The sequence below is a fragment of the Agromyces agglutinans genome (assembly GCF_009647605.1).
Lineage (GTDB): Bacteria > Actinomycetota > Actinomycetes > Actinomycetales > Microbacteriaceae > Agromyces > Agromyces agglutinans.
This window is the reverse complement of the sequence record NZ_WJIF01000010.1, coordinates 55,556-153,254: the sequence shown is the minus strand read 5'-3', so window position 1 is coordinate 153,254 and position 97,699 is coordinate 55,556. Positions and strand designations below refer to the sequence as shown.

Genomic DNA, 97,699 nt, shown 5'->3' with positions numbered 1-97,699 from the left:
GGCGGCGCGGGCGGCGCGGCTGCGCAGGCGGCGGACGTCGGCGCGCTGGCGCGGGCGGCGCGCCCAGCGGGCGTCGGCGCGCTACGGTCGGGGCCATGAGCGAAGGGCCCGAGGGCGTCCGCGATCGCGCGACGGTGCGACTCGGCGTGCCGACCCTGACCGCGATGGTCGTCGGCTCGATGGTGGGCGCCGGGGTGTTCTCGCTCCCCGCGACGTTCGCGGCGGAGACCGGGGTGCTCGGCGCGATCATCGCGTGGGCGATCGCGGGCGTCGGCATGCTCATGCTCGCGCTGGCGTTCCAGACCCTCGCGGTGCGGCGGCCGCAGCTCGACGCGGGCGTGTACGCCTACGCGAAGGCCGGGTTCGGGGAGCTCATCGGCTTCTTCTCGGCGTTCGGGTACTGGGCGAGCGCGTGCGTCGGCAACGTCACCTACTGGGTGCTCATCATGTCGACGCTCGGTGCGGTGTTCCCGGTGCTCGGCGACGGCGACACGCCGCTGGCGTTCGCGCTGTCGTCGGCCGGGCTCTGGGTGTTCTTCCTGCTCGTGCGCCGCGGCGTGCGCGAGGCCGCCGCCGTCAATCGCATCGTGACGGTCGCGAAGCTCGTGCCGATCGTCGTGGCCGTGCTGCTCTCGCTGTTCGTGCTCGACCCCGCGGTGTTCGCCGAGAACCTGCTCGGCGCGGGCGACGCCGGGACGCTGTTCGAGCAGGTGCAGGGCACGATGCTCGTCACGGTCTTCGTGTTCCTCGGGGTCGAGGGCGCGAGCGTGTACTCGCGGCACGCGCGTCGGCGGCAGGACGTCGGCCGCGCGACGGTGCTCGGGTTCCTCGCGGTGTTCTCGGTGTTCGCCTCGGTGACGATCGTGTCGTACGGCGTGCTGCCGGCCGCCGAGCTCGCCGAGCTGCGTCAGCCGTCGCTCGCGGGCGTGCTCGAGGCGGCCGTCGGCGGCTGGGGCGCCGTGCTCGTGAGCGCCGGGCTGATCGTCGCCGTGCTCGGCGCGTACCTCGCCTGGACGCTGATGGCCGCCGAGGTCGTGTTCGTGGCGGCGAAGGACCACGACATGCCGCGCTTCCTCGCCCGGTCGAACGCCCGCGACGTGCCCGTCGGGGCCCTGTTGAGTTCGACCGTGCTCGCGCAGGCCGTGCTGGTCGTGGCGATGACGGCCGTCGACGCGTTCGACTTCGCGCTCAACCTGACGAGCGCGCTCGCCCTCGTGCCGTTCCTGTTCGCGGCGGGGTACCTCGTGCGGGTCGCCGTCGCCGACGGCGGAGGCATCCGTCGTCGCGATCTCGTGATCGGCGTGCTGGCGACCGCGTACGTGCTGTTCCTGCTGGTCGGCGCGGGGCTGACCTACCTGCTCGTGTCGCTGATCGTGCAGGTGCCTGCGGTCGCGCTGTTCCTCGTCGCGCGCCGGGAGCAGGGCCGGCGGCTGCTGTCGCGGAGCGAGTGGGTGGTGCTGCTCGTCGCGACGGCCGGCGCCGTCGTCGGCATCGCGGGGCTCGCCGGGGGCTGGATCATCCTGTGACGGATGCCGCCGCGCGCGGCGCGGTCGGCGCCGCCGTGCTGTCGCGCACGATGAGTTCGGTCGACACGAGGGTCGTGCCGTGCGCCACGCCCGACTCGACCTCGTGCAGCAGCGCTTCGACCGACCGGCGGCCGACCTCGCCGAAGAACTGCCGCACCGTCGTCAGCGGCGGCCAGTAGTTGCCCGACTCCTCCATGTCGTCGAAGCCGACGACGCTGACCTCGGCCGGAACCGGGCGCCCCGACTCGTGCATCGCGCGGAGCACGCCGAGCGCCATCTGGTCGTTCGCCGCGAACACCGCGGTGACGGAGGGATCGGCGGCCAGCCGCAGCCCGATGCGGTGGCCCGACTCGCTCGACCAGTCGCCGACGAGCGCGTCGGGCACGGGAGCGCCGCGCTCGCGCAGCGTCGCCTCCCACGCCTCGCGGCGGTGCACGGCCGAGTAGGAGCGGTCGGGCCCCGCGACGTGGTGCACGGTCGCGTGCCCGAGGTCGAGCAGGTGCTCCGTCGCGAGCCGCGCTCCGTGCGCCTGGTCGGTGTCGACCACGGGGAACCGGTCGCCCGCGTTGGAGTCGACGACGACGACGGGCAGACCCGCGGGCAGCTCGATGTCGCGCTCGTCGAGCAGGTGCGCCTCGACGATGATGACGACGCCGTCGACGGCCTCCTCGCTCAGCCGGTCGAAGGCGACCGAGACATCGCCGCGAGTGGGGTTCGGCACGGGGATGAGGTTGATCGTGTAGCCCGCGTCGGTCGCGGCGGCGGCGATGGCGTCGAGGGTGCGCATGTTGCCGAAGCTCGAGAGGGTGAACATGATGACGCCGATGCTGTGGAAGCGTCCGGAGCGAAGCGCGCGCGCGGCGCTGTTGGGCCGGTAGCCCAGACGCCGCATCGCTGCCGTGACGCGCTCGCGGGTCTCGGGGTCGACGTTGTGGCGCCCGTTCGCGACCCGGCTGACGGTCTGCCCCGACACTCCCGCCTCGCGGGCGACATCCGCCATCGACGGGCCTCGTCGGCGGTTGCCGGCGGACTCCGCGGCCTGCTCGCCGGCGCGCTCGCCGGCGGGCTCGGCGGCCTGCGTGCTCGTCATCGGCGTCTCCTTCGCGACTCATGAAGCGTACCGGCGGGGTGGCGCATGTTCACGTCAACATGCTACGGTGCCTGCACTGCATGTTGACGTGAACATGCTCGATTGGATCACTCGATGACAACGCTGTCCCGCTCCCGGAGCGAGTGGAAGGGCCTCGCCTTCACCGCGCCGTTCCTGATCGTCTTCCTCCTCGTCTTCGTCGCGCCCGTCGTGTACTCGGTGTACCTCAGCCTCTTCCGCGAGCAGATGGTCGGCGGCAACGCCTTCGTCGGCCTCGAGAACTACGCCGAGCTGGTCGTCGACGCCCAGTTCTGGGAGGGATTCCTGAGGGTCCTGCTGTTCCTCGTGATCCAGGTGCCGGTCATGCTCGTGCTCGCCCTCGTCGCCGCGCTCGCGATCGACTCCGCGCGCCTGCACGCCTCGGGGTTCTTCCGCATCGCGATCTTCCTGCCCTATGCGGTGCCGGCCGTCGTCGCGGTGCTCATGTGGGGGTTCATCTACGGCGACCAGTTCGGGCTCGTGGCGAACCTGAACGACTGGCTCGGGGCATCCGTCTTCGCGCCGTTCTCACGCGACTGGATCCTCGTCTCGATCGGCAACATCGTCACCTGGGAGTTCGTCGGCTACAACATGCTCATCTTCTACTCGGCGCTGAAGGTCGTGCCCGGCGACCTGTACGAGGCCGCCGAACTCGACGGGGCGGGCGCGTTCCGCGTCATCCGCGCGATCAAGCTGCAGGCCCTGCGCGGCGCGATCGTGATCGCGACGATCTTCTCGATCATCGGCAGCTTCCAGCTCTTCAACGAACCGAACATCCTGCGCACGCTCGCGCCGAACATCATCACGACGTTCTTCACGCCCAACATGTACGCCTACAACCTCTCGTTCAGCGGCCAGCAGTACAACGCGTCGGCCACGGTGGCCATCGTCATGGGCGTGATCACCGCGGTGATCGCCTACGTCGTGCAACTCCGCGGCTCGCGGAAGGAGGAGCGATGACCGCCACGCTCACCGAAGCCATGACCACGACGGATGCCTCGAGCCGCGGCCGGGGCGGGCCCACGCGACGGCGCGCGGCATCGGTGCTGCGCCCGCGCAAGTCGGTCGCGTTCACGATCCTGATGGCGATCTTCGTCGTCTACGCGCTCGTGCCGCTGCTCTGGCTCGTGATCAACGCGACGAAGACCCAGGCTGGGCTGTTCTCGAGCTTCGGGCTCTGGTTCTCCGACGACTTCGTGATCTTCCAGAACATCTGGGAGACGCTCACCTACGACGACGGCATCTTCCTGCGTTGGCTCGGAAACACGCTGCTCTACGTCGTCGTCGGCGCAGGCGGCGCGACGCTGCTCGCCACGCTCGCGGGCTACGGGCTCGCGAAGTTCCGGTTCGCCGGCCGCCGCGCCATCTTCGCGGTCGTGCTCGGGGCCATCGCGGTGCCCGGCACGGCGCTCGCCGTGCCGACCTTCCTGATGTTCAGCCAGTTGGGACTCACCAACACGCCCTGGGCGATCATCATCCCGTCGCTGATCAGCCCCTTCGGGCTCTACCTGATCTGGGTCTATGCCGTCGACTCGGTGCCGACCGAACTGCTCGAGGCGGCCCGCATGGACGGCGCGGGGGAGTTCCGCACGTTCTTCACCATCTCCATCCGGCTGCTCGCGCCCGGCATCGTCACCGTGCTGCTGTTCACGGTCGTGGCCACCTGGAACAACTACTTCCTCCCGCTGATCATGCTGAGCGACCCCACCTGGTACCCGCTCACGGTCGGCCTCAACCAGTGGAACGCGCAGGCCACCGGCGTCAGCGCGCAGCCCATCTACAACCTGGTGATCACGGGGTCGCTCCTCACGATCATCCCCATCGTCGTCGCGTTCCTCGGCCTGCAGCGGTTCTGGCAGTCCGGGCTCAGCGCCGGCAGCGTCAAGCAGTGACGCGCATCCCTCGCACCACCACGTACCCACCACCTCGCATGCACCACTCGCACCCATCCACAGCACAAGGAAGTGAAGGACACCACATGAGCAGCTCGCGCTCCGCCCTGCGGCGGACCCTGACGATCGCCGCGACCGCCGCCCTCGCGATCGGCGGCCTCGCCGCCTGCAGCCCATCGGCCGCCGGCGGCGGCGGCGCGGCCGGCGACCCGGCCGACCTCGACGCCGCCCTCGAGAAGGGCGGTGAACTCACCTACTGGAGCTGGACCCCGAGCGCCGAGGCGCAGGTCGCGGCGTTCGAGGAGGCGTACCCCAACGTCGACGTCGAGCTCGTGAACGCGGGCACCAACACCGAGGAGTACACCAAGCTCCAGAACGCGATCAAGGCCGGGTCGGGCGCCCCCGACGTCGTGCAGATCGAGTACTACGCCCTGCCGCAGTTCGCGATGTCCGACTCGCTCGTCGACCTCTCGCAATACGGGCTCGACGAGCTCGAGGACGACTACAGCGCCTCGACCTGGGGTGCCGTGAACGTCGACGGCAAGCTGGTCGGCCTGCCGCAGGACTCGGGCCCCATGGCCCTCTTCTACAACCAGACCGTCTTCGACCAGTTCGGCATCGCCGTGCCCGAGACCTGGGACCAGTACGTCGAGGCGGCCCGGCAGCTGCAGGCGGCCGACCCGACGAAGTTCATCACCGCCGACACGGGTGACGCGGGCTTCACGACGAGCATGATCTGGCAGGCCGGCGGCCGCCCGTTCTCGATCGACGGCACCGACGTCGCGATCGACCTCGCCGACGAGGGCGTCCAGAAGTGGACGGGTGTCTGGGACCAGCTCATCTCGGAGGGCCTGCTCTCCGACACCCCCGGCTGGAGCGACGAGTGGTACCAGGGCCTCGGCGACGGCTCGATCGCGACGCTCGTGATCGGCGCGTGGATGCCCGGCGTGCTCGAGTCGAGCGTGCCCGACGGCGCGGGTCACTGGCGCGTCGCGCCGATGCCGACGTACGACGGCACGCCCGTGGCGGCCGAGAACGGCGGCGGCGGACAGTCGGTCACGTCCCAGTCGAAGAACCCCGCGCTCGCCGCGGCGTTCCTGCGCTGGCTCAACAACGACCCCGCGTCGATCGACGTGTTCCTCGAGTCCGGCGGCTTCCCGGCGACCACGGCCGAGCTCGATGACCCCGAGTTCGTCGGCGCCGAGTCGGAGTACTTCGGCGGCCAGAAGATCAACGAGGTTCTCACGCAGGCGTCGAAGGACGTCTCGACCGGCTGGTCGTACCTGCCCTACCAGGTGTACGCGAACAGCATCTTCGGCGACACCGTGGGCCAGGCCTACGCCAACCGCACGCCGCTCGCCGACGGCCTCGCCGACTGGCAGGCGCAGCTCGTCGAGTACGGCGACGAGCAGGGCTTCACGGTCAGCGAGTAGCCGACCCAGCCGGGGGCCGGTCGGCGCATGCCGGCCGGCCCCTCGCGACGGGCGAACGACGTCGCGACCCGTGGACGAGGTCGCGACCCCGAACGAACCAGAAGGATGCACGTGACCCCCACCAGCCGCTTCGCCATCGGACCGACCGACTTCGAGCTCGACGGGCAGCCGGTCCGCATCCTCGCGGGCGCGCTGCACTACTTCCGGGTGCACCCCGACCTCTGGGCCGACCGCATCCGCAAGGCGCGGCTCATGGGTCTGAACACCATCGAGACCTACGTGGCCTGGAACCTGCACGAGCCGCGGCGCGGGCAGTGGGACGCGTCGGGAGCACTCGACCTCGGCCGCTTCCTCGACCTCATCGCCGCCGAGGGCCTGCACGCCATCGTGCGCCCCGGCCCGTACATCTGCGCCGAGTTCGACAACGGCGGCCTGCCGGCCTGGCTGTTCCGCGACCCCGAGGTCGGCGTGCGCCGCTCGGAACCGCACTACCTCGAAGCGGTCTCGGCGTACCTGCGGCGCGTGTACGAGGTCGTCGCCCCGCGCCAGGTCGACCACGGCGGGCCCGTCGTGCTCGTGCAGATCGAGAACGAGTACGGCGCATACGGCGCCGACAAGGACTACCTGCGCCGTCTCGTCGACGTCACGCGCGAGGCGGGCATCACGGTGCCGCTCACGACCATCGACCAGCCCACGCCGCAGATGCTCGCCGACGGAAGCCTGCCCGGCCTGCACCTGACCGGCTCGTTCGGCTCGCGCGCCGAGGCGCGCCTGGCCACGCTGCGCGAGTTCCAGCCGACGGGCCCGCTCGTCTGCATGGAGTTCTGGTGCGGCTGGTTCGACGACTGGGGTTCGCATCACCACGAGACGGATGCCTCGGCGTCCGCCGCCGAGCTCGACGCGATCCTCGCGGCCGGCGGCTCGGTCAACATCTACATGTTCCACGGCGGCACGAACTTCGGGCTGACCAACGGCGCGAACGACAAGGGCCGGTACGCGCCGATCACCACGAGCTACGACTACGACGCCCCGCTCGACGAGAGCGGGTACCCGACCGAGAAGTTCTTCGCCTTCCGCGATGTCATCTCGCGCTACGCGCCGGTGCCCGACGAGGTGCCGCCGCCCAGGCCGCCGGCCCCGGTCGTCGCGGCCCCGCTCCGGCCCGGCCCGCGCCTGCTCGACGTGCTTCCCGCTCTCGGCGAGGCATCCGATCACGACCGCCTGCCGAGCTTCGACGATCTCGCGCACGACCGCGGGTTCGCCGTGTTCCGGACCCGCCTGGACCGCCCGGGGCCCGCGACGCTGACCGTCGGCGAGGAGGTTCGCGACCGCGCCTGGGTGCTCATGGACGGCGTTCCCATCGGCGTGCTCGCCCGCGACGGGCACGAGCGCGCGATCGTGCTGCCCGACGCGCGCGGCGACCTCGCGATCGTCGTCGAGGACCAGGGCCGCGTCGACTACGGGCCTCGCATCGGCGAACACAAGGGACTGATCGGCGGCGTGCGGCTCGACGGCGTCGAGGTCACCGGCTGGCGCGCGACGCCGATCGACCTGGCGCGGGTCGAGGCGGTCGTCGGCGCGGTCGGCGCGGCGGTCGACGAGGCGGTGACGGATGTCTCGGGCGACGGCCCGTGGATCGGGCGGGGAGTCCGGCCGGGGATCGGGCCGGGCTTCGCGACCGCGAGGTTCGAGCTCGACGAGCCCGCCGACCTGTACCTCGACACACTGGATTGGGGCAAGGGCGTCGTCTGGGTGAACGGAATCCTGCTCGGTCGATACTGGCGGCGCGGACCGCAGCGCACACTGATCGTGCCATCGCCCGTCACGCGAGCCGGCACCAACGAGGTGCTCGTGCTGGAGTTCGAGGCGTTCGCCGACCCGACCGTGCGGTTCCTCGAGGCGCCCGAACTGGGGCACACCGAGATCTGAGGCGCGAGGCATCCGTTCGCGGCGACGCGGCGGCCCCGGCGGCCTGATCTCCCGCGTCGCGCGCGTCGGAGATCTCGGGTGGCACGCCGGCGCGACCCTGCGTGTCGCGCGGAATCTCCTTCGCACGGTACCGAGCGCGGTCCGGATCTTCGCGAACGTCGTCGGGCGACCCGCACTGGCCCGAGCGCCGTCGGCCAGCTAAGGTAAGGCTTGCCTGATTCTTGGAGGAAGCCCGTGGTCGCCAGCAACATCGTCGTCACCCATGCCGAAACCGGCCTCGTGACGGCCGAGGTCGTCGACGCCCGACGCATCTCGCCGCACTTCGTGCGTCTCACGATCGAGGGCGAGGAGCTCGCCGGCTGGCGACACCTCGGCTTCGACCAGTGGTTCCGTCTCGCGGTGCCGACCAGCGACCACACGCGCTTCGACAACCTCGCCGACACGTTCAACACGGCGGCGTACCTCAAGTACCTGACGCTGCCGCGCGCGACCCGGCCGGTGATCCGCAGCTACACCGTGCGGGAATTCCGTCCCGAACTCCGCCAGATGGACATCGACTTCGTCGTGCACGGCGACGAGGGCGTTGCGGGTCCGTGGGCGGGCCGTCTGCCCGTCGGCGACCGGCTCGCGATCATCGACCAGGGTTGCGGCTTCAAGCAGGCCGACGCCGATCGCACCGTGCTCGTGGGCGACGAGAGCGCCCTGCCCGCGGTGCTCGGCATCCTGCGCGACCTCCCGCGCACCACGCGCGGCGACGCGCTGATCGAGATCTCCGACCTCGACGACCGCCAGGACGTCGACGCGCCCGAGGGCATGGAGTTGCACTGGGTGCTGCGCGCGCCGGGCCAGGCGCCGGCCGAGGCCGCGCTCGCGCGCCTGCGCGACCTGCCCGAGTTCGGCGGCACGGTCAACGCGTTCGCGGCGGGGGAGTCGAAGCTCGCGACGGGCGCGCGCCGCCACCTCGTGCACGACCGCGGCGTGCCCAAGGCGAGCGTCGTGTTCTGCGGCTACTGGCGCGCGGCCTGAGCCGCTTCAGGCGAACGCGGCATCGAGGATGCTCCGGCGCAGCGCGTTCGCGCGCTCGGCGAAGCCGCGCTGGAGCCTGACGTACTCGGCCTTGCCCTCGGCGGTCTCGATGCGAACGGGCTCACCGCCCCAGGGCTCCATGTCGTACGGTGACGCGCGCATGTCGAGGTACCGGATGTCGCGCGCGAGCTCGAACGCGTCGAGCAGCAGTTCGCCCGGCACGAGCGGGCCGAGCTTGACCGCCCACTTGTAGACGTCCATGTTGGCGTGCAGGCAGCCGGGCTGCTCGAGGTCGGGCTGGCTCTCGCGCGTCGGGGCGAAGCGATTGCGCGGCACCGCGCCGGGCGTGAAGAAGCGGAACGCGTCGATGTGCGTGCAGCGCAGGTCGTGCGCCTCGACGACGCCGTCGGTCTCGGTCTGGCCGAGTCGGAGCGGAACCGGATGCCGATGCTCGTCCTGCCGGTACACCATGGCCCACTCGTGCAGCCCGAAGCACCCGAAGGAGGCCGGTCGCGCGGCGGTGAGGCGGAGCATCCGCTCGACGGCGTCGAGCAGGGCGCCCTTCTCGCGCGCCATCGCGGCGCGATCGACGACGAGCGAACCCGCAGCGGCCCCCGGCGCGTACCAGCGCCACGCGGAGCGGGGCTCGGCCGAGGCATCCGCGAGTGCGACGCCCGCGCCGGGGTGCCAGCGGCGCAGCAGCGCGGGCGAGTACGAGTAGTAGGTGAAGAGGAAGTCCTCGATCGGATGCCGCTCGCCCCGCGCCGCGCGCTCGCGATGCCCGGCGGTCAGCGCGTCGGCACGCTCGGCGTGCGCGCGCTCGCGCTCGCGCCAGTCGGAGGCGTCGAGCACGACGACCGGGGCGGATGCCGCGGCGTCGAGCATCGGGAGGGTCACCCCTCGATGGTAGGCGGAGCCCCTGAGCCTCGGGTCAGGGGGCCCACCACCGGAAGGGCACGGGGAAGCGGTCAGGCCGGCTTCGTCGCGACGCCGTCGAGCCAGAGGCGGTCAGAGGGATCGGAGTGCGTGCCGCCCGAGTTCACGTGCTTGGGGTCGATGCGGTCGCCCTTCGTGATGACGTGCGCGATCGCCATCGCGTGGCCGTGGCCGAGGCCGTAGTCGGCCTTCAGCCAGGTCACGATCGGCGTGGTCTTGGTCGACTCGTCGAAGCCCTGCTCGCGCGCGAGTTCGATGAACTGCCGCGGGGTGATGCCCGTCTTCGCCTCGACGTTGTCGAGGTAGGCCTGGAACGACATGGATGCTCCTCGGTAGGTGTTCGTGTGAGTGTGCGAACAGCCTCGGCCACGGGGCATCCGCGCCGATACTCTTTCGAGGTGGATCGAAACTTCGTGGATTTCCGGCTCGCGCCCGACGACATCTCCGCGATCCGGTTCGGCATCTCTCCGGGGCACGAGCTGTGCCACGCCGTGCGCGTGCTGCAGCGCCCGGCGGAGCATCCGCTGCAGTGGGGATGGCTGCGCGCGGTGCGAACCCGCGTGCCGCGCGAGTCGTTCGACGTGCTCGCGCTGCTGATCGGACCGGAGGGGTACTTCCCCGACTTCTTCACGGCGACACCCGCCTGGGACATGACCCCCGACGACGAGGCGGCGCGGCTGCGCGAGGTGCCCGTCGGCCCGATGCTCGTCGACCTCGACAAGATGATCGCGCGGTCGACGGGGGCGCGGCAGCAGGCCATCCGGCGCATGCACGACGAGCCCGAACGCGCCTGCGAGATGATCGCCGACGCCTGGAGCGACGTGTGGCAGGCCATCCTCGCGCCCGTGTGGACCCAGGTCGAACGGCTGCTGCGGGCCGACATCGCCGTGCGCTCGCGTCGCATCGCCACCGACGGCATCGCCGCCATGGCGAGCGGCCTGCACCGATCGGTCGAGTGGCATTCGGACTCGGTGCGCGTCGCGATGCGCTGGCACAGCGAGACGCTCGACTGCCGCGGCAGCGGGCTCGTGCTCGTGCCGAGCGTGCTCGGCTCCGCGGGCTGCACCGTGCTCACCGAGCCGCCCGCGCAGCCGACGCTGTTCTACCCGGCGCAGGGCGTGACCGAGACCTGGGCGCGAGACCCCGCAGAGGCCGAGCGCGCGCTCGGAGCGCTGCTCGGGCCGGCGCGGGCGGGCATCCTGCTCACCGCGCACGAGGCGCGCACCACGTCGCAGGTCGCCGCGGATGCGGAGCTCGCGATCTCGACGGCCTCGCACCATCTCGCGGTGCTGCGCGACGCCGGGCTCGTGCGCAGCACGCGCGACGGTGCGAAGGTGCTGCACCTGCGCACACCGCTCGGGGAGGCGGTGGTCGGCGCGGCGCTCTGACCGGTGCGGAGGCCACGGCCGTGCCGGCCTGCGCCCGTCGGCCGCGGGTGCCGACGGGGGCGGCCTGCGCCCGTAAGCGGCGTGCGCCGCCGGGGGCGGCCTGCGCCCGTCGGCCGCACCTGCCAGCATGGAACCCATGACCTCACCGCGCATCGGAGCCATCTTCCAGCCGTCCTTCCCGCCCGAGCGGCTGCGTGCCGCGGTCGAGGCCGCCGAGGCGGCCGGGGTGCCCGAGGTGTGGCTGTGGGAGGACTGCTTCCGCGAATCGGCGTTCGCGACGGCCTCCGCCGCGCTGGCGTGGACCGAGCGCCTGCGCATCGGCATCGGCATCGCCCCCATGCCGATGCGCAACGTCGCGACCCTGGCGATGGAGATCGCGACGATCGAGCGGCTCTTCCCGGGCCGACTGATCCCGGGCGTCGGCCACGGCGTGCTCGACTGGATGGGGCAGATCGGCGCCCGCGTCGCGTCACCCCTCACGCTCATGCGCGAGTACGCGCCCGCGTTGCGCGCGCTGCTCGCGGGCGAGGAGGTCACGACCGACGGCCGGTACGTGCGGCTCGACCGGGTGCGGCTCGACTGGCCGCCCGCGAGCCCGCCGGCCGTGTTCGCCGCCGGCGAGGGCCCCAAGACGCTGCACCTGACGGGCGAGGTCGCCGACGGCACGATCATCCCGGCCGGCGCGTCGACCGAGCGCATCGCCGAGTCGGCGGCGATCGTGCGAGCAGGGCGCGAAGCGGCCGGACTCGACGGGCCGCCCGAGATCGTCGTCTTCCTGAACACCGCGTTCGGCGGTGACGACGCGCGCGCCCGAGCGATCGCCGACCTCGCGACCTGGGATGCCACGGCCGATCCCTCGCGTGTCGCCGCCGGCGATCTCGACGAGGTCGTCGCGACCGTCGACCGCTACGCCGCGGCCGGTGCGACGGCGGTGATCCTGCAGCCGACTGCCGACGAGCCCGACCTCGAGGGGTTCATGGGCTCGGTCGGCGAGGTGGTGCGCCGGGTCGCCGGCTGAGGCATCCGCCGGCGGCGCGGCGGCGAGGCATCCGGGCGGTGCGGCGGCGAGGCATCCGTCAGCCGGCGCGCTGCGCTGCCGGCGCCCGCACCTTCCGGCCGCAGGTCAGTGGTACCGGCCGCTGTAGGCGTTGATCGCGGGCTGCCCGCCGAGGTGGGCGTAGAGCACGTTCGAGTCGCGCGGGATCTCGCCGCTCGAGACGAGGTCGATGAGGCCCGCCATCGACTTGCCTTCGTAGACGGGGTCGAGGATCACGCCCTCGAGGCCGCCGGTCAGGCGCATCGCCTCGTCGGTGGACTCCACCGGGATGCCGTACTCGTCACCGGCCCAGCCGCCTCGCACGGTGATCTCGTCGTCGCGCAGGTCGCGGCCGAGGCCGATCAGCGACGCCGTGCTGCGGGCGATGCGCGCGACCTGGTCGCGGGTCTCGTCGAGCTTCGCCGACGCGTCGATGCCGATGACCCGGCGCGGGCGCCCGCCGAAGTGCTCCTCGAGGTCGGCGAAACCGGCGATCATGCCGGCCTGGGTCGACCCGGTGACGGCGCACACGACGATCGTGTCGAAGAAGACGCCGAGCTCGGCCTCCTGCGCGGCGACCTCGTGCGCCCAGTTCGCGAACCCGAGTCCGCCCAGCGGGTGATCGGATGCCCCGGCGGGGATGGCGTAGGGCACGCCGCCGGATGCCTCGACGTCGGCGATCGCCTGCTTCCACGAATCGCGGAACCCGATGCTGAAGCCCGCGGGCGACAGGCGCACGTCGGCACCCATGAGCCGCGACAGCAGGATGTTGCCGACCCGGTCGTTCACGGCGTCGGGCCAGTCGACCCACTGCTCCTGCACGAGCACGGCCTTCATGCCCAGGTGCGCGGCGACGGCGGCGACCTGGCGGGTGTGGTTCGACTGCACGCCGCCGATCGACACGAGGGTGTCGGCGCCCTTCGCGAGCGCGTCGGGCACGAGGTACTCGAGCTTGCGCGTCTTGTTGCCGCCGAAGGCGAGGCCGCTGTTCACGTCCTCGCGCTTCATCCAGACGCGCGCGCCGCCGAGGTGGGCGCTCAGCCGGTCGACCGGATGGATCGGGCTCGGGCCGAACGTGAGCGGGTGCCGGGGGAAGTCGGCGAGGGCCATGGATGCTCCTTCAGGGGGCTGGTGGGGTCGGCTCGGGTGATGGGGTCGGCTCGGGTGATGCGGGTGGCGGGGTCGGGTCGACCTCGTCGTCGAGGTGGAGCAGGCGGCCGAGGGTCGACCAGTTCTCGCCGGCGGCGGCTGCCGCCTCGTCGGCCCGGCCGTCGGCGCACAGCTCGATGATGCGGGCGTGGTCGGCGACCGAGCCGCGCCCGGCCAGCGAGCCGAACCTCGCACGCTCCAGTCGGCGGAGCAGGGGAGTGACCTGCTCGAGCAGGCCCGGCAGCAGCGGGTTGGCGCTGGCGGCGACGGTGACCCGGTGGAACTCGTCGTCAGCGGCGATCGCGGCGTCGACGTCGTCGGCGCGCAGCGCGCGGTCGAACCGCTCGTTGGCCAGGCGCATGGCCTCGAGGTCGGCGTCGGTGAGCTGCGGCACCGCCTCGCGAACGGCGAGTTCGTGCAGGGATGCCGCGATCCGCTGCGCGGCGAGGGCCGTGCGAGCGTCGAGCGGTGCGACGACCGTCTGCTTCGCGCGGCGGGTCTGCACGAGGCCCGCGAGCTCGAGCCGCGCGATCGCCTCGCGGATGGGGGTGCGGCTGACGCCGAGCCACTGCTCGAGCTCGGGGTCGCGCAGCCGCTCGCCCGGCGCGAGCCGGCCGCTCACGATCGCGTCGCGGAGTTCGGCGTACGCGTAGTCGCGCAACGAACTCGGACGAACGGCGGCGGGCAGCGGCATGCAATATATTGCAGCGGATCGTGGCGTATCCGTCAAGTGGTCGCCGGCTCGGCACGCCGCGGCATCCGCCCGTCGTCGGCCGCTCGCCGCTCGCTGTGGCATCCGCGTGCCGCCCGACTCGCGGCATCTTCCCGTCGCCCCGGTTCGCGATTCAGGAATATCTCGACGACACGCCGACTCGGCGCCGCTCGGTGCCGGCGTGTCCGAGCGATCTTCCTGAATCGCGTTCGGGTGGGAGTTCGGATGCCGAGGCATCCGCTCGGGCGCTCGCTGTGGCATCCGCCCGCCGCCTCGATTCGCGCTTCAGGAAGATTTCGACGACACGCCGTCTCGGCGCCGCTCGGTGACGGCGGGTCCGAGCGATCTTCCTGAATCGCGTTCGGGGTGGGGAGAGGAGGGAGCGGATCAGGATGCCGCGGCGTCGGCGGGTGGTGGAAGACTGCGAGCATGCTGCTCGACGAGTTGGTCGGCGTCACCGAGGCCGTTTCCGCGACGCGGTCGCGCCTCGCGAAGGTCGACGCCCTCGCCGGGCTCCTCCGCGGCCTCGAGGCCGACGAGCTGGCGCCGGCGATCGGGTTCCTCCTCGCGAAGCCGCGCCAGGGGCGCGTGGGCGTCGGCTGGCGGGGGTGGGCGGCCGCGGCCGAGGCCGCCGGCGACGCACCCGACGAACCGACCCTGACCGTCGCAGACCTCGACCGTGCCCTCGATGCCCTCCAGGCGGCGACCGGTTCGGGTTCGGCCGCCGCGCGGGCCGCGGAGCTCGGCACCCTGACCGGCCGCGCGACGGCGCGCGAACGCGACTTCATCGGGCGGGTGCTGCTCGGCGAGATGCGCACCGGGGCGCTCGAGGGTGTGCTCGTCGACGCGATCGCCCGTGCCGCCGACCGGCCGGGCCCCGTGGTGCGCCGCGCCGCGATGCTCACCGGCGACCTCGGCGAGACCGCACGGCTCGCCCTCGTCGTCGATCCGGCCGAGCCGGGTGCACTCGAGGCCGTCGGCCTCGTCGTCGGCCGCCCCGTGCTGCCCATGCTGGCCGCGACCGCGGCGACGCCGGCCGAGGCGATCGAGTCGACCGGCGAGGCATCCGTGGAGTTCAAGCTCGATGGCGCTCGCATCCAGGTGCATCGCGACGCCGACGACGTGCGCGTGTTCACCCGCAACCTCGCCGACATCACGTCGCGGCTGCCCGAGGTCGTCGAGGTCGTGCGCGGCTTCGCGGTCGACCGCGTGATCCTCGATGGCGAGACGCTCGCGCTCGACGAAGAGGACGCACCGCGGCCCTTCCAAGACACGATGTCGCGGTTCGGCGCGGAGACGGCGCGCGAGGCGCTGCTGCATCCGTGGTTCTTCGACGTGCTGCACGTCGACGGGCGCGACCTCATCGACGAGTCGCTCGCGACGCGGCGTGCCGAACTCGCGCGCATCGCTCCCGACCACCGCATCCCGGGCGAGGTGACCGCCGATCCGGCGGTCGCCGAGCGCGTCTCGCGCGAGGCGCTCGCGGCCGGCCACGAGGGCGTGGTCGTCAAGGCGATCGACTCGACCTACGCGGCCGGCCGCCGCGGATCCAGCTGGATCAAGGTCAAGCCCGTGCTCACCTACGACCTCGTCGTGCTCGCCGCCGAGTGGGGGTACGGGCGTCGCACGGGGTTGCTCTCGAACCTGCACCTCGGCGCCCGCGATCCCGACGGCCGGTTCGGCGCGCCGGGCGGATTCGTCATGGTCGGCAAGACCTTCAAGGGCCTCACCGACCGCCTGCTCGCCTGGCAGACGGAGTACTTCCCGCAGATCGAGACGCACCGCACCGCGCAGGCGGTGTTCGTCGAACCCGTCACCGTGGTCGAGATCGCGATCGACGGCGTGCAGCGCTCGACGCGCTACCCGGGTGGCGTCGCCCTGCGCTTCGCTCGGGTCAAGGCGTATCGCGACGACAAGCGCGCAGGTGAGGCCGACACGATCGAGGCGCTCCGCGAGTTGTTGCCGGGCTGATCTCGCGCATCGGCGACGCGACGCCTAGCGTGGAACCATCGCCCGCCTCGCGGGCACGAGCGGAGGAACGATGCCCCGAGCGAAGACACCGGCCACCACCCGCGCGCGTACGGTCGGGCGCTGGTCGCTCGCCGGCTTCCTGGTCTTCGCCGGGGTGAGCCATCTCTTCTGGGCGCGCCGTGAGTTCCGCGCCCAGGTGCCGCCGTGGGTGCCGATGGACGCCGACGCGGTCGTCGTCGGGTCGGGCGTCGCCGAGATCGGCCTCGGCGCCGCACTCGTGGCGCTGCCGAAGGAGCGGAGTCGCATCGGCTGGATCGTCGCAGCGTTCTTCGCGGCCGTGTTCCCCGGCAACCTCGCCCAGTTCACCGAGCGCCGCGACGGGTTCGGGCTCGACAGCGACGCGAAGCGCGGCATCCGGCTGCTGTTCCAGCCGCTGCTCGTCTGGCTCGCGATCTGGTCGACCGGGCCGCGGCGCTGAGGCGACGGGGCGCCGCCGACCGTGCGCCGCCCGCCCATCCCGCCTGCGAGGATGGAGGGATGCCCGCCACGATCCGCCTCCTCGAACCCGCCGACGCCCCTCGACTCGCACACCTTCAGACCGAGGGCCGCGAGTTCTTCGCCCCCTGGGACAAGGACCGCGACGAGGAGTGGTTCACCGTCGCCGGGCAGGAGGCGGAGATCGCCGCGCAGTTGCGTCGGCACGCGGCCGGCGAAGGGGTGCCCTTCGCGATCGTCGACCCCGACGGCGAGCTCGTCGGCCGGGTGAACCTCACGACCATCGTGCGCGGCCCGTTCCAGTCGTGCAGCATGGGCTACTGGCTCTCGCCCGGCGCGAACGGAAAGGGCTACGCGACCGACGCCGTGCGCGCCGTGCTCGAGACGGCGTTCGGCGAACTGGGGCTGCACCGGGTCGAGGCCTCGACGCTCCGCCACAACGAGCGCTCGCAGCGCGTGCTCGAGCGCTCGGGTTTCACGCGCTTCGGCATGGCCCCGCGCTACCTGAAGATCGCCGGGGCCTGGCAGGACCACGTCCTCTTCCAGCGCCTCGCCGACGACGACTGACGCGTCGGCAGGAACAGCCCGGCTCGGCCGAGGGGCCGCGGACCTCACGGCGCGGAGGCCGCGGCGGTGCGCAGGTACCGTTCGCCGATCGCCCGCAGGAGCGGCACCAGTTCGGGCGGCGAGTCGACCGTGAACTCCATGTTGAGCATGCCGATGTAGGCGGCGACCGTGTCGAGACTGTCGGCGCCGGTGACCAGCATGCTCTCGGTCTCCGAGATCGCCTCGACGGCGCCGACCGACGGGTTGATGCGGGCGAGCACGGCCTCGGCCGGCGCGGCGATGCGCAGCCGGGCGTGCACGTTCCACCCGCTCGCCGCGACCCGGCGCATCATGAAGGCGGTCAGGTCGCCGCCCGGCGGCGGCACGGGTGAGAACCGTCGACGGGTCGGCATCCGCGGCGTGATGGCGTCGAGCCGCCACACGTCCCACTCCTGCGAGACGGGGTCGCGGCCGACGAGGTACCAGCGTCGCTGCCACGACAGCAGGCGGTACGGCTCGACGAGCCGCTGCGCGTTGCCGGCCTCGCCGGCGCCGCCGGCGTCGGGCGCGGCTCCCGCATCGCCGGTGCTGCCGGCATCGCCGGCCACGTCGAAGCGGAGCCATTCGACGTCGCTGATGGCGGTCGCCACCTGGCGCAGCACCGCGGGGTCGACCTCGGGGTCCGGGGCATCCGTACCGATGTTCTCGGGCGCCCGCCCGACCGCGCGGGTGAGCGCCTCGACGCTGGAACGCAGGCGGGCGGGCAGCACCTGCTCGAGCTTGGCGAGCACCCGGCGGCCCGACTCGTCGACGCCGGCGAGTCCCGTCGCCGCGTGCAGGCCGACCGCCACGGCCACCGCCTCCTCGTCGTCGAGCAGGAGCGGCGGCAGCCGGCCGCCGGCACCGAGCCGGTACGCGCCGGTCGCGCCGCGCGTGGCGTGCACGGGGTAGTCGAGCGCCCGCAGCACCTCGATGTCGTTGCGGATCGTGCGCGTCGTGACCCCGAGGCGTTCGGCGAGTTCGGGCCCGCTCCACTCGGGCCGCGACTGCAGCAGGCCGAGCATCGCGAGCCGGCGCGCGGCGGTCTCGAGGGCCATCGTGAACCACCTCGAATTCGTTCGAGAATCAGGAAGTGAACGTTCCTGTATGCACCGTACCGTCGGAGACATGAACACCACCACCGCTTCCGAAACCGACATCCGCCCCTTCCGCGTCGAGGTGCCCCAGGCCGACCTCGACGACCTGCGCGATCGGCTCGCCCGCACCCGCCTGCCCCAGCCGGCACCGGGCGACGACTGGTCGACCGGCACGCCCAACCACTACCTGCGCGACGCGCTCGAGGCCTGGCAGGCCTTCGACTGGCGGGCCGCCGAGGCGCGCCTGAACGAGATCCCGCAGTTCATCACCGAGGTCGACGGCCAGCCGATCCACTTCCTGCACGTGCGCTCGCCGCACCCGGATGCCACGCCGCTGCTGCTCGCGCACACCTACCCGGGGTCCGCGGTCGACTACCTCGACGTCATCGGCCCGCTCGTCGACCCGGTCGCCCACGGCGGCCGCGCCGAGGACGCCTTCGACGTCGTCGTGCCCGACGCACCCGGGTTCGGCTTCTCGCAGCCGCTGGCCGGATCGGGCTGGACCGTCGCGAAGGTCGCCCGCGCCTACGACGAGCTCATGCGCCGGCTCGGGTACGAGCGCTACGGCATCCACGGCTCCGACAACGGCGCCATGGTCGCCCGCGAGCTCGGCCTGCTGAACCCCGAGGGATTCCTCGGCCTGCACGTGCTGCAGCTGTTCTCGTTCCCGTCGGGCGACCCCGCCGAGTTCGAGCGCCTGGAGCCTGCCGACTACGCGGGCCTCGAGCACATGCAGTGGTTCCAGTCGGTCGGCGGCTACAACACGATGAACGCGTCGCGTCCGCACACCGTCGCCGTCGGCCTCAGCGATTCGCCGATCGGCCTGCTGGCCTACAGCGAGCTGTTCGAATCGTTCGGCAACGGCACCGCGCTCGTGCCGATGGAGAAGCTGCTGCTCGAGGTGAGCGTCACCTGGTTCCAGAACGCCGCGGCCGGCATGAGCCAGGCCTACCTCGAGAACGCCAGGGAGGGGGAGGCGGCGCAGGCGGCCGGGGAGACCCCGGCGGTCAACGCCGCGCCGACCGGGGTCGCCGTCTTCGCCGACGACTTCCAGACGATCCGCGTGTTCGCCGAGCGCGACAACTCGAACATCGTGCACTGGAGCCGCTTCGAGGAGGGCGGGCACTATGCCGCGATCGAGCGCCCCGAGCTCGTCGCGGGCGATATCCGAGCCTTCTTCGCCGGGCTGCGCTGAGCGATCACCGACGTGCCGGCCGACCCCGCGTCGGCCGGCACGGCTACGCCGCCGCCGTCGCGGCGAGCGCCGCCACGAGCTCGGCCGTCACCGCCGCGCTCGACTGCGGGTTCTGGCCCGAGATGAGCGTGCCGTCGCGCACGACGTGGCTCGACCAGGGTTCGCCGTCGTCGATGACCGCGCCGCGCTCGGCGAGCGTGGCCTCGACCCACCACGGCGTGGCCTCGCCGAGGCCGCCCGCGCGCTCCTCGGCGTCGGAGAACACGCTCAGGCGCCGGCCGGCGAAGGCGAACGAGCCGTCGGGGCGCGTCGCCGCGAGCAGGCCCGCCGGGCCGTGGCAGAACGGCGCGATGAGCCGGCCCTCGCGATCGGCATCGACGAGGAGGCGCCCGAGGTCGGCGTCGAACGCGAGGTCGACCATCGGCCCGTGCCCGCCGGGCAGGACGATCGCGGCGAAGTCGGTCGCGGAGAGGTCGGCGAGCACGGCCGGGGCTGCCAGCGCGGGGGCGATTCGGTCGAGGTAGGCGGCGTAGTCGGCGGCCCGGTCGGCGTCGCCGACGCCCTCGGCCGTGAGCGAGCCGGGGTCGACGGGAGCGGGGCGTCCGCCGGGGGTCGCGACGGTCACCGAGTGCCCGGCCGCGACGAGGTCGCGGTGGGCGACGACGAGCTCCTCGGCCCAGAAGCCCGTGGCGTGGTCGGTGCCGTCGGCGAGCGCGATCGAATCGGCCGCGGTGACGACCATGAGGATGTTCGGCATGTGCGTGCCTGCCTTTCGGTGACGGTCGGTGGAGTTCGAGTCTGCGCCGGGTATCGCGCGCCGCGCATCGGCGTTTCAACAGGCCGTACAAGGAATTCCGATGGCGCTCAGCCGATGAACCGCCGGACGGCGGCGAACGCCGCCGCGATCACCGGGTCGCGCTCGGCGTCGCGGCCGCGGGTCGCGAGGTACACGGTGTTCAGCGGCGGCACCTCGGGCTCGTGCAGGCGCACCAGTCGCCCGGCGTCGACGTCGTCGCGCACGAGGTACTCGGGCAGCACCGACATCCCGATGCCGGCGCGCACGGCCGCGGCGACCTCGCGCAGGTCGGGCACCACCGCCGCGACCCGCAGCCCCTCGGGGCGGCAGTCGAAGACCGAGCGCCAGTAGCGCCGGATGATCGGCAGCTCCTCGCCGTACGCGATCACCGGGACGTCGTCGATCGGATGCCCCGCCCACGGCGGTGCCGCGACGATGTGGAACACCTCGTCGTACACGGGCGTCGCCGCGATGCCGCGCCGCGTCGGCCGGACCGCGCTCACGACGAGGTCGAGCGAGCCGCCCGCGAGCGCCTCGAGCAGGTCGTCGGCGAGCCCGAACCGCACGTGCAGGGTCGCGCCCGAGGCATCCGCCAGTTCGGCGAGGTGCGGAAGGACCATCGTCGACAGCAGTTCGGCCGGACCGCCGAGGTGCAGGGCGGCGGTCGCCGACCCGCGCGAGGCGACCGCGAAGACGGCGTCCTCGAGCGCGTCGACGTGCGCCGCGACCTCGCGGGCCAGCGCCGCGCCCTTGGCGGTCGTCTGGACGCCCGCCCGCGTGCGAACCAGCAGCGCGAATCCGACGGATGCCTCGAGCGCCTGGATGTGCGCGGTGACCGTCGGCTGCGACAGCCCCAGCAACGACGCCGCGGCGGTCAGCGAACCCGCGCGCGTGACCGTGACGAACGTGCGGAGGTGGTCGAGGTCGTGGGGCGCCATCGCGGCCACCCTACCCTCCGGCCCGTCGCTGCCGCGGGGCCCGCCGACCGACGTACACTGCGGAAATGGAGCCATCGACGAGCACCACCCTGGTGGTCGTCGGCGATGAGGCGCCGACGGCCGTGAAGTCCCTCACCCGGTTCGCGAACGTGCGGGCCGCCTCCTTCCGCGATGAACACGCTCGCGACGACGCCTCGGACGCCGACGTCGCCCGCTGGCAGGCCGCCTCGACCGCGCCGTACGTCGTGCACGACCACGACCCGCTCGGCCACGTCGCCGCGGCGTGGGTCGAGTTCTTCGACGAGCAGGCCACGCTCGGCGTGCTCGAACTCGAGATCGAACGGGCCGTCGCAGCCGCAGAGCGGCACCTCATCGCGGTGCCCGACTACTACGTCGTGATCCATCCGGAGGCGATGCCGACGACCTGGCGGCACTGGTGGCTCGGCGTCGTCGCGACCGCGTCGCCGACGCGCGTCATCCCGTGGCCCGAGCCCGACGAGTCGCTCGCGGGGCTGCTCCGCCGCCTGCCCACCGGCCGCGCGTGGCCCGACGTCGAGCGCTGGCTGCCGAGCGTCGTCGGCCAGGTGCCCGATCGCGTGGGGCTCGGCGGGGCGGCGTAGGCGGCCCGTCCTCCGGGCCGGGCGCGTCGCGACCGCGGTTACGCTGGAACCCATGGTCATCGCCCTCATCCGCCACGGTCAGACCGACTGGAATCGCGAACTGCGCATGCAGGGGCGCACCGACATCCCGCTCAATCGAACCGGGCGACAGCAGGCCCGCGACGCGGCGCTGCGGTTCGCCGACGGCGGTTGGGACCTCGTGGTCAGCTCGCCGCTCGGCCGCGCCCGCGAGACCGCGGAGATCCTCGCCGACGCCCTGGGCATCGAGTTGGGCGGCACGTTCGACGGCCTGATCGAGCAGGAGTTCGGCGAGGCCGAGGGCGTGCCGGTCGTCGAGATCCGCGAGCGCTGGCCGGCCCGCGACATCCCCGGCATGGAGCCCGACGCGGCGGTCGGCGCCCGCGGGCTCGCCGCGCTCGCCGAGATCGCGGGGGGCCATCCCGAGCGCCGCGTGCTCGCGGTCGCACACGGCACGCTGATCCGGCGGACCCTGGCGACGCTCTCGGGCCACGACGCCGAGCACTATCCGCGCCTCGACAACCTCTCCATCTCGGAGGTGCGCCACCTCGACGAGGCGTGGCACGTGCACACCGTCGGCGGGGTCGAGTTCACGACCCTCGTCAGCGAGCTGGACGCCCGGGCGGCGGGGGTTCCGGCGACCCGGGCGGGCTGAGCGGGGCTCCGCCGGCTGAGCGGGTCGAGCCCGCCGGGCCGACGCCCGCCTCGAGCAGCTGCCGGGCGAGCATCGTCGCGCCGGCGACGGCCGCGGGCATGGTCGCGATCGCCCCGAGCGGCACCAGGAAGCACAGCTGCGTCGCCACGCCGAAGCCGAGCACCCGCCAGCGTCGCGATCGCAGCAACGCCCGCCTCGCCTCGAGGGGGAGGCCGCGCGCCTCGAACGCGCGGGTCGCCAGCTCGCGCGCGAGCAGGTTGCCCGTGAGCACGACGCCGAGCACCGCGGCGATCGCGCCGCCCACGAGCGGGATGAATCCGACGAGCCCGACGCCGATCGCGACGACCAGACCGAGCGAGATGAGCTCGAGCGCGTCGCCGACCGCCCGCCAGAACCCACCGTCGGTCTCGGGCACGTCGCCGCCGAGGTCCTCCTCGACGGCACGCCAGATGCGCTCGTAGAACGGGTCGCCGATGAGCAGTGTGATCGCCGTGAAGGTCACCGCCGCGAGCACCGCGGCGCCCCCGAGCGCGACGACGGCCAGGCTCACACGCAGCAGCGTTCGCCAGATCTCGTCCCAGCCGTCGGCGAACGGGGTCGCCCAGTCGACGAGGCCTGGCAGCGCGAGTCCGAGCGCGATGAGCGCGGTCACGAGGAGCACGAACGTGATCGCGGCGGGCACGAGTCCGAGCAGCATGATCGCGGGCCGGCGCCGCCAGAAGCCGAAGCCGCGGGCGAGCAGTCCGAATCCCGCGGCCAGTTCCCTCAGCATCGGAACAGGATAGGCGGGATTCGGCGGTCGCCGCTCAGCCGCTGCGCCGCGAGGACGCCCGGATGATCAGCTCGGGCAGCGCCTGCACCCGCTGCACGGGGCGATGCGGGCCCTCGTCGAGCCGCGCCAGGAGCGTCTCGACGGCGAGCCGGCCGATGTGCGCCTTGGGCGGCCGGAGCGCGGTGATCGGCGGCTCGCCGCTCTCGGCGATCTCGTCGTCGTAGGCGACGATCGCGAGGTCCTCGGGGATGCGCAGGTCGCGATCGAGCACGTGGTGCTCGAGGTGGATCGCCTGCGGATCGGAGTGCACGAGGAGTCCGGTGGTGCCGGTCGCGAGGCATCGGTCGACGAGCTCGGCGAGGTTGCCCTCGCGCTGAGCGCTGTCGAGGTCCTCGATCGTGAACTCGAACGAGGCGTCGGCGTCGAGCCCGAGGTCGGCGAGGCCGCGCGCCCACCCGCTGCGCAGGTGTTCGGAGGTCGGCGACGCACGCTGCAGTGCGAGGGCCATGCGGCGGTGGCCCTCCTGGTACAGGTGGTGCACCGCCAGGATGGCGCCGAACTCGTGGTCGGTCGTGACCCACTCGAGCCGCTGCAGGGCGAGCGCGCTCGGCGACCGGCGCTCGACGAGCACGACCGGGATGTCGAGCCGCTCGAGCCAGGTCAGGATCGCGGCGCCGTCACGCCCAGCGGTCTCGGGGCCGACGACCAGGCCGTGGACCGAGCCCGAGTCCACGAGCGCCGCGATCTGGCGCCGCTGGTCGGCCGGGTCGTACGAGGCGCCACGGAGCACGAGTTGCGCCTGCGCCGCGCTCGCGGCCGCGCGCGCTCCCGAGACGATCTGCGGCCAGTAGTAGCTCAGCGACGGGGCGACGAGGCCGATGCGGTATCGGGCGTGCCCGCCGTCGGCGGCCCTCGGCACGGTCCGGTCGAGCGGACTGCGCAGGGTCGCTCCGCCGTGGACCCTCGTGACGAGGCCCTGGTCGGCGAGGGCGCCGATGTCGCGGCGCACGGTGATCTCGGTGACCCCGAGCTGGTCGGCGAGGTCGCGCACGGTCACGGCTCCGCGCAGGCGCAATTCGTCGAGGATGCGCTCGCGTCGCTCGATCGCGAAGCGCGGCAGGCGTGCGTCGTTCACGGCCGGGTGAGGGTCGGCGTCATGCGGGCTCCGAATGCTCCTTTTGGATCGACGGTGATCGTTCGTGATCGAATGCTTCCACCGCGATCGATGGAGAGTATTCACTGTTCGTCAGTCCCGACGCAAGCACTCGATGAGGAGCCCGCACATGAGCCACGCACGTCCCGCCGCGCTGATCGCGATGCAGCCGGAGGTGTTCGCGCTCCAGTTCGACCCGCATCGGCTCGGGCGCCTCGAGCAGCTCGTCGACCTGCTGCTTCCGGGCATCGCCGACCTGGACGACGCGGCGACCGCCGGAGTCCTCGGCCGGGTCGAGGTGCTCGTCACATCGTGGGGAGCGCCGGCCCTCACGGCCGACCGACTCGACCGGATGCCGGCGCTGCGCGCCGTGTTCCACGCAGCGGGCACGGTGCGGCCGCTCACGACGGACGCGTTCTGGCACCGTGGCATCCGCATCACGAGCGCGGCGGACGCGAACGCGATCCCGGTGGCGGAGTTCACGTTCGCGTCGATCGTGCTCGCCGGCAAGCGCGCGCAGTTCCTCGCCCGCGAGCCGCGCGCCCACCTCGGCGACCGGGGTGGGAGGTTCGACCCCGGCTCCTCCTCCAACCTCGGCCGTCGCATCGGCATCGTCGGGTTCAGCCGGATCGGCCGCCGCGTCGCGACCCTGCTCCGCCAGCTCGACGAGGTCGAGGTGCTCGTCGCCGACCCGTACGCCGACCCCGACGAGGTCGCCCGCACCGGCGCCCGGCTCGTCGAACTCGACGACCTGCTGCGACGCGTCGACGTGCTGAGCCTGCACGCGCCCGAGCTGCCCGCGACGCGCGGCATGATCGGCGCCCGCGAACTCGCGCTGCTCCGCGACGGTGCCACGCTCGTGAACACGGCCCGCGGCAGCCTCGTCGACACCGACGCCCTCGCTGCCGAGTGCATCGCCGGCCGGCTCGACGCCGTCCTCGACGTGACCGATCCCGAGCCGCTGCCCGCCGACTCGCCGCTGCTGGCGCTTCCGAACGTCTCGCTCACGCCGCACATCGCCGGCTCGCTCGGCACGGAGACCCGCCGGATGGCCGACTCCGCGATCGGCGAGCTCGAGCGCTTCACGCTCGGCCTCCCGCTCGAGCACGAGGTGCGCGTCGAGGACCTGGGGGTGCTCGCGTGACCGCCACGACCGCCGAGCCTTGACGCACCCGCCGCGGCGTGGTCGCATGGACGGATGCCCGCCGACCCGCGCCCGCTCATCGACGATGACCGGCTCGACGACCTCGAGCGCGAGGTGCTCGGGCGCGTCCGTGGGCGCGTGCTCGAGATCGGGGCGGGCGACGGCGAGAACTTCGGCGCGTGGCATCCCGACGTCGACTGGATCGGGCTGGAGCCCGATGCCGATCGCCGCGTGGAGCTCGCGACGCGGGCGCGCGAGTGGCGCCACGAGGGCGCGCCGCTCGACGCGGTCGCCGAGTCGATTCCGCTGCCGGATGCCTCGGTCGACGCGGTCGTCGGCACCTACGTGCTGTGCTCGGTGACCGACCTCGACGCCGCGCTCGCCGAGGTGCGCCGCGTGCTCGTGCCCGGCGGCCGGGTCGTGTTCGTCGATCACGTGATCGCGCCGCCCCGCACGGTCAAGCGCGTCGTGCAGCGCGTCGCGACGCCGTTCTCGCGGCGACTCTGCCACGGATGCCACTGGGACCGCGATCCCGAGGCGGCGCTCGAGGCGGCGGGCTTCACGGGCGACGACGTGCGTCGACTGCGCGTGCGCTCGGCGCCCTTCGGTCCGATGCCGGTGCTGGTCTACGACGGGCACGCGACACCCGCTCCGCCGGTCGGGTAGCGCGCGACGGAGGAGCACGCCCCGTGGGGCGTCCTGATGGCGCGGGAGCCTGGTATGCCTCCGGAAACCGGGAGAACAGTATCCGGCGGATACTCGGATACCGGGTTCGCCAGAGGGATCACGCCGCCGGACGACCGGCGCGCTGCCCCGCTACCCCGCTGCCCCGCAGCCCCGCTACCCCGCGACCGCGTCGAGCGCCTGCAGCAGGTCGGCGGCGAGGTCGTCGGCGTGCTCGAGTCCGACCGAGAGGCGCACGAGGCCGGCGGGGATCGTCTCGGCCTCGGCCGGCCAGCGGCGACGGCGCTCGAACGTCGACTCGACGCCGCCGAGGCTCGTCGCGTGGATCCACAGGCTCGTGCGCCCCACGAGCGCGTCGGCCGGCTCGGCGCCGTGCAGCACGATCGAGACGATGGAGCCGAAGCCGGGGTAGCGCACCTCCGCGAGCGCCGGATGCCCGGCGAGCCGTTCGACCAGCGTGCGCGCGGTCGCCTCGGCGCGGTCGAGGCGCACCGGCAGGGTGCGGATGCCGCGCAGCGCGAGGAACGCGTCGAACGCCGACGGGATGGCCCCGCCGAGCGAGCGCCGCCCGACGATCGCGTGGGCGTAGTCGTCGTCGGTCGCCACGACCGCGCCCATGAGCACGTCGCTGTGGCCCGAGATCGACTTCGTCGCCGAGTGCACGACGAGGTCGGCGCCGTCGGTGAGCGGGCGTTGTCGCAACGGCGTCGCGAACGTGTTGTCGACGGCGACGAGCGCGCCGTTCGCGTGCGCGCCGGCGCTCAGCGTGGCGATGTCGGCCACCTCGAGCGCGGGATTCGTGGGGGACTCGAACCACAGCATCGCGGCGCCCTCGGTCGCCGCGATGACCGCATCGGTGTCGGTCAGGTCGACCCAGCGCACCGAGATGCGACCGGATGCCTCGCGATCGGCGAGCTGCCCGACGGTCCCGGTGTACGAGTGACGCGGAGCGACGACGATGCCGCCCACCGGCACGAGGTCGAGCACGGCCGCGATCGCCGCGATGCCCGACGCGAACGACACGCACCGCCCGCCCTCGAGCGCGCCGAGGGTCTGCTCGAACGCCGTCCACGAGGCATTGCCGTACCGGCCGTACTCGAGGTCGCCGCCCGCGACGTACGTCGACGTGAGGTGGATGGGCACGTTCATCGGCTGGTCGGGAACGTGCGCCGGCCGACCGGTCGTGACGACCACGGTCTCGGGGTGCAGGTCGGCGCGCAGGGCGGGGCGGGGGGCATCCGCGTGGTGCTCGGTGGGCATCTGTCGAGCGTAACCCCGCCCGCTGCGACCGGTCGTCCCGGTTACGCGTCGTGCAGCGGCGACGCACAATGGGGGAGTGCGGATCGTGGTGTTGACCGGGGCGGGCATCTCCGCCGAGAGCGGCGTGCCGACGTTCCGCGACGCCGACGGGCTCTGGGAGGGCCACCGGGTGGAGGACGTCGCGACGCCCGAGGCGTTCCGCCGCGACCCCGTGACCGTCCAGCGCTTCTACGACGAACGGCGACGGGCGGTCGCCGGCGTCGCACCCAATGCGGCCCACCGCGCGCTCGCGCGGCTCGAGCAGCGGCTGGGCGACGACCTGCTCGTCGTCACGCAGAACATCGACGACCTGCACGAGCAGGCGGGGTCGCGCCGCGTCGTCCACATGCACGGCCGGCTCGACACCGCGCTGTGCGAGTCCTGCGGCGAACGCCTGGGCATCGCACACGACCTCGCCGACGATGCGACCTGCCGCGCCTGCGGCGTGACGGCCCTGCGCCCCGACGTCGTCTGGTTCGGCGAGCTGCCCTACGAGCTCGACCGCATCGACCTCGAGCTCGCGGCCTGCGACCGGTTCGTCGCGATCGGCACGTCGGGCGCCGTGTACCCGGCGGCGGGCTTCGTGCTCACCGCCGCGTCGTTCGGGGCGTCGACGCTCGAGCTCAACCTCGTCGAGAGCGACGTGTCGCTGCTGTTCGACGAGGTGCGCCACGGGCTCGCGAGCATGCTCGTGCCCGCCTGGGTCGACGAGGTGCTCGCGGCGGTCGGCTGACGCCGGTCCGGCCGACGCCTGCTCAGTCGAGCTCGGCGCGCAGCTCGTCGGCGGCGGCCCGCGCCTCGTCGGCGGATCGGGCCGCGCGGTCGTGCTCGCGCTCCAGCGGCCGTACGGCGCGCTGCGCCTCCGCGAGCGCGCGCTCGGCCTCCGCCAACTCGGCCTCGAGCTCGCGGACGCGGTGTTCGAGGTCGTCGCGCGCCGCCGAGGCGCGGTCGGCCAGTTCGCGCGCTTCGTCGAGGCGTTCGGATGCCTCGGCCTCCGCCTGCTCGGCCGCCTCCGCGCGTTCCTCCGCCTCGGCCGCCTGGCGCTCGGCGCGTTCGCGCTCGGCCTTGCGGCGGGCTGCGAAGCGGGCGTCCTCCTCGGGCGCGTCGGGCACGGCGACGGGGCCGCCCCGCCCGCCGCGTGCTGAGGCGCCGCGACCGGACGCGGCGTCGTCGGCCTCCGAGCCCTCGGCGCCCGCGTCGGCGTCCGCGTCAGTGCCCGACCGCCGTCGCCGCGACCCGGATCCGGCGGCGCTGCCAGAGGCTCGCCCGACGGGCCCGCCCGCGACCGCGCCGTCGAGGTCGACCTCGGTGCCGACGGCCTCGAGGCCGCGCACGAGCCGGCCGCTGCGGACGGCCGCGGCGGCCGCGGCATCCGTCAACGCCGCCTGCAGCGTCTCGGCGACCTCGTCGAGCGTCGACCCGCGCGCCGGGTGCCCGAGCTCGTCGGCGAGCGCCCCGGCCTGCCGGGCCATGGCCCCGACGAGCTTCCGGCGCTCGCGTGCGAGCTGCGTGAGTGAGGCGGCGTCGAGGTCGGCCTGGGCGGCGCGCAGCTCGTCGCCCAGGGCGAGCAGGTCGTCGAGCTCGTCGGCGCGGTGCCGAACGAGCTGGTTGACGACCCACGCGACGGCCGAGGGCTTGCGCAACTCGCCGATCTTCGCGGCGAGCGCGCGGTCGTCGGGCTTCAGCTGCTTCGCCCGGGCGTTGCGGGCGGCGGTGAACTCGTCGGGCGCGAGCCCGTACAGCTCGTCGGCGACCCGTGCCAGCGCGTCATCGTCGGCCATGGGCTACCGCCCGCCGAATCGCTCGGCGACCGCGTCGAGCACCGGGCGCTGGCCGGCGACGAGCAGCGGTCGCGCGGCGGCCGACGTCACCCACTCGGCCCGGTCGACCTCGGGGAAGGCCTGCATCCGACCCGACCGCGGCGGCCACTCGAGTTCGAACGTGTTGCTCGCGACCTCGTCGACCTCGAACCCGGGCGCCTCGAGCGCGAAGACGCGCAGGCGCTTGCCCGACGAATACCTGAACTCGCCGAGATCGACCTCGGCGCCCTCGGGGGCGGGCGTACCGATCTCCTCGAGGAACTCGCGGCGCGCCGCCGCGGCGGGAGCTTCGGACCCGGGGTCGTACTCGCCCTTCGGCACCGACCACGACGCCTCGGGCTTGCGCGCCCAGAACGGACCGCCCATGTGCGCGATGAAGACCTCGAGGTCGTGGCCCGCGGCCCGCACGAGCAGCAGCCCGGCGCTGGTGACCGGCATGCGCTTCGCTACTGCTCCTTGGGAGCCTTGATCAGCGACCACAGCGCCGCGACGAGGAGCACCCCGCCGACCGCCCCGATCACGCCGAGCACGGACCAGATGACCTGTTCGATCTCCATCGACCCCTCCTTCGTGGACTCGCCTCATTCTGCCCCCGCGCGGCGCTCGACGGCTAGCGTGGGCTCATGGCCCGCATCGCGATCATCGGTGGACACGGCAAGGTCGCCCTCCGCCTCGAACGACTCCTCACCGAGCGCGGCGATCACGCCGACGCCGTCATCCGCAACCCCGACCATGCCGCCGACGTCGCCGAAGCCGGCGCGACGCCGATCGTGGCCGACGTCGAGCGCCTCGACGTCACCGCGCTCGCGACGCTGCTCTCGGGGCACGACGCCGTCGTCTGGTCGGCCGGTGCGGGCGGCGGCGACCCGGCGCGCACGTTGGCCGTCGACCGCGAGGCGGCCATCCGGTCGATGGATGCCGCCGAGCGCGCGGGCGTGCGCCGGTACGTGATGGTCTCGTACTTCGGCTCGCCCGACCGCACCATCCCCGAGTCGAATCCGTTCCACGCCTACGCCGAGGCGAAGGCCGACGCCGACGAGCACCTCGCCGGCACGTCGCTCGAGTGGACGATCCTCGGTCCGTCGAAGCTCACCGACGGCCCCGGCACCGGGCGCATCGACGCCCGGGCCGACGAGGCGGGCGAGGTGCCGCGCGACGACGTCGCGGCGGTCGTCGCGGCCGCGCTCGCCGACGCGTCGACGATCGGGCGGACGATCCGGTTCAACACGGGGTCCACGCCGATCGCCGACGCGATCGCCGGCTGACCGGCGAACGGATGCCACGTGCCGGCGCCCGCGTCAAGGCCGTTGCCGCGCGCCCGGGAACGCGGAACGCTCGGGGCATCCGAAGTCTGGAGGAACCCATGAGCGACCCGCTCAACCCGTGGGAGCAACGCGACCGGCTCGGCCCGACGGGAGACCTCTCCGAGGTGTCGACGCAGGAGATGGAAGCGCCGCGGCCACCCGAACCCGACACCGATCCGGCGGCCGACCCGAACGACCTCGATGCCGACAACGCCGTCGAGGAGGACACGCTGGAGACGCTCGACCCCGACAACCCGCCGGCCTGACCCCGGCATCAGCCGGTCTCGGGCGTCACCGCTTGCGGTGCGTCCATTCGAGGAGCCGATCGGCCTCCCACGTCGTGACGATGCGATCGGCGGGGATGCCCGCGCGCTCGGCGCGGGCCGCGCCGAGGCCCAGGAACCCGTAGTGCCCCGGGGCGTGCGCGTCGGAGTCGATGCTGAAGCGGCATCCGGCCCGCAGCGCGATCTCGATCAGGTCGTCCGGCGGATCCTCGCGCTCGGGGCGCGAGTTGATCTCGACCGCGACATCGTGCTCGGCGCACGCGGCGAACACGCGCTCGGCGTCGAACTCCGACTGCGGACGCGTGCCGCGCGACCCGCGGATGAGCCGGCCCGTGCAGTGGCCGAGCACGTTCGTGTGCGGGTCGGCGATGGCGCGGAGCATCCGCTTCGTCATCGCGGGCGCGGGGGCGCGCAGCTTGGAGTGCACGCTCGCGACGACGACGTCGAGCCGGCCGAGCATCTCGGGCGTCTGGTCGAGCGAGCCGTCTTCGAGGATGTCGACCTCGATGCCCGGCAGCAGGCGCACGCCGAGGCCGCCGTCGGCGTCGAGCGCCGCGACGATCTCGAGCTGCGACGCGAGCCGCTCGGCGCTCAGGCCGTTCGCGACCCGCAGGCTCGGCGAGTGGTCGGTGAGTGCGACCCACTCGAGGCCGACCGCCTTCGCGCCCGCGGCCATCGCCTGGACGCTCGTCGTGCCGTCGGACCACTCGGAGTGGCTGTGCAGGTCGCCGCGGATCTGCGCGGCGAGCCCCGTGCGCTCGGCGCCGACGCCGGCCTTCTCGCGGAGGTCGGCGAGGTACGGCGGCACGCGGCCCGCGGCGGCCTCGACGATCACCTCGTACGTGGTCGCGCCGATGCCCTCGAGCCTGCGCAGCCGCCCGTCGGCGATGCGCGCCGCGAGTTCGTCGTCGCCGATTGGCTCGATCGCGGCCGCCGCCTTGCGGAAGGCGCGCGCCTTGTAGGGGTTCGCGAGCTCGCGTTCGAGCAGGCTCGCGATCTCGTCGAGGGCCGACCGGGCGTCCATGCCCCCATCCTGCCCGAGCGCCGCAGGTGAGGCTAGCCTTACCTGAAAACCGCCGCTGACCGGCCAAAATGTCGCATGTCGGCCTTCCGGTCGGGCGTCGCGAGGCGTAGCATCGGCGCTACGCGAGCCGCAGCACCAGCGGCCTGACCCGGGAGGCCATCATGAGCATGACGCTCGACGAACTGCCCGCCGTCGCCGAGTGCTCGGTGACCGGATGCTCCTACAACGACCATTCCCACTGCCACGCCGCCGCGGTGACCATCGCCGGATCGGTCGGCGACGCCGAGTGCGCGACGTTCATCCCGCTCGGTGCGAAGGGCGGCCTCGACAAGGTCATCTCGCACGTGGGCGCCTGCCAGCGGTCGGAGTGCATCCACAACTCATCCCTCGAATGCACGGCCGCGGCCGTGCGCGTCGGACCCGGCGCCGAGGAGGCCGACTGCCTCACCTACGAGGTCGCCTGACGGGTTCGGCCGTCACTCCGCGCGCAGGTACGTCAACTGCGCGCGAACGGATGCCTCGGCCGCCGCTCGCACGCTCGTGTCGACGTCGGCGTACACGAGGTCGGTGACGGCCTCGGGCGAGGCATCCGTGCCGAGTTCGGCGAGCGCGGCGCGAACCTGGTCGAGCCGTTCCGCGCGGTGCGCGAGGTAGGCCTCGCAGATCGCCCGGAGGTCGGGCAGCACCGGGCCGTGGCCCGGCAGCACCGGGACCTCGCCGCGCTCGCCGAAGGCGCGGAGCCGTTCGAGCGACGCGAGGTAGGGGCCGAGGGCGCCGTCGGGGTCGACGATGATCGACGTGCCCCGACCGAGCACCGTGTCACCCGTGAGCACGGAGCCGTGCGCGCCGTCATCGGGCAGCACGACGCACATCGAGTCGGCCGTGTGGCCGGGCGTCGCCCAGATCTCGAGCGTCAGGCCCGCGGCCTCGATGCGCTCGCCGTCGACGAGCGGATCGGCGCCGATGCAGAGCTCGGGTCCGATCGCGCGCACCGGCGCGCCGGTCAGCTCGGCGAACGCGGCGGCGCCCGCGGTGTGGTCGAGGTGGTGGTGGGTCAGCAGGACCAGCTCGACGGGCCCGGCGGCGGCCAGCGCGCGCAGGTGGGACTCGAGCAGGGGACCGGGGTCGACGACGACGGTGCCCGTCGATCCCGGTGCGCGCAGTACGTACGAGTTGGTGCCGTCGAGGGTCATCGGTCCGGGGTTCGGCGCCAGCACGAGGTGCGCCGAGTCCGAGACGGGAACGCCGATGGCGAGCGGGTCTGCGGGGTGCTCCATGACCGGCAGCCTACGCGGGCGCGCGTGCGGGCGTCGGGGGCTCGACCTAGGGTGGAGCGCATGGACCGCGATCTCGAGTCCCTGACCCGTGCGACGACGCGCGGCTTCGCCGCGACCGTGGTGCTGCTGCGCGACGGCGAGCTCGGCGTCGAGGTGCTGCTGGCCGAACGCCCCCGTGACGGCGGCTCGTTCGCCGGGGCCTGGGTGTTCCCGGGCGGCGTCGTCGAGCCCGGCGACCTCGACGGCGACGAGCCCTCGAGCGAGGCGGTCGCGCGCCGCACGGCCGCGCGCGAGACCGAAGAGGAGGTCGGGCTCGTCGTCGAACCCGACGCCCTCGTGCCGTTCTCGCGGTGGACCCCGCCGGCCGGCTCGCCCAAGCACCTCGTGACGACCTTCTTCGCGGCCAGGGCGCCCGGCGGCGAGCTGCGTCCGGCGGCGGCCGAGGTCGCCGAGGTCGAGTGGCTGCGACCCTCCGACGCGCTCGACCGGCACGCGGCGGGTGCGCTCACGCTCTGGCCGCCGACCTTCGTCACGCTGCACGGGCTCCAGCACGCGGCATCCGTCGACGAGGCGCTCGACGAGCTGCGCGGGGGAGAGGTGCGGCCGTACGTCTCGCGCTTCACCTCGCACGAGCGCACGACCCTGCTCTGGCAGGAGGACGCGGCGTTCGACCCCGAGGCCGAGCACGCCGATCATCCGGCGGTGCCCGACGAGGCGCCCGACGCGCATGGCAACCGGCATCGGCTCATGATGGACCGGCTGCCGTGGGTGTACCTCAACCAGTTCTAGGCGGGCAATGGGCTGTCGGCCCCGACGACGCCCGGCGTAGCGTGGCCCCGTGGAGCTCGACTGGCTCGACTGGCTGAACGCCCGCGACTATGTCGTCGCGCGCGAGATCCTGCAGCGCGGCGTCGCGGCCCTCGCCGTGATCGCGTTCGTCTCGACGCTGAACCAGTTCCGGCCGCTGCTCGGCGAGCATGGCCTGCTGCCGGTGCCGGCGCTGCTGCGCGCCGCGGGCGGGCGCCTTCGCGGGCCGAGCGTGTTCCGGTGGTGGCGGTACACCGATCGGCGGCTCACGGTCGTGTGCTGGGTCGGCATCGTGCTCGGGGCATCCGTCGTCGGAGGCCTCCCGCAACTCGCCCCGCCGTTCGTGCCGCTCCTCGTGTTCCTCGTGCTGTGGCTGCTGTACCTCTCGATCGTCGTGGTCGGCCAGACGTTCTACGGCTTCGGCTGGGAGATGCTGCTCTGCGAGGCGCTGTTCACCGTCGCGTTCCTCGGCTCCGTGCACGAGCCGCCGCCGCTGACCGTCCTCATCGCGGTCTGGTGGCTCGTGTTCCGGCTCGAGTTCGGCGCCGGCATGATCAAGGTCCGCGGCGGCCGCGAGTGGCGCGACCTCACCGCGCTCATGTACCACCACGAGACGCAGCCCATGCCGGGGCCGCTCAGCCGCCAGGCGCACCTCCTGCCGCCCTGGTTCCACCGGCTCGAGGTCGTCGGCAACCACGTCGCGCAGCTCGTGGTGCCGTTCCTGCTCTTCGTGCCGGCGATCGGCGGCGTGCCCGTCGGCTCGATCGCTGCGGCGGTCATCATCCTCACCCAGCTGTGGCTGGTCGCGACCGGCAACTTCGCCTGGCTGAACTGGATCACCGTCGTGCTCGCGGCGGGCGCGATCAGCGACTCGGCGTGGTGGGCGGTCATCCCGGGGCTGTCGGCGGCGGCGGACCCACTTGCATCGTCGGCCGAGGCCGCGGGCATCCCGGTCTGGTGGGCGGTCGTCGTCGTCGCGGCCTCCGTGCTGTTCGCCTGGCTCGCCGTCGCGCCGATCCGGAACCTCTTCTCGAAGCGGCAGCTCATGAACGCGAGTTTCAACCGGTTCCTGCTCGGCAACGCGTACGGCGCCTTCGGCACCGTGACCAAGCGGCGCATCGAGATCGTCGTCGAGGGCACGGCCGCCGCCGATCCCGGCGACCCGGATGTCACGTGGCTCGAGTACGCGTTCAAGGGCAAGCCCGGCGACGTGCGGCGGATGCCAGGGCAGTTCGCGCCGTATCACCTGCGACTCGACTGGCTCATGTGGTTCCTGCCGCTCGGTCGGATGTGGGAGCCCTGGTTCGAGGCCTTCCTCGTGCGCCTGCTCGAAGCCGACGCCCCGACGCTTCGGCTGCTGGCGGGCGATCCGTTCGCGGGCGAGCGGCCGACGTGGGTGCGTGCGCGGGCGTACCGGTACCGATTCACGACGCGGGCCGAGTTCCGCGAGACGGGCGATCGCTGGGTGCGCGAGCTCGAGGGCGAGGTCGTCGGGCCCGCGTCGCTGCGTGACACCTAGCAAGTGGTCGGGCCCGCCGCAAGGCCCGGTGGGTGACGGTGGCGCTCGTTAGGCTGGCCCGAACGCATGGGACCTCCCGTGCACGACCGGGCGACACCCGGAGTGTTCGAAACCGGAGAAACCGTGAACGACCTGAATCACCTCGGCAGCGCGCCAGGCGAGCTGGGGTACGACGCCGCACCGACCGACGGCGGCCGCTACGACGCGAGCACGCTCATCGGCTCGGGCGGCATGGCCGATGTCTACCTCGCCCGCGACACGCAGCTCGGGCGCGAGGTCGCGGTCAAGGTGTTCCGCGGCGGGGAAGAGACCGTCTCCGATCGCGCACGCCGCGAGCGCGAGCTGACGCTGCTCGCCGACCTCAACCACCCGGGCCTCGTCGCCGTGTACGACGCCGGGTTCACCGGCTCCGAGCAGGCGCCGCGCCGCTTCATCGTGATGGAGTACGTCGCGGGGCGCTCGCTTGCGCACCGCATCGGCCGGGGCCCGCTCAAGCCGCGCCAGGTCGCCGAGATCGGGGCGCAGATGGCCGACGCGCTCAGCTACGTGCACGGCCGCGGCGTCGTGCACCGCGACGTCAAGCCCGAGAACATCCTGCTCGGCGACGAGCCGGCCCTGGGGTACTCGGTCGTCGCGAAGCTCGCCGACTTCGGCGTCGCCCAGTTCATCGACGGCTCCCGGCTCACCGGCGACGGCTCGATCATGGGCACCGCCGCGTACATCTCGCCCGAGCAGGCCCGCGGCGACGAGGTGGGCGGGCCGAGCGACGTCTACTCGCTCGGGCTGGTACTGCTCGAATCGCTGACCGGCGAACGCGAGTACAGCGGCTCCGCCATCGAGGCCGCGCTTGCTCGGTTGCAGCGGCCGCCGGCCGTACCCGACGACCTCGCGCCCGAATGGCACGAGCTGATCGGGCCGATGGTCGCCGACGATCCGGCATCCCGCCCGACGGCCCACGACATCGCCGTGACCGCGCGCGAACTCGCGCAGAGCCTGACGACGTCGGCGAGCGGTGGCCACACCGATCGCCGTCGCCGAGAGCGCGTCCCGTCCGACCGGCGCGCCGGTCGGCTCTGGGGCTCGCGGGGCCGGCGCAAGTAACGTTCGGATATGGCCGTCTTCCGTCGCATCCGCACCCCTCGTCAGGCTGCGAGCCTGCCCGAGCCGGCTCCGGTCGCCGCCGTGACCGGAGAGGCCGACGCGCGCACGCCGGAGGTCAAGATCCGCGCGTTCCGCATCGGGTTCGTCGGCGCGCTCGGCGTGCTGCTCGCGCTGCTGCTCGGCGGCATCGTCGGCCAGCTCGGCACGGTCATCCTCTACGTCGCGCTCGCCCTGTTCCTCGCGCTCGGACTCGACCCGGTCGTGAGCTGGCTGCAGCGGCGCGACCTCCCGCGATGGCTCGCCATCCTGCTCGTGTTCGTCGTCGTGATCGGCCTGTTCGTCGGCCTCATCGCGACGCTCGTGCCGATCGTGGTCGAGCAGACCAAGATCATCATCGAGGACTGGCCCGACATCGTCGCCAACGTCCGCCACGGCGACTTCGTCGCGTGGTTGAACTCGCTGACGGGCACGGGCGATGCGATCGGCGAGGCGATCACGGCGGCGGGCGACTGGCTCGCCGACCCGGCGAACCTCGGGTCGCTCGGCGGCGGCCTCCTCGCCGTGGGCGCCGGCATCGCGGGCGGGTTCACGGGCGCCGTCATCGTGCTGATCCTCACCCTCTACTTCCTCGCCTCGCTCGACTCGATGAAGCGCTACGCCACGCGCTTCGTTCCGGCCAGCTCGCGCGGCAAGTTCCGCGAGGTGTCGAACGAGATCACCGGGTCGGTCGGCCGATACGTCATCGGCCAGGTCTCGCTCGGCGCGATCAACGGCGTGCTGAGCCTCATCTTCCTGTCGATCATCGGGGCGCCCGCGCCGATCCTGCTCGCGTTCATCGCGTTCCTGTGCTCGCTGATCCCGCTCGTCGGCACGCTGACGGCCGCGGTGATCATCTCGCTCGTCTGCCTCGCGGCGTCGCCCGTGACGGCCCTCACCGCGGCGATCTACTACCTCGTCTACATGCAGGTCGAGGCGTACGTGCTCAGCCCGCGCATCATGAACCGCGCGGTCGCGGTGCCCGGCGCGCTCGTCGTCATCGCCGCGGTCGCGGGCGGCACGCTCGGCGGCGTGCTCGGCGCGCTCGTCGCCATCCCGGTCGCCGCGTCGCTCATCACCATCATCGAGAAGGTCGTCTTCCCGAGGCAGGACACGATCTAGGCAGTCTGCGCCGAGCCGGCCGGGATGCCCCGGCGGCTCACGAGCCGTCCCGCCCGGTGGGCGACCAGGAGGAGCACCGCCGTGGCGGCGGAGCACACCAGGACGGCGACCACGCTGGCCTCGGGCCCGAACGCGCCGCCCGTGAGCCATGCGGGGCCCGTCGTGACCGCGGTGACGAGCGCGTCGCGGTCGCCGCTGCCCGAGACGACGGTTCCGAAGATCGCGGCGATGGTGACGTTCCAGCCCAGGTGCAGGCCGATCGGCAGCCACAGCGATCCGGTGGCGACGTAGGCGGCGCCGAGCAGGAGGCCGGCCTCGATCGCGATCGCGACGGCGCCCCACACCGTCGCGCCGGGGTTGACGAGGTGCACGAGCCCGAACAGCACGGCCGAGACGCCGAGGGCGAGCCAGGTGCCCCATCGTCGCTGCGTGAGCCGGAAGATCACGCCGCGGAACAGCACCTCCTCGGCGACCGCCACGGCGACCATCATGCCGACGAGGCCCAGCACCCCGGCGATCGAGCCCCAGCCGGTGACCCGGTAGGCCCCGACGAGGGCGAGCACGGCGATCGTCACGGCGGCCAGGCCGAACCCGCCCAGGAGGCCGAGGAGCAGGCCGCGGCGCGCACCCCGCCGATCGAGTTCCGGCACGGGTCGACGCTCGATCCGGGTCGACGCGAGCCGGTAGAGCCACAGCATCAGCACCGCGAGGGCCGGACCGATCACGAGCGCGGCCACCGGGTTCGACAGGGCGGACGCGATCGAGTTCGACACCAGCATCACGGCCGCGAACCCGACGATCATCACGGTTGCCTGCAACCACCCTCGTGCTGGGGATTGGGCGGGTGCATGGTCGGTGGTCGGTGTGGGATGCGTGTCGGCAGCGGGGTTGGCGTGCATGGTCGATGCTCCGTTCTCGGTGGGATGCGGAGCACGGTACGGATGAGTCGACGGCCGGGGCATCACCCCATGGAGTGGAGTCGATCTGGCTCTCCCGGGTGATGTGCCGCGCACCCTACCGCTCGGCGAGTCGCTCGAGGAGGGCGGCAGAGCGCCGGCAGAGCCGGCAGCGGCGTGACCCGCTCGCCGGATCAGGCCGGTTGCTGCGCCGCCTGAGCCTCCTACGCCCGGAAGATCCCGTTCAGCGCGGGAACGTCCTCGGGCACGCCGGCGGCGTGCAGCAGGTCGACCACCTCCCACTGGGGGCGCAACTCGACGCCGCGGTCGGCATCGCGCACGTCCGACACCTTCTCGAACATCGGCTGCCCGTCGACGAGCTCGCTCCCCGGCGTCCAGTGCGGCGCGCGGTTGAGGTACGAGAACGGGTCGCCGCGCAGCAGGCCCGAGAAGACCGCGGCGACGAGCGTCGAGCCGACCGCGCCCAGGCGCTCGCCGTCCTGCTGCACCTGCGCCTCCTTGAGGATGTAGACCCAGAGGGACTCCTCCATCGGGTGCTCGATCGGCATCGGCTCGATATGCAGCGCCGTGGCCACCTCGGTCGCGGGCGGCAGCTCCATGCGCCAGCCGCGCTTGATGTTGAGCTCGGCCAGCGGGTTGGTGACGCCGGGTCCCGCCGGGATCGCGAAGACCGAGCGCGACAGATGCGTGTCGATCTTGTGCGCGAGCTGCGGGAACGGCGTCGGCGGGCCCTTGCGCGACGACACGAAGTCGAAGTACCAATCCCACTGGAGCGTGTGCTTCTCGGGGAGCGCGCGCCCGCCGCGGAGGTCGGCCGGCCCGGCCGTCACCGCATGCGCGGCGGGCACCGGCGGCGCCGCGAAGATCGGCTTGCCGAACTCGTGGCCCACGCCGTTCTGCACCGGGAAGTTGATCTGGTAGCCGCCGCGGATCATCGAGTGCCCGAACCGGTACGCCGCCACCGAGAACTCGACCGGCATGAACGGGTTCTCCGACCAGTCGTAGACGTCGTCGAGGCCCCACGTCACCGAGTAGCGCGGCCCGGTCCCGTCGCCGCCGTCGTCGTCGATCGTGAGCGCCTTCGCGAAGATCGACCCCTCGGTGATCCGGGAGACGAAGTCGTTCCAGACGACGTACTGGTAGAACCACACGGTGATGCGCTGCGCCTCGAGGAACAGTTTGCGGCCGGCCGTGGCCGGCCCGGTCGCGGCATCCGCCAGCTGCTGCAGGATGCGGTTGTGCAGCTGCGCGAACGCGAGCTGCAGCTGGCTGACGATGACGTTCTCGTCGTTGCGGGGGTCGCCGATGATCGCGACGCCGTCGGCGTTGCGCTGCAGGTCGGGCTCGACGAACGAGGTCGCCTGCCCGCGGCCGATCCGCAGGAACCCGGCGAACCCGTCATGGAGCACCCGCTGCTGGTCGTAGAGGTACGGCTGGTCGTCGGGACCGCGGCCGTACAGGCTGTCGAGGTCGAGCCGGGGCGAGCGGAAGTTCTGCAGGCCGTCGGGGTCGTTGTGCTTCGTCAGCGACGACTGCGGGTCGAAGGTGATGTCGTGGTCGACGAACTGGCCGAGATAGGTATATCCGACCGGCATCGCCGAATCGGGCGGCGTGTCCTCGGCGAACATCTCGGTGACGGCGAACTCGTGGATGGCGACCTGCTTCTCGAGGTCGCCCGCGCCCGGCGGTTCCCACACCGAGAAGCCGCGGCCGAACAGCCGTCCGAAGCGGCCCTCGTGGCTTCGCGAGTGCGGGACGCTGAGCGGCACGATGGAGTGCGCGGCGGCGTGTCTCATGATCTTCCCCCTGATCGAACGGATCGATGACGGGGAGGACGGTACGCCGGGCACCGACCGTCGACAGGGGCGTGCGGACGGATGGCCCGCATTTCAGGGCCTGCCCTGAGACGCGGGCCTCCCGCCCGGATCAGGTCCGCAGGATCGCCCCGCCGGCCCGGTGCCGCGACACCGCGTCGACCGTGGCGGCGAGGATCAGCACGCCGCCCGTGACCGCGTAGTTCACGCCGGCGGGCAGGTTCAGCAGGCCCAGGCCGTTCGTGATCACCGCGATCACGAGCGCGCCGATCGCGGCGTGCAGCAGCCGCCCGCGCCCGCCGAACAGGCTGACGCCGCCCACCACGGCCGCCGCGACGCCGCTCAGGACCAGGTCGCGTCCCGCGGCGGCATCCACCGAACCGACCTTGCTGATCATGAACAGGCCGGCGACGACCGACAGCGTCGAGCAGACGATGAACGCCGTCCAGCGGATGAGCACGACCTTGATGCCGGCGCGGCGCGCGGCCTCGGCGTTGCCGCCGATCGCGTAGATGTACCGGCCGTAGCGCGTGCGGTCGAGCACGAAGGTGCCGAGCCAGAGGATGACCAGCACGATGGGCACGACGATCGGCACGCCCTGCACGGCCTTGACCGACTGGCCGCGGTCCTGGTTGAGGATGTACACCGCGATGCCGCCGAGCGCGGCGATGACGCCGAGCTTGATCCACACGAGCGCGATCGCGCGGTTGGGAACGCCCGCGCGCGTGCGGCGCGCGCGATCCCAGAACGAGGTGCCCGCCGACACGGCGAGGACGACGACGAGCATCGCCCAGCCGCCCCAGACCGGCAGGTTCGAGTTCTGGATGGCGAGGATCTCGGGGATCTGCACCCGGTAGAGGCCGCCGGAGCCGATGATGATCAGCTCGAAGCCCTGCAGGCCCAGGAACAGGCCGAGGGTCACCACGAACGATGGAATGCCCACCCTCGCCACGAAGAACCCGATGAAGGCACCGATCGCGATGCCCGCGATGAACGCCACGGCGAGGGCGGCGATCCAGTTGAAGCCCTGCACGTTGACGAGCACGATGAAGATGCACATCGTCACGCCTGCGGTGACGCCGGCCGAGAGGTCGATCTCGCCGAGCAGGATCACGAACACGAGCGCCATGCCCAGCATGACGAGCGTGGCAGCCTGGGTCATCAGGTTCGCGAAGTTGCGCTCGGTGAGGAAGAACGGGCTCAGCACCGAGAACATGACGCTGAGGACGATGAACCCTCCGACGGCCGGCAGCGCGCCCATCTCGCCGCCGCGCACGCGCTGCAGCCACGCGCGCACCTGGTCGCCGACGCCGCCCTCGACGCCGCTGCCGATGAGGTCGCCCGCGATGGGGTCGGGGGAGGCGTTCGTGCGCTCCGCTTCTCCGGTGGTCATGCGGCGCGGCCTCCCTGGCTCCTGGTGCCCGTGATGTAGCCGACGACCTCGTCGCGCGTGGTCTCGGCGACCTCGAGCGACGCGACCATCTGGCCGAGGTAGAGCACGCTGACGTGGTCGGCGACCTCGAACACGTCGGCGAGGTTGTGGCTGATGATGATGACCGCGACGCCCTGCTCGGCGAGGCGCTTGACGAGTTGCAGCACCTGCTCGGTCTGCGCGACGCCGAGGGCCGCGGTCGGCTCGTCGAGGATGACCAGCCGCGCCTTCTTCAGCACGGCGCGCGCGATCGCGACGGTCTGCCGCTGGCCGCCCGAGAGGCTCGACACCTTCTGCCGCACGCTCTTCACGGTGCGCACCGACAGCGAACGCAGGGTCTCGGATGCCTCGCGCTCCATGAGGCCCTCGTCGAACGTGCCGAACCCCGTCTCCTCGCGGCCGAGGAACATGTTCTGCACGATGTCGAGGTTGTCGCAGAGCGCGAGGTCCTGGTAGACGACCTCGATGCCCAGCCGCGAGGCGTCGCGCGGGGTGTGCAGCGCGACCTCCTCGCCGTCGAATCGCACCACGCCCGCGTCGTAGGGCTGGACGCCCGCGAGGCCCTTGATGAGGGTGGACTTGCCGGCGCCGTTGTCGCCGACGAGCGCGGTGACCCGGCCCGGGAAGGCCTGCAGGTCGACCCCCTTGAGCACGCTCACGGGGCCGAAGCTCTTCTGCACCCCGCTCAGTTCGATGAGTGGCACATCCATGCCGGTTCCTTTCAGACGACGCTGTCGGCTCCCAGTGTGGCACCGGGAGGGAAGGACGGAGGGGACGACGCGAGGCCCCGGGCCTGCGGCCCGAGGCCCCGCGCTGCCGGGATCACCCCGCGTCGATGCCGAACTCCTCGCACTTGGCCGCGACTTCGCCGTCGCAGACCTCGGCGGCGTCGGCGTCGCCCGCCTCGATCACCGTGACGACCTCCTCGGGTCCCACGAGGATCGGCGTCACCGCGATGTACGGCGTGCCGTCCTCGAGCTCCTGGTCGGCGGTGGGCGTCTCACCCTCGAGCAGGGCCACCGCGAGCTCGACGGCCGCGTCGGCCTCGAGCTTGATCGGCTTGTAGACCGTCGCGGTCTGCTTGCCGAGCAGCACGTTCTGCAGGCCGGCGACCGAGGCATCCTGCCCGGAGACCGGAACGGTCAGCCCGTTCTTGTCGAGCACCGTGATGACGCCCGCGGCGTTGGTGTCGTTGGCGACCCACACCGCGTCGACGGTGCCGCCGAGCCCGGTGAGCGCCTGCTCGAAGTTGGTGGCCGACTCGTCGCCGTCCCAGACCCCGGGCGGCTCGGCGGCCGGCTTGATGCCGGCGCCCTCCATGACCTCGACCGCACCGTCGTGGAACATCGCGGCGTTGCCGTCGGTCGGGTCGCCGCCCATGTAGACGACCTTGGCGGTGGCCGGGTCCTTGCCGGCGGCCTTCAGGCCGTCGACGATCGCCTGGCCCTCGAGGCGGCCGACCTCGACGTTGTCGAACGAGACGTAGTAGTCGGCGCCCTCGATCGGGCGGTCGTAGGCGATGACCGGGATGCCCTCGGCCTTCGCCTTCTCGGCGACCGCGGCGCCCGCGCCGTTGTAGTCGACGAGCAGCATCACGCCGCAGCCCTTGCTGAGCTGCTGGTCGGCGATGGTCGCGTACTTGCCCGTGTCGCCCTGCGCGTTCTGGATGTCGGTCTCGAAGCCGGCATCGGCGAGGCCGCTCTCGAGGTACGGGCGGTCGTTGTTCTCCCAGCGCGGCGAGGATGCCGCGTCGGGCAGGATCACGCAGGCGCGCGTCGCGGCGGCATCGCCGCCGTCGTCGCCCTCGCCGCCACCGCCGCTGGAACAGGCTGCCAGCAGCATCGCCGAAACACCGGCGATCGCAGCAGCAGAGACCAATGAAGTCTTCTTCACGGCTCTCCCCTTCATCAGGTGAGGTCGACCCCTCCGGGTTCCGCCGTCTTCATCGGCGGCGGCACGGCCCATCTTGGTGCGCGCGCGAGCGCTCCGGTAGGCCACTTTGATAACGGTCACATAACTCACTTACCGGTCAGTAAGTGGTGACCCCCGTTCGGGCGACAGGCGGATGCCACGCGGCACGCGCTTTCCCGTGGTCGCGCTCACATTGGCCCAACGGCGAGGAACGGCCTAGAACCAGATGCTCAGCTGCGGCGCCTTGCGGGTCGCGAACATCGCGTCGGCCAACTCGAGCGCGCCGGCGTCGCCGATGCGGCCCGCGCGGGCCAGCGTCGAGGGACGCACGTCACCGAGGAGGATCGCGCCGAGTTCGGGAACGCCGAGCCGGATGCCGCCCGCACGGCGGCTGCGGCGCGACGACGACGGCGAGGCCTCGGATGCCTCGACCCGGCGCACCTCGGCGCGCCCGCCGTTCGAGACCTCGAGTTCGAAGGTGCCAGCGGCATGGCCGAGCGGGTCGTCGACCTCCAGCGTGAGCGAGCCCGCAACCCCGTACCGGCGCGTGCCGAGCGCCGCGACCGGGTCGAGCACCCGCACCCAGAGGTGATCGAGCACCTCCTCGACCGACACCGCTCGAGGATCCTCGAGCAGCCAGGGCAGGGGCTCCTCGACCGAGCGCAGCGTCCCGCGCACGGAGCCGATGAAGTCGACCTCGACGAGGGCTCGCCACAGGGCGCGCTCGGCGTCGTCGGTCGCCGCTGCCATGAAGTCGAACTCGAGCACGCCCGGACGGTCGGGCTCGCGCGTGATGCGGTAGGTCACGAAGCCCTGCGTCTCGCCGTGCTGGTCGTCGTAGCGGATGGCGCGGGTGCGGCGTGCGCCCTCGGACTCGGGGTCGATCAGGCCCAGCACGCGGTCGAGCAGGACCGGCCATCGGTCGATCTCGCCGGGCGTGCGGGCCACCGCGCGGCGGATGATCTGCGGGGCCGCGTCGCGCAGCGACCGCGGGTCGACGAGGTGCGTCCGGCCCGGGGCATCCGGCCCCTTCCACACCGCCCGCCGGCGGTCGACGACGACCGTCGCCGCGCGTGCGGCGGGGGAGAAACCGAACCGGCCGTAGATCGTGGCCTCGCTCACCGTCAGCACGGCGACCGCGGCTCCGGCTTCGACGGCGTCGCGGAGCTCGGCCTCGACCATGGCCCGGGCGATGCCGCGGCGCCGGTGCGTCGGTGCGACCGTCACCGAGCTGATCGCCCACGCGTCGACGCTGCGCCCGCCCGGCATGCTGAGTCCGGTCGGCCAGCTCGAGATCGTCGCGACGGGGATCGCCGGCTCGGCCCCCGTCGGGTCGTAGACGCCGTGCACGCGGCGCTCCGCGAAGATGCGCCGTTCGTGCTCGAGGTCGGACTCGGTCGGCCGCAGGTGATGGAAGCCGCGCTGGTCGGCCTGCGCCCACGCGTCGAGCCCGGCGCGGTCGGACGGATCGACCGATCGGTAGCCGAGTCCGCGTGCGGCGAGTGCGGCCTCGGACCGCCGGTCCACGGGCTGGTTGCGAAGGTCGAAGGGCACCGATCCAGCGTAGCGATGCCGGCTGGGAACCGGGCGCCGCAGGAGCTGCGACCGTGGTCTCCGACGAGGGCAGCGTGCAGGCGGCGGCCGACGAGCGCCTCGGCGCCGGTGCGGAAACAGGATGAGACGCGTCATACCCGTGTATTGCGGTATTGCGGGGTGTAGCGCATCTCATCCTGTTTTCCCGGGGCGGGAGCCGCCCCGTCTGCAGGCCGATCGGGTCGGTGCGGCGCCGCCTACGCGCCGGCCGGCACCGAAGCGAGGTGCGGTGCCACCGCGGCGTCGAAGGTCTCCGCCGTACGGCGGGCCACCTCGGCCCACGGGGCATCCCAGATCTGCTGGTTGAAGATCTCGACCTCGATGTCGCCCGCGTAGCCGGTCGCCTCGACGGCTCGCGTGAACGTGCCGAAGTCGATGACGCCGTCGCCGGGGTAGTGCCGGCTCAGCAGGACGTCGGCCGGCAGGGGCGTCGCCCAGTCGCACACCTGGTATGTCGCTATGCGTCCCTCGCGGCCGGCGCGCTCGATCTGCGCCTCGGCCTCGGGGTCCCACCAGATGTGGAACGTGTCGACGGTGACGCCGACCGTCTCGGGCGCGAACGGCGCCGCGAGGTCGAGCGCCTGCTTGAGCGTCGAGACGACGGCGCGGTCGGAGGCGTACATCGGGTGCAGCGGCTCGATCGCGAGCGTCACCCCGGCGGCGGATGCCTCGGGCGCGAGCTCCTCGAGCGCGTCGGCGATACGGGCGCGAGCGCCGACGAGGTCGCGCGAGCCCTCGGGCAGCCCGCCGGCGACGAGCACGAGCACTGCTCGCGAGCGGGGCGCGCCGGCCGCGGCGAGGGTGGCCGTCTCCGCGATCGCCCGGCGGTTCTCGTCGATCGAGGCCCGGCGCGCCGCGCCCTCCTCCATGGTGAAGAAGCCCTGGCGGCAGAGTGTCGACAGGCGAAGGCCCGAGTCGGCGAACCGCTTGGTCGCCTCGTCGAGCCCGAGTTCGGCGACCGGCTCGCGCCAGAGCCCGACCGACTCGTAGCCGGCGTCGAGCAGCACGCGCAGCGAATCCTCGAACGGCGCGTACTTGATCGTCGCGACGTTCATCGACAGGCGGGGGTGGGCGGTCATGCGGGCAGCTCCGAGAGGTCGATCGGGTCGGATGCGGAGGGCGCGGCGGGCTCGGGCGCGGGCGCGGCGTCAGGCACGTCGTCTTTCGCCGTAGCGGCCTCCGTCGTCGCGGGCTCGACGCCGTTCAGCGTGAGCATCGCGTGCCAGCGGGCCGCCGCCAGCTCGGGCCGCTCGAGCGCACCCGATGCGTTCGCCAGTTCGACGATCCGTGAGAGGTGCGGCAGGCTGCGCGCGGCGTGCAGGCCGCCCACCATCTGGAACGCCGCCTGATGGCCGTTCAGCCACGACAGGAACGCGACCCCCGTCTTGTAGTAGTACGTCGGCGCGGCGAAGACCTGCTGCGAGAGCGGCTCGGTCGGCGCGAGGATGCTCCGGTACCCCTCGACATCGCCGGCGTCGAGCGCCTGGATCGCGGCCGAGGCGTTCGGCGCCAGGCACGAGAACGCACCGAGCAGCGCGTCGGAGTGGCCCAGGTCGTCGCCCTCGATGAGGCCGACGTAGTGGAAGTCGTCGCCCGTGAACATCCGGGCCGTCCCGGGCAGGCGGCGACGGACCGCGATCTCGGCGTCGGCGTCGAGCAGGCTCATCTTCACGCCCTGCACCTTGGTCGGGTCGTCCTCGATGATCTCGAGCAGGGTCTGCGACGCGGCATCCGAGTCATCCGAACCGAAGTAACCGGCCAATGACGGATCGAACGCCGTGCCGAGCCAGTGCAGCACGACCGGCGTGCTCGCCGCCGCGAGCACCTCGCGGTAGACGCGGCGGTAGTCGTCGGCGGACTGCGCGGCGCGCGCGAGGTGCCGGCTCGCCATGAGCACGACACCGGCGCCCGCGTCCTCGGTCTGGTGCAGCTGCTGCTTGTAGGCATCGATCACGCGGTCGAGCGGGATGTGCTCCTCGTCGACGTGGTCGGTGTTGACGCCCACGACGAGCTTTCCGCCGACCGACGCCGCCTCGGCGGCGCTCCGCGAGATGAGCTCGCGGGTCGCGGCCGGGTCGAGGCCCATGTTGCGCTGTGCGGTGTCCATCGCGTCGGCGACGCCGAGGCCCCACGACCACACGTGGTGGCGGAACGCGAGCGTGGCATCCCAGTCGATCTCGGCCGGCTCGCCCGGCGTGTTGTCGGCGTGCGCCTTCGGCACCACGTGCGCGGCCGCGTACGCGACGCGGCTCGCGAGCGGATGCCGGGGCTTCTGGAACGCGGGCGCCGCGTTCAGGGCGACGGATGCCACGCCGCCCTGCGCGTCGAGGAGGGTCAGTGCCGTCATCAGCGGAGCCCGGCGAGCTCGGTCGCGAGGTCGGCGCCCGCCGCGCTCGCGTCGCCGGTGGTCACGGGCGCGGTCGGCACGTCGACGACGGGGATCTCGACACGACGGCCCTCGGCCGACGAACGGAGGCCCGCCTCGGCGAGCAGCACGCCGCGCGCGCCCGCGAGGAAGTCGTAGTGGTTCGGGGCGTCTTCGACCACGTGGCGGATGAACTCCTCCCACTGCGTCTTGAAGCCGTTCTCGAACTCGCGGTTGCCGGGGCTCTCGATCCAGTCGCCGGCGTAGTCGTGCTCGTCGGCGAGGTCGGGGTTCCACACGGGCTTGGGCGTCGCGTTGCGCGGCTGGATCTTGCACCCGAAGAGGCCCACGACGGCCGAGCCGTGCGTGCCGTCGACCTGGAACTCGACGAGCTCGTCGCGGTTGACGCGCGTGGTCCAGCTGGAGTTGAGCTGCGCGACGACGCCGCCCTCGAGCTCGAAGATCGCGTACGCGGCGTCGTCGGCGGTGGCGGGGTAGCGCTCGCCGCGCTCGTCGACGCGCTCGGGGATCTCGGTGACGGCCTTCGCGTAGACCGACTCGACCCGGCCGAAGAGGTTCTCGAGCACGTAGTTCCAGTGCGGGAACATGTCGACGATGATGCCGCCGCCGTCTTCGGCGCGGTAGTTCCAGCTCGGACGCTGCGCGGGCTGCCAGTCGCCCTCGAACACCCAGTAGCCGAACTCGCCGCGCACGCTCAGGATGCGGCCGAAGAAGCCCGAGTCGATGAGGCGCTTGAGCTTCTGCAGGCCCGGCAGGTAGAGCTTGTCGTGCACGACGCCGTTCTTGATGCCGGCCTCCTCGGCGAGGCGGGCGAGCTCGAGCGCCTCCTCGAAGGACTCGGCCGTCGGCTTCTCGGTGTAGATGGCCTTGCCGGCCGCGATGGCCTTCTTCAGCGCGGCCGCCCGGGCCTTGGTCACGAGGAAGTCGGCGTAGATCTGCCAGCGGTCGTCGGCGAGCGCCTCGTCGAGGTTCGTCGTGTAGTGCTCGATGCCGTGCTCGGCGGCGAGGTCGGCGAGCTTCTTCTCGCTGCGGCCGACGAGGATCGGTTCGACCTGCACGCGCGTCTCGCCGTCGGCGAGGAGCACGCCGCCCTGCTCGCGGATCGCGAGGATCGAGCGCACGAGGTGCTGGCGGTAGCCCATGCGGCCCGAGACGCCGTTCATGATGATGCCGATGGTCTGCGGGGTGGTCTGGGGCTGCTCTGCCATGGGTCGTCCTGTTCGTGCGGGTGCGGGTGCGGCGGCTCGTTCGATCGGTCCGGCGCGTCGGAAAGCGTTTACCAGAGTGTGCCACAGGAGTCGGCGCCTCGCAAGACCTCGTCAGCCCGAGTGGACGTGGCGGCGATTCGCCCGGGCCGCCGCGGTGCGAGTTGCTCGCGGCAGTGCGCCGAGTTCCTCGCACCGGTGCGAGGAACCCGCACCGCGGCGGGAGGTGCGACGACCGTGGTCAGCCGATGCCGGGCGTCGAGGCGCGCAGGACCACCTCGGCCTCGACCGAGCCGCCGCGAGGGTGAGCGGTCTCACCGGCCGTGGCGTCCGCGTCGGCGCCGGCGTCGGCATCCTCGGCGAGCGCCAGGCGCAGCGCTCGCCGGCCGAGCTCCTCGAGCGGCACGCGAACCGTCGTGAGCGGGGGCGTGACATCCTGCACCGTGGGGATGTCGTCGAACCCGGCGATCGCGAGGTCGCGGCCGGGCGTGAGGCCGGCGTCGCGGATCGCGGAGAGCGCGCCGACCGCCATCACGTCGTTGGTCGCGAAGACGAGCTCGATGCCGTCGAGACCGCGCTCGATGAGCCGGCGCGCCCCGTCGTAGCCGCCGTCGCGCGTGAACGCCGAGCGCACGACGTCGGCGTCGTCGAGCCGGCCGCCGACGGCCGCGAGCCCGGCCCGGAAACCCTCGAGCCGATCGGCCGCCGTGCGCAGCCCCTCGCCGCCGGTCACGACCGCGAAGCGCCGGTACCCGAGGCCGACGAGCTCGCGGGCGAGCCGCTCGGCGCCGCCGCGGTTCTCGAGCAGCACGGTGCGGAAGTCGAGTTCGTTGCGGCTGATCAGCACCACGCGACCGCCGGATGCCTCGTACGCCGCGAGTTCGTCGGCGAGCGCGCCCTCGGTGCGGTCGACCGTGGGGCGCGAGCCCGCCAGGATCATCACGCGTGGGCGCTGGCCGCGCAACTGCCGGACGAGCTCGAGCTCGCGCTCGGGGTCGCGCTCGGTGGCGGCCATGGTGACGATGAGGTGCTCGGCATCGGCCTCGGCGACGACGCCCGCCGCGATCGACGAGAAGTACGGGTCGGCGATGTCGGCGACGAGCAGGGCCACCGTCGTGGTCGTGCCCCTGGCGACGGCCTGCGCCGAGAGGTTCGGCGTGTAGTTGAGCTTCGCCGCGGCGTCGAGCACGCGCTGCCGGTACTCCTCGTTGACCCGGCGAGTGCTGCCGTTCAACGAGCGCGACGCCGTCGCGAGCGAGACGCCGGCCTCGCGCGCCACATCGTGCAGGGTGGCCGGGGTGGTGCGGCTCGGCTCGCTCATTGATCCTCCAGGCACGGGGCGGGGCTTCGGGCGACACATGCTACCGCGGCGGCCGTTCGACGCGGGGCTCGGCGGCTGCTACAAATGGAAGACCACGAGATAGCGCTTTCCCAGAGTCATCCGGCGGCGATCGACGAGCCGCTCACTGGCGCTGGAAATCGATTTCTCCCGACCCCATCAGGAGCACCCGCAATGACGCAGCGCGAACGGTACGGACTCATCGGCACGGGCAGCCGCGCCGGCATGTACATCGGGGCCATGACCGGCACCGTGGTCGGTGCCGAGCAGGTTCCCGGGCAGGCCGAGCTCGTCGCCTGGAGCGATGCGAACCCGGGCCGCCTCGACGTCTACGAGCGAGAGGTCGTCGAGGCGGGGCATCCGGTGCCCGCGCGGTACGCGCCCGACGACCTCGAGCGCATGATCGTCGACGAGCGGCTCGACCGCGTCGTCATCACGACCCCCGACTTCACGCACGCCGAGTACATCGTGCGAGCGCTCCGTGCCGGTGCCGACGTCGTCGTCGAGAAGCCGCTCACCATCGACGCCGAGAGCGTGCGGCGCATCGGCGAGGCCATCGCCGAGACCGGGCGCGAGGTCATCACGACGTTCAACTACCGCTACAGCCCCCGCAACTCGACGCTGCGTCAGGTCATCGCCGACGGCCGTATCGGCCGCGTCACGAGCGTGCACTTCGAGTGGGCGCTCGACACCGTGCACGGGGCCGACTACTTCCGCCGCTGGCACCGCGAGAAGCAGCACTCGGGCGGCCTGTTCATCCACAAGGCGTCGCACCACTTCGACCTCGTCAACTGGTGGATCCAGGCGTCGCCCGTGCGCGTGTTCGCGAGCGGCGGGCTGCGCTTCTACGGCGCCGAGAACGCGGCGGCGCGCGGGCTCGGACTCGAGGGGCGACCCGGGCGCGGCACGGGTGCGGCCGGCGATCCGTTCGCGCTCGACCTCGCGGCCGACGAGCGGCTGAAGCGCCTCTACCTCGACCAGGAGCACCACGACGGCTACCTGCGCGACCGCGACGTGTTCGACCCGGGCATCACGATCGAGGACAACCTCGCCGCGCTCGTCGACTACGACACCGGGGCGACGATGAGCTACTCGCTGAACGCGCACGCCCCCTGGGAGGGGTACCGCGTCACCGTCAACGGCACCGAGGGCCGCGCGGAGCTCGAGGTCGTCGAACGCGGATCGGTGCTCGTCGGCGCCGACGGGAAGGTCGTCGTCGACCCGAGCATGCACCCCGACGACGTGCCCGCCGACGACGTGCGCCCGCACGCCGAGCGCCTCGTCGTGCAACGGCACTGGGAGCAGGCCCAGGTCGTCGAGATCCCGCAGGGCATCGGCGGCCACGGCGGCGGCGACGCCTACCTGCTCGGGCACCTGTTCGGGCGGGTGACGGATGACCCTCCGCTCGGGCGGGTCTCCGGCTACGCCGACGGCGTGCGCGCCGTCGCGGTCGGCATCGCCGGCAACCGGTCGCTCGAGACGGGCGAGCCGGTGCGCGTCGCCGACCTCGGGCTCGGGCTGTAGCAGCCGGCTCGCCGCCCCGCGGCGATCGGCCGCCGTCGGTCGCCAGCCGCCGCAACCCGATCGTCGCCGGCGCTCGTTCAGGAATTCCTGACCGGGTGGCGGCGTGTCGGCACACGACGCGCCGGAGGCGGGGGAGAAATTCCTGAATCGCGATCATGGGGCAGGCGAGGCCGGCGGGAGAGGGCAGGCGAGGCCGTCGGGATGCCGCCGGCGAGGTTGACGGGATGCCTCCGGCGGGGCTGACGGGGACGCCTCGGGCGCGGGCGCCGGGATGCCGCCGCCGAGGCATCCGTCAGCGGTCGATGGGGGCCGCACCGCGCGGGTAGGCGAGCAGCATCGCACCCGACGCGATCCAGGTCGCGCCGATGAGCACGAGCAGCGTGCCCGCGCCGAGCCCGGCTGCGAGCCCGGCGACCGCGGCACCGCCGGCGGCCGCTGCCGCGCGCAGCCCGGCGCCGACCGTGAACACCTGCGAGCGCAGGGCGGGCGGGCTCTGCTGCTTGCGGATGAGCAGCATCGCCGCCGCGCTCGCCGCCGTGAACAGGCCGGATGCCCCGACCGCAGCGGCCGTCCACCACAGGCCGAGGTCGACCGCCGCGACGACGGTGAGCACGCCGGTCGCCGCGAACCCGAGGCCCATGGTCGCCTCGGGGCGCAGGCGCGACGGGCGGCCGGAGTTCCACAGCGCCCCGAGGAGGCCGCCGATCGCGAACGCCGTGACGATGAGCGCGCCCTGGTCGGCGTCGCCCTTGCGCTGCACCGACAGCGCGACGGCCGCGATCGCGAGGCCGCCGGCGCCGAACTGGCTCACCGTGCCGCTCGCGGTGACCACGGCGAGCGGCCGGTGCAGGGCGATGTGGCGGATGCCCCGCGCCATGGTGTGCAGCATCGACCCGCGGGCGGGGGAGCCGGCGGGGCGCAGCCGCAGCGGGATCGTGCCGACGGCGCCGATGAGCGCGCTCGCGGCCATCAGGAGTGTGGCGAGTCGGGCGGAACCGAGTGCTGCCGATGCGGCGACGACGGCCGGGCCGACGACCGAGCCGAGGTTGTAGGCGAGCGCGTCGATCGCGTACGCACGTCGCTCGTCGGGGATGCGCTCGGTGACGTAGCTCGAGAGCCCGCCCATGACGAACGGCCCCGCCGCTCCGCCCGCGAGCAGCACGACGGCGACCGCCCACGCCGGGATCGGGCCGAGGAACGCCGCGATCGCGAAGGACACGCCCATCGCGAGGCCGGCCGCGGCGATGAGCGCCCCGGGCCGGCGGCTGCGGTCGAGGAGCACACCGACGAACGGCGCCGCGACGATGCTCGGTGCGAGCGTGGCCGCCGCGAGCAGCCCCCCGAGCGCGACGTCTCCGGTCTGCTCGACGGCGAGCACCGGGATCGCGACGGTGATGCCGCCGACGGCGAGCCGGGGCGGCGTCGCGGCCGCGAGGTACGTCCCGACGCTCACGGCTGCTCGCCGCCGGCCTCGCCCGATTCCCGCTGGAACCAGGTTGACCCCGAGGAACCAGGCTCTACCTGGGTTCGATCGCCATAACGTGATTCCAGGGGAGTGGGGCAAGAGGGCGACACAGGTTCGAGGCTACGCGGCGACAGGCGCCGGCCGTACCGAGCGACGCCGAGACGGCTACGAGCCCGCGGGCACGACGAGCACGCCGTCGACCCGTCGCGGGATGCCGAGCGGGTTCGACTCCTTGAGCTCGTCGGGCAGTGCGTGCTCCGGGGCATCCTGGAAGGCGACCGGGCGCAGGAACCGCCGCATCGCGGTCATGCCGACCGACGTGTGAATCGACGTCGTCGACGGCCACGGCCCGCCGTGCTGCTGGGCCCAACTGACGGCCACGCCGGTCGGCCAGCCCGCGAAGAGCACGCGCCCGGCCACCTCGGCGAGCACGGCGACGATGTCCGTGACGTCCTCGGACGGCTCGGCGTGCACCGTCGCGGTGAGGCTTCCGCCGACGGCGCGTACGACGTCGAGCGCCTCGTCGAGGTCGCCGTACTCGACGACGAGCGTCGCGGGGCCGAAGCACTCGGCGAGCAGCGCCGACGGGTCGGCGATGACCGCGGCCGCGGTCGTCCGCAGCACCACGGCGGCGCCCGAACCCGGCTGCTGGGCGACCGAGCCCGCGGCGACCTCGACGTCCGCGTGCGCCACGAGGCCGTCGAGCCCGCGTGCGAACGCCTCGGCGATGCCGTCGGTGAGCATGCGCGCCGGTTCGGCCTGTCCGACCGCGGCACCGACGAGGTCGGCGAAGCCGGACCCGGCCGGCACGATCACGACGCCCGGGTTCGTGCAGAACTGCCCGGCCCCGAGCGTGAACGACGCGGCGAGGCCCGCCGCGAGCTCATCGGCGCGAGCGGCGATCGCGGCATCCGTGACGATGACGGGGTTCACCGCGCTGAGCTCGCCGTAGAACGGGATGGGGTCGGGGCGGCCGGCCGCCAGGTCGAACAGCGCCCGCCCGCCGTGCAGGGAGCCGGTGAAGCCGACCGCGCGGATCTCGGGGTGCTGCACGAGCGCCACGCCCGCCTCGCGGCCCTCGACGAGGGAGAGCACGCCGACGGGCGCGCCCGCCGACGTGAGCGCCTCGACGAGGACCTCGGCCGTGCGGCGGCCGAGCCGGAGGTGGGCCGAGTGGTTCTTGACGACGACGGGGCATCCGCTCGCGAGCGCCGAGGCGGTGTCGCCGCCGGCGACCGAGAACGCGAACGGGAAGTTGGAGGCCCCGAACACGCCCACCGGCCCGAGCGGGCGCAGGAGCCGGCGCAGGTCGGGCCGCGGCGGCGTCGTCGTCGGGTCGCGGTGGTCGACCGTCGCCTCGAGGTAGGAGCCCTCGAGGACGGCGTCGGCGAACAGCCGCAGCTGCGCGGTCGTGCGGGCGAGCTCGCCGGTGAGGCGCGCCTCGCCGAGGTGCGACTCCGCGTCGGCGAGCGGCACGAGCTCGTCGCGGTGCGCGTCGAGCGCGTCGGCCGCGGCACGCAGCCAGCGGGCGCGCTCGGCGGCGCTCGAGCGCACGGTGACCTCGAACGCCGCGCGCGCGGCACGCGCGGCGGTGTCGAGGTCGGCGGGCACGGGCAGGGCCGCGCTCGCGACGTCCGTGTCGAGGTCGGTGGGGTGCAGGGCGGTCATCTTCGATCCTCCGAGGTTCGAGGGGCGGGTTTCAGGCTCGCAGGTTCAGGGCGCCGATGCGAGGGCTCCCGAGGCATCCCGCAGTCGGATGCCGAGGCCCGGGAGCCGCGCGTCGCGGGCCCAGCCCGACTCGACGACGACGGGCGCGTCACCCGTGAGCACGCCGAGCTCGGCGAGCGAGGCATCCTCGGCGGACTCGACGGCGACGTCCTGCTCGACCGCCATCGCGAGTTGCGCGCTGAGGTCGAGCAGGAGGTGCGGCGCGAGCTCGACGCCGCGGTCGGCGGCGAGCCGGGCGATGCCGAGGAACGGCGTGATTCCGCCGACGCGCACGAGGTTCGGCTGGACGATGCGTGCGACGCCCGCGTCGATGAACTCGGCGAAGCGGTAGCGCGTGTACAGGTTCTCGCCGACGGCGATGGGCACGTCGATCGCGTCGGCCAGCCGCACGTGCGAGGCGAGGTCGTCGGCGCGCAGCGGCTCCTCGATCCAGCGCAGGCCGAACGGCGTCAGCGCCTCCATGGCGCGGAGCGCGTCGTCGAGGCCCCACAGCTGGTTCGCGTCGATCATGAGCTCGCGCTCGGGACCGATCACCTCGCGCACGGCTCGTACGCGCTCGACGTCATCGGCCAGGTCGGGCAGGCCGACCTTGACCTTGACGGCCTCGAATCCGGCCGCGACCCAGCGCTCGGCCTGGGCGACGAGGTCGTCGAGCGGGTAGTGCCGGTTGATGCCGCTGCCGTAGGCGCGCACCCGATCGCGTCGGCGGCCGAGATGATCGGCGACGGATGCCCCCGCGCGCCGCGCGGCGAGGTCCCAGAGGGCGAGGTCGAGCCCCGCCATCGCGATCGTGGTGACGCCTCCGCCGCCCGCCTCGTGCAGGTGCCGCCACAGCGGCTCCCAGATCTCGGCGGCGTCGGCCGGGCGTCCGACGACCCAGTCGCGGATGTCGTGCTCGAGCATGGCCTGGACCGAGGCCGCGCCGATCGTCGGCGTCCAGCTGAAGCCGTGGCCGACCGCGCCGTCGGCGTCTTCGACCTCGACCGCGAGGAAGGTGAGGTCCCGCACGTCGGGCCCCCACGGCCGGGCCAGCGGTGCGCGGAGCCTCCGGGTGTCGAGCCGGCGGATCGGGGCGGTCATCGTGCGGCGACCGCCTCGGCGGCGGATGCCTCGCCGGCCGATGCCTCGGCGGCCGTCGACGCATCGCCGGCCGTCGACGCATCGCCGGCGCCGAGTCGGGCCGCGAGCTCGAGCCCGGCGTCGAGGATCGCCCCGAGCCGCGCCTCCTGCTCGGGCGTCGGATCGACGAGCGGCGGTCGCACCGAGCCGACCGGCAGGCCGCGCAGGCGCAGGCCCGCCTTCACGAGCGAGACGCCGAAGCCGGGGGTCTCGTCGCGCAGCGCGACGAGCGGGCGGTAGAAGCCGTCGAGGAGCGACATCCGCGTCGCCTCGTCGCCCGATTCGTAGGCGCGGTAGTGGAGCGCGGCGACCTCGGGGACCATCGCGAACGCGGCCGACGAGTACAGCGGGATGCCGATGCCGCGGTACGCTCCCTGGCTGAGCTCGGCGGTGAGCAGGCCGTTGAAGAACGCGAGGTCGCGGCCGGTGGCGCGCGCGGCGAGCACGATCTCCTGCGCCAGGCCGATGTCGCCCGTGCCGTCCTTGAAGCCGACGACCTTCGGGTTCTCGGCGAGCCGCGCGATCGCGCCGGGCGTGTACCGCGCGGTGCCGCGGTGATAGACGACCACGGGGAGGTCGGTCTCGGCGGTGATCGCCTCGACCCACGCGACGAGTCCGTCGGTCGTGCCCGAGACGAGGTACGGCGGCAGCAGGAGCAGTCCGTCGGCGCCCGCGTCGGCGGCGGCGCGGGCGGTCTCGAGCGCGTCGCCGAGGCTGCCGCCCGAGCCGGCGATCACGGGCACGCGGCCGCCGACCGTGTCGACCGTGGTGCGCACGACGTCGGCGATCTCGCGGGTCGACAGTGCGTGGAACTCACCCGTGCCGCACGCCGGGAACACGCCGCCCGGCGCGAAGTCGAGGCGGCTCGCCACGTGCTCGGCGAGCAGGTCGAGGTCGACCCGGCCCGTGGTGTCGAAGGGCGTGACGGGGAAGAAGAGGACTCCGTCGAAGCTGAGGGTCATGCGGTCTCCAGGAGGGTGTCGGTGGTGGAGGCGGCGGCCGCGGCGGGCCGGCAGAAGGGCAGCTCGGTGCGCCAGCTGCGGCGCGCGCGCCAGCCGAGGCGCTGCTCGGCCTTCGCCGCGGAGAACACCGGGCTCGTGCCCGTGAGCGCGTCGGCGGCCTCGCCGAGCGCCGGCGCGAACTCGCGCCACAGCTCGGCCACGGGCTGCACCGACATCGCGTCGGCGGCGCCGACGAAGAATCCCTCGCCGTCGATGTCGGCCGCCGGCGCGGCGAGCCACGTGGCCGTGAAGTCCGCTGCGTCCCGCGCGTCGACGTAGTTGAACAGGCTGACGGCGGCCAGCGCCGGGTTCTCGAGCCGTTCGGCGATCGAGTGCCCCTGTTGCGTGGGGGCGCCCGCCCACTCCTCGGGCGAGACGACGTAGCACGGGCGGAAGAACCCGAAGGCGCCGGGCGCGGTGCGGGCGAACGTGCGCACCAGCTCTTCGATGACGACCTTCGAGACCGCGTAGGCGTTCGACGGGGCGAGCGGGTGCGCCTCGTCGAGCGGCAGGTACGACGGATGCCACGACGGCACGCCGTAGCCCAGCACGGTCGGGCTGCTCGCGGCGAGCACACGGCCGACGCCGGCGTGCGCGGCGNCGACGGATGCCACGACGGCACGCCGTAGCCCAGCACGGTCGGGCTGCTCGCGGCGAGCACACGGCCGACGCCGGCGTGCGCGGCGGCGGCGAGCACCGTGTGCGCGATGGTCGTGTTCGTCACGAGGATCTCGCGCTCGGGTGCGCTGAACGGCACCGCGATGGCGGCGAGGTGCACGATCGCGTCGGGCCGGGTCTCGGCGAGCAGGCGGGCCACGGATGCCTCGTCGGCGAGGTCGGCGACGTGCTCCTCGACCCGATCGTCGAGGTCGGCGAGCCCGGCGCGGGCGCGGTCGGCTCCGATGACCTCGTGGCCGGCCGTGGCCAACCCGAGCGCGGTGCTCCGGCCGAGCCGGCCGGCTGAGCCCGTGACGAGGACGCGCATCATGTTCTCCCTCTTCGGAGGATCGGCTGAGAAATCGCTTTCTCGCCGTGAGCGTACAGAATTCGGGCATGTATGGCAATGTCGTGCCTAAGATGGGGAATCGATTTCCCGACACGGAGGTGCGCATGACCGAACGCGTCAAGTCGGCGACGATCGCCGACGTCGCGGCCCGCGCCGGCGTCTCGCAGGCGAGCGTCTCACGCGTGCTGAACGGCAAGTCGACCGTCGATCCCGAGATCGTGCGGTCGGTGCGCCGCGCCGTGGCCGACCTCGGCTACCGGCCGAGCCTCGCGGCGCGCAGCCTGGTGCAGGGTCGCAACCAGACCGTCGCGATGGTCGTGCCCGACCTCGAGAACCCGCTGTTCCAGGGCATCCTCAAGGGCCTGAGCGTCGCCGCCGCGGCCGACGGATACCGGGTGCTCGTCGCCGACACGGTCGAGCGGGTCGACGAGGAGGAGCCCACCGCGATCGAGGCGCGCGAGCGCTGCGACGCGATCGTGCTCTGCGCCCCCCGCCTCCCGGCCGACCGGCTCGCGAAGCTCACCGCGCGCGTGGCGCCGGCCGTCGTCGTCAACCGGGCCGTCGACGGCGACGCTCCCGTGGTCGGGGTCGACTACGCCCGGGGCATCCGCGATCTCGTCGAGCACTTCGCGTCGCTCGGCCACCGCCGCCTGCTCTACCTCGCCGGTCCCGAGTCGAGCGCATCGAACGCCGACCGACTGCGCGGCGTCGCCGAGGCGACTGCGGCCCACCCCGGCGTCGAGATCCGGGTCGCCGCGTGCGGCTCGCGCCTCGACGACGGCTACGCGGCGGCCGACCTCGTCGTGAGCGCCCTGCGCGAGGGCGTGACCGGCGTGCTCGCCTTCAACGACCTCGTCGCGCTCGGGCTGCTCACGCGGCTGCGCGCGCTCGGCGTCGACGTGCCGGGCGCGGTCTCGGTGTCGGGCTTCGACGACGTGCCGATGGCCGCGTTCGCGACGCCCGCGCTGACGAGCCTCTCGGTGCCGCGCGCGGAGCTCGGCGCGCAGGTCTGGTCGCGGCTGCGTGCGCTGATCGCGGGCGAGCCGGCCGGCCACCCGGTGACCTACCGCCCCCGGCTCGAGGTGCGCGAGAGCACCGGCCCGGCCCCGGTGATCGCGTGAGCACGGTGACGGAGGCCTCGACGCCGGCCGGGGCGGCGACGGATGCCGCATCGTCGGCTGCGGTGACGACGGATGCCTCGCTCCCGCCCTCGGCCGACGACCGTCGCGCGAAGCGCGCGCGGCTGCTCGCGCTGCTCGACGAGCACGGTGCCGACTCGCTCATGCTCCGATCGCACGGCGCGGTGTCGTGGTACCTCGACGGGATCCGCACGCACGTGTCGCACGCCGGCGACCCCGTCGTCGCGGTCGTGGTCGATCGCTCGGCCGACGAGATCCGCATCTTCGCGAACGAGGCCGACCGCATCGCCGACGAGGAGCTCGGCGGGTTCGACCGGGCGTCGGTGCACGCGGTGCCCTGGTTCGAGCCGCTCGCGCCCGCGGGCGTCGCCGCGCTCGACGAGGCCGAGGTCGCAGCGGAGCTGCGTGCGGCCCGGGCCTCGCTGCTGCCCGCCGAGCGCGAGCGCTTCCGTCGGCTCGGCCGCGCGTCGGCCGAGGTGATCGGCCGGGTCGCCGCCGACGTCGAACCCGACTGGACCGAGCGGCGCGCGGCCGCCGCCCTTGCGGCTGGGCTCGTCGAGCGCGGCATCGACCCGCTGGTCGTGCTCGTGGCCGGGGCATCCCGCCTCGCGCACCGGCACCCGCTGCCCACCGACGCGCCGCTCGGCCGGCGCGCGATGCTCGTGGTCTGCGGCCGGCGGCACGGGCTGATCGCCAACGTGACCCGGTGGGTCGGGTTCGGCGATGCGGGTGAGGGCGCGCCCGACCGCGAGCGGCGCATCCTCGAGGTGGAGCGCGCCTTCCTCGAGGCGACGACCCCCGGCGCGCGACTCGGCGACGTGTTCGCCGCCGGCGTCGCGGCCTACGCCGACCAGGGCTTCGACGCGGCCGAGTGGCGGCGCCACCACCAGGGCGGCGCGGCCGGATACGTCGGCCGCGATCCCCGAGCCGTCCCGGGAGTCGACGACGTCGTGCATGCGGGCCAGGCGTTCGCGTGGAACCCGACCGCGCCGGGCGCCAAGGTCGAGGACACGCTCGTGCGCGACGCCGACGGCTTCGAGGTACTCACCGTCGACCCCGCGTGGCCGACGATCGAGGTCGGCGGGCTGCCGAGGCCTCTCGCGCTCATGCGCTGAGACGAGCCGTCCCGCGCGAGGTGAGGCCTCAGCCCCGTGACGCCTCCGCCGTGACCAGGTTGCCCAGTTGCTCGGCGTCGAAGCCGAATCGGCCGAGGCCGGCACGGTTCGCCAGCAGCACGGAGCAGACGCCGACCGACGGCGTGATCCAGAACTCGGTGCCGGCCCAGCCGCCGTGGCCGTAGGTGTCGCGGGCGAGCAGGCCGGGCGCCGCGTTCGGCAGGTTCCACGCGAACCCGAAGTCGCGGCCGCGCTCGGCGGGGTAGGGCTCGAGCTTGGGCAGGCCGGCGGTGAGCGGGCGGCGCATCGCCTCCACGGCGAGCGGAGAGACGAGCGTGCCGTCGTCGCGCAGCAGCGCCGACCCGACGGCGAGCAGGTCGACGGCGCGGCCGAAGGCTCCGGCACCGGGATGCCCGAGCGCGGCGAAGCGATCCCAGTCGAGCCCGTGCTCGGCGGCGTCGACGGGGACGTGCCGGCTCGACGAGCGGTCGAACGTGAGGCCCGAGGCATCCGCTCGATCGAAGAGGCGCGCGAATCGCCGCTGCCAGGCCTCGCCGGAGGCGTGCTCGATGAGCGCCGCGACGCCCTCGAAGGCGATCGACGAGTAGCGGGCGACCGTGCCGGCGGCGAAGTCTCGGCCGCCGGCCAGGAGCGAGGGGCGGAGGCCGGCCGGGGTGTCGAGGGGCGGCTCGACGATGCCCGAGGTGTGGCCGACGAGGTGACGCAGCTGCACCTCGTCGGCGCGCAGGGCCGCGAACTCGGGCACCGCGGTGCTGAGCGGCGTCGTCGGCAGCAGGCGACCGGCGTCGACGAGGTCGAGCGCGGTGAGGCCGACCAGCGGCTTGGTGATCGAGAACAGCGGGTAGTGGTCGTCGACGGATGCCTCGCCGAAGGCCTCGAGCGCGACCACGCCCGTGCGGTCGGCGACGCCGAGGACGGCGCTCGGCAGGACGCCCGACTCGACGTGCGAGCGCACCCAGTCGAAGGCGGCGGCGTAGGCGGGCATTGGGTTCCTCTCGGGCGGGCGGGCGGGTGAGCGAGCGGGCAGGGGGGCGGGCGGGCGTGCGGCGGGGTGCCGGCTCAGCGCGACGTGATCTCGCGATTCACGAGCTGCTGCCACTCGACATCCGACCACATGGGATGGTGCGGTGCGGCGTTCGAGCAGGCCACGACGCCCCAGACGCCGTGGTCGAGCGCGGTGCGGATGCCGTGCTCGGCGAGCGCCCGGCCGATCGGGCCCTCCTCGAAGCCGCCGTCGCGCGGCGTGTAGCCGATCCAGCCCTCGCCGACGACGGCCGGCACCGACCGCCACCGCGCCCATTCCGCGACCGCGACGACGCGCGATTCGATCTCGCGCCGCATCACCTCGTGGTGCGCGTCGTAGTGGGCGGCGAGCCACGCGTCCCAGGCGGAGGCGTCGATCCAGTCGTAGCCGTAGATCATCTGGTCGGTGATCACGGTCGCGCGCAGCTTCCACTCGGCGGGGCGTCCGTACTCCTCGACGCTCGGCGCGTCGGCGCGGAGCAGGGCGCGCAGCTCGGCGTTCGGGAACCCCGCGGTGCCCTCGGAGCGGATGTCGATGCGCCGCTGCAGTGCGTCGAGCACGCCGTAGCTGTAGACGTGGAACTGCGCCACCTCGAGCGCCGGCGACAGCCGATGCATCGCCAGGTGCGGCGGCTTGCCGTAGCTCACGGTGACCAGCTGGTCGGGATGCCACGCGCGGAGGCGTGCGAGCGCGGCGACGCCGCTGCCGGCACCGCCGCCGCTCGCGCGGCCGGCCGCCGCACCGCCCGCCGCGCCCGCGTCGACCGCGGGCAGCATCGAGAAATCGACCTCGTTGTGCAGCTCCGTGAACGCGACGACGTCGATGAGGCCCGCGTCGCGGATGTCGTCGAGCAGGCGCCCGAAGGCGTCGGCGAGCACGTCGTACCGGCGTTCGAGCGGCACGGCGTCGATCGCCTCGAACCAGGCGGGGTCGCCCGCGAACGAGGTCGACTGCTGGTACTCCCAGCTCGCGAGCACGACGACGACGCCGCGGCGGCGCGCGGAGGCGAGGAGCTCGAACAGACGCCCGCGCACATCGATCGAGTAGCCGCCGGGCGTGTCGTACCAGCGCGTGCGCTGGCCGTAGTAGCCGCCCGTCGGCGCGGCGCCCAGTCCCTCGATCGGGAGGTCGACCGCCAGCGTGTCGAGTCCGAGGTCGCCCGCGACGAGCAGCGGGGCCGCGCAGATGCGCACGGCGTTGTAGCCGCGGTGCACGGCCTCGGCCATGGCCCGGTCGACGTCATCGAACGGCTCGCCCGCGCCGGCCCGCGTGTACCAGGAGAAGTCCCACAGACTGATCGCCAGCCGGTCGGGCAGGTGCTCGGGAATCCGGCCCGTCGGCGTCGCGTCGGGTTCGGCCGGCATCGCCGGCGTGCCGAGGTGGCGTTCGCTCATGCCGCCGCCTCCATCGAGCGCCGGCCCGCGTCGGCGAGTTCGCGCAGCTCCCGGGCCTCGGCGGCGCGGCGCTCGGCCGTGTCCACCGGGAAGAGCAGCAGCTCGGGCAGCGACGTCGCGAAGTAGTCGACGCGGTCGGCCGAGGCCTCGAGCTCGGCGGCCCGGGCTTCGAGCGCGGCCCAGACGCGCTCGGCCTCCTCCGGTTCGCCGAGCCGGAGGTGGGCCGTGCCGATCCAGGCGTCGCGCGCGCTCACGGTGTGACCGGTCGCGGCGAGGGGCCCGTCGACGTCGCAGGCGCGACGCCACGCCGCCTCCGCGGCGGGGCGATCGCCCAGCGCGGCCTCCGCGTCGCCGAGCAGCACGAAGCGCTCGGCCACGACCTCGGCCGGATGCCGGCCCTCGCCGAGGCGCTCCGGCACGGCGACGCCCGCTGCGAGCAGGTCGCGCGCCGCGCGCGGATCGGTGCGCAGCAGGTCCCCGGCGACGGCGGCGCTCGCGCGGTCGAAGACCGCGATGACCCGGCCCTCGCCGCCCTCGAACGGCTGGAAGGTGCGCCGATCGAGCAGGTCGAGGGCGTCGGCGGCGCGCCCGGTGTCGACGAGCAGGCCCGCGTACTCCACGGCGAGGTCGTCGCGGACGAGCGCCTCGGGACCGGCCGCCTCGATGCCGGCGATGCGGGTCGGCGCGTCGAGACCGCGGATCGACGCGAGCTGGTCGCGCTCGTACACGAGTCGGGCGTCCTGCCCGCCCGCCAGGTCGAGGGCCCGCGCGTAGCGTTCGTCGGCGACGTCGAGGTCGCCGCCGGTGTTGACGAGGGCGACGGCGGCGTTGCGCCAGACGACCGGGTCGTCGGCACCGCCCGCGATCGAGCGTTCGAGCGCGACGAGCGCGTCGGCGGTGCGGCCCGCGTCGAGCAGCCAGCAGCCGAGCAGTCCCGCGGCGCGGGCATCGCCCGGCTCGGCCGCGAGCGCGGCGCGCAGCGCATCGAGGTCGTCGAGGCCGGCCGGGAACGCGAGCCGGACCTCGGCCGCGCGCGCGGCAGTACGCGCGGCGGCGGCACGCCCCGGCTCATCCGCCTCGTCGAGAAAGGCAGCGAGGGCGTAGGACGCGAGGGGAGCGGGGTTGCCGAAGCGGCCGGGCGACGTGCCCGCCGCGCGCTCGGCGAGCCGGATGCCCCGCGGCCGATCGCCGAGGCGGTGCAGCTCGTGCGCCATCGTGAGGAGGGTCCGCGGATCGACCGGGTCGAGGTCGTCGGCGAGGGCTGCGAGCAGCGGGTCGAGCGGGTCCGCGGCGCGGGCGAGCGACAGCAGCGAACCGGCGTCCGCATCGCGGCCGAGGGCGCGCAGCGCCACCACGCGCGCGGCGACGGCCTGGGTGCTCGACGCATCCGTTCGCGACGCCTGCTCGGCGAACTCCAGCGACCGGCGCGCGTCACCCGCGCGGAGGGCGAGGCGGGCGCGGCCGAGGAGGGCGGGCAGGGCGAGGGCGCCGTCCCAGACGGCCTTGCCGAAGGCGTCGGCGGCCTCGGCGAACCGGCCGAGTCGCTCGAGCACGAGCGCGCGCAGGAGCTGCACGTCGGCGTGCTCGGGGTTCAGGTTCCTGCGGGTCTCGCGCGCGAGCGCGGCCTCGAGGTGCTCGAGCGCGGCCTCGGGCTCACCGCGGTCGTAGGCGAGCCGGGCGAGGCCGAGGCGTGCACGGGCGTCGCCGGCGTCGCGGCGCACCGCCTCGGCGAAGTACGGCTCGGCGGCGCGCGTCGGGTGGCGGTACTGCGCGAGGTGCCGGCCCGTGACGACCAGTTCGTCTGACGACGCGATCTCGGCGGGAGCGGGCGGTTCGGTCGCCACCCAGGGTTCTCCGGATGCCGCGGGCCGGGCGCTCCAGCGCACGAGCTCGCGCCCGTCGCCCTCGACGACGAGCACGAGGTCGTCGCGCGTCGCGGGCTCGTCGAGCTCGATCGTCGCGGTGAACGGCCGGCCCGGGCCGATCGCGGCCGACCAGGCGCCCAGCACGGCCGCGCCCCGGCGGAGCTCGATCCGCACGTCGGCGTGCTCGGCGGTGGCGGCGACCCCGACACTCGCGCCGAGCCCGTCGACCTCGAGGCCGACGGCCGCGTCGAGCGTGGCCTGCACGGCGGGCCCGATGTCCTGGATCGGGTACCAGTACTGCCGGAACGACCGGGTCTCGCCCGGCCGCAGCCAGGTGAAGTCGGGCTGGTTGTCGGTGAAGACGCCGGCCATCAGCTCGACGTACGGCCCGTCGCCGTCGGTGAGGTGACGGTCCCACGCGTGCCCGACCTCGCCGTTGCCCCAGGTCCACATCTTCTTGCCCGGCGCGATCGCCCGGTCGGCCCAGTGCACGAAGCCCGCCCGCTCGTCGTGGTCGTAGCCGCCGAAGAAGTCGTCGACGGTGTCGGTGACCATGTAGGAGGTCGGCACGCGCACGTTGCCGGAGAGGTCGATGCGGTCGGCGCCCGCCCGAGCGGCGCCGAGCGCCGGGTAGTCGACGCCGTAGTACGGGCGATCGGCCCGGGGGAACGCGGTGATCGCCCGCCGGGCGTGGTCGGCGACGTAGCGCACATCGGTCGGGAAGAACGACTGGTAGCGGTCGTGCGAGCGCGCCGCGACGTTGGCCCACCAGAGGAAGGTCTGCGGCACGTCGGTCCGGTTCACGAGCCGCGCCTCGAGTTCGATGAGCGAGGAATCGCCGCGCAGGCGGATGCCGTGGCTCGCACGCATGCGCTGCAACGGGTCGAGGTCGCCGTGCCAGGCGGTGACCGAGCCGTCCTCGTGCCGTTCCAGGTGCGTCTCGACGGGCAGGTACGTGGCCGGGCGGTGATGCTGCGGCCAGTTGAACTCGACGCCGCCCGAGATCCAGGGCCCGGCGAGCCCGACGAGGGCCGGCTTGATCACGTTGTTGCGATAGAAGAAGTCGTAGTCGCGGGTCTTGTCGTACCCGATGTGGATGCGCCCGCCCAGCTCGGGCAGGAGCACGAGCCGCACCCACCGGTTCTCGAGGTGGATCGCGCGCCACTCGCGCGGCCGGCGCTCGGGCAGGATGCGGTCGGTGAAGGGGATGGGATACACCTTCCCGCTCGACCCCTGGTAGACCCGTCGGTCGAGGAAGAGGGGGTAGCGATCGGGCTCGGCGGGCTCGTAGGTGTCGATCGTGATCGCCTGCTCCCAGCAGGCGACGCCGCCCGCGTCGAGGCGGGCGCGCTCGGCCGCGGGCGCGTCGGGCAGGACGATCGGATGGTGGACGGTGCTCATGGTTCGACGGTAGATCCGGGTCGGTCGCGGCGGTATGGGTGATTCTGGCGTCGGCATGGAGATTTCGCCGGAGCGCGTGCCGGCACCCGTGCGGATCCGCGCGCGCTGCGCCGTGGCACCATGGAGCCATGGAACGCCGCGACGGATTCGAGCGACAGCGCCTGTGCGTCGTGCCCCGGCCCTCGGTCGCCGAGGCGCTGGCCCGACCCGTGACGAGGCGGCTCGTCGTCACCGACGCGGGCTGGTTTCCCGACGCACAGGGGCACCTGCGGATCCGACCGGACGGCGCGGAGGAGGCCATCGTGCTGGTCTGCACGAGGGGCGCCGGCTGGGTCGACCTCGGTGCCGGGCGCGTCAGGGTCGGTCCGTCGTCCGCCGCCCTCATCCCGCAGGGCGTGCCGCACTCCTACGGGGCCGACGACGGATCGCCATGGACGATCTGGTGGTGCCACCTGCGCGGCACCGATCTCGGCGACCTGTGGAGTGCGGTCGGGTCCGACCGGGAGCATCCGCTCGTCTCGCTGCGGGCGCTCGACCGCGTGACGGCGCTCTGCGACGAGATCGTCTCGGCGCTCGAGCGCGACCAGTCGCCCGCGCGCCTGCTCGCGACGGCCGGCATCGCGTGGCGGCTCATGACGCAGCTCGCCGTCGACCGCCGGCTGCCCGAACGGGGCGAGCCGCTCGAGCGGGCGATGCGCTACCTCGAGGAGCGGGTCGACGGATCCATCCGCGTCTCCGAGCTCGCCCGGCTGGTCGGCGTGTCCGCCTCGCACCTCGGCGCCCTGTTCCGCGACGGCACCGGCGGCGGGGTGCTCGCGTACCACACCGGGCTCAAGATGGCGCGGGCGCGACGGCTGCTCGACACCACCGGGCTGCAGGTGTCCGAGATCGCGCGCGAGGTCGGCTACGACGACCCGCTCTACTTCTCCCGGCAGTTCAGCCGGGTGCACGGCACGAGCCCGAGCGAGTACCGGGCGCTCCGCAAGGGATAGCGCCGGGCTCGTCGCGCGGGCCCGTGACCGAGGCATCCGTCGCACGCCGGATCAGCCCTTGGTGGCACCTGCGGTGAGGTCGGCCTTCCAGAACCGCTGCAGCGAGACCATGAGCACCACCAGCAGGACGACCGAGACCGCCGAACCCGTGACGACGAGGGTCGTGAACGCCGGGTCGCGCTGGATCTGGGAGTTCCACAGGGTGAGGCCGAGGGTGATCGGGAACCGCCTCGTGTCGCTCAGCATGACCAGCGGCAGCAGGTAGTTGTTCCAGATCGTGACGAACTGGAAGAGGAAGATGGTGACGATCGCCGGCGTCATCATGCGCGTCGCGATCGAACCGAAGATGCGCAGGTCGCCCGCGCCGTCGATGCGCGCCGCCTCGACCACCTCGTCGGGAACCGAGGCGTTCGCGTGGATGCGGGCGAGGTAGACGCCGAACGGGCTCACCATGCTCGGCAGCAGCACGCTCCAGTACGAGCCGGTCAGGCCGACCGCGTTGAGCAGGAAGTACAGGGGCAGCGCGATGACGGTCGCCGGCACCAGCACGCCGCCGAGGATCGTCCAGAACAGCGCCTCCTTGCCGCGGAACCGGTACTTCGCGAACGCATAGCCGGCCGCGGTCGCGATCACCGTCGCCACGAGCGCGCCGACGCCCGAGTAGACGACGCTGTTGACGATCCAGACCGAGAAGGCGCCGTCGTCCTGGGTGAACAGCCGGACGAGGTTCTCCCACGCCTGCGGTGCGTCCGAGAACCAGAGCCCGAACGTCGAGTAGAGCTGGCTCGGCGACTTCGTCGCGGCGATGAGCACCCACACGACCGGCAGGAGGAAGTAGATCGCGGCGACGACGAGCGCGGCGTTGACGAGGATGGCGCCGGCGAGGCCGCCGGGGCGCGGGGCGGCGCGGCGGCCGGACCGCAGGTCGTGGGCGGTGCCGGGGCGGCGCGCGCCGCCGCGCGGTCGCGGACCGGGTCGGGGCGCGGGGCGTGCAGGAGCGTCGGTGGTCACCATGCGCGGTTCCCCTTCCGGTTGACGAGGCGGATGAACAGGGCCGAGAACGCGAACGCGAGCAGGGCGACGATGACCGCCATGGCCGCGGCGAGGTTCGGGTTGCCCTGCGAGAACGCCTGGTTGTAGGCGGCGAGGTTCGGCGTGTAGTCGGAGCTGATCGCCGTCGTCAGCGGGCGCAGCACGAGCGGCTCGACGAACAGCTGCAGGGTGCCGATGATCGTGAAGAGCGTGATCAGCACGATCGAGGGCCGGATGAGCGGGAGCTTGATGCTCCAGATCATGCGCCACTCGCTCGCGCCGTCGAGGCGCGCGGCCTCGTAGAGGTCGGACGGGATCGCGTCGAGGGCGGCGATCAGGATGAGCATGTTGTAGCCGGCGAAGCCCCAGAGGGCGATGTTCGCGATCGCGAACAGCACGGCGTCGCTCGACAGCGGGTTCAGGTCGATGCCGACGTTCGAGAGCAGCTGGAGCACCGGGCTCGTCGCCGGGACGTAGAGGAAGCCCCAGAGGAGCGCGGCGATGACGCCGGGAACGCCGTACGGCATGAAGTACGTGACGCGGAAGACGCGCGGGAAGCGGGCGGCGCCGGCGCCGAGCAGGAGCGCGAGCACGAGGGCCGAGACGACCATGAGCGGCACCTCGATGGCGGCGAAGGCGACGAGGCGGCCGAGGCTCGCGACGAACGACGGGTTGGAGAGCGCCGCCATGTAGTTGTCGAGGAAGACGAACTCGCGGCTCGGCGCGGCGAGGCCGAGGCCGCTCGACTTCTGCGCGAAGAGGCTGTCGACGATCGCGTAGACGATCGGGGCGATGAAGAACGCCGCGAACATCACGAGGAACGGCAGGAGCAGCGCCCACAGCGCCGCGGGCGGGCGCCGTCGGCGCGCTGGTCGGGTGGCTTCGGCTGCTGGGATGGCCGTCACGATGACTCCTCGGTGCTGCTGCGGTGCCTCGATGGTGCTGCGGTGCGAGCGGATGCCTCGAGGCGGGGCATCCGCGGAGGGGATCGGGCGGGCCGGGGGACCGGCCCGCCCGACGGTCTACTCGGCGACCGAGATGCCCTTGTCCTCGAGGGCGGCGGTGAAGTCGGCCTGCGTCTGCACGTAGGCCTCGGGGAGCGGCGTGCCCTGCTCGACGGCGGCCTTCACGTTGTCGGTGAGGTCGGCGAAGAGGGTCTGCGACAGCGGCGGCCAGGTCCAGTCGGAGGCCACGGCGGCGTCGGACTCGGCGAAGACGTCCCAGATGTTCTGGCCGCCGTAGAACGCGAACACCTCGGGGTCGTCCTGCAGGCTCTCGACGGCGTCGAGATCGGTGATCGCGGGCCAGCCGGCGCCGATGCTGGTGAGGGTGCTCACGCTCTCGGGGTCGCTGTTCAGCCAGAGCGCGAACTCGGCCGCGGCCTCGGGGTGCTTCGAGCCCTTCAGCACGACGTTCGCCGAGCCGCCGGCCCAGGTGGCCGAGACGTTCTCGCCGGCGTTCCACTGCGGAACGGCCGAGACCGCCCACGAACCGGCCGTGTCGGGTGCGGTGCCGCGCACGATGGCGTCGGCCCACGAGCCCGAGATCCAGGTCAGCACGTTGCCGTTCTGGATGTCGGCGTTCCACTCGCTGGACATGTCGGCCTCGAGCTTCACGAGGTCCTCGTCGATCAGCTTCTGCCAGTACTCGGCGACCTTCAGGGTCGCCTCGTCGTCGATCGCGACGCTCCACGCGTCGTCCTCAGGCGTGAACCAGGCGCCGCCGCCCTGCTGCGAGAGCCCGATGAGCCACGGAGCCTGGTTGTAGGCGAACGCGGCGATGTAGCGGTTGGGGTCGGACGCGCGGATGACCTTGGCGGCCTCGTAGAACTCGTCCCACGTGGTCGGCGCGGCGAGGCCGAGCGAGTCGAAGATGTCCTTGCGGTAGAACTGCCCGAGCGGCCCGGAGGCCTGCGGCACGGCGTAGACGCGGTCGTCGAACACGCCGGTGTTCCACTGCCACTCGGTGAAGAGGTCGGCCGAGTCGCCGACGTAGTCGGTGATGTCCTCGACGGCGCCGTTCACGAGGAACTCGGGGATGGCGTCGTAGCCGACCTGTGCGACGTCGGCGGGGTCGCCGGCCTGCACGGCGGAGAACATCTTCGCGTAGCCGCCGTCGGGGCCGGCCGTGATCGTCTCGAGCGTGACGTGGATGTCGTCGTGGGACTCGTTGAACGCGTCGACCGCGCGGTCGATGTTCGGCACCCACGACTGGAAGGTGATCTCGACGGGACCGTCGCCGGACCCGGCGCCGTCGCCACCGGCTGCGCACGAGGTGAGGGCGAGCGCCGCGGCGAGGGCGCCTGCGGCGACTGCTGTGGCGCGGATGCCACGGCGATCACGTTGCGACATGGATGATGCTCCTTTGCAAGATACTGGGGTGGTGATGCGGGATGCGACGCTACGCGCGGTGGATGAAGCCGTTCCATACACGTTCACGCGATGAGCATGGACGTTTCGATGGTGACTTCTTTGCCGTTCGCGCATCGGATCGGGCTCCGATGAAAACGTTTCAACACGATCCTAACCGACGCGATCGCACTCTTGTAACGTTTTAGCTGTAACGTTCAAACAACGGCGTCCTCCTGGGCGCCGCCGTCGGAGGAGGCGCATGGGAGCGGTCAGCATTCGCGAGGTCGCGGCGCTCGCCGGCGTCTCCATCACCACGGTCTCGAACGTGCTCAACCGCCCCGAGATCGTCTCCCGCAAGGCGGTCGAGCGAGTCGAGGCGGCGATCGAGTCGCTCGGCTACGTGCCGAACATCGCGGCCCGCCAGCTGCGCGCTGGGCGGTCGAGCGTCATCGGCATGGCCGTCATCAACATCACCAACCCCTTCTTCGCCGAGATGGCGCTCGGTGCCGAGCGGGCCGCCGAGGCTTCGGGCTACGCCGTGTTCGTCGGCAACAGCTACGACTCCGCCGCGAGGGAGTCGCATTACCTCGACCTCTTCGACCGGCAGCGCCTCGACGGGGTGCTGCTCGCCCCGATCGGCGACGACCTCAGCGCGCTCGAGCGATTCGCGAAGCGCTCCGTGCCGGTCGTCCTCGTCGACCGCGTGGATCCGTCCGGACGGCATGCGTCCGTCTCGGTCGACGACGTGCTGGGCGGTCGGCTGGCGGCATCCCACCTCATCGAGGGCGGCGCGCGGCGGCTCATGTTCGTGGGTGGCCCCACGCGCATCGCGCAGATGCGCGAGCGGCTCGAGGGGACCCGCATCGAGGCCGAGCGTGCGCGCCTCGACCTGGCCGTCGTCGACGAGGGCGCACTCAGCGTGCGCCTGGGCCTCAAGATCGGCCGCGACCTCGCCGCCATGCCGCGGGCGAGCCGTCCCGACGGCATCGTCGGCGGCAACGACGAGGTGGCGCTGGGCATCATGCACAGCCTCATCCAGGCCGGCGTCGACGTGCCCGGCGAGGTGTCCATCGTCGGGTACGACGACATCGACTTCGCGTCGGCGTCGACCGTGGCCCTGACCTCGATCCGCCAGCCGAGCCACGAGATCGGCCTGCGGGCGGCCCAGCTGCTCCTCGCCGCGCTCGCGGGCGAAGACCTCCGCGATCGATCGGTGCGATTCGATCCCGAGCTCGTCGTGCGGCAGTCGAGTCGCCCGGTCGGGTGACCGGCGGCCGTCCCGCACCACTACGCTGGAATACGTTTTCCCGAACCCCGAGAGGAACGCTGTGCACTACGGCGCCGACTACAACCCCGAGCAGTGGCCCGAGGAGCTCTGGCCCGACGACATCGCCCGCATGCGCGAGGCGGGCGTCACGATGGTCAGCCTCGGCATCTTCGCGTGGGCGCGCATCCAGCCGCGCGAGGGCGAGTTCGACTTCGGCTGGCTCGACCGGGCGATCGACCTGCTGCACGAGGGCGGCATCGCCGTCGACCTGGCGACCGCGACCGCGTCGCCGCCGCCGTGGGCCAGTGCCGCCTACCCCGAGCTGCTGCCGCGCGACGAGGACGGCACGATCTTCTGGCCCGGGTCGCGCCAGGCGTACGCACCCTCGTCGCCCGTCTACCGGCGCCTCGCCGGCGAGCTCGTCACCGCGATCGCGACGCGATACGCGCAGCATCCGGCCGTCGTCATGTGGCACGTCAACAACGAGTACGGATGCCACCTCCACGCCGACTACTCCGACGCCGCACGCGATGCGTTCCGGCGCTGGCTGGCCGATCGCTACGCCGACGTCGACGAGCTGAACCGGGCGTGGGGCACGAACTTCTGGTCGCAGCGTTACGGCTCGTTCGACGAGGTCCTGCCCCCGCGCAAGGCGCCCTACAGTCGCAACCCGGGGCAGGTGCTCGACTTCCACCGGTTCACGAGCGACATGCTGCTCGAGTGCTACCTCATGGAGCGCGACCTGATCCGCGCCGCGGGTGCGACCCAGCCGATCACGACGAACTTCATGGGCGCCTTCAAGCCCGCCGACTACGCGAAGTGGGCCGAGCACGTCGACGTCGTGAGCGACGACTGCTATCCCGACCCGAACGACCCCGACGCGTTCCGCACGGCCGCCTTCCAGCGCGACCTCATCCGTTCGCTGAAGCCCGGCGTGCCGTGGCTGCTCATGGAGCAGTCGACCAACGCGCTGAACTGGCGTCCGTCGAACGCGCCGAAGGCGCCGGGCCAGATGGCCGCGCTCAGCGCCCAGGCGATCGGCCGCGGCGCCGACGGCATCCTCTTCTTCCAGTGGCGCCAGTCCAAGGCCGGGGCGGAGAAATTCCACTCCGCGATGCTGCCGCACGCGGGCACCGACACGCGCACGTGGCGCGAGACCGTCGCGCTCGGCGAGGCGCTGGCGGCGCTGCCCGAGCTGCCGGCGGGTGCCCGCGACGCCCGCGTCGCGATCGTGTTCGACTGGGAGAACTGGTGGGCGGTCGAGGCATCCGATCACCCGCAGAACCGGCTCGACCACCTCGCCGTCGTGCAGCGCTGGCATCGCGCCTTCCACCGCCGCAACGTGCAGGTCGACCTCGTGCCCGCCGCGCGGGCGGGCGAGGGCTACGACCTCGTCGTAGCTCCCCTCGCCTACCTGCTGCGCGAAGCGGATGCCTCGGCGCTGACCTCGTTCGTCGAGTCCGGCGGCCATCTCGTCGCCGGGCCCTTCACCGACGTCGTCGACGACTTCGACCGCTTCCGAGACGGCGGGTTCACGACGCAGCTGCGTGCGGTGCTCGGCGTCGACGTCGAGGACTTCGGCGCGCTCGTCGCACCCGACGCGCCTGCCGCCGAGCCAGGCGAGCGCGCGGCACCGTTCGCCGGCGCGTTCGAGGGCGTCGGCACCCTCCTCGCCGAGGAGCTCCGCGTGACGGATGCCGCGGTGGAGGCGTCGTTCGTCGCCGGTCGGCTGGCCGGACGACCGGCGCTCACGCTGCGTGCGAGCGGTCGGGGCACGGCGCGCTACGTCGCGACCGTTCCCGACGAGGCCGGCACGCAGTCCCTGGTCGACCACGTCCTCGAGGCGACCGGCGTGGAGCCGGTCGCCGCCGGGATGCCCGATCGGGTCGAGGCGATCCGCCGCGGCGGCGACGTGCTCACGGTCGTGAACCACGGCGATGCGCCGGTCGACCTCGCGCTGCGCGGCACCGACCTCGTCACGGGCGAACACGTCGACGGGGTGGCGCTCGAACCGTTCGGCTGGGTGATCCTGCGCACCTCGGCGGAGGAGGCGGCGGCCCCTGCCGGGGCCTGAGCGCCGGCGATACGATGCACGCGACGACTGAAGGAGGAGCCATGCGAGCGGTCATCCTGAGCGGGTCCGGCTGCACGGCCGACCCGTGGCATCCGTACCCCGAGACGAGCGCCGAGCTCGCCGGCATCGCGCGTGCGGCCGGCTTCGACGTCGAGATCGTGCTGGACCCGCTGCGCGGGCTCGCCGACCTCGCCGACGGCGTGCGCGTGGTGATCGTCAATGCCGGCGACCCCGAGGGGCCGCTGCCCGAGGGCGCGCCCGACCCCGGCGAGCCGGCGGCCGAGCTCGTCGCGCGCGCCGCCGACGCCTTCGACGCCGCGCTCGAACGCGGCGTCGGCATCCTCGCCGTGCACTCCGCCGCCTCGACGCTGCGGGAGCTGCCCGCCTACGGCGAGGCCCTCGGCGGCCGCTGGATCGCGGGGCACTCGTGGCACCCCGAGTTCGGCGAGGCGCACGTGCACGTCGTCGGCAACCACCGGATCGCCGACGGGCTCGAGGACTTCAGGGTGCTCGACGAGCGCTACACCGACCTGCCGCTCACGGGGGTCATCGAGCCGATCGCCGAGCACGAGGAGGGCGGCATCCGCCACCCGCTCGTCTGGGCGCGCGAGCTCGGGCGTTCGCGCCTCGTGTACTCGGGGCTCGGCCACGACGCGCGCTCCTACGACTCGGCCGCGAACCGCGACCTGCTGCACCGCGCGTTGCGCTGGCTCGCGCAGGTGCCGGCGCCGAGCGCCGGGCACGGCCTCGCCGACGCCGGATTCCCCGCGTGAGCCGCGAGGCGCGCGGGGCGCCCGCCGGGCGACCGGCCCGTATCGTGCTCGCACCCGACTCGTTCAAGGGCACCGCGACCGCCGCCGAGGCGGCCGACGCCCTCGCGCGCGGCTGGCGCTCGGTGCGGCCCCACGACGAGGTCGTGGGCGTGCCCATGGCCGACGGCGGCGAGGGCACGCTCGACGCGTTCGCCGCGGCCGTGCCCGGCGCCGAACGGGTGCCGGTGACCGTGCAGGGCCCCGACGACCGACCGGTCGAGGCGTGCTGGCTGCGCCTGCCGGACGGCACGGCCGTCGTCGAGCTCGCGCTCGCGAGCGGCATCACGCTGCTCGACCCGCTTCGCCCCCTCGACGCGCACACGATCGGGTTCGGGCAGGCGATCGCCGCGGCGCTCGACGGCGGGGCGGTCGGCCTGCTGCTCGCGATCGGCGGCAGCTCGTCGACCGACGGCGGCGTCGGCGCGCTCACAGCGCTCGGCGCCCGGTTCACCGACGCGGGCGCGCACCCGGCCGGGGCGGGCGGACGCGGGCTCGAAGCGCTCGCGCGGGTCGACCTGTCGGGGCTCAGGCCACTGCCGGCCGGCGGCGCGCGCATCCTCTCCGACGTGACGAACCCGCTGCTCGGCTCGGCGGGTGCGGCGGCGGTCTTCGGGCCGCAGAAGGGTGCGACCCCCGAGCAGGTCGACCAGCTCGCGGCGAACCTCGCGCGCCTCGCGCACGCGATGCCCGGCGGCGCCGGACTCGCCGCGGCGGCGGGCGCCGGAGCGGCGGGCGGCACCGGCTTCGGCCTGCTCGCCTGGGGCGCCGAGATGGCCGGCGGCGCCGGAGCGGTCGCCGACGCGATCGGACTCGCCGACGCGCTCGCCGGCGCCGACCTGGTCGTCACGGGAGAGGGCCGCTTCGACGGCCAGTCGGCCGCGGGCAAGGTGCCGAGCGAGGTCGCGGCACGCGCCGCCGCGGCCGGCGTGCCCGTCGCGCTCGTCGCGGGCGCGATCACGGCGGATGCCTCGGCGTTCGCGGCATCCGCATCGCTCAGCGAACTCGCCGGATCGCCGGAGGCCGCCATGCGCGAGCCGCTGCGGTGGCTCGAGGCCGCGGGCGCCGCGCTCGCGGCGGGCCGCTGAACCTCACGTCCGCAGGTGCGAGGCGCCGTTCAGGTCGAGGATCGCGCCCGAGGCCCACACCGCACCGGGGGAGCTGAGGTAGACGACGGCCTGCGCGACCTCCTCGGGCGTGCCGACCCGGCCGAACGGGCTCTGCGCGCGCAGTGCGTCGCCCTCGTCGCCCGCGAGCTTCGCGGCCTGGCGCTCGGAGCTGATGAAGCCCGGCGCGATCGAGGCCACCGAGATGCCGTGGGGCGCGAGCGCCACGGCCATCGACTGGCCGAAGGCGTGCAGTCCCGCCTTCGCGGCGCCGTACGCCGGGAAGTCGGGCTCGCCGCGGAACGCGCCCCGGGAGCCCACGTTGACGATCGCACCGGGTGCACCGCGGGCGATGAGGTGCTGCGCGACGAGGAACGTCAGGTCGGCGGCGGCGATCAGGTCGACGTCGATCATCCGGCGCCAGGTGCGTCGCCAGGTGTCGTACGACGTCTCGTCGACGCGGTGCGATGCCTCGTCGCTCGGCGCGATGGCGGCGTTGTTGACGAGGACGTCGATCGCGCCCAGCGCCGAGACGGCGGTGTCCACGATCTGCGCGGCGGCCTCGGGATCGCGCAGATCCCCCGGCACGACGGCGTGCCCCGCGCCGTCGAGGTCGAGCATCGTCGCTTCGGCCGCTGCGCGATCGGAGCCGTAGTGCACCGCGACGCGATCGCCTCGAGCCGCGAGCGCCTGCGCGATCGCCCTGCCGATGCCGCGCGATCCGCCGGTCACGAGTGCGTTCACCATCGATGGCCCCCTCCTGGATGATCCGCGAGTCGCTCTTCATCCTCGCGCACGGGTCCGCGAGTTCCCTCGCGACAGGAGCCCGCAATTTGCATTGTTCTAGTGATAATTAGAATAATGGACGCGTGATCATCCGCATCGACCCCGCCTCGGGCACGCCGCTCTTCGAGCAACTCGTGCGCGCCATCCGCTCGGAGGTGATTCGCGGGCGAGTGACCGCCGGCGAGCGCCTGCCGTCGGCGCGCGACCTGGCCGACTCGCTCGAGGTGAACCAGCACACCGTGCTGCACGCCTACCAGACCCTTCGCGACGAGGGGCTCATCGAGCTCCGTCGCGGACGGGGCGCGGTCGTGGCCGTCGAGCCCGACGACCTCGACGCGGTCCGCCACCTGGCTGCGAGCCTCGTCGCCGCCGCGCGCGAGCGCGGGCTCGGCGCCGAAGCCGTGCACGCCGTCATCCGAGAGGAGTTCGACCGATGACCGACCCGAACCTTGGAGCGCCCGAGTGCCCGGCCGCCGCGCAGGAACGTCGAGACCGCCGCGTCCTGTGGGCCGTCGTCGTGTGGTTGCCGCTCGCGGTCATCGCCGTCGCGACGGCGATCCAGCTCCTCTGGATCCCGCGGCTGCCCGAGGAGGTCGCCGTCCACTTCGGGGTCGCGGGTGAACCCGACCGGTGGACCACCCCGACCCGCTCGGTGCTCGGGTACCTCGTGCTCTCGCTCGCGGTCGCCGCGAGCATCGCGCTCGCGACCTTCGCCGGCCGGCGAGCGATGCTGCGACCGGCCGACGGTGCGCGGGTCCGGCTGCTCGCCCAGGTGCGGCCGACCGCCGCCGTCGCACCGGCCGTGAGCATCCTGATCGCCGTCGTGGTGCTCGTGCTCACCGGCGCGCAACTCGACGGCGCCGAACCGGCGGGCTGGACGGCGCCGGTCGCCGTCGGCGCCGGCATCCTGCTCGGCGTGCTCGCCGGGTGGATCACCTGGCAGGCGCTGCCCGCGCCCGACCGGCCCGAGCCGTCGGCCGCGACGCCCGCGCTCGACCTCGCGCCCGGCGAACGCGCCGTCTGGACCGCCTCGGCTACCGCGCCGTGGATCGTGTTCGCGATCATCGGGCTCGCGGGCGCGTGCCTCATCGTCCCGATCGTCATGGCCCCGTCGGCCTGGTGGCTCTGGGGGAGCCTGCTCGTGGTCGTGGCGCTGCTGGCGACGACGACCGGCGTCCGGGTGACCGTCGACCGGCGCGGCCTCACCGCGCGCACCCTGCTGGGACTCCGGCTCACGCAGGTGCCGCTGGCCGACGTGGTCTCGGCATCGGATGTCGAGGTGCTGCCCGGTGAGTTCGGCGGCTGGGGGTTCCGGTACGACCTCCGCGGGCGGCGCGGCATCATCATGCGCGGCGGACCCGGCATCGAGGTGCAGCGCCGGGATGCCGCACCACTCGTCGTGACCGTCTCGGATGCGCGCACCGGCGCCGCCCTGCTGAACGCACTGGCGGCCGCCGCGCGCTGAGCCGGGCCCCGGGTCGAGGGCGGTGCCGTCGGCGAGCTCCACACTCGCCGACGGCCCCGCCCGGCCTCGACCTCGCGTCAGCCGAGCTGCGCGGCCGCACCAGCCGCGGCCGCGCCAGCCGCCGCGCGGTACGCCGCGCGCACGTGCGGCTGCGGCTCGGGCGCGAGCTCGGCGACGAGCTCGACCGGCCACGACGGACGTTCGCCGCCCAGCGCCCACGCGGCCTGCCGCGCCGCGCCGTCGGCGACGTACTCGCCCGGTGCCGGCACCGCGACGGGCACGTCGAACACCTGCGCCGCGACCTGCCGCACCGCCGGGTTCTGCGCGGCACCGCCGATGAGCAGTACCCGGATCGCCTCGACGCCCTGGCCGCGCACGGCGTCGAGTCCGTCGGCGAGGCCGCAGACGAGGCCCTCGACCGCGGCCCGCGCGAGGTTCGGCCGCGTCGTCGACGCGAGCGACATGCCGTGCAGCGACGCGGTCGCATCGGGCAGGTTCGGCGTGCGCTCGCCCTCGAAGTACGGCACGAGCACGAGGCCGGATGCCCCGGGCTCGGCCTCGAGCGCGAGGGCGCCGAGTGCGTCGTGATCGACGCCGAGCAGGTTCGCCGTGGCATCCAGCACGCGCGCGGCGTTCAGCGTGGCGATGAGCGGCAGCCACGCTCCGGTCGCGTCGGCGAATCCGGCGACCGTGCCCGAGGCATCCTCGATCGGATGCCCCGTCACCGCGAACACCGTGCCCGACGTGCCGATCGACACCACCACATCGCCCGGCGCGGCATCGAGCCCGAGCGCCGCGCCGGCGTTGTCGCCCGCGCCGGCTCCGACGACGATGCCCGTCGGCGTCTCGCCGACCCGCTCGGCGGGCCCGAAGACGCGCGGCAGGATCGCGTCGTGCCCGAGCGCGCGCTCCAGCAGGTCGCGGTCGTAGCCGTCAACGCCCCAGTACGCGGTGCCCGAGGCATCCGAGCGGTCAGTCGCGAGTGCGTCGAGCACGGGACCGAGCGGGGCATCCGCCTCGCCCGCCGGACCGTAGCCGCGCAGCCGCCACGTGAGCCAGTCGTGGGGGAGGGCCACGGCGGCCACGCGCTGCGCGTGCTCGGGCTCGGCGTCGCGCAGCCAGCGCAGCTTCGACGCGGTGAACGACGCGACGGGCACGACGCCCGTGCGCCGCGCGTACTCGTCGGCGCCGACCTCGTCGGCCAGGTCGCGGGCGGCCTGCGCCGACCGCGTGTCGTTCCAGAGCAGGGCGGGGCGGATGACCCGGCCCTCGGCGTCGAGCACGACCATGCCGTGCTGCTGCCCGGCGATGGAGATCGCGGCGACGTCGTCGAGGCCGCCGGCGTCGGCGATCGCGTCGTTCAGGGCGACCCACCACGCCTGCGGGTCGACCTCGGTGCCGTCGGGGTGGGCGGCCCGCCCGGTGCGCACGAGCGCGCCGGTCGAGGCATCCCGGATCACGACCTTGCAGGACTGCGTCGACGAGTCGACGCCGGCGACGAGGGTCATGGGCAATCCTTTCGGTCTCCCCGCGTTCCGCCCCTCCGTTGCGCCACTTCCGCGCCGTCCGCGCCAGTCGAACTGGCGCAGACCACGGACAAGGGGCGCAGCGGCGAGAGGTGGCCGGGCGCAGAGCGGGTGGGGGTGATGGGTGAGGGTCAGCCGCGCGCGCCGAGCAGGTGCTCGGTCGCCAGCTGCTGCAGGCGCACGAAGCCGCCGCCCTTGCCGCCGAGGTAGGCGTCGGCGTCGAAGTCCTCGTAGGCCGACCGGTCGGCGAGGAACTCGTCGTACGTCTCGCCCTCGTTCAGGGTGGGCGTCGCGAGCTCGTGCACCTTGGCCGCCTCGAGCGCCTCCTGCACCTCGGGGTCGGCGCGGAAGGCCGCGGCGCGCTCCTTGAGCAGCAGGTAGGTGCGCATGTTGGCGGCGGCGGACTCCCACACGCCCCGCTCGTCTTCGGTGCGCGAGGGCTTGTAGTCGAAGTGGCGCGGGCCGTCGTAGGCGGGCACGCCGCCGGGGCCGCCGTTCTCGAGGAGGTCGACGAGGGCGAACGCGTTGTGCAGGTCGCCGTGGCCGAACACGAGGTCCTGGTCGTACTTGATGCCGCGCTGGCCGTTGAGGTCGATGTGGAAGAGCTTGCCGTGGAACAGCGCCTGCGCGATGCCCGCGGCGAAGTTGAGGCCCGCCATCTGCTCGTGGCCGACCTCGGGGTTGAGGCCGACGAGTTCGGGGCGCTCGAGCGAGTCGATGAACGCGATCGCGTGGCCGAGCGTCGGCAGCAGGATGTCGCCGCGGGGCTCGTTGGGCTTGGGCTCGATGGCGAACCGGATGTCGTAGCCCCGGTCGGTGACGTAGTCGCCCAGCAGGTTGACGGCCTCGCGGTAGCGCTCGAGCGCCTGGCGGATGTCCTTCGCCGAGTCGTACTCAGCGCCCTCGCGGCCGCCCCACATGACGAAGGTCTTCGCGCCGAGCTCGGCGCCGAGGTCGAGCTGGCGGAACACCTTGCGCAGCGCGTAGCGGCGCACGTCGCGGTCGTTGGCCGTGAAGCCGCCGTCCTTGAACACGGGGGCGCTGAAGAGGTTGGTCGTCACCATCGGCACGATGAGGCCCGTATCGGCGAGCGCGCCCTTCAGGCGGTCGATCTGCGTCTGGCGCTCGGCATCGCTCGAGCCGAAGGCGAAGAGGTCGTCGTCGTGGAACGTGAGGCCGTAGGCGCCGAGCTCGGCGAGCTTCTCGACGACGTGCACGACGTCGAGCGGCTTGCGGGTCGGTCCGCCGAACGGGTCGGTGCCGTTGTAGCCGACCGTCCAGAGGCCGAAGGAGAACTTGTCGTCGCGGGTGGGCGCGCTGGCCATGGGTGATCCGCCTTTCAGCGTCATCGATGATTTGTTGGCAACATAAACATAATCGTCCGGACGCGCCGGTGCAAGTGAATCGGCCCGCAACTTTCGAGACTAGGATGCGAAACATGTCAATGGATGTCTCCGCGGAGCGCGTCACCCTCGCCGAGATCGCGGATGAGGCGGGTGTCTCGCTCTCGACGATCTCGAAGGTGCTGAACGGGCGGTCGGATGTCTCACCCGGCACCCGTTCGCGCGTCGAGGCCCTGCTGCAGCGCAGCGGGTACGTGCGTCGCGGCGCCGGCAGGTCGGAGACCCACGCGGACCTCATCGAGCTGGTCTTCCACGAACTCGACGCGATCTGGTCGATGGAGCTCATCGGCGGCGTGGAGTCGGTCGCGAAGGAGCACGGGCTGAGCGTCGTCCTCACCGTGAGCGGCAGTCGGCACGCGCCCGGTCCCGACTGGATCGACGGCGTCATCCGCCGCCGCCCGGTCGGCGTCGTGCTCGTCTTCTCGGAGCTCGCACCCGAGTACCGCGAGCAGCTGCGCACGCGGAGCATCCCGTTCGTGATCATCGACCCGGCCGGTGACCCGTCGCCCGAGGTGCCGAGCGTGGGGTCGGCGAACTGGTCGGGCGGGCTCGCCGCGACCCGGCACCTCATCGAGCTCGGCCACCGCCGCATCGCGGCGATCACGGGGCCCGACGACATGATGTGCTCGCTCGCGCGCATCGACGGGTACCGGTCGGCGATGAACAGCGCAGGGCTGCCGATCGACCCCGCGTGGATCCGCTTCGGTGACTTCCACGTCACGGGCGGCCGCGACCACGCGAGCGGCCTGCTCGCGCTGCCGGCCGGCGAGCGGCCGACCGCCATCTTCGCGGGCAGCGACCTGCAGGCGCTCGGCGTCATGGATGCCGCCCGGGCCGCCGGGCTTTCGGTGCCCGACGAACTCTCGATCGTCGGCTACGACGACGTGCCGATCAGCCGGTGGATGAACCCGCCGCTGACGACCGTGCACCAGCCGCTGCGGCGCATGGGCGAGGAGGCCGTGCGGCTCGCGCTGCGCCTGGCCGCGGAGCCGCACGACCACCCGGCGCCGACGCCGCGCATGGACCTCGCGACCCACCTCGTGGTGCGGGCGAGCACGGCGGCGCCGGTCGGCTGAGCGCCGGGCATCCCGCCGCGACCGCCTGCCGTCGCGCCCGTCGGAGCCGACGGAACGGCCGCCGCACGTCGCGTCCGTCGGAGATTCCGGGCGACACGCCGGTGGGCGCCGGCGTGTCGCCCGGAATCTCCTTCACTTCGCGCGACCTTGCCCGGGCCACCCCGGGGCCAGGCCGCGCGCGAGGGAGTGCAGGCCGCCGCCGGCCGGGCGAGGACGACCCGGCCGGCGGCGCCCTGCGGTCTAGGGGAGGAGCCCGCGGAGCCAGTCGAGGAGGGCCTCGACGACCCGGATGAGGCGCTCCCAGGGCGTGCGGGGCTTCTCCTCCACGGTCACCGGCTCCGAGGTCGCCGACACGGGTTCGGCGCCCTCGACGGTCGCCGTGACCGTGACCGTGAGGTCGCGACCGACGTCGGCGGGCTTGACCTTGTAGGAGGCCTCCGTGCCGCGCTTCGCGGGCACCCCGTCGACGAACCACCGGTAGGTGAACGCGGCGCCCTCGATCGACCACTCGCCGGGGTCGGCCGTGACGGTCGAGCCCTTCACCGCGTCGCCGAGCACGCGCGGCGCCACGAGGTTCTCGAGCACCGGCTCGGGGTCGGCCACCGGGCCGACGAGCCGGCCGACGCCCCAGTGCGCGGTCGACTGGTAGCCGGCGCCGGTCGGGTCGGCCCAGTTGCGGATCGCGGTGCGCTGCCCGACCGAGGCGTCATTGACCTGGAAGTCGAGCCCGTGGAACGTGCCCTCGCCGCCGTACTCGAGCAGGTCGACGGATGCCTCGACCACGTAGCCGCCCTCGACGGCGGTCGTCGCCGACTGCACGCGGGCCCGCTGGAACGCCTCGTCGCCCGTGCCGAACGACACCGCGTTGGCCGCACTGATGCGGATCTGCGTGTCGTCGTACCGGTACGAGCCGTTCTTCGCGTTGCCCGGGTCGACGTAGATCTCGACCGAGTCCTGGATCCACGGGTCGGAGCCCGACACGTCGACGACGGGGTCGGCGACCTCGGCGAGCACGTACAGCGTGTCGCCCGACCAGAGGGTGCGCACGGTCGCCGTCGCGCCGTCGGCGCCGCTGACGAGCTTGCCCGTCGTGACCGCCGTGGCCGTGGCATCCGCCCAGGCCTCGTCGACCGCGCCGTCGATCGCCGGAGCGGCGTCGCCCTCGCCGACCTCGGGCACGTCGAGCACTGAGAGGGGTTCGACGAGGGTGAGCGTGCCGAGTTCGCCCGGCGTGTTCCACCCGGCGGTGCCCGCGCCGTCGGCGACGCGCACGTCGAAGTCGAGCGTGCTCCCCTCCGAGGCATCCGCGAGCGGGAGGTGCGCGACGAGGTCGTACCCGCCGTCGCGCTCGGTCACGACGGCCGTCGCGCCGTCCGACGCCGTGCCGTCGCGCGCGACCTCGGCCTCGGCGTCGCCGACGGTGAACGCGACGCCGTCGGAGGCATCCGCCGTCGCGTCGTCGACGGTGACGTAGACCGTCAGGTGGTCGGGCGCCCAGCGCAGCTGGAACGCGGATGCCTCGTCGATGCGGTGCAGGGGCAGCCGGCTCCACTCGATCGAGCCGGTCGCCTCGGCGTCGAGCGCGACGTCGCCCGCGAACACGTTCGCCGTGCGCAGCCGGGCGGGGAGGTCGCCGTCGACGATGCCGTGGTAGGCGGGCTTCGCTTTCAGCGCGTCGGTGAACACGAGGGGCGCCCCGGCGTCGGAGCGCCAGCTGCGCCCATCGGTGAGGCCCCACACGGTTACGGAGAACAGCTCGTCGGCCTGCTCGCGGAACATCCGGAACGCGTCGCGGAACCAGTAGCCCTGGTCGACGAGCTTGGCCTGGGTGACCGGGGTGCCCGTGGTCACGTCGAGCTCGGTGACCGCCTGGGTGACGGGCAGCTCGGCGAACCGTTCGATCGCCGTCTCGAGGGCCGAGACCGGCATCGCGAGGCTGACGTGGAACTGGTGGCCGACGCCGTCGACCGGCACGCCGCGTTCGAGCAGGCGCGTCACGAGCGCGTGGTAGCGATCCTGCTTGCCGCCCTGCTCGGTGTTGTAGTCGTTGATGAACAGCGTGACCGGGCGGTCGGTGCCCTCGGCGGCGTACTCGCCGTTGAAGGCCTCCTCGGCGTAGGCGAACGAGAGGTCGATGAACTCCTCGCCGAGGATGCGGAACCACTCGCTGCGGCGCAGCCCGTCGGCGAACTCGCCGCCGTCGGAGACCACCTCGTTGACGACGTCGATCGCGGTCAGCGGGTTCGTGTCGGAGCCGAAGTGGCCGTACTCGCCCGCGAGGTAACCGGCGACGTCGAAGATGTGGGTGCGCAGGCGTTCGCGCAGCACCTGCCGGCCGGCTTCGTCGGCCGCGAGCGGCGCGCCCTGGTCGTCCTGGAAGAACCAGGCGGGCGTCTGGCTGTGCCACACGAGCACGTGCCCGTACACGTCGAGGTCGTTGGCCTGCGCGTAGTCCATGAGGGCGTCGGACTCGGCGTTCACGGCGGCGAACTCGCCGTTCGCGTCGTACCAGGCCTCTGGCTTCATGAAGTTCTCCGGCGTCACCTGGTCGAAGTGGCGCAGCAGCAGTTCGGATGCCGCGCCCGCGGTCTCCCGGCTGTCGATCGCGACGCCCACCGGGAAGTCGACGGTCTCCTTGATGCCGGTCAGGTCCTCGACGGCCGGCGGCTCGGGAACGCGCACCAGGACGTCGTCGACGTACAGGTCGCTCGTGTTGCCCGCCGCGCCCCCGTCGTACCGGGTCTCGAGGTACAGCTGCGAGGCGTCGGCCGCCGAGCCCTGCAGCGTGGCGGTGACCTTCGTCCAGCCGTCGTCGGTGACGCCGTCGAACTGCGCGATCGTCGTGTACGACGTCGAGCCGTCCACCGTGTTCGCGCGGCTGAGCCACACGTCGTCGACCGGCTGGCCGTCGCCGAACCGCACCCACGCCGAGAACTCGTAGGTCACGGCGGGGTCGAGCAGGCCCGTCACGTCGTGGCCGAGGCCGTCGCCCTGGGACTCGCGGTTCGACACGGCCGCCGACTGCGCCCCGCCGTGGGCGTACGCCGGCGACACGGCGACGGCGGCCGTCGTCGAGGCGCTGCCGCCCCGGAGCTGCCAGCCGTCGAGGCCGTCCTCGAAGCCCGTCGAGAGCACGGTCTCGCCCGCGCGCGGCGGCGTGCCCTGCGGGAAGGCGAAGCTCCAGCCCGCGGCGAGGCGCTCGGTCACGACGGCCTGCACCGCCGCGAGGGTGCCCGAACGGTCGCCGCCGCCGTCGTGGGCGAGCACCACCTCGCCCGGCTTCATGGCGGCGCGGAGGTTCGCGGTGAGCGTGGCGACGTCCTGCGTCTCCCAGTCGGCGATCGTGTTCACGACCGCGAGCGGCTGCATGCCGAGCGAGACCGCGACGTCGCGCGTGACGCCCCAGCTGCCGTTGGGCGCGCGCCAGAACGGCACGGCCCGGTTCGGGTCGCCGAGCGCGGTGCGGATGATCCCCAGGTTCTGGACGAGGTCGGCCCGCACCTGCTCGGTCGTCCACGCGCCCATGTCGGCGTAGCCCGTCGAGTGGTTGCAGAGCACGTGCCCGTCGTCGACGATGCGGCGGAGGATCTCGGCGCCGCCCGGTGCCTCGATGTTCTGGCCGATGACGCAGAACACGGCCTGCAGGTCGTTCGCGGCGAGGAAGTCGAGCAGGGCCGGGGTGGTGCCGGGGTTCGGCCCGTCGTCGAACGTGAGCGCGGCCACGTCGCCCGTGCCCTCGGCGAGGCTCACCGGGGTCGGAACGGGATTGATCGCGCCGCCCGGCACGACGTCGCCGGGGTCGACGGGTCCGCCGTCGTCGGTCGTGACGAGGAGGTCGTCCACCAGGTAGCTGTACGGCGCGGCCGGCACGAGATCGGCCGTCCCGACGTAGGCCTGCAGCTGCGCGGGGTCCGCATCGGCGGGAGCCGCGAACGAGCCCGTGACCGTGGTCCAGGCATCGGCGGTCATCGTCGTGTTGCCGATCCAGTCGTACGCCGGCTTCATCACGAAGCGCACGCCGACCGGGGCGGCGGCCGGCTCGGCGAGCCGCACGCGCATGCTGAAGTCGTAGGCGGCGCCGGGCTCGAACAGTCCGGCGGGCGACTGGATGCCGACGTAGTCGGCCGACCGGTCGTTCACCCTGAGGACCTTGCCGCCGCCGGGGCCGTCGACCACCGTGAGCGTGCCGGCGCCGCCGCCCGATGCGGTCCAGCCGCCGGTCGTGCCGTCCTCGAAGTCGACGGAGCTGACGATGACGGGGTCGGCCGCGGCGGGCGCGCCGCCCGCCGTGACGCCGGCCGCGGCCACCACGGCGGCCGTCAGGATCCCGAGTGCGGTTCGTATCGTGCGTCGTTGCATGATGCTGCGCTCCTTCGCGCTTCCGGGCCGGCGCGGTGCTGCGCGCCGGTGCGTGGGTGGTGCGGGTGCGGGTGCGGGTGCTGCGGTGGTGCGTGGTGCGTGGTGCGTGGTGCGGTTCGGGCCGGCTCGAGAGCCGGCCCGAACCGGTTCAGTGATCCGAGACGGATGCCTCGGCCACGGGTGCCGCGGGCGCCGCGAAGGCGACCGCCTCGACCGCGGCGTCGGCGCGGAACCTCCTCGTGTGGTCGACGACGCGCACCGGTCCGGTCACGCGCAGGGCGTGGGCCGAGACGAGGTCGCCGCTCGAGCGTCCCGCGCTCAGCACGAGCTCGCCCGGCTCGACGATGCGCGCGCCGTCGCGGCCGGTGAACGAGGCGACATCGGCCGGCACGGTGAACCGGACGTCGGCGGCCTCGCCCGGGGCGAGCGGCACCCGGGCGAACCCGACCAGGCGCTGCACGGGCTGCACGACGGAGGACACGGGGTCGTGCAGGTAGAGCTGCACGACCTCCACGCCCTCGCGGTCGCCCGTGTTGCGTACCCGGAGGCCGACGACCGCGGTGCCGTCCGTGCCGATCTCGCCCAGATCGCCCTCGAGGTCGGTCCACTCGAACGTCGTGTACGAGAGGCCGTGCCCGAACGGGTAGCGCGCGGTGGGGTCGATGTTCGAGACGCCGCCCCGCTGCGCGAGCTTGGACGCGAGGTACGTCGACGGATGCACGCCCGCCGACGCGGGCACCGAGACGGGCAGCCGCCCGCTCGGCGCGACCCGGCCGCTGAGGATGCCGGCCAGCGCTCGCGTGCCCTCCTCTCCCGCGAAGAACGCCTCGAGGATGCCCGCCGCTCGTTCGGGGGCGCTGCCGAGCGTGTACGGGCGGCCCGCGAGCAGCGTCACCACCGTCGGCGTGCCGGTGTCGAGCACCACCTCGAGCAGCGCCGCCTGCGCGCCGGGAAGGGCGAGGTTCTCGGCATCGCAGCCCTCGCCGCTCGTGCCGCGCCCGAACAGCCCGGCGCGGTCGCCGAGGGCGAGCACGACGAGGTCGGCGTCGGATGCCGCGGACGAGGCATCCGCGATGCCCTCGGTCTCGCCGCCCTCGATGGAGGTGCCCGCGACGACCGTGAACTCGGCGTCGGGGAACTCGGCGCGCAGCGCCGCGACGAGCGTGGGCAGCTCGATGCCGTCGCCCGTCTCGGGGTGGTGCACGCCGACGTGCGTCGGGAACGCGTAGCAGCCGAGCACCGCGAACCGGTCTTCGGCGGTCGGGCCGATGACCGCGATGCGGGCGGGCGCGGTGCGTCCGGAACCCGTGAGCGGGAGCGTGCCGTCGTTGCGCAGCAGCACGATCGCGCGTTCGGCGACCTCGGCGGCGAGCGCCCGGTTCGCGGGCGGATCGAGATCGATGGTGCCGCGGACGGCGTCGGCGACGGCGGAGTCGTCACCGGCGTCGGCCGTGACGCCGCGTGCCGCGAGGGCCGGCGGCGTGGCATCCCACCCGTCGTCGAGGAGGCCCAGCTCGGCCTTCTGCGCGAGCACCCGGCGCAGCGCCCGATCGATCACGGCCTCGTCGAGCCGGCCGTCGGCGACGGCCTCGACGAGCGGGGCGCCGAACGCGTGCACCGTCGGCAGTTCGACGTCGATGCCCGCGGTGAGCGCCGCGGCGGCCGCGTCGCCGAACGAGCCGGCCGTGCCGTGCAGCGTGTGCAGGAAGGCGATCGAGAAGTAGTCGGCGACCACGGTTCCCGCGAAGCCCCAGACGTCGCGGAGCAGCGACGTCAGCAGGGTCGCGTCGGCGGCCGTCGGTACGCCGTCGAGGTCGGTGTACGCGTTCATGACCGACCGCGGCCGGCCTTCGCGCATCACCTGCTCGAACGGCGGCAGCAGCACGTCGGCGAGCTCGCGCGGCCCGACGGAGACGGGCGCGAGGTTGCGGCCCGCCTTCGAGGCCGAGTAGCCGACGAAGTGCTTGAGCGTCGCCACGACGCCGGCCGACTCGAGGCCGCGCACGTAGGCGGCGCCGATCGTGCCGACCAGCAGCGGGTCCTCGCCCATGGTCTCCTCGACGCGGCCCCACCGGGCGTCGCGGACGACGTCGAGCACGGGCGCGAGGCCCTGGTGCACGCCGACCGACCGCAGGTCGTCGCCGATTCGGCGGGACATCCGCTCGATCAGCTCGGGGTCGAAGGTCGCGGCCCACGACAGCGGCACTGGGTAAGCGGTCGCGCCCCACGCGGCGAAGCCCGCGAGGCACTCCTCGTGCGCGAGGGCCGGGATGCCGAGGCGGCTCTCGGCGACGATGCGCCGCTGCGTGCGGGCGAGCGAGAGTGCGCCGAGGCCGGGATCGACCGGTGCGGTGCCGAACGGCCGGGTCAGCTGGCCGAGGCCGAGCGGCAGCAGGCGGTCGAGGTCGACGGGTTCGCTCTGCATCTCGTGCTGGTTCGGGGCGACGTCGCCGCCCTCGGCGGACGCGCCGACCCAGACCCCGTAGAGCTGGGCGATCTTCTCCTCGAGCGTGAGCTCGGCGAGGAGCGCGTCGACGCGGTCGGCGACGGCCAGCGAGGCATCCCGCCACGGGGTGGTGGTCACGGCGCTCATCCCTTCACCGCGCCCTGGAGGCCACCGACGATGCGCTTCTCGGCGGCGAGGAAGAACACGAGCGCCGGGATCATCGCGAGCGACGTGTACGCGAGTACGGCGCCGGTGTCCTGCGAGTACTGCGTCGAGAACTGGGTGACGCCCAGCGGCAGCGGCCAGAGGTCCTGGGGGAGCGTGCCCGTGGAGATCACGAGCAGCGGCAGGAGGTAGCCGTTCCAGCTGCCGACGAATGCGAGCACGCCGACGGTCATGAGTCCCGGCATCGAGAGCGGCAGCAGGATGCGCCAGAAGAACCCGATGCGGCTCGTGCCGTCGATCGCGGCCGCCTCCTCGAGCTCGGCGGGGATCGCCCGCAGGAACGGCACGAGGATGATGATCGTCGTCGGCAGCGCGAACGCGATCGACGGGATGATCACGCCCAGGTACGTGCCGTGCAGGCCGATCGTGCGCAGCAGCAGCGTGAGCGGCAGCGCGGCGACGGTGAGCGGGAACATGAGGCCCGCCGTGAACAGCGTGTACAGCGTCTGGCGGCCGCGGAACTCGTAGCGCGCGATCACGAACGCGGCCATGATGCCGAGCACCACGACCCCGGCGGTCGTCGCGAACGCGAGGATCATGCTCGCGAGCACGTTGCCCCAGAAGCGCGAGGAGCCGAGCACGGTCGCGTAGTTCTGGAAGACCCACGGGTCGGGCATGCCGGCCGGGTTCGCGTTCAGGTCGGCCGTCGTGCGGAAGCCGCCGATGATGACGTAGAGCACGGGGCCGATCGCGAGGCCGGCGACGACGAGGGCGATCAGGTAGACGAAGGGCTGGCCCCAGTCGAACCCGCGGCCGGCGGTGCCGCGGCCGAGACCGCGCCCGGCGCGGCCGGCTCGGCCACGACCGGCGGGCGGCCCGGATCGGGCCCTGCCGGTCGTGATGGCGGAAGTGACGGTCATGTCAGCGCACTCCAGTGGTGACGGCGCCGGCGAGGTCGCGGCGGAGGGCGAAGCGCTGGTAGACCAGCGCGACGACGAGGGAGATGAGGAAGAGGATGACGGCGATGGCGCTGCCGTAGCCGGGCTGCCCGGCGAACTGGCCCTGCTGCACCATGTAGGTCGCCATGGTCTCGGTGGACATGCTGCGCACGGTCGGCGCGACCGTGACCCAGACCATGTCGAAGAGCTGGAGGGCGCCGATCATCGACAGGAACGCCCAGATGCGGATCGTGGGCCCCAACAGCGGGATGGTGATGTGCCGCTGGATCTGCCACCAGCCGGCGCCGTCGATGGATGCCGCCTCCGAGAGCTCCTCGGGCACCCCCTGGAGCCCGGCGAGCATCAGGATGATCGCGAAGCCGACGTACTTCCAGGTGAGGATGCCGAACATCGTCCAGAGCGCGATGTTCGGGTCGGCGAGCCAGTTCTGCTGGAGGGCGCCGAGGCCCACCGCCTCGAGCATCGCGTTGACGCCGCCCTGCGGCTGCAGCAGCAGCTTCCAGGACAGGCCCGCGATGACCTCGGCGAGCACGTACGGCACGAAGATGAGGAGGCGGAAGACCGAGCGACCCCGCATGCGCCGGTTCAGGAGCAGGGCGACCATGATCGCGATCGGGCCCTGGATGAGCGGCGACAGCACGAGGATCGTGAAGTTGTTGCCGATCGCGCGCAGGAACTCGGGCGTCGTGAGCGCGCGCACGTAGTTGTCGAGGCCGATGAACCGCTCGGGCTCGGCCAGGTTCTCCCACTTGAAGGCGGGCGGGAGGTTGTAGAGGCTGTATACCGCCGCGAGCAGCACGGGCAGGATCACGAAGCCGAGGAAGACGACGAGGGCGGGGCCCGCGAAGACGGCGATCTCGATGCGCTTGCGGATCGTTCCGGCGCGTCGCCGGCTCGGCCTGGTCGAGGAGGCGGGGGAGGGGGCCGGGCCCGCGGAGGTCGCGGGCCCGGCCGATTCGAGCAGGGCGGGCATGACTAGAGGGTGTCCGCCGCGGCTTGCATCTTCGTGACGATGTCCTCGGGGGTGCCGGCGCCGGCGAAGAGGTTCACGATGCCCTCGTTCATCGCGTTGCCGACGGTGGTGCCGAACGCGGTGTCGAACCACAGCTGCACGTACGACGAGTTGGCGAGCCCGTCGGCGACGAGCTTCAGGTTCGGGTCCTCGAGGGCGTCGAGCGCTGCGGGCACGGTCGGGATGCCCGAGCCGGACGCCGCGAACTTCTTCTGGACCTCTTCGCTCATGATGTACTCGAGCAGTTCGGCGCACTCCGGCGGCGCGTCGGCGGAGCATCCGAAGCCGTCACCGCCGCCGAGGGTCGACGTGGGGTCGCCGTCGGCACCGGGGATGGCCGGGAAGGGGAACCAGCCGAGGAACTCGGGGACCTGCTGGTCAGGGGTCAGCCCGCCGATCGTGCCGGCGTTCCAGTGGCCCATGAGCTCCATCGCGGCCTGGCCGTTGGCGACGAGGCCCGCCGAGCTGCCGGCGCCCTGCTGGGCGGGCGTGCCGAGGAAGCCCTCCTGGAAGGGTTCGGTGCCGATGAAGGTCTGGAGCTGCTCGCCGGCCTCGACCCAGCACTCGTCGCTGAAGTCGAACTCGGCCTCCGCCGCCTTCAGCGTCTCGGGCGAGCAGGAGTGGAGCGCGAACTGGTACCACCAGTGCGCGGCGGGCCACTTGTCGCCCGCGCCGACGGCGATGGGCGCAGCGCCCGTGGAGCGGAGCTGCTCGACCGCGGCGTTGAGGTCGTCGAGGGTCGCGGGGGCCTCGGTGAAACCGGCCTGCTCGAACAGGTCGGTGTTGTACCAGAAGCCCTCGATGCCGAACGTGAAGGGGATGCCGTAGGTCTCGCCGTCGACCTGCCACGGGGTGGCGGTCGCGCCGACGCTGTCGATCGTGTCGCCGAGCACGTCGTCGAGGGGCATGAGGTAGTCGTTGGCGACCTGGTCGCGCAGCTCGCCGCCGGGCCAGACCTGGAAGAGGTCGGGCGGGTCGCCCGCCGCGAGGGCGTTCGGGATCAGCGTGCGCTGGAGCTCCTCGTTCTGGTAGCCGGTCTGCTCGACGTTGATGCCGGGGTGCGCCTCCTCGAACTCGGTCGCCACCTCCTCCCAGACGTCGGGGAGCGGGCCCGAGGTGGCGTTGTGCCACCACGTGAGCGTGACGTCGCCGTCGCCGTCGCCGCCGTCGCCCGACGGGCTGCAGCCGGCGAGCGTGAGCGCCGTCAGCCCGGCGGTCACTCCCAGGGCGACGAGCCTGGTGCTGCGTCTGTTCATCGTTGAACCTCTCGAAAGTTTCGACTTCCACGTCGAAAGTGATCTGGACGTCTCGAATATACGTGCGCGGCGATTTGCCGTCAAGCGCAACAAATTCGGCGCGGCGCCGATGCCTCGCGACCCGCGGAAACCTAGAGTGGCAGCGTGACAGACCGGCCCGGCACCTTCGACGGCGTGCACCGTCGAAACCTCTCGAAACTCCTCGGACTCGTGCACCTCGAGGGGCCGATGTCGCGTGCCCGGCTCACCGCGGCCACCGGCCTGAACCGCTCGACGGTCGCGTCGCTCGCGGCCGAGCTCGCCGACCTCGGCCTCGTCGAGGAGCGCGCGCCCGACCCGACCAACCGTGTCGGCCGCCCGTCGCCCGTGATCGCCGCGCACCCGGGCGTGCTCGCGATCGCCGTGAACCCCGAGGTCGACGCCGTCACCATCGCCGCCGTCGGGCTCGACGGCACCATCGCCGTGCGCGAGCGCGTCGAGACCGACGAGGTGGTGAGCCCCGAGCAGACCGCTGCCCTGGTGCGGGAGGTCGTCGAACGGTGGCGCGGCGCCGGCGACGCGGGCCTCGGCGACGCACGGCTCGTCGCCGTCGGCCTCGCCGTGCCGGGCCTCGTCCGCGCGTCCGACGGGCTCGTGCGGCTCGCGCCGCACCTCGAGTGGGCGGATGCCCCGCTCCGCGCCCTCGTCGAGGAGGCCACGGGCCTGCCCGCCGCGGTGGGCAACGATGCGAGCCTCGGCGCGATCGCCGAGCACCTCTTCGGCGCCGGGCGCGGCGTCGACGATCTCGTCTACCTCAACGGCGGTGCCAGCGGCATCGGCGGCGGGCTGATCGTGCACGGCCGCCCCGTCGGCGGCGTCGGCGGGTACGCGGGGGAGTTCGGCCAGAACCGCCCCGGCATCGACGCCCCCGGCGACCGCCGCGCGCCGGGCGGTGTGCTCGAGGATGAGGTGAGCCGGCGCCGCCTCCTCGACGTCGTGGGCCTCCGGCTGGCCGATGAGCCCACGCTCGCGGCGGCGATCGTCGCGACCGGCTCGCCCGCCGTTGCCGACGAGCTGGCGCGCCAGCGGCGCATCCTCGGCACGGCGCTCGCCAACGCGGTGAACGTGCTGAACCCGTCGGTCGTGATCCTCGGCGGGTTCCTCGCCACGATCGCCGAGCAGGACCCCGACGCGCTGCGCGACGCCGTCGCCGCGCAGGCCATGCCGGCCGCGGTCGAGGAGCTCGACCTGCGGGTCGCGGCCCTGGGCGAGGATCGACTGCTCATCGGCGCCGCGGAGGCCGCGTTCGCGGACCTCCTGGCCGACCCGATCGGCGACGGCCCGGTCGCCTGAGCGACCGGCCCGTTGCGAAGAGCAGGTGCCCGCGCGGTACACTGGATGCCAGTCGAATCGATTCGAGCCCGCTCCACCGGCTCATCGAACCCGGCGGCGTCCTCGCGACGCCGCCGTTCCCATGCGGCGCGCGACGGCGAGCGCCCATCCCGCATCCGCTCGCGCACGCCCGTAGGAAGTTCTGTGTCCGCAACCAGCTCCATCCCCATCATCCGGCCCGACGACACCCGCTCGACGCCCGTCGTCACGGCGCACCCCGGCGACGCGCTGAGCAGCCGCCAGCGGCTCGTCTACGTGCTCGTGCTCGGCGCGCTGACCGCACTCGGGCCGTTCACGGTCGACCTCTACCTGCCGGCATTCCCGGTGCTGCAGGACGAGCTGGGCGTCTCGGCGTCGGCCGTGCAGCTGACCCTCACGGGCACGATGATCGGCTTCGGCTTCGGCCAGCTCATCGTGGGCCCGTGGAGCGACAAGGTCGGTCGCCGACTGCCCCTCATCCTCGCCACGATCCTGCACATCGTGGCATCCGTCGGTGCGGCGTTCGCGCCCGACATCGTGTGGCTCTCGGTGTTCCGCCTGCTCCAGGGCTTCGGCGCGGCCGCGGGCGGCGTCGTTGCCATGGCGATGGTGCGCGACCTCTTCGGCGGCAAGCCGCTCGTGCGCATGCTCTCGCGCCTCGCGCTGGTCAACGGCCTCGCGCCCGTGCTCGCGCCCGTCATCGGGTCGCAGCTGCTCGGCGTCATGGACTGGCGGGGCATCTTCTGGGTGCTCGCGGCCTACGGCGCGGTCGTCGTGCTCGCCGTCGCCTTCTTCATCGTCGAGACGCTGCCGCCCGCACGCCGTCACGTCGCGGGCCACTCGACCATGCGCTCGCGGTACGCGGCGCTGTTCCGCGACCGTGTCTACCTCGGCGCGGCGATCGTCGGCGGCATGACGTTCACGGGGCTCTTCGGCTACCTGTCGACGTCGTCGTTCCTGTTCCAGGAGGTCTACGCCTTCAACGCGCAGGAGTACGGCCTGCTGTTCGCGGTCAACTCGATCGGCGTCATCATCGGCGTGCAGACGAGCTCGCGGCTGATGCGCGGCCCGGTGCCGCCGCAGTGGATCCTGGCCGTCACGACGATCGTGCACTTCGTGATGGCGGCGACCATCATCGGCCTGGACTCGGCGGGCGCCGGGTTCTGGGGCACCGCGATCCCGCTGTGGTTCTTCATCCTCGCGTGCGGCTTCTCGTTCCCGGCGGTCCAGGTGCTCGCGCTCGCGAGCCACGGCTCGGAGGCCGGCACCGCCGCGTCGCTGCTGGGCGCGCTGAACTTCGGCCTGGCCGGCGTGATCTCGCCGCTGATCGGCCTGCTCGGCGTGGGCAGCGCGGTGCCGATGGCGTTCGTCATGCTGCTCGCGGCATCCGTGGCGATCATCGCGCTGTGGGCGCTGATCCGCCCGCGCACGGTGCCGCCGCTCGCCGACTGACGCGGCGGGGCGCGCGACGCGCGACCGAGGGCGCGCGTCGCGACCGACCGGTCGCGCGACCGTCGGCGCGCATCGCCCGCGATCGCGCGACGCTCGGTACGGTGGTCGGATGGGGGCTGACCAGGACGACGTGACGGATGCCTCGGCCGGCGAGTCCACTCGCGGACCGGAGTCCGTGAGCGATGCCGGTGCGCTGCATCCCGTCCGGCGCGAGCAGCGCGCCCGCGCGATGGGGCGGCGCGTGCCGCTCATCGCCGGGTCCGTCGCGGTGGGCATCGCCGCCGTGCTCGGCCTGCTCGTCGTGCTGCGTTCGGGCATGCTCGTCGAGCTCGACGAGGAGTGGGCCGAGGACATCCTGACCCTTCGCGGGCCGATGGGCGAGGTGTTCGCGCTGCTCATGAACTGGCTCGGCGGCGGCATCGTCGGCGTGTTCGTCGTGCCCGTGCTCGCGGCGATCGTGCTCATCGCGTGCCGGCGCCCGTGGGGGGCGCTGTACTTCATCGTCGCGTCGGCGGCGAGCGCCGGGGTCGTGCAACTGCTCAAGCACCTGTTCGGCCGAGCGCGGCCCGAGGACATCATGGTGGTCTCGGACCTCGGCTCGTTCCCGTCGGGGCACGTGGCGAACGCGGCGACGATCGCGGTGGCGTTCGCCGTGATCGCTCCCGGCTTCTGGGTGTTCGTCGCCGGCGCGGCGTACACGGTGCTGATGGCGATCAGCCGCACGTACCTCGGCGCGCACTGGCTCACCGATACGATCGGCGGGTTCCTCGTCGGCGCCGGCGTCGCACTGCTCGTGTGGGCCGCGCTCGCCGGGCCGCTCGAGCGCGAGCGACTGGCGTGGACGGCATGGCGGTCGGAGATCAACCGCGTGCGCGCCGAGGCGCATGTGACGCCGCCGCGGCGCGCGCGGTGACCCGGCCCTGCCGGATCGTTACAACGTTGTAGAGTTGGTGCGGGAGGACCCATGGCATCGACGCTCCACGACGTCGCACGGCTCGCCGGCGTGTCGATCAAGACCGTCTCGAACGTGATCAACGACTATCCGCACATCCGCCCGGCGACCCGCGAGAAGGTCGAACAGGCGATCGCCGAGACCGGCTACCGGCCGAACCGGGCGGCCCGGCTGCTGCGCTCCGGGCGCACCGGACTCATCAGCCTCGTCATGCCAGACCTCCGCAACGTGTACTTCGCGGAGCTCGCCGACGACGTCATGACGGCCGCGGCGGCCCACGGCCTCTCGGTGCTGATCGAGCAGATCCGCGCCGACCAGGGCCCGGCCGGCGAACTCGAGGTCGTCGAGGCCGCGATCCAGCGCGGCGTCGACGGCGTGCTCTACAGCGTGCTCGCCCTGCGCGACGAGGACGTCGCCGAACTCCGCCGGGCGCCCGTGCCGCTCGTGCTGCTCGGCGAGCGCATCTTCGGCGGGCCGACCGACCACGTGACCATGCAGAACGTCGAGGCCGCGAGGGCCGCGACCGAGCACCTCATCGAACGCGGGTCGACCCGCATCGCCGCGCTCGGCGCGCACGAGGGCGAGGTGATCGGATCGGCAGGGCTCCGGCTGCGCGGCTATCGCGAGGCGCTCGAGGCCGCGGGGCTGCCCTTCGACGAGCGGCTCGTGCCGCCGGGCGGCACCTGGTTCCGCTCCGACGGGGCGCGGCTCATGCGGCAGATCCTCGATTCCGGGGTCGAGTTCGACGCGGTCTTCGCGTTCAACGACGCCGTGGCGCTCGGCGCGATGCGCGTGCTGCAGGAGGCGGGGCTGCGCGTGCCGCACGACGTGCGCATCATCGGCTTCGACGACCTCGACGAGACCCGGTACACGATGCCGACGCTCTCGACGATCGACCCCGGACGGCGGCTCATCGCCGAGACCGCGGTCGAGTTCCTGGTCGAGCGCATCAACGCCGGCGAGGGCGGGCCGGCGCCGCGCGAGGTCGAGGTGCCGTTCCGCGTCGTCGAGCGAGAGTCCACCGCGATCGGATGACGCGCGCCTGAGTTCGTGGCCGGCCTCGTGGGCCGCCGTGGCATCCGTTCGTCGCCCGCGCCGTGGCATCCGTTCGTCGCCCGCGCCGCGGCATCCGGTCCCCGCGCGCGCCCGTGCGCCCGGCGCCGGACGCCCGGAAGCCGCGACTTGACAGCGTGCGGAGTCGAGTCCAATATGTCTCGTACAACGTTTACCTACAACGTTGTAAAGCGCTCGATCTCGACGGGGAGTCTGCTCCCTCGCCGCGGTCGGGGGCCTCCGCACAGCAGACAACGGTGTCGAACACCGCGAGAGAAAGAGCACCTCAGATGAAGAGCAAGCTCCTGGCAATCGCCGGGGTGGCCGCCGTCTCGGCCGCCGCCCTGACCGGTTGCGCGCCCGGCGACGGCGGCGACTCGGCTTCGAGCGAATGCACGAACAAGATCGTGAACGCCGATGCCACCCAGGTCAGCGTCTGGGCCTGGTACCCCGCGTTCGAGCAGGTCGTCGACCTGTTCAACGAGTCCCACGACGACGTCCAGATCTGCTGGACGAACGCCGGCCAGGGCAACGACG

84 protein-coding genes and 1 pseudogene (1 of these 85 only partly in view) are annotated in these 97,699 nt (G+C 73.1%); 40 read left to right on the top strand and 45 right to left on the bottom strand.

Going from position 1 to position 97,699, the window contains the following annotated elements:
- The first annotated feature begins 95 nt into the window (after nt 1-95).
- Entirely contained in the window at nt 96-1,526 is a 1,431-nt protein-coding gene (locus GE115_RS15425) for a basic amino acid/polyamine antiporter (protein WP_153685660.1), read from the top strand.
- On the opposite strand, the gene GE115_RS15420 is transcribed toward GE115_RS15425, so the two are convergent.
- Nucleotides 1,516-2,616: a LacI family DNA-binding transcriptional regulator gene (locus GE115_RS15420; RefSeq protein WP_376765724.1), complete on the bottom strand. Its 1,101-nt coding sequence runs from the start codon at nt 2,614-2,616 to the stop codon at nt 1,516-1,518. The genes GE115_RS15425 and GE115_RS15420 overlap by 11 nt on opposite strands.
- Nucleotides 2,617-2,730: 114 nt before the next feature.
- On the opposite strand from GE115_RS15420, the gene GE115_RS15415 reads away from it, so the two are divergent.
- From GE115_RS15415 to GE115_RS15395, 5 genes are all read left to right on the top strand, one after another.
- Entirely contained in the window at nt 2,731-3,615 is an 885-nt protein-coding gene (locus tag GE115_RS15415; protein ID WP_153685659.1) for a carbohydrate ABC transporter permease, read from the top strand.
- Nucleotides 3,616-3,635: 20 nt separating this feature from the next.
- Complete coding sequence (locus tag GE115_RS15410; protein WP_153685678.1) at nt 3,636-4,547, top strand: carbohydrate ABC transporter permease; 912 nt, start codon at nt 3,636-3,638, stop codon at nt 4,545-4,547.
- An 86-nt stretch (nt 4,548-4,633) separates the two neighbouring features.
- On the top strand, nt 4,634-5,980 hold the full coding sequence (locus GE115_RS15405) for an ABC transporter substrate-binding protein (RefSeq protein ID WP_153685658.1): 1,347 nt from the start codon (nt 4,634-4,636) through the stop codon (nt 5,978-5,980).
- A 111-nt stretch (nt 5,981-6,091) separates the two neighbouring features.
- A complete protein-coding gene (locus tag GE115_RS15400; protein WP_312855239.1) occupies nt 6,092-7,909 on the top strand; it encodes a beta-galactosidase in 1,818 nt (605 codons plus the stop codon).
- 234 nt (nt 7,910-8,143) lie between these two features.
- Complete coding sequence (locus GE115_RS15395; protein WP_312855238.1) at nt 8,144-8,935, top strand: siderophore-interacting protein; 792 nt, start codon at nt 8,144-8,146, stop codon at nt 8,933-8,935.
- A 6-nt stretch (nt 8,936-8,941) separates the two neighbouring features.
- On the opposite strand, the gene GE115_RS15390 is transcribed toward GE115_RS15395, so the two are convergent.
- Together GE115_RS15390 and GE115_RS15385 are read right to left on the bottom strand one after the other, a co-directional pair.
- A complete protein-coding gene (locus GE115_RS15390) occupies nt 8,942-9,820 on the bottom strand; it encodes a 3-methyladenine DNA glycosylase (protein ID WP_153685677.1) in 879 nt (292 codons plus the stop codon).
- Nucleotides 9,821-9,903: 83 nt separating this feature from the next.
- The gene (locus GE115_RS15385) at nt 9,904-10,191 is read right to left on the bottom strand and encodes a DUF4287 domain-containing protein (RefSeq protein ID WP_153685655.1); all 288 of its coding nucleotides are present in this window, start codon (nt 10,189-10,191) and stop codon (nt 9,904-9,906) included.
- Between the two features lie 78 nt (nt 10,192-10,269).
- Here GE115_RS15385 and GE115_RS18980 point away from each other — a divergent pair, with 78 nt between their 5' ends.
- Together GE115_RS18980 and GE115_RS15375 are read left to right on the top strand one after the other, a co-directional pair.
- Entirely contained in the window at nt 10,270-11,259 is a 990-nt protein-coding gene (locus GE115_RS18980) for an ArsR/SmtB family transcription factor (RefSeq protein WP_312855237.1), read from the top strand.
- A gap of 136 nt (nt 11,260-11,395) precedes the next feature.
- On the top strand, nt 11,396-12,277 hold the full coding sequence (locus GE115_RS15375) for an LLM class flavin-dependent oxidoreductase (protein ID WP_153685654.1): 882 nt from the start codon (nt 11,396-11,398) through the stop codon (nt 12,275-12,277).
- 105 nt (nt 12,278-12,382) lie between these two features.
- Here GE115_RS15375 and GE115_RS15370 read toward each other — a convergent pair whose 3' ends face one another.
- Together GE115_RS15370 and GE115_RS15365 are read right to left on the bottom strand one after the other, a co-directional pair.
- Nucleotides 12,383-13,405, bottom strand: coding sequence for a 1-aminocyclopropane-1-carboxylate deaminase (locus tag GE115_RS15370; protein ID WP_153685653.1), 1,023 nt, complete (start codon nt 13,403-13,405; stop codon nt 12,383-12,385).
- Nucleotides 13,406-13,415: 10 nt separating this feature from the next.
- Complete coding sequence (locus GE115_RS15365) at nt 13,416-14,138, bottom strand: GntR family transcriptional regulator (protein WP_153685652.1); 723 nt, start codon at nt 14,136-14,138, stop codon at nt 13,416-13,418.
- Nucleotides 14,139-14,585: 447 nt separating this feature from the next.
- On the opposite strand from GE115_RS15365, the gene GE115_RS15360 reads away from it, so the two are divergent.
- From GE115_RS15360 to GE115_RS15350, 3 genes are all read left to right on the top strand, one after another.
- Entirely contained in the window at nt 14,586-16,127 is a 1,542-nt protein-coding gene (locus GE115_RS15360) for an ATP-dependent DNA ligase (RefSeq protein WP_153685651.1), read from the top strand.
- Nucleotides 16,128-16,197: 70 nt separating this feature from the next.
- Nucleotides 16,198-16,605 (top strand): DoxX family protein, encoded by a 408-nt coding sequence (locus GE115_RS15355; RefSeq protein WP_153685650.1) that lies wholly within the window; start codon nt 16,198-16,200, stop codon nt 16,603-16,605.
- Nucleotides 16,606-16,664: 59 nt separating this feature from the next.
- Nucleotides 16,665-17,189 (top strand): GNAT family N-acetyltransferase, encoded by a 525-nt coding sequence (locus GE115_RS15350; RefSeq protein WP_153685649.1) that lies wholly within the window; start codon nt 16,665-16,667, stop codon nt 17,187-17,189.
- 44 nt (nt 17,190-17,233) lie between these two features.
- Here GE115_RS15350 and GE115_RS15345 read toward each other — a convergent pair whose 3' ends face one another.
- Entirely contained in the window at nt 17,234-18,265 is a 1,032-nt protein-coding gene (locus GE115_RS15345; RefSeq protein ID WP_153685648.1) for a helix-turn-helix transcriptional regulator, read from the bottom strand.
- Between the two features lie 70 nt (nt 18,266-18,335).
- Here GE115_RS15345 and GE115_RS15340 point away from each other — a divergent pair, with 70 nt between their 5' ends.
- Entirely contained in the window at nt 18,336-19,499 is a 1,164-nt protein-coding gene (locus GE115_RS15340; protein WP_153685647.1) for an epoxide hydrolase family protein, read from the top strand.
- 43 nt (nt 19,500-19,542) lie between these two features.
- Here GE115_RS15340 and GE115_RS15335 read toward each other — a convergent pair whose 3' ends face one another.
- Both GE115_RS15335 and GE115_RS15330 read right to left on the bottom strand, forming a co-directional pair.
- Nucleotides 19,543-20,256 carry a type 1 glutamine amidotransferase domain-containing protein gene (locus GE115_RS15335; protein WP_153685646.1) on the bottom strand — a complete coding sequence of 238 codons (714 nt, stop codon included), beginning with the start codon at nt 20,254-20,256 and terminating at the stop codon, nt 19,543-19,545.
- A gap of 107 nt (nt 20,257-20,363) precedes the next feature.
- Nucleotides 20,364-21,233, bottom strand: coding sequence for a LysR family transcriptional regulator (locus tag GE115_RS15330; RefSeq protein WP_153685645.1), 870 nt, complete (start codon nt 21,231-21,233; stop codon nt 20,364-20,366).
- A 65-nt stretch (nt 21,234-21,298) separates the two neighbouring features.
- On the opposite strand from GE115_RS15330, the gene GE115_RS15325 reads away from it, so the two are divergent.
- Both GE115_RS15325 and GE115_RS15320 read left to right on the top strand, forming a co-directional pair.
- Entirely contained in the window at nt 21,299-21,853 is a 555-nt protein-coding gene (locus tag GE115_RS15325) for a hypothetical protein (protein WP_153685644.1), read from the top strand.
- 52 nt (nt 21,854-21,905) lie between these two features.
- The gene (locus GE115_RS15320; RefSeq protein ID WP_153685643.1) at nt 21,906-22,526 is read left to right on the top strand and encodes a histidine phosphatase family protein; all 621 of its coding nucleotides are present in this window, start codon (nt 21,906-21,908) and stop codon (nt 22,524-22,526) included.
- Here GE115_RS15320 and GE115_RS15315 read toward each other — a convergent pair.
- Nucleotides 22,474-23,298, bottom strand: a complete 825-nt coding sequence (locus GE115_RS15315; protein ID WP_153685642.1) for an EI24 domain-containing protein — start codon at nt 23,296-23,298, stop codon at nt 22,474-22,476. The two genes, GE115_RS15320 and GE115_RS15315, sit on opposite strands and share 53 nt — an antisense overlap.
- A gap of 34 nt (nt 23,299-23,332) precedes the next feature.
- Nucleotides 23,333-24,433, bottom strand: a complete 1,101-nt coding sequence (locus tag GE115_RS15310; RefSeq protein ID WP_312855236.1) for a LacI family DNA-binding transcriptional regulator — start codon at nt 24,431-24,433, stop codon at nt 23,333-23,335.
- 148 nt (nt 24,434-24,581) lie between these two features.
- On the opposite strand from GE115_RS15310, the gene GE115_RS15305 reads away from it, so the two are divergent.
- Nucleotides 24,582-25,595 (top strand): hydroxyacid dehydrogenase, encoded by a 1,014-nt coding sequence (locus tag GE115_RS15305; protein WP_153685641.1) that lies wholly within the window; start codon nt 24,582-24,584, stop codon nt 25,593-25,595.
- Between the two features lie 54 nt (nt 25,596-25,649).
- Complete coding sequence (locus GE115_RS15300; RefSeq protein WP_153685640.1) at nt 25,650-26,261, top strand: class I SAM-dependent methyltransferase; 612 nt, start codon at nt 25,650-25,652, stop codon at nt 26,259-26,261.
- Between the two features lie 174 nt (nt 26,262-26,435).
- Here the strand turns inward: GE115_RS15300 and GE115_RS15295 are convergent, their stop codons facing one another.
- Nucleotides 26,436-27,539, bottom strand: a complete 1,104-nt coding sequence (locus tag GE115_RS15295; RefSeq protein WP_153685639.1) for a trans-sulfuration enzyme family protein — start codon at nt 27,537-27,539, stop codon at nt 26,436-26,438.
- Between the two features lie 76 nt (nt 27,540-27,615).
- Here GE115_RS15295 and GE115_RS15290 point away from each other — a divergent pair, with 76 nt between their 5' ends.
- A complete protein-coding gene (locus GE115_RS15290) occupies nt 27,616-28,311 on the top strand; it encodes an NAD-dependent deacylase (RefSeq protein ID WP_312855235.1) in 696 nt (231 codons plus the stop codon).
- A gap of 22 nt (nt 28,312-28,333) precedes the next feature.
- Here the strand turns inward: GE115_RS15290 and GE115_RS15285 are convergent, their stop codons facing one another.
- Together GE115_RS15285 and GE115_RS15280 are read right to left on the bottom strand one after the other, a co-directional pair.
- Nucleotides 28,334-29,359 (bottom strand): hypothetical protein, encoded by a 1,026-nt coding sequence (locus GE115_RS15285; protein ID WP_153685637.1) that lies wholly within the window; start codon nt 29,357-29,359, stop codon nt 28,334-28,336.
- 3 nt (nt 29,360-29,362) lie between these two features.
- On the bottom strand, nt 29,363-29,836 hold the full coding sequence (locus GE115_RS15280; RefSeq protein WP_153685636.1) for an NUDIX hydrolase: 474 nt from the start codon (nt 29,834-29,836) through the stop codon (nt 29,363-29,365).
- 185 nt (nt 29,837-30,021) lie between these two features.
- Between GE115_RS15280 and GE115_RS15275 the strand changes: the two genes are divergently transcribed.
- Together GE115_RS15275 and GE115_RS15270 are read left to right on the top strand one after the other, a co-directional pair.
- Nucleotides 30,022-30,663 carry an SDR family oxidoreductase gene (locus GE115_RS15275; RefSeq protein ID WP_153685635.1) on the top strand — a complete coding sequence of 214 codons (642 nt, stop codon included), beginning with the start codon at nt 30,022-30,024 and terminating at the stop codon, nt 30,661-30,663.
- A gap of 98 nt (nt 30,664-30,761) precedes the next feature.
- Nucleotides 30,762-30,968: a hypothetical protein gene (locus GE115_RS15270; protein ID WP_153685634.1), complete on the top strand. Its 207-nt coding sequence runs from the start codon at nt 30,762-30,764 to the stop codon at nt 30,966-30,968.
- A 25-nt stretch (nt 30,969-30,993) separates the two neighbouring features.
- Here GE115_RS15270 and GE115_RS15265 read toward each other — a convergent pair whose 3' ends face one another.
- Nucleotides 30,994-32,010 (bottom strand): PHP domain-containing protein, encoded by a 1,017-nt coding sequence (locus tag GE115_RS15265; protein ID WP_153685633.1) that lies wholly within the window; start codon nt 32,008-32,010, stop codon nt 30,994-30,996.
- Between the two features lie 161 nt (nt 32,011-32,171).
- On the opposite strand from GE115_RS15265, the gene GE115_RS15260 reads away from it, so the two are divergent.
- The gene (locus GE115_RS15260) at nt 32,172-32,474 is read left to right on the top strand and encodes a DUF1540 domain-containing protein (protein WP_153685632.1); all 303 of its coding nucleotides are present in this window, start codon (nt 32,172-32,174) and stop codon (nt 32,472-32,474) included.
- A gap of 12 nt (nt 32,475-32,486) precedes the next feature.
- On the opposite strand, the gene GE115_RS15255 is transcribed toward GE115_RS15260, so the two are convergent.
- Entirely contained in the window at nt 32,487-33,287 is an 801-nt protein-coding gene (locus GE115_RS15255; RefSeq protein ID WP_153685631.1) for an MBL fold metallo-hydrolase, read from the bottom strand.
- 60 nt (nt 33,288-33,347) lie between these two features.
- On the opposite strand from GE115_RS15255, the gene GE115_RS15250 reads away from it, so the two are divergent.
- The 4 genes from GE115_RS15250 to GE115_RS15235 all read left to right on the top strand — a co-directional run bounded on the left by GE115_RS15250 (nt 33,348) and on the right by GE115_RS15235 (nt 37,872).
- A complete protein-coding gene (locus GE115_RS15250) occupies nt 33,348-34,076 on the top strand; it encodes an NUDIX hydrolase (protein ID WP_153685630.1) in 729 nt (242 codons plus the stop codon).
- 49 nt (nt 34,077-34,125) lie between these two features.
- Complete coding sequence (locus GE115_RS15245) at nt 34,126-35,613, top strand: lipase maturation factor family protein (protein WP_312855234.1); 1,488 nt, start codon at nt 34,126-34,128, stop codon at nt 35,611-35,613.
- 123 nt (nt 35,614-35,736) lie between these two features.
- On the top strand, nt 35,737-36,714 hold the full coding sequence (locus GE115_RS15240) for a serine/threonine-protein kinase (protein WP_172979960.1): 978 nt from the start codon (nt 35,737-35,739) through the stop codon (nt 36,712-36,714).
- Between the two features lie 9 nt (nt 36,715-36,723).
- Entirely contained in the window at nt 36,724-37,872 is a 1,149-nt protein-coding gene (locus tag GE115_RS15235; RefSeq protein WP_153685628.1) for an AI-2E family transporter, read from the top strand.
- Here GE115_RS15235 and GE115_RS15230 read toward each other — a convergent pair.
- The 10 genes from GE115_RS15230 to GE115_RS15185 form a co-directional block, all read right to left on the bottom strand.
- Nucleotides 37,869-38,675, bottom strand: coding sequence for a CPBP family intramembrane glutamic endopeptidase (locus GE115_RS15230; protein WP_153685627.1), 807 nt, complete (start codon nt 38,673-38,675; stop codon nt 37,869-37,871). The genes GE115_RS15235 and GE115_RS15230 overlap by 4 nt on opposite strands.
- Before the next feature lie 317 nt (nt 38,676-38,992).
- Nucleotides 38,993-40,585, bottom strand: coding sequence for a peroxidase family protein (locus GE115_RS15225; RefSeq protein WP_153685626.1), 1,593 nt, complete (start codon nt 40,583-40,585; stop codon nt 38,993-38,995).
- Between the two features lie 130 nt (nt 40,586-40,715).
- A complete protein-coding gene (locus tag GE115_RS15220; protein WP_153685625.1) occupies nt 40,716-41,996 on the bottom strand; it encodes a sugar ABC transporter permease in 1,281 nt (426 codons plus the stop codon).
- Entirely contained in the window at nt 41,993-42,745 is a 753-nt protein-coding gene (locus tag GE115_RS15215; RefSeq protein WP_153685624.1) for an ATP-binding cassette domain-containing protein, read from the bottom strand. The genes GE115_RS15220 and GE115_RS15215 overlap by 4 nt, the downstream gene beginning before the upstream one ends.
- Nucleotides 42,746-42,857: 112 nt before the next feature.
- On the bottom strand, nt 42,858-43,928 hold the full coding sequence (locus GE115_RS15210) for a sugar ABC transporter substrate-binding protein (RefSeq protein ID WP_312855233.1): 1,071 nt from the start codon (nt 43,926-43,928) through the stop codon (nt 42,858-42,860).
- 234 nt (nt 43,929-44,162) lie between these two features.
- Nucleotides 44,163-45,500, bottom strand: a complete 1,338-nt coding sequence (locus GE115_RS15205) for a GNAT family N-acetyltransferase (protein ID WP_312855232.1) — start codon at nt 45,498-45,500, stop codon at nt 44,163-44,165.
- A 236-nt stretch (nt 45,501-45,736) separates the two neighbouring features.
- Nucleotides 45,737-46,618 carry a sugar phosphate isomerase/epimerase family protein gene (locus GE115_RS15200; RefSeq protein WP_153685621.1) on the bottom strand — a complete coding sequence of 294 codons (882 nt, stop codon included), beginning with the start codon at nt 46,616-46,618 and terminating at the stop codon, nt 45,737-45,739.
- Complete coding sequence (locus tag GE115_RS15195) at nt 46,615-47,886, bottom strand: dihydrodipicolinate synthase family protein (protein ID WP_153685620.1); 1,272 nt, start codon at nt 47,884-47,886, stop codon at nt 46,615-46,617. Before GE115_RS15195 ends, GE115_RS15200 begins: the two co-directional genes overlap by 4 nt.
- On the bottom strand, nt 47,886-49,133 hold the full coding sequence (locus tag GE115_RS15190) for a Gfo/Idh/MocA family protein (protein ID WP_153685619.1): 1,248 nt from the start codon (nt 49,131-49,133) through the stop codon (nt 47,886-47,888). Before GE115_RS15190 ends, GE115_RS15195 begins: the two co-directional genes overlap by 1 nt.
- Nucleotides 49,134-49,371: 238 nt before the next feature.
- Nucleotides 49,372-50,451, bottom strand: coding sequence for a LacI family DNA-binding transcriptional regulator (locus tag GE115_RS15185; RefSeq protein ID WP_153685618.1), 1,080 nt, complete (start codon nt 50,449-50,451; stop codon nt 49,372-49,374).
- Nucleotides 50,452-50,643: 192 nt separating this feature from the next.
- Here GE115_RS15185 and GE115_RS15180 point away from each other — a divergent pair, with 192 nt between their 5' ends.
- Nucleotides 50,644-51,993 (top strand): Gfo/Idh/MocA family protein, encoded by a 1,350-nt coding sequence (locus tag GE115_RS15180; protein ID WP_172979958.1) that lies wholly within the window; start codon nt 50,644-50,646, stop codon nt 51,991-51,993.
- Between the two features lie 292 nt (nt 51,994-52,285).
- Here the strand turns inward: GE115_RS15180 and GE115_RS15175 are convergent, their stop codons facing one another.
- The 6 genes and pseudogenes from GE115_RS15175 to GE115_RS19135 all read right to left on the bottom strand — a co-directional run.
- A complete protein-coding gene (locus GE115_RS15175) occupies nt 52,286-53,446 on the bottom strand; it encodes an MFS transporter (RefSeq protein ID WP_172979957.1) in 1,161 nt (386 codons plus the stop codon).
- Between the two features lie 177 nt (nt 53,447-53,623).
- Entirely contained in the window at nt 53,624-55,126 is a 1,503-nt protein-coding gene (locus GE115_RS15170) for an aldehyde dehydrogenase (NADP(+)) (protein WP_153685615.1), read from the bottom strand.
- Nucleotides 55,127-55,171: 45 nt separating this feature from the next.
- Nucleotides 55,172-56,266, bottom strand: a complete 1,095-nt coding sequence (locus GE115_RS15165) for a mandelate racemase/muconate lactonizing enzyme family protein (RefSeq protein WP_153685614.1) — start codon at nt 56,264-56,266, stop codon at nt 55,172-55,174.
- Complete coding sequence (locus tag GE115_RS15160) at nt 56,263-57,267, bottom strand: 5-dehydro-4-deoxyglucarate dehydratase (RefSeq protein WP_153685613.1); 1,005 nt, start codon at nt 57,265-57,267, stop codon at nt 56,263-56,265. The genes GE115_RS15165 and GE115_RS15160 overlap by 4 nt, the downstream gene beginning before the upstream one ends.
- The gene (locus tag GE115_RS19140) at nt 57,264-57,857 is read right to left on the bottom strand and encodes an NAD-dependent epimerase/dehydratase family protein (RefSeq protein ID WP_446678402.1); all 594 of its coding nucleotides are present in this window, start codon (nt 57,855-57,857) and stop codon (nt 57,264-57,266) included. Before GE115_RS19140 ends, GE115_RS15160 begins: the two co-directional genes overlap by 4 nt.
- 137 nt (nt 57,858-57,994) lie before the next feature.
- Nucleotides 57,995-58,291, bottom strand: a pseudogene (locus GE115_RS19135) (NAD-dependent epimerase/dehydratase family protein); the annotation flags it as partial.
- Nucleotides 58,292-58,416: 125 nt separating this feature from the next.
- Between GE115_RS19135 and GE115_RS15150 the strand changes: the two are divergent.
- Complete coding sequence (locus GE115_RS15150) at nt 58,417-59,433, top strand: LacI family DNA-binding transcriptional regulator (protein WP_153685612.1); 1,017 nt, start codon at nt 58,417-58,419, stop codon at nt 59,431-59,433.
- Nucleotides 59,430-60,566 (top strand): M24 family metallopeptidase, encoded by a 1,137-nt coding sequence (locus tag GE115_RS15145; protein WP_312855230.1) that lies wholly within the window; start codon nt 59,430-59,432, stop codon nt 60,564-60,566. The genes GE115_RS15150 and GE115_RS15145 overlap by 4 nt, the downstream gene beginning before the upstream one ends.
- 28 nt (nt 60,567-60,594) lie before the next feature.
- Here the strand turns inward: GE115_RS15145 and GE115_RS15140 are convergent, their stop codons facing one another.
- The 3 genes from GE115_RS15140 to GE115_RS15130 all read right to left on the bottom strand — a co-directional run bounded on the left by GE115_RS15140 (nt 60,595) and on the right by GE115_RS15130 (nt 66,271).
- Nucleotides 60,595-61,572 carry a serine hydrolase domain-containing protein gene (locus GE115_RS15140; RefSeq protein ID WP_153685611.1) on the bottom strand — a complete coding sequence of 326 codons (978 nt, stop codon included), beginning with the start codon at nt 61,570-61,572 and terminating at the stop codon, nt 60,595-60,597.
- 74 nt (nt 61,573-61,646) lie between these two features.
- Nucleotides 61,647-63,005, bottom strand: a complete 1,359-nt coding sequence (locus GE115_RS15135) for a cellulase-like family protein (RefSeq protein WP_153685610.1) — start codon at nt 63,003-63,005, stop codon at nt 61,647-61,649.
- Nucleotides 63,002-66,271: a DUF5107 domain-containing protein gene (locus GE115_RS15130; RefSeq protein WP_153685609.1), complete on the bottom strand. Its 3,270-nt coding sequence runs from the start codon at nt 66,269-66,271 to the stop codon at nt 63,002-63,004. The genes GE115_RS15135 and GE115_RS15130 overlap by 4 nt, the downstream gene beginning before the upstream one ends.
- A 128-nt stretch (nt 66,272-66,399) precedes the next feature.
- Between GE115_RS15130 and GE115_RS15125 the strand changes: the two genes are divergently transcribed.
- The gene (locus GE115_RS15125; protein WP_153685608.1) at nt 66,400-67,263 is read left to right on the top strand and encodes an AraC family transcriptional regulator; all 864 of its coding nucleotides are present in this window, start codon (nt 66,400-66,402) and stop codon (nt 67,261-67,263) included.
- Nucleotides 67,264-67,314: 51 nt separating this feature from the next.
- On the opposite strand, the gene GE115_RS15120 is transcribed toward GE115_RS15125, so the two are convergent.
- From GE115_RS15120 to GE115_RS15110, 3 genes are all read right to left on the bottom strand, one after another.
- A complete protein-coding gene (locus GE115_RS15120) occupies nt 67,315-68,277 on the bottom strand; it encodes a carbohydrate ABC transporter permease (protein WP_246190826.1) in 963 nt (320 codons plus the stop codon).
- A complete protein-coding gene (locus tag GE115_RS15115; RefSeq protein ID WP_312855229.1) occupies nt 68,271-69,200 on the bottom strand; it encodes a carbohydrate ABC transporter permease in 930 nt (309 codons plus the stop codon). The genes GE115_RS15120 and GE115_RS15115 overlap by 7 nt, the downstream gene beginning before the upstream one ends.
- Before the next feature lie 117 nt (nt 69,201-69,317).
- Nucleotides 69,318-70,646: an ABC transporter substrate-binding protein gene (locus tag GE115_RS15110; RefSeq protein ID WP_153685607.1), complete on the bottom strand. Its 1,329-nt coding sequence runs from the start codon at nt 70,644-70,646 to the stop codon at nt 69,318-69,320.
- Between the two features lie 259 nt (nt 70,647-70,905).
- Here GE115_RS15110 and GE115_RS15105 point away from each other — a divergent pair, with 259 nt between their 5' ends.
- The 4 genes from GE115_RS15105 to GE115_RS15090 all read left to right on the top strand — a co-directional run bounded on the left by GE115_RS15105 (nt 70,906) and on the right by GE115_RS15090 (nt 75,884).
- Nucleotides 70,906-71,913, top strand: coding sequence for a LacI family DNA-binding transcriptional regulator (locus GE115_RS15105; protein ID WP_153685606.1), 1,008 nt, complete (start codon nt 70,906-70,908; stop codon nt 71,911-71,913).
- A gap of 61 nt (nt 71,914-71,974) precedes the next feature.
- Nucleotides 71,975-73,987 (top strand): beta-galactosidase, encoded by a 2,013-nt coding sequence (locus GE115_RS15100; RefSeq protein WP_312855228.1) that lies wholly within the window; start codon nt 71,975-71,977, stop codon nt 73,985-73,987.
- A 41-nt stretch (nt 73,988-74,028) separates the two neighbouring features.
- Nucleotides 74,029-74,760 (top strand): ThuA domain-containing protein, encoded by a 732-nt coding sequence (locus tag GE115_RS15095; protein WP_172979955.1) that lies wholly within the window; start codon nt 74,029-74,031, stop codon nt 74,758-74,760.
- The gene (locus GE115_RS15090; protein WP_312855227.1) at nt 74,757-75,884 is read left to right on the top strand and encodes a glycerate kinase; all 1,128 of its coding nucleotides are present in this window, start codon (nt 74,757-74,759) and stop codon (nt 75,882-75,884) included. The genes GE115_RS15095 and GE115_RS15090 overlap by 4 nt, the downstream gene beginning before the upstream one ends.
- Before the next feature lie 3 nt (nt 75,885-75,887).
- On the opposite strand, the gene GE115_RS15085 is transcribed toward GE115_RS15090, so the two are convergent.
- Entirely contained in the window at nt 75,888-76,649 is a 762-nt protein-coding gene (locus tag GE115_RS15085; protein WP_153685604.1) for an SDR family NAD(P)-dependent oxidoreductase, read from the bottom strand.
- A gap of 122 nt (nt 76,650-76,771) precedes the next feature.
- Between GE115_RS15085 and GE115_RS15080 the strand changes: the two genes are divergently transcribed.
- Both GE115_RS15080 and GE115_RS15075 read left to right on the top strand, forming a co-directional pair.
- Nucleotides 76,772-77,125 (top strand): GntR family transcriptional regulator, encoded by a 354-nt coding sequence (locus GE115_RS15080; RefSeq protein ID WP_312855226.1) that lies wholly within the window; start codon nt 76,772-76,774, stop codon nt 77,123-77,125.
- Nucleotides 77,122-78,153, top strand: coding sequence for a DUF1648 domain-containing protein (locus GE115_RS15075; RefSeq protein WP_153685603.1), 1,032 nt, complete (start codon nt 77,122-77,124; stop codon nt 78,151-78,153). Before GE115_RS15080 ends, GE115_RS15075 begins: the two co-directional genes overlap by 4 nt.
- A 77-nt stretch (nt 78,154-78,230) precedes the next feature.
- Here the strand turns inward: GE115_RS15075 and xylB are convergent, their stop codons facing one another.
- Both xylB and xylA read right to left on the bottom strand, forming a co-directional pair.
- A complete protein-coding gene (gene xylB, locus GE115_RS15070) occupies nt 78,231-79,661 on the bottom strand; it encodes a xylulokinase (RefSeq protein ID WP_153685602.1) in 1,431 nt (476 codons plus the stop codon).
- A gap of 149 nt (nt 79,662-79,810) precedes the next feature.
- A complete protein-coding gene (xylA, locus tag GE115_RS15065; protein ID WP_153685601.1) occupies nt 79,811-81,004 on the bottom strand; it encodes a xylose isomerase in 1,194 nt (397 codons plus the stop codon).
- Nucleotides 81,005-81,117: 113 nt separating this feature from the next.
- Here xylA and GE115_RS15060 point away from each other — a divergent pair, with 113 nt between their 5' ends.
- Nucleotides 81,118-82,158, top strand: a complete 1,041-nt coding sequence (locus GE115_RS15060) for a LacI family DNA-binding transcriptional regulator (RefSeq protein ID WP_172979953.1) — start codon at nt 81,118-81,120, stop codon at nt 82,156-82,158.
- 240 nt (nt 82,159-82,398) lie between these two features.
- On the opposite strand, the gene GE115_RS15055 is transcribed toward GE115_RS15060, so the two are convergent.
- The 5 genes from GE115_RS15055 to GE115_RS15035 form a co-directional block, all read right to left on the bottom strand.
- Nucleotides 82,399-86,517, bottom strand: a complete 4,119-nt coding sequence (locus GE115_RS15055) for an endo-1,4-beta-xylanase (protein ID WP_153685599.1) — start codon at nt 86,515-86,517, stop codon at nt 82,399-82,401.
- A gap of 148 nt (nt 86,518-86,665) precedes the next feature.
- Nucleotides 86,666-89,110, bottom strand: a complete 2,445-nt coding sequence (locus GE115_RS15050; protein WP_153685598.1) for a beta-xylosidase/alpha-l-arabinosidase — start codon at nt 89,108-89,110, stop codon at nt 86,666-86,668.
- Nucleotides 89,107-90,048, bottom strand: a complete 942-nt coding sequence (locus GE115_RS15045; RefSeq protein WP_153685597.1) for a carbohydrate ABC transporter permease — start codon at nt 90,046-90,048, stop codon at nt 89,107-89,109. Before GE115_RS15045 ends, GE115_RS15050 begins: the two co-directional genes overlap by 4 nt.
- Before the next feature lies 1 nt (nt 90,049).
- Nucleotides 90,050-91,060, bottom strand: a complete 1,011-nt coding sequence (locus GE115_RS15040) for a carbohydrate ABC transporter permease (protein ID WP_153685596.1) — start codon at nt 91,058-91,060, stop codon at nt 90,050-90,052.
- A gap of 2 nt (nt 91,061-91,062) precedes the next feature.
- Nucleotides 91,063-92,355, bottom strand: a complete 1,293-nt coding sequence (locus GE115_RS15035) for an ABC transporter substrate-binding protein (RefSeq protein WP_153685595.1) — start codon at nt 92,353-92,355, stop codon at nt 91,063-91,065.
- A 144-nt stretch (nt 92,356-92,499) separates the two neighbouring features.
- Here GE115_RS15035 and GE115_RS15030 point away from each other — a divergent pair, with 144 nt between their 5' ends.
- The 5 genes from GE115_RS15030 to GE115_RS15010 all read left to right on the top strand — a co-directional run.
- The gene (locus tag GE115_RS15030) at nt 92,500-93,687 is read left to right on the top strand and encodes an ROK family transcriptional regulator (RefSeq protein ID WP_312855225.1); all 1,188 of its coding nucleotides are present in this window, start codon (nt 92,500-92,502) and stop codon (nt 93,685-93,687) included.
- A gap of 183 nt (nt 93,688-93,870) precedes the next feature.
- Entirely contained in the window at nt 93,871-95,157 is a 1,287-nt protein-coding gene (locus tag GE115_RS15025; protein ID WP_376765723.1) for a multidrug effflux MFS transporter, read from the top strand.
- A gap of 109 nt (nt 95,158-95,266) precedes the next feature.
- A complete protein-coding gene (locus tag GE115_RS15020; RefSeq protein ID WP_246190825.1) occupies nt 95,267-96,070 on the top strand; it encodes a phosphatase PAP2 family protein in 804 nt (267 codons plus the stop codon).
- Between the two features lie 51 nt (nt 96,071-96,121).
- Nucleotides 96,122-97,144: a LacI family DNA-binding transcriptional regulator gene (locus tag GE115_RS15015; protein WP_153685593.1), complete on the top strand. Its 1,023-nt coding sequence runs from the start codon at nt 96,122-96,124 to the stop codon at nt 97,142-97,144.
- Between the two features lie 308 nt (nt 97,145-97,452).
- Nucleotides 97,453-97,699, top strand: partial view of an ABC transporter substrate-binding protein gene (locus tag GE115_RS15010; protein WP_153685592.1) — the 5' portion only. The gene runs 1,094 nt beyond the window's last position; only the first 247 of its 1,341 coding nucleotides appear in the window; the start codon lies at nt 97,453-97,455; the stop codon falls past the right edge of the window.

Excerpts from the sequence above, each read along its gene's own strand:
- GE115_RS15125 (WP_153685608.1), top strand. The coding sequence starts at position 66,400 with ATGGAACGCCGCGACGGATTCGAGCGACAGCGCCTGTGCGTCGTGCCC.
- GE115_RS15425 (WP_153685660.1), top strand. The coding sequence starts at position 96 with ATGAGCGAAGGGCCCGAGGGCGTCCGCGATCGCGCGACGGTGCGACTC.
- GE115_RS15015 (WP_153685593.1), top strand. The coding sequence starts at position 96,122 with ATGGCATCGACGCTCCACGACGTCGCACGGCTCGCCGGCGTGTCGATC.
- GE115_RS15305 (WP_153685641.1), top strand. The coding sequence starts at position 24,582 with ATGAGCCACGCACGTCCCGCCGCGCTGATCGCGATGCAGCCGGAGGTG.
- GE115_RS15410 (WP_153685678.1), top strand. The coding sequence starts at position 3,636 with ATGACCACGACGGATGCCTCGAGCCGCGGCCGGGGCGGGCCCACGCGA.
- GE115_RS15265 (WP_153685633.1), bottom strand. The coding sequence starts at position 32,010 with ATGGACGCCCGGTCGGCCCTCGACGAGATCGCGAGCCTGCTCGAACGC.
- GE115_RS15190 (WP_153685619.1), bottom strand. The coding sequence starts at position 49,133 with ATGGCAGAGCAGCCCCAGACCACCCCGCAGACCATCGGCATCATCATG.
- GE115_RS15215 (WP_153685624.1), bottom strand. The coding sequence starts at position 42,745 with ATGGATGTGCCACTCATCGAACTGAGCGGGGTGCAGAAGAGCTTCGGC.
- GE115_RS15255 (WP_153685631.1), bottom strand. The coding sequence starts at position 33,287 with ATGGAGCACCCCGCAGACCCGCTCGCCATCGGCGTTCCCGTCTCGGAC.
- GE115_RS15140 (WP_153685611.1), bottom strand. The coding sequence starts at position 61,572 with ATGCCCGCCTACGCCGCCGCCTTCGACTGGGTGCGCTCGCACGTCGAG.
- GE115_RS15225 (WP_153685626.1), bottom strand. The coding sequence starts at position 40,585 with ATGAGACACGCCGCCGCGCACTCCATCGTGCCGCTCAGCGTCCCGCAC.
- GE115_RS15195 (WP_153685620.1), bottom strand. The coding sequence starts at position 47,886 with ATGACGGCACTGACCCTCCTCGACGCGCAGGGCGGCGTGGCATCCGTC.
- GE115_RS15160 (WP_153685613.1), bottom strand. The coding sequence starts at position 57,267 with ATGACCCTCAGCTTCGACGGAGTCCTCTTCTTCCCCGTCACGCCCTTC.
- GE115_RS15040 (WP_153685596.1), bottom strand. The coding sequence starts at position 91,060 with ATGCCCGCCCTGCTCGAATCGGCCGGGCCCGCGACCTCCGCGGGCCCG.
- GE115_RS15095 (WP_172979955.1), top strand. The coding sequence starts at position 74,029 with ATGCGAGCGGTCATCCTGAGCGGGTCCGGCTGCACGGCCGACCCGTGG.
- GE115_RS15185 (WP_153685618.1), bottom strand. The coding sequence starts at position 50,451 with ATGAGCGAGCCGAGCCGCACCACCCCGGCCACCCTGCACGATGTGGCG.
- GE115_RS15350 (WP_153685649.1), top strand. The coding sequence starts at position 16,665 with ATGCCCGCCACGATCCGCCTCCTCGAACCCGCCGACGCCCCTCGACTC.
- GE115_RS15180 (WP_172979958.1), top strand. The coding sequence starts at position 50,644 with ATGACGCAGCGCGAACGGTACGGACTCATCGGCACGGGCAGCCGCGCC.
- GE115_RS15035 (WP_153685595.1), bottom strand. The coding sequence starts at position 92,355 with ATGAACAGACGCAGCACCAGGCTCGTCGCCCTGGGAGTGACCGCCGGG.
- GE115_RS15135 (WP_153685610.1), bottom strand. The coding sequence starts at position 63,005 with ATGAGCGAACGCCACCTCGGCACGCCGGCGATGCCGGCCGAACCCGAC.
- GE115_RS15075 (WP_153685603.1), top strand. The coding sequence starts at position 77,122 with ATGACCGACCCGAACCTTGGAGCGCCCGAGTGCCCGGCCGCCGCGCAG.
- GE115_RS15050 (WP_153685598.1), bottom strand. The coding sequence starts at position 89,110 with ATGAGCGCCGTGACCACCACCCCGTGGCGGGATGCCTCGCTGGCCGTC.
- GE115_RS15260 (WP_153685632.1), top strand. The coding sequence starts at position 32,172 with ATGAGCATGACGCTCGACGAACTGCCCGCCGTCGCCGAGTGCTCGGTG.
- GE115_RS15020 (WP_246190825.1), top strand. The coding sequence starts at position 95,267 with ATGGGGGCTGACCAGGACGACGTGACGGATGCCTCGGCCGGCGAGTCC.
- GE115_RS15370 (WP_153685653.1), bottom strand. The coding sequence starts at position 13,405 with ATGGCCCTCGCCGACTTCCCCCGGCACCCGCTCACGTTCGGCCCGAGC.
- GE115_RS15045 (WP_153685597.1), bottom strand. The coding sequence starts at position 90,048 with ATGACCGTCACTTCCGCCATCACGACCGGCAGGGCCCGATCCGGGCCG.
- GE115_RS15200 (WP_153685621.1), bottom strand. The coding sequence starts at position 46,618 with ATGACCGCCCACCCCCGCCTGTCGATGAACGTCGCGACGATCAAGTAC.
- GE115_RS15165 (WP_153685614.1), bottom strand. The coding sequence starts at position 56,266 with ATGACCGCCCCGATCCGCCGGCTCGACACCCGGAGGCTCCGCGCACCG.
- GE115_RS15345 (WP_153685648.1), bottom strand. The coding sequence starts at position 18,265 with ATGGCCCTCGAGACCGCCGCGCGCCGGCTCGCGATGCTCGGCCTGCTG.
- GE115_RS15120 (WP_246190826.1), bottom strand. The coding sequence starts at position 68,277 with ATGGTGACCACCGACGCTCCTGCACGCCCCGCGCCCCGACCCGGTCCG.
- GE115_RS15085 (WP_153685604.1), bottom strand. The coding sequence starts at position 76,649 with ATGGTGAACGCACTCGTGACCGGCGGATCGCGCGGCATCGGCAGGGCG.
- GE115_RS15300 (WP_153685640.1), top strand. The coding sequence starts at position 25,650 with ATGCCCGCCGACCCGCGCCCGCTCATCGACGATGACCGGCTCGACGAC.
- GE115_RS15105 (WP_153685606.1), top strand. The coding sequence starts at position 70,906 with ATGGGAGCGGTCAGCATTCGCGAGGTCGCGGCGCTCGCCGGCGTCTCC.
- GE115_RS15355 (WP_153685650.1), top strand. The coding sequence starts at position 16,198 with ATGCCCCGAGCGAAGACACCGGCCACCACCCGCGCGCGTACGGTCGGG.
- GE115_RS15330 (WP_153685645.1), bottom strand. The coding sequence starts at position 21,233 with ATGGCGCCCCACGACCTCGACCACCTCCGCACGTTCGTCACGGTCACG.
- GE115_RS15365 (WP_153685652.1), bottom strand. The coding sequence starts at position 14,138 with ATGCCGCTGCCCGCCGCCGTTCGTCCGAGTTCGTTGCGCGACTACGCG.
- GE115_RS15375 (WP_153685654.1), top strand. The coding sequence starts at position 11,396 with ATGACCTCACCGCGCATCGGAGCCATCTTCCAGCCGTCCTTCCCGCCC.
- GE115_RS15060 (WP_172979953.1), top strand. The coding sequence starts at position 81,118 with ATGTCAATGGATGTCTCCGCGGAGCGCGTCACCCTCGCCGAGATCGCG.
- GE115_RS15320 (WP_153685643.1), top strand. The coding sequence starts at position 21,906 with ATGGTCATCGCCCTCATCCGCCACGGTCAGACCGACTGGAATCGCGAA.
- GE115_RS15220 (WP_153685625.1), bottom strand. The coding sequence starts at position 41,996 with ATGACCACCGGAGAAGCGGAGCGCACGAACGCCTCCCCCGACCCCATC.
- GE115_RS15360 (WP_153685651.1), top strand. The coding sequence starts at position 14,586 with ATGCTGCTCGACGAGTTGGTCGGCGTCACCGAGGCCGTTTCCGCGACG.
- GE115_RS15235 (WP_153685628.1), top strand. The coding sequence starts at position 36,724 with ATGGCCGTCTTCCGTCGCATCCGCACCCCTCGTCAGGCTGCGAGCCTG.
- GE115_RS15110 (WP_153685607.1), bottom strand. The coding sequence starts at position 70,646 with ATGTCGCAACGTGATCGCCGTGGCATCCGCGCCACAGCAGTCGCCGCA.
- GE115_RS15170 (WP_153685615.1), bottom strand. The coding sequence starts at position 55,126 with ATGACCGCCCTGCACCCCACCGACCTCGACACGGACGTCGCGAGCGCG.
- GE115_RS15285 (WP_153685637.1), bottom strand. The coding sequence starts at position 29,359 with ATGGCCGACGATGACGCGCTGGCACGGGTCGCCGACGAGCTGTACGGG.
- GE115_RS15405 (WP_153685658.1), top strand. The coding sequence starts at position 4,634 with ATGAGCAGCTCGCGCTCCGCCCTGCGGCGGACCCTGACGATCGCCGCG.
- GE115_RS15385 (WP_153685655.1), bottom strand. The coding sequence starts at position 10,191 with ATGTCGTTCCAGGCCTACCTCGACAACGTCGAGGCGAAGACGGGCATC.
- GE115_RS15270 (WP_153685634.1), top strand. The coding sequence starts at position 30,762 with ATGAGCGACCCGCTCAACCCGTGGGAGCAACGCGACCGGCTCGGCCCG.
- GE115_RS15325 (WP_153685644.1), top strand. The coding sequence starts at position 21,299 with ATGGAGCCATCGACGAGCACCACCCTGGTGGTCGTCGGCGATGAGGCG.
- xylB (WP_153685602.1), bottom strand. The coding sequence starts at position 79,661 with ATGACCCTCGTCGCCGGCGTCGACTCGTCGACGCAGTCCTGCAAGGTC.
- GE115_RS15280 (WP_153685636.1), bottom strand. The coding sequence starts at position 29,836 with ATGCCGGTCACCAGCGCCGGGCTGCTGCTCGTGCGGGCCGCGGGCCAC.
- GE115_RS15315 (WP_153685642.1), bottom strand. The coding sequence starts at position 23,298 with ATGCTGAGGGAACTGGCCGCGGGATTCGGACTGCTCGCCCGCGGCTTC.
- GE115_RS15230 (WP_153685627.1), bottom strand. The coding sequence starts at position 38,675 with ATGATCGTCGGGTTCGCGGCCGTGATGCTGGTGTCGAACTCGATCGCG.
- GE115_RS15275 (WP_153685635.1), top strand. The coding sequence starts at position 30,022 with ATGGCCCGCATCGCGATCATCGGTGGACACGGCAAGGTCGCCCTCCGC.
- GE115_RS15335 (WP_153685646.1), bottom strand. The coding sequence starts at position 20,256 with ATGCCGAACATCCTCATGGTCGTCACCGCGGCCGATTCGATCGCGCTC.
- GE115_RS15295 (WP_153685639.1), bottom strand. The coding sequence starts at position 27,539 with ATGCCCACCGAGCACCACGCGGATGCCCCCCGCCCCGCCCTGCGCGCC.
- GE115_RS15415 (WP_153685659.1), top strand. The coding sequence starts at position 2,731 with ATGACAACGCTGTCCCGCTCCCGGAGCGAGTGGAAGGGCCTCGCCTTC.
- GE115_RS15420 (WP_376765724.1), bottom strand. The coding sequence starts at position 2,616 with ATGACGAGCACGCAGGCCGCCGAGCCCGCCGGCGAGCGCGCCGGCGAG.
- GE115_RS15390 (WP_153685677.1), bottom strand. The coding sequence starts at position 9,820 with ATGCTCGACGCCGCGGCATCCGCCCCGGTCGTCGTGCTCGACGCCTCC.
- GE115_RS15340 (WP_153685647.1), top strand. The coding sequence starts at position 18,336 with ATGAACACCACCACCGCTTCCGAAACCGACATCCGCCCCTTCCGCGTC.
- GE115_RS15250 (WP_153685630.1), top strand. The coding sequence starts at position 33,348 with ATGGACCGCGATCTCGAGTCCCTGACCCGTGCGACGACGCGCGGCTTC.
- GE115_RS15130 (WP_153685609.1), bottom strand. The coding sequence starts at position 66,271 with ATGAGCACCGTCCACCATCCGATCGTCCTGCCCGACGCGCCCGCGGCC.
- GE115_RS15055 (WP_153685599.1), bottom strand. The coding sequence starts at position 86,517 with ATGCAACGACGCACGATACGAACCGCACTCGGGATCCTGACGGCCGCC.
- GE115_RS15150 (WP_153685612.1), top strand. The coding sequence starts at position 58,417 with ATGACCGAACGCGTCAAGTCGGCGACGATCGCCGACGTCGCGGCCCGC.
- xylA (WP_153685601.1), bottom strand. The coding sequence starts at position 81,004 with ATGGCCAGCGCGCCCACCCGCGACGACAAGTTCTCCTTCGGCCTCTGG.